The sequence below is a fragment of the Devosia geojensis genome (assembly GCF_000969415.1).
In the GTDB taxonomy this organism is placed as follows: domain Bacteria; phylum Pseudomonadota; class Alphaproteobacteria; order Rhizobiales; family Devosiaceae; genus Devosia; species Devosia geojensis.
In genome coordinates this window covers 1-104,804 of record NZ_JZEX01000157.1, presented here as the reverse complement: position 1 = coordinate 104,804, position 104,804 = coordinate 1, and the positions used below count along the sequence as shown (strand labels likewise).

Annotated in this window: 93 protein-coding genes, 3 tRNA genes and 1 pseudogene; 27 read left to right on the top strand and 70 right to left on the bottom strand. The window is 65.2% G+C overall.

The genetic code is table 11. The features are described 5' to 3' along the window. The first annotated feature begins 92 nt into the window (after positions 1 to 92). The 3 genes from VE25_RS18660 to VE25_RS23230 all read left to right on the top strand — a co-directional run bounded on the left by VE25_RS18660 (position 93) and on the right by VE25_RS23230 (position 1,777). Complete coding sequence (locus VE25_RS18660) at positions 93 to 1,058, top strand: NAD(P)-dependent alcohol dehydrogenase (protein WP_046110165.1); 966 nt, start codon at positions 93 to 95, stop codon at positions 1,056 to 1,058. 120 nt (positions 1,059 to 1,178) lie between these two features. Next, positions 1,179 to 1,577, top strand: coding sequence for a hypothetical protein (locus VE25_RS23235; protein WP_046110164.1), 399 nt, complete (start codon positions 1,179 to 1,181; stop codon positions 1,575 to 1,577). Next, complete coding sequence (locus tag VE25_RS23230; protein ID WP_046110163.1) at positions 1,574 to 1,777, top strand: helix-turn-helix transcriptional regulator; 204 nt, start codon at positions 1,574 to 1,576, stop codon at positions 1,775 to 1,777. Before VE25_RS23235 ends, VE25_RS23230 begins: the two co-directional genes overlap by 4 nt. An 8-nt stretch (positions 1,778 to 1,785) precedes the next feature. Here VE25_RS23230 and VE25_RS18645 read toward each other — a convergent pair whose 3' ends face one another. After that, positions 1,786 to 3,273: an AMP nucleosidase gene (locus VE25_RS18645; RefSeq protein ID WP_046110162.1), complete on the bottom strand. Its 1,488-nt coding sequence runs from the start codon at positions 3,271 to 3,273 to the stop codon at positions 1,786 to 1,788. Positions 3,274 to 3,613: 340 nt separating this feature from the next. Next, positions 3,614 to 4,096 (bottom strand): hypothetical protein, encoded by a 483-nt coding sequence (locus tag VE25_RS18640; protein WP_046110161.1) that lies wholly within the window; start codon positions 4,094 to 4,096, stop codon positions 3,614 to 3,616. 161 nt (positions 4,097 to 4,257) lie between these two features. On the opposite strand from VE25_RS18640, the gene folD reads away from it, so the two are divergent. Next, entirely contained in the window at positions 4,258 to 5,160 is a 903-nt protein-coding gene (folD, locus tag VE25_RS18635; RefSeq protein WP_046110160.1) for a bifunctional methylenetetrahydrofolate dehydrogenase/methenyltetrahydrofolate cyclohydrolase FolD, read from the top strand. 145 nt (positions 5,161 to 5,305) lie between these two features. Here folD and VE25_RS22785 read toward each other — a convergent pair whose 3' ends face one another. Beyond that, positions 5,306 to 5,674 (bottom strand): hypothetical protein, encoded by a 369-nt coding sequence (locus tag VE25_RS22785; protein ID WP_046110159.1) that lies wholly within the window; start codon positions 5,672 to 5,674, stop codon positions 5,306 to 5,308. Continuing rightward, a complete protein-coding gene (metH, locus tag VE25_RS18625; RefSeq protein WP_046110158.1) occupies positions 5,674 to 9,450 on the bottom strand; it encodes a methionine synthase in 3,777 nt (1,258 codons plus the stop codon). The genes VE25_RS22785 and metH overlap by 1 nt, the downstream gene beginning before the upstream one ends. A 272-nt stretch (positions 9,451 to 9,722) precedes the next feature. On the opposite strand from metH, the gene VE25_RS22060 reads away from it, so the two are divergent. After that, positions 9,723 to 10,757, top strand: coding sequence for a septal ring lytic transglycosylase RlpA family protein (locus VE25_RS22060; protein WP_052732083.1), 1,035 nt, complete (start codon positions 9,723 to 9,725; stop codon positions 10,755 to 10,757). A gap of 128 nt (positions 10,758 to 10,885) precedes the next feature. Then, positions 10,886 to 12,046, top strand: coding sequence for a D-alanyl-D-alanine carboxypeptidase family protein (locus tag VE25_RS18615; protein WP_201776117.1), 1,161 nt, complete (start codon positions 10,886 to 10,888; stop codon positions 12,044 to 12,046). 6 nt (positions 12,047 to 12,052) lie between these two features. Here VE25_RS18615 and VE25_RS18610 read toward each other — a convergent pair whose 3' ends face one another. Next, positions 12,053 to 13,120, bottom strand: a complete 1,068-nt coding sequence (locus VE25_RS18610; protein ID WP_046110156.1) for a DUF4037 domain-containing protein — start codon at positions 13,118 to 13,120, stop codon at positions 12,053 to 12,055. A 204-nt stretch (positions 13,121 to 13,324) separates the two neighbouring features. Here VE25_RS18610 and tmk point away from each other — a divergent pair, with 204 nt between their 5' ends. The 11 genes from tmk to mazG all read left to right on the top strand — a co-directional run bounded on the left by tmk (position 13,325) and on the right by mazG (position 24,018). Beyond that, positions 13,325 to 14,011 carry a dTMP kinase gene (tmk, locus tag VE25_RS18605; protein WP_046110155.1) on the top strand — a complete coding sequence of 229 codons (687 nt, stop codon included), beginning with the start codon at positions 13,325 to 13,327 and terminating at the stop codon, positions 14,009 to 14,011. Then, complete coding sequence (locus VE25_RS18600; protein ID WP_052732082.1) at positions 14,008 to 15,030, top strand: DNA polymerase III delta subunit-related protein; 1,023 nt, start codon at positions 14,008 to 14,010, stop codon at positions 15,028 to 15,030. Before tmk ends, VE25_RS18600 begins: the two co-directional genes overlap by 4 nt. After that, on the top strand, positions 15,027 to 16,583 hold the full coding sequence (gene metG / locus VE25_RS18595) for a methionine--tRNA ligase (protein ID WP_046110154.1): 1,557 nt from the start codon (positions 15,027 to 15,029) through the stop codon (positions 16,581 to 16,583). Before VE25_RS18600 ends, metG begins: the two co-directional genes overlap by 4 nt. Further along, complete coding sequence (locus VE25_RS18590) at positions 16,583 to 17,362, top strand: TatD family hydrolase (RefSeq protein WP_046110153.1); 780 nt, start codon at positions 16,583 to 16,585, stop codon at positions 17,360 to 17,362. Before metG ends, VE25_RS18590 begins: the two co-directional genes overlap by 1 nt. 2 nt (positions 17,363 to 17,364) lie before the next feature. Continuing rightward, positions 17,365 to 18,180: an MBL fold metallo-hydrolase gene (locus VE25_RS18585; RefSeq protein ID WP_201776116.1), complete on the top strand. Its 816-nt coding sequence runs from the start codon at positions 17,365 to 17,367 to the stop codon at positions 18,178 to 18,180. 241 nt (positions 18,181 to 18,421) lie between these two features. Beyond that, the gene (locus VE25_RS18580) at positions 18,422 to 19,444 is read left to right on the top strand and encodes a sulfate ABC transporter substrate-binding protein (protein WP_046110152.1); all 1,023 of its coding nucleotides are present in this window, start codon (positions 18,422 to 18,424) and stop codon (positions 19,442 to 19,444) included. A 1-nt stretch (position 19,445) separates the two neighbouring features. Further along, positions 19,446 to 20,309, top strand: a complete 864-nt coding sequence (gene cysT / locus VE25_RS18575; RefSeq protein ID WP_152664676.1) for a sulfate ABC transporter permease subunit CysT — start codon at positions 19,446 to 19,448, stop codon at positions 20,307 to 20,309. Next, positions 20,299 to 21,153: a sulfate ABC transporter permease subunit CysW gene (gene cysW, locus VE25_RS18570; RefSeq protein WP_046110151.1), complete on the top strand. Its 855-nt coding sequence runs from the start codon at positions 20,299 to 20,301 to the stop codon at positions 21,151 to 21,153. Before cysT ends, cysW begins: the two co-directional genes overlap by 11 nt. 87 nt (positions 21,154 to 21,240) lie before the next feature. Beyond that, entirely contained in the window at positions 21,241 to 22,296 is a 1,056-nt protein-coding gene (locus VE25_RS18565) for a sulfate/molybdate ABC transporter ATP-binding protein (RefSeq protein ID WP_046110150.1), read from the top strand. A gap of 97 nt (positions 22,297 to 22,393) precedes the next feature. Continuing rightward, positions 22,394 to 23,128 (top strand): GNAT family N-acetyltransferase, encoded by a 735-nt coding sequence (locus tag VE25_RS18560; protein WP_046110149.1) that lies wholly within the window; start codon positions 22,394 to 22,396, stop codon positions 23,126 to 23,128. A 74-nt stretch (positions 23,129 to 23,202) separates the two neighbouring features. Continuing rightward, positions 23,203 to 24,018, top strand: coding sequence for a nucleoside triphosphate pyrophosphohydrolase (gene mazG / locus VE25_RS18555; protein ID WP_046110148.1), 816 nt, complete (start codon positions 23,203 to 23,205; stop codon positions 24,016 to 24,018). Positions 24,019 to 24,027: 9 nt separating this feature from the next. Here the strand turns inward: mazG and hflX are convergent, their stop codons facing one another. The 7 genes from hflX to dusB all read right to left on the bottom strand — a co-directional run bounded on the left by hflX (position 24,028) and on the right by dusB (position 33,199). After that, entirely contained in the window at positions 24,028 to 25,389 is a 1,362-nt protein-coding gene (gene hflX, locus VE25_RS18550; RefSeq protein WP_046110147.1) for a GTPase HflX, read from the bottom strand. Positions 25,390 to 25,400: 11 nt separating this feature from the next. Beyond that, positions 25,401 to 25,652 (bottom strand): RNA chaperone Hfq, encoded by a 252-nt coding sequence (gene hfq, locus VE25_RS18545; protein WP_046110146.1) that lies wholly within the window; start codon positions 25,650 to 25,652, stop codon positions 25,401 to 25,403. Positions 25,653 to 25,836: 184 nt separating this feature from the next. Beyond that, positions 25,837 to 27,222 carry a nitrogen assimilation response regulator NtrX gene (gene ntrX, locus VE25_RS18540; protein ID WP_046110145.1) on the bottom strand — a complete coding sequence of 462 codons (1,386 nt, stop codon included), beginning with the start codon at positions 27,220 to 27,222 and terminating at the stop codon, positions 25,837 to 25,839. Continuing rightward, positions 27,222 to 29,558, bottom strand: coding sequence for a sensor histidine kinase NtrY-like (locus VE25_RS18535; protein WP_083989048.1), 2,337 nt, complete (start codon positions 29,556 to 29,558; stop codon positions 27,222 to 27,224). The genes ntrX and VE25_RS18535 overlap by 1 nt, the downstream gene beginning before the upstream one ends. A 145-nt stretch (positions 29,559 to 29,703) precedes the next feature. After that, the gene (gene ntrC / locus VE25_RS18530) at positions 29,704 to 31,152 is read right to left on the bottom strand and encodes a nitrogen regulation protein NR(I) (protein ID WP_046110143.1); all 1,449 of its coding nucleotides are present in this window, start codon (positions 31,150 to 31,152) and stop codon (positions 29,704 to 29,706) included. Beyond that, positions 31,149 to 32,270 carry a two-component system sensor histidine kinase NtrB gene (locus VE25_RS18525; protein WP_046110176.1) on the bottom strand — a complete coding sequence of 374 codons (1,122 nt, stop codon included), beginning with the start codon at positions 32,268 to 32,270 and terminating at the stop codon, positions 31,149 to 31,151. Before VE25_RS18525 ends, ntrC begins: the two co-directional genes overlap by 4 nt. After that, positions 32,267 to 33,199 (bottom strand): tRNA dihydrouridine synthase DusB, encoded by a 933-nt coding sequence (gene dusB / locus VE25_RS18520; protein ID WP_046110142.1) that lies wholly within the window; start codon positions 33,197 to 33,199, stop codon positions 32,267 to 32,269. Before dusB ends, VE25_RS18525 begins: the two co-directional genes overlap by 4 nt. A gap of 242 nt (positions 33,200 to 33,441) precedes the next feature. On the opposite strand from dusB, the gene VE25_RS18515 reads away from it, so the two are divergent. Both VE25_RS18515 and VE25_RS18510 read left to right on the top strand, forming a co-directional pair. After that, positions 33,442 to 34,632, top strand: coding sequence for a bifunctional 2-C-methyl-D-erythritol 4-phosphate cytidylyltransferase/2-C-methyl-D-erythritol 2,4-cyclodiphosphate synthase (locus VE25_RS18515; protein ID WP_083989046.1), 1,191 nt, complete (start codon positions 33,442 to 33,444; stop codon positions 34,630 to 34,632). 1 nt (position 34,633) lies between these two features. Beyond that, positions 34,634 to 35,143 carry a CinA family protein gene (locus VE25_RS18510; protein WP_052732081.1) on the top strand — a complete coding sequence of 170 codons (510 nt, stop codon included), beginning with the start codon at positions 34,634 to 34,636 and terminating at the stop codon, positions 35,141 to 35,143. On the opposite strand, the gene VE25_RS18505 is transcribed toward VE25_RS18510, so the two are convergent. The 18 genes from VE25_RS18505 to proS all read right to left on the bottom strand — a co-directional run bounded on the left by VE25_RS18505 (position 35,140) and on the right by proS (position 53,369). Beyond that, positions 35,140 to 35,700, bottom strand: a complete 561-nt coding sequence (locus VE25_RS18505; protein WP_046110141.1) for a hypothetical protein — start codon at positions 35,698 to 35,700, stop codon at positions 35,140 to 35,142. The two genes, VE25_RS18510 and VE25_RS18505, sit on opposite strands and share 4 nt — an antisense overlap. Positions 35,701 to 35,714: 14 nt before the next feature. Continuing rightward, the gene (locus tag VE25_RS18500; RefSeq protein ID WP_046110140.1) at positions 35,715 to 36,080 is read right to left on the bottom strand and encodes a VOC family protein; all 366 of its coding nucleotides are present in this window, start codon (positions 36,078 to 36,080) and stop codon (positions 35,715 to 35,717) included. Positions 36,081 to 36,082: 2 nt separating this feature from the next. Further along, a complete protein-coding gene (locus tag VE25_RS18495; protein WP_046110139.1) occupies positions 36,083 to 36,520 on the bottom strand; it encodes a type II toxin-antitoxin system RatA family toxin in 438 nt (145 codons plus the stop codon). Beyond that, positions 36,520 to 37,464 (bottom strand): lipoyl synthase, encoded by a 945-nt coding sequence (lipA, locus tag VE25_RS18490; protein WP_046110138.1) that lies wholly within the window; start codon positions 37,462 to 37,464, stop codon positions 36,520 to 36,522. Before lipA ends, VE25_RS18495 begins: the two co-directional genes overlap by 1 nt. Positions 37,465 to 37,478: 14 nt before the next feature. Beyond that, the gene (locus VE25_RS18485; RefSeq protein WP_046110137.1) at positions 37,479 to 37,736 is read right to left on the bottom strand and encodes a GlsB/YeaQ/YmgE family stress response membrane protein; all 258 of its coding nucleotides are present in this window, start codon (positions 37,734 to 37,736) and stop codon (positions 37,479 to 37,481) included. A gap of 108 nt (positions 37,737 to 37,844) precedes the next feature. Beyond that, positions 37,845 to 38,102, bottom strand: a complete 258-nt coding sequence (locus tag VE25_RS18480; protein ID WP_046110136.1) for a GlsB/YeaQ/YmgE family stress response membrane protein — start codon at positions 38,100 to 38,102, stop codon at positions 37,845 to 37,847. Beyond that, complete coding sequence (locus VE25_RS18475; protein WP_046110135.1) at positions 38,099 to 39,139, bottom strand: Gfo/Idh/MocA family protein; 1,041 nt, start codon at positions 39,137 to 39,139, stop codon at positions 38,099 to 38,101. Before VE25_RS18475 ends, VE25_RS18480 begins: the two co-directional genes overlap by 4 nt. 69 nt (positions 39,140 to 39,208) lie before the next feature. Then, on the bottom strand, positions 39,209 to 40,648 hold the full coding sequence (lpdA, locus tag VE25_RS18470; RefSeq protein ID WP_046110134.1) for a dihydrolipoyl dehydrogenase: 1,440 nt from the start codon (positions 40,646 to 40,648) through the stop codon (positions 39,209 to 39,211). A 37-nt stretch (positions 40,649 to 40,685) separates the two neighbouring features. Continuing rightward, the gene (locus tag VE25_RS18465; RefSeq protein WP_046110133.1) at positions 40,686 to 41,333 is read right to left on the bottom strand and encodes an SGNH/GDSL hydrolase family protein; all 648 of its coding nucleotides are present in this window, start codon (positions 41,331 to 41,333) and stop codon (positions 40,686 to 40,688) included. A 12-nt stretch (positions 41,334 to 41,345) separates the two neighbouring features. Continuing rightward, positions 41,346 to 42,725 carry a pyruvate dehydrogenase complex dihydrolipoamide acetyltransferase gene (locus tag VE25_RS18460; RefSeq protein WP_046110132.1) on the bottom strand — a complete coding sequence of 460 codons (1,380 nt, stop codon included), beginning with the start codon at positions 42,723 to 42,725 and terminating at the stop codon, positions 41,346 to 41,348. A gap of 10 nt (positions 42,726 to 42,735) precedes the next feature. Further along, positions 42,736 to 44,130, bottom strand: coding sequence for a pyruvate dehydrogenase complex E1 component subunit beta (locus tag VE25_RS18455; RefSeq protein WP_046110131.1), 1,395 nt, complete (start codon positions 44,128 to 44,130; stop codon positions 42,736 to 42,738). An 81-nt stretch (positions 44,131 to 44,211) separates the two neighbouring features. Then, on the bottom strand, positions 44,212 to 45,231 hold the full coding sequence (pdhA, locus tag VE25_RS18450) for a pyruvate dehydrogenase (acetyl-transferring) E1 component subunit alpha (protein WP_244466978.1): 1,020 nt from the start codon (positions 45,229 to 45,231) through the stop codon (positions 44,212 to 44,214). A 115-nt stretch (positions 45,232 to 45,346) separates the two neighbouring features. Then, the gene (locus VE25_RS18445; RefSeq protein ID WP_052732080.1) at positions 45,347 to 45,745 is read right to left on the bottom strand and encodes an FtsB family cell division protein; all 399 of its coding nucleotides are present in this window, start codon (positions 45,743 to 45,745) and stop codon (positions 45,347 to 45,349) included. Between the two features lie 152 nt (positions 45,746 to 45,897). Then, on the bottom strand, positions 45,898 to 48,180 hold the full coding sequence (locus VE25_RS18440) for an NADP-dependent malic enzyme (protein ID WP_046110129.1): 2,283 nt from the start codon (positions 48,178 to 48,180) through the stop codon (positions 45,898 to 45,900). Positions 48,181 to 48,283: 103 nt separating this feature from the next. Then, entirely contained in the window at positions 48,284 to 49,885 is a 1,602-nt protein-coding gene (locus VE25_RS18435) for an EAL domain-containing protein (RefSeq protein WP_152664675.1), read from the bottom strand. 79 nt (positions 49,886 to 49,964) lie between these two features. Next, the gene (locus VE25_RS18430) at positions 49,965 to 50,651 is read right to left on the bottom strand and encodes an ABC transporter ATP-binding protein (RefSeq protein WP_046110127.1); all 687 of its coding nucleotides are present in this window, start codon (positions 50,649 to 50,651) and stop codon (positions 49,965 to 49,967) included. After that, entirely contained in the window at positions 50,644 to 52,023 is a 1,380-nt protein-coding gene (locus VE25_RS18425; RefSeq protein ID WP_046110126.1) for an ABC transporter permease, read from the bottom strand. Before VE25_RS18425 ends, VE25_RS18430 begins: the two co-directional genes overlap by 8 nt. After that, the gene (gene proS, locus VE25_RS18420; protein WP_046110125.1) at positions 52,020 to 53,369 is read right to left on the bottom strand and encodes a proline--tRNA ligase; all 1,350 of its coding nucleotides are present in this window, start codon (positions 53,367 to 53,369) and stop codon (positions 52,020 to 52,022) included. Before proS ends, VE25_RS18425 begins: the two co-directional genes overlap by 4 nt. A gap of 310 nt (positions 53,370 to 53,679) precedes the next feature. On the opposite strand from proS, the gene VE25_RS18415 reads away from it, so the two are divergent. Next, a complete protein-coding gene (locus VE25_RS18415; protein WP_046110124.1) occupies positions 53,680 to 54,015 on the top strand; it encodes an MmcQ/YjbR family DNA-binding protein in 336 nt (111 codons plus the stop codon). Here VE25_RS18415 and VE25_RS18410 read toward each other — a convergent pair. The 22 genes from VE25_RS18410 to VE25_RS18310 all read right to left on the bottom strand — a co-directional run bounded on the left by VE25_RS18410 (position 54,012) and on the right by VE25_RS18310 (position 74,901). Then, positions 54,012 to 54,257, bottom strand: coding sequence for a DUF1467 family protein (locus tag VE25_RS18410; RefSeq protein WP_046110123.1), 246 nt, complete (start codon positions 54,255 to 54,257; stop codon positions 54,012 to 54,014). The two genes, VE25_RS18415 and VE25_RS18410, sit on opposite strands and share 4 nt — an antisense overlap. 9 nt (positions 54,258 to 54,266) lie before the next feature. After that, entirely contained in the window at positions 54,267 to 55,940 is a 1,674-nt protein-coding gene (locus VE25_RS18405; RefSeq protein ID WP_046110122.1) for a ribonuclease J, read from the bottom strand. A 75-nt stretch (positions 55,941 to 56,015) separates the two neighbouring features. Beyond that, positions 56,016 to 56,852 carry a biotin--[acetyl-CoA-carboxylase] ligase gene (locus VE25_RS18400; protein ID WP_046110121.1) on the bottom strand — a complete coding sequence of 279 codons (837 nt, stop codon included), beginning with the start codon at positions 56,850 to 56,852 and terminating at the stop codon, positions 56,016 to 56,018. Next, positions 56,853 to 58,298 (bottom strand): NADH-quinone oxidoreductase subunit NuoN, encoded by a 1,446-nt coding sequence (gene nuoN, locus VE25_RS18395; protein ID WP_046110120.1) that lies wholly within the window; start codon positions 58,296 to 58,298, stop codon positions 56,853 to 56,855. An 8-nt stretch (positions 58,299 to 58,306) separates the two neighbouring features. Beyond that, positions 58,307 to 59,827, bottom strand: a complete 1,521-nt coding sequence (locus VE25_RS18390; RefSeq protein WP_046110119.1) for an NADH-quinone oxidoreductase subunit M — start codon at positions 59,825 to 59,827, stop codon at positions 58,307 to 58,309. Continuing rightward, complete coding sequence (nuoL, locus tag VE25_RS18385) at positions 59,827 to 61,920, bottom strand: NADH-quinone oxidoreductase subunit L (RefSeq protein WP_046110118.1); 2,094 nt, start codon at positions 61,918 to 61,920, stop codon at positions 59,827 to 59,829. The genes VE25_RS18390 and nuoL overlap by 1 nt, the downstream gene beginning before the upstream one ends. 10 nt (positions 61,921 to 61,930) lie before the next feature. Then, a complete protein-coding gene (gene nuoK / locus VE25_RS18380; RefSeq protein WP_046110172.1) occupies positions 61,931 to 62,239 on the bottom strand; it encodes an NADH-quinone oxidoreductase subunit NuoK in 309 nt (102 codons plus the stop codon). A 19-nt stretch (positions 62,240 to 62,258) separates the two neighbouring features. After that, positions 62,259 to 62,867, bottom strand: a complete 609-nt coding sequence (locus VE25_RS18375) for an NADH-quinone oxidoreductase subunit J (RefSeq protein ID WP_046110117.1) — start codon at positions 62,865 to 62,867, stop codon at positions 62,259 to 62,261. A gap of 12 nt (positions 62,868 to 62,879) precedes the next feature. After that, the gene (gene nuoI / locus VE25_RS18370) at positions 62,880 to 63,368 is read right to left on the bottom strand and encodes an NADH-quinone oxidoreductase subunit NuoI (protein WP_046110116.1); all 489 of its coding nucleotides are present in this window, start codon (positions 63,366 to 63,368) and stop codon (positions 62,880 to 62,882) included. After that, positions 63,368 to 64,465 (bottom strand): NADH-quinone oxidoreductase subunit NuoH, encoded by a 1,098-nt coding sequence (nuoH, locus tag VE25_RS18365; protein WP_046110115.1) that lies wholly within the window; start codon positions 64,463 to 64,465, stop codon positions 63,368 to 63,370. Before nuoH ends, nuoI begins: the two co-directional genes overlap by 1 nt. Positions 64,466 to 64,474: 9 nt before the next feature. Next, positions 64,475 to 66,580 carry an NADH-quinone oxidoreductase subunit NuoG gene (nuoG, locus tag VE25_RS18360; protein ID WP_046110114.1) on the bottom strand — a complete coding sequence of 702 codons (2,106 nt, stop codon included), beginning with the start codon at positions 66,578 to 66,580 and terminating at the stop codon, positions 64,475 to 64,477. A gap of 5 nt (positions 66,581 to 66,585) precedes the next feature. Beyond that, a complete protein-coding gene (nuoF, locus tag VE25_RS18355) occupies positions 66,586 to 67,893 on the bottom strand; it encodes an NADH-quinone oxidoreductase subunit NuoF (protein ID WP_046110113.1) in 1,308 nt (435 codons plus the stop codon). 2 nt (positions 67,894 to 67,895) lie between these two features. Further along, positions 67,896 to 68,099: a hypothetical protein gene (locus VE25_RS18350; RefSeq protein ID WP_046110112.1), complete on the bottom strand. Its 204-nt coding sequence runs from the start codon at positions 68,097 to 68,099 to the stop codon at positions 67,896 to 67,898. After that, on the bottom strand, positions 68,100 to 69,413 hold the full coding sequence (gene nuoE, locus VE25_RS18345; protein ID WP_046110111.1) for an NADH-quinone oxidoreductase subunit NuoE: 1,314 nt from the start codon (positions 69,411 to 69,413) through the stop codon (positions 68,100 to 68,102). It lies immediately after the preceding gene. Next, complete coding sequence (locus VE25_RS18340; RefSeq protein WP_046110110.1) at positions 69,413 to 70,603, bottom strand: NADH-quinone oxidoreductase subunit D; 1,191 nt, start codon at positions 70,601 to 70,603, stop codon at positions 69,413 to 69,415. Before VE25_RS18340 ends, nuoE begins: the two co-directional genes overlap by 1 nt. Further along, complete coding sequence (locus VE25_RS18335; protein ID WP_046110109.1) at positions 70,603 to 71,220, bottom strand: NADH-quinone oxidoreductase subunit C; 618 nt, start codon at positions 71,218 to 71,220, stop codon at positions 70,603 to 70,605. The genes VE25_RS18340 and VE25_RS18335 overlap by 1 nt, the downstream gene beginning before the upstream one ends. A 9-nt stretch (positions 71,221 to 71,229) precedes the next feature. After that, positions 71,230 to 71,811: a NuoB/complex I 20 kDa subunit family protein gene (locus tag VE25_RS18330; RefSeq protein ID WP_046110108.1), complete on the bottom strand. Its 582-nt coding sequence runs from the start codon at positions 71,809 to 71,811 to the stop codon at positions 71,230 to 71,232. Then, positions 71,802 to 72,167 (bottom strand): NADH-quinone oxidoreductase subunit A, encoded by a 366-nt coding sequence (locus VE25_RS18325; RefSeq protein ID WP_046110107.1) that lies wholly within the window; start codon positions 72,165 to 72,167, stop codon positions 71,802 to 71,804. Before VE25_RS18325 ends, VE25_RS18330 begins: the two co-directional genes overlap by 10 nt. Positions 72,168 to 72,558: 391 nt before the next feature. Further along, the gene (locus VE25_RS18320; RefSeq protein ID WP_046110106.1) at positions 72,559 to 73,125 is read right to left on the bottom strand and encodes an outer membrane protein; all 567 of its coding nucleotides are present in this window, start codon (positions 73,123 to 73,125) and stop codon (positions 72,559 to 72,561) included. A gap of 251 nt (positions 73,126 to 73,376) precedes the next feature. Next, positions 73,377 to 73,931, bottom strand: coding sequence for an outer membrane protein (locus tag VE25_RS22055; protein ID WP_052732079.1), 555 nt, complete (start codon positions 73,929 to 73,931; stop codon positions 73,377 to 73,379). Positions 73,932 to 74,121: 190 nt separating this feature from the next. Then, a complete protein-coding gene (msuE, locus tag VE25_RS18315) occupies positions 74,122 to 74,739 on the bottom strand; it encodes an FMN reductase (RefSeq protein ID WP_046110105.1) in 618 nt (205 codons plus the stop codon). A gap of 85 nt (positions 74,740 to 74,824) precedes the next feature. Next, positions 74,825 to 74,901 (bottom strand) — tRNA-Asp (locus VE25_RS18310). A 485-nt stretch (positions 74,902 to 75,386) separates the two neighbouring features. Here VE25_RS18310 and VE25_RS23550 point away from each other — a divergent pair. Then, complete coding sequence (locus VE25_RS23550) at positions 75,387 to 77,897, top strand: autotransporter family protein (protein ID WP_152664674.1); 2,511 nt, start codon at positions 75,387 to 75,389, stop codon at positions 77,895 to 77,897. A gap of 61 nt (positions 77,898 to 77,958) precedes the next feature. Here the strand turns inward: VE25_RS23550 and VE25_RS18300 are convergent. The 11 genes and pseudogenes from VE25_RS18300 to VE25_RS18250 form a co-directional block, all read right to left on the bottom strand. After that, positions 77,959 to 78,034 (bottom strand) — tRNA-Val (locus VE25_RS18300). Positions 78,035 to 78,267: 233 nt separating this feature from the next. Continuing rightward, positions 78,268 to 78,540, bottom strand: coding sequence for an HU family DNA-binding protein (locus tag VE25_RS18295; RefSeq protein WP_046110103.1), 273 nt, complete (start codon positions 78,538 to 78,540; stop codon positions 78,268 to 78,270). 210 nt (positions 78,541 to 78,750) lie between these two features. Then, positions 78,751 to 79,941 (bottom strand): annotated as a pseudogene (gene tet / locus VE25_RS18290) (Tet(A)/Tet(B)/Tet(C) family tetracycline efflux MFS transporter); the annotation flags it as partial. A 263-nt stretch (positions 79,942 to 80,204) separates the two neighbouring features. After that, positions 80,205 to 82,631, bottom strand: a complete 2,427-nt coding sequence (lon, locus tag VE25_RS18285) for an endopeptidase La (protein ID WP_046110102.1) — start codon at positions 82,629 to 82,631, stop codon at positions 80,205 to 80,207. A 175-nt stretch (positions 82,632 to 82,806) separates the two neighbouring features. Further along, positions 82,807 to 83,796 carry a small ribosomal subunit Rsm22 family protein gene (locus VE25_RS18280; RefSeq protein ID WP_046110101.1) on the bottom strand — a complete coding sequence of 330 codons (990 nt, stop codon included), beginning with the start codon at positions 83,794 to 83,796 and terminating at the stop codon, positions 82,807 to 82,809. 78 nt (positions 83,797 to 83,874) lie between these two features. After that, on the bottom strand, positions 83,875 to 85,152 hold the full coding sequence (gene clpX / locus VE25_RS18275; protein WP_046110100.1) for an ATP-dependent Clp protease ATP-binding subunit ClpX: 1,278 nt from the start codon (positions 85,150 to 85,152) through the stop codon (positions 83,875 to 83,877). Positions 85,153 to 85,322: 170 nt separating this feature from the next. Beyond that, positions 85,323 to 85,952 (bottom strand): ATP-dependent Clp protease proteolytic subunit, encoded by a 630-nt coding sequence (locus VE25_RS18270; RefSeq protein WP_046110170.1) that lies wholly within the window; start codon positions 85,950 to 85,952, stop codon positions 85,323 to 85,325. Positions 85,953 to 86,183: 231 nt separating this feature from the next. After that, complete coding sequence (locus VE25_RS18265; protein WP_046110099.1) at positions 86,184 to 86,432, bottom strand: hypothetical protein; 249 nt, start codon at positions 86,430 to 86,432, stop codon at positions 86,184 to 86,186. A gap of 65 nt (positions 86,433 to 86,497) precedes the next feature. Then, a complete protein-coding gene (locus VE25_RS18260) occupies positions 86,498 to 87,976 on the bottom strand; it encodes an NAD(P)H-hydrate dehydratase (protein WP_046110098.1) in 1,479 nt (492 codons plus the stop codon). A 186-nt stretch (positions 87,977 to 88,162) separates the two neighbouring features. Further along, positions 88,163 to 89,557, bottom strand: a complete 1,395-nt coding sequence (tig, locus tag VE25_RS18255) for a trigger factor (protein ID WP_046110097.1) — start codon at positions 89,555 to 89,557, stop codon at positions 88,163 to 88,165. Positions 89,558 to 89,603: 46 nt separating this feature from the next. Further along, positions 89,604 to 89,688: transfer RNA gene (locus tag VE25_RS18250), tRNA-Leu, on the bottom strand. A gap of 361 nt (positions 89,689 to 90,049) precedes the next feature. Here VE25_RS18250 and VE25_RS18245 point away from each other — a divergent pair. Together VE25_RS18245 and glnA are read left to right on the top strand one after the other, a co-directional pair. Next, positions 90,050 to 90,388 (top strand): P-II family nitrogen regulator, encoded by a 339-nt coding sequence (locus tag VE25_RS18245; RefSeq protein ID WP_046110169.1) that lies wholly within the window; start codon positions 90,050 to 90,052, stop codon positions 90,386 to 90,388. 73 nt (positions 90,389 to 90,461) lie between these two features. Beyond that, positions 90,462 to 91,871 carry a type I glutamate--ammonia ligase gene (gene glnA, locus VE25_RS18240; RefSeq protein WP_046110096.1) on the top strand — a complete coding sequence of 470 codons (1,410 nt, stop codon included), beginning with the start codon at positions 90,462 to 90,464 and terminating at the stop codon, positions 91,869 to 91,871. Positions 91,872 to 91,933: 62 nt separating this feature from the next. On the opposite strand, the gene VE25_RS18235 is transcribed toward glnA, so the two are convergent. The 7 genes from VE25_RS18235 to VE25_RS18205 all read right to left on the bottom strand — a co-directional run bounded on the left by VE25_RS18235 (position 91,934) and on the right by VE25_RS18205 (position 98,001). Then, on the bottom strand, positions 91,934 to 92,539 hold the full coding sequence (locus VE25_RS18235; protein WP_046110095.1) for a dihydrofolate reductase family protein: 606 nt from the start codon (positions 92,537 to 92,539) through the stop codon (positions 91,934 to 91,936). A 66-nt stretch (positions 92,540 to 92,605) separates the two neighbouring features. Further along, positions 92,606 to 93,853: an RNA polymerase sigma factor gene (locus VE25_RS18230; protein ID WP_046110094.1), complete on the bottom strand. Its 1,248-nt coding sequence runs from the start codon at positions 93,851 to 93,853 to the stop codon at positions 92,606 to 92,608. Between the two features lie 12 nt (positions 93,854 to 93,865). After that, positions 93,866 to 94,216: a YciI family protein gene (locus tag VE25_RS18225; protein WP_046110093.1), complete on the bottom strand. Its 351-nt coding sequence runs from the start codon at positions 94,214 to 94,216 to the stop codon at positions 93,866 to 93,868. 99 nt (positions 94,217 to 94,315) lie between these two features. After that, entirely contained in the window at positions 94,316 to 94,702 is a 387-nt protein-coding gene (locus VE25_RS18220; protein ID WP_046110092.1) for an MAPEG family protein, read from the bottom strand. Positions 94,703 to 94,782: 80 nt separating this feature from the next. Continuing rightward, positions 94,783 to 95,418, bottom strand: coding sequence for a PilZ domain-containing protein (locus VE25_RS18215; RefSeq protein ID WP_052732077.1), 636 nt, complete (start codon positions 95,416 to 95,418; stop codon positions 94,783 to 94,785). 148 nt (positions 95,419 to 95,566) lie between these two features. After that, entirely contained in the window at positions 95,567 to 97,087 is a 1,521-nt protein-coding gene (locus VE25_RS18210) for an ATP-binding cassette domain-containing protein (RefSeq protein WP_046110091.1), read from the bottom strand. A gap of 578 nt (positions 97,088 to 97,665) precedes the next feature. Next, positions 97,666 to 98,001 (bottom strand): hypothetical protein, encoded by a 336-nt coding sequence (locus VE25_RS18205; protein WP_046110090.1) that lies wholly within the window; start codon positions 97,999 to 98,001, stop codon positions 97,666 to 97,668. Positions 98,002 to 98,281: 280 nt separating this feature from the next. Between VE25_RS18205 and parE the strand changes: the two genes are divergently transcribed. The 4 genes from parE (at position 98,282) to cls (ending at position 104,723) form a co-directional block, all read left to right on the top strand. Continuing rightward, on the top strand, positions 98,282 to 100,303 hold the full coding sequence (parE, locus tag VE25_RS18200) for a DNA topoisomerase IV subunit B (protein WP_046110089.1): 2,022 nt from the start codon (positions 98,282 to 98,284) through the stop codon (positions 100,301 to 100,303). Positions 100,304 to 100,597: 294 nt separating this feature from the next. Next, positions 100,598 to 101,998 carry a DEAD/DEAH box helicase gene (locus VE25_RS18195; protein WP_046110088.1) on the top strand — a complete coding sequence of 467 codons (1,401 nt, stop codon included), beginning with the start codon at positions 100,598 to 100,600 and terminating at the stop codon, positions 101,996 to 101,998. A 150-nt stretch (positions 101,999 to 102,148) separates the two neighbouring features. Then, a complete protein-coding gene (locus tag VE25_RS18190; protein ID WP_083989041.1) occupies positions 102,149 to 103,192 on the top strand; it encodes a GGDEF domain-containing protein in 1,044 nt (347 codons plus the stop codon). Between the two features lie 79 nt (positions 103,193 to 103,271). Beyond that, a complete protein-coding gene (gene cls / locus VE25_RS18185) occupies positions 103,272 to 104,723 on the top strand; it encodes a cardiolipin synthase (RefSeq protein ID WP_244466977.1) in 1,452 nt (483 codons plus the stop codon). Positions 104,724 to 104,804: the final 81 nt, after the last annotated feature.

Sequence of the window (104,804 nt, the reverse complement as noted above, 5' to 3'; positions counted from 1 at the left end):
CCCCCACCCTCAATCCCTCCCCTCAAGGGGGAGGGAGGCGATGGAGCCGCCAATTCCCATAAACCTGACACACCCAGGCGGGAGGCGAGGGCATGCGGGCGCTGGTCTACGACACATATGGCCCTCCCGAAACCCTGCGGCTCGAGGACGTGCCCGTGCCCGCGCCCGCTGCCGGCGAAGTGCTGGTGCGCGTCGCCGCGTCCTCGGTCAATTCCTGGGACTGGGACCTGATGGTCGGCAGCATGCTCGGCCGCGTCGGCGGTCTCTTCAAGCCGCCGCACAGGATTCTCGGAGCCGACATCGCCGGAACGGTCGTCGCGGTCGGTGAGGGCGTCGAGCGCCTCAAGGTCGGCGACGCCGTCTTCGGCGACATTTCCGAAGGCGACTGGGGCGGGTTCGCCGAATACGTTGCCGCCAAGGCCGATGCGCTTGCCATCAAGCCCGAAGCGCTCGGCTTTACGCAAGCCGCGGCCTTGCCGCAGGCCGGATTGCTCGCCCTCAAGGGCTTACAGAAGCGCGATCTCAAGCCCGGCGAGCGGGTGCTGATCAACGGGGCAGGTGGAGGAGTGGGGACGTTCGCCATCCAGTTGGCGAAGCACGCCGGCGCGCACGTCACCGCCGTCGACCGCGCCGATAAGCGCGAGGCGCTGCTGGCGCTCGGCGCCAACCGCTTCATCGACTACCGCACGACCGATTTCACCGCCGAGAACGAACTCTACGACCTCATCCTCGACGTCATCGCCATGCGCTCGCCCTCGGCTTTCGCGCGGGCGCTGAACCCCGGCGGCAATCTTGTCGTCATCGGCGGCAGGATCGGTGCGTTGCTGCAGGTGGCGGTGTTCGGCGGCGCCGTCGGCAAGCGCAACGGCCAGAGCCTCGGCATCCTGGTGCACAAGCCGACGATCGCCGGCCTCGACGATCTCGCCGCCCGCTGTGTGCGAGGCGAGTTGAAGGCTATCGTCGACAGCACCTGGCCGCTGGCCGAAGGCGCCAAGGCCCTGCGCCGGGTAGGCGAGGGCCATACCATCGGCAAGGTGGTCATCCTACTGAACGGCTAGTCCGCCACAAGGCCGTTTCGGCGAGGCAGCGAGGTGGCGCAGCCGCCCGGTAATGTAAAGCTAACTTGACAAAGCGACCTGGCAATGTAAAGTACACCTTACTCGAAGGAGACGCGCTTCATGCAAAGTCACTCCAATCGGCGTTTCGTTACCGTGACGGCAGTGTCGATGGCGATTTTTCTTCTGTTCAGCCTAGTCCTGAGGTGGGCCGAGGAAACGGACGCCGTTTCCACGCCTTTGCTGTGGATCGGCAGCATCCTGCCCATCGCCGCTCTTCTGACGCCGTTATGGGCTCTATGGCGTTACCTCTGGGAGATCGACGAGTATCTGCGCAGCATCCAACTCAAGGCGATATTCTTCGGCCTGACGGTGCTTCTGCTGCTGGCCTCGGCATGGGGGTATTTCGAGCTGTTCGTGGACGCGGCAGGGATCCCGATGTTCTGGCTCAATCCCATCTACTGGGCCGCATATTCGATCGGTGCGCTTTATTTTTCCCGCCTGGAAGGCCGGGAAGCTTGAAGAACCGGCTCAAGGAATTGAGAACCGCCCGTGGTTGGTCACAGGCGGTCCTCGGAGATAAACTCGGTGTTTCGAGGCAGTCGATCATCGCCATCGAAAGCGGCCGCTTCGATCCTTCTCTGCCTCTCGCCTTCAAGATTGCGAGGCTTCTGGGCGAGACGATCGAAGCGATTTTTCAGGACGATGACACCGATTCCTGATTGGGGCGCTACTGGAACGCCGTCTCGGCAAAGCTCCTGAGCTTGCGTGAATGCAGCCGCTCGGCCGGCTGGTCGCGCAGGATCTCCATCGCCCGCAGCCCGATCAGCAGGTGCTTGTTGACCTGCGTACGATAAAAGTCCGAGGCCATGCCGGGGAGCTTGAGTTCCCCGTGCAGCGGCTTGTCGGAGACGCAGAGCAGGGTGCCGTAGGGCACGCGGAAGCGGAAGCCGTTGGCGGCAATCGTGGCGCTCTCCATGTCGAGCGCGATGGCGCGCGACTGCGAGAGGCGCCGCACGATCTCGGCCTGGTCGCGCAACTCCCAGTTGCGGTTGTCGAAGCTCGCGACGGTGCCGGTGCGCATGATCTTCTTGGTCTCCAGCCCCTCGAGCTGGGTGATCTCCTGCACGGCCTGCTCAAGCGCCACCTGCACCTCGGCGAGCGCCGGAATCGGCACGGAAAGCGGCAGATCCGCGTCGAGCACGTGGTCCTCGCGCACATAGGCATGGGCGAGCACGTAGTCGCCGAGCTCCTGCGAGTTTCTGAGGCCCGCACAGTGCCCGAGCATGATCCAGGCGTGGGGCCGCAGCACCGCGATGTGGTCGGTGATGGTCTTGGCGTTGGATGGGCCGACGCCGATGTTGACCATGGTGATGCCGCGGCTGCGTCCGGCGGTCAGGTGATAGGCCGGCATCTGCGGCGTGCGGGTCGCCTGCACGCCCGTCGTGCCGCCGCCGAGCCGCGCGTTGCGGGTGACGTAGTTGCCGGGCTCGACGAAGCTCTCGTAGTGCGGGTGCCCGGCCTCCATGTACTCGTAGGCGACCCGGCAGAATTCGTCGATATAGAACTGGTAATTGGTGAAAATCACGAAATTCTGGAAATGCTCGGGCTCGGTGCCGGTGTAGTGGTTGAGCCGGTAGAGTGAATAGTCGACGCGCGGCGCCGTGAAGGCGGCGAGCGGGTAGGGGCCGCCGGGCGGCGGCACGAAGGTGCCGTTGGCGATCTCGTCGTCGGTATGGGTCAGGTCCGGCGCATCGAACACGTCGCGCAAGGGAATGCCGAGCTCGGCGAGCGCGGCCCCGTCGATCGGCGCATTGGCGGCGAGCGCGAAGTGCAGCGGGATCGGCGTCTGCGATTCCCCGATGTCGATGGTGCCGCCGTGGTTCTTGAGGATGACCGCGAACTGCTCCTCATAATAGGTGCGGAAGAGGTCCGGCGACGTCACGGTCGTCCGGTAGATGCCGGGCGTGTGGAGATAGCCGTAGGGCAGGGTGGATTCGCTCTTGCCGTAGCTCGTCGAGCGCACCTCGATCTGCGGATAGCAGGCCCGCACCCGCCCCTCAGGCACCGTCCCGCGCGAGAGCGCCTCGAGCTTGTCGCGCACGAACCCGGTATTGCGGTGGTAGATATGGGCCAGATACTCCCAGGCGGCAGCGGGCTCGGTGAACGACTTCTTCTCGAGGGGCGGCGGGCTGATCGTCGTTCTGATGTTGCTCATATGCTTCTCGTCAGGGCTGCGGCCTGGCTCGATCACCGGGCCAAACAGGCCTCCGGGCGGCCTCTTCCGGCATGCCAGCAATCGGCCTCGGCGGCAAGCGGGGTGGGAGAGCAAAAAACACATTCACCTTTCGGTGATAGCTCTTTTAATGCCGCATTCGCGCGCCATCTTGAATGCAGTTCACTGGCCAAGCAAGCGACCCATGCACCGGTGAGCCAGGGAAGATTCGTTCGCCGCTTGTCCCCCAAGCCCTCAACAGCGCGGTGAACTGGCTTCCCAATCGGGGCCACGCCAGCAGAGATGCGGCGTGGCCCTTTTCATTTGCCTCGATGCTAAGCGATCAGTTGAAGCGTCGCGCCGTGATGGTCGTCGGCTGGTAGCCGCCCGCCGCCGGCCGATAGGTGCAGTTGAGCGCCCCGAGATAGGGCACATCCGGCACCAGGATGCGCGACAGAATGCCCTGGAATATCCCAGCGCCGCGGCAGCTCATGCGGTCGGCGCTCCAGGCGACGCCATTGCCGCAGCGCGAGCGCTGCAGCTGGATGGAGACATCGCGTCCCGACGCCGTCCAGTTGAGCCGCCCCTGGCAGTTCACGCCGCCGCCCGTCACCTGATAGGTGCCGCGCCGCTCGAGGCAGAAGGTCAGGCGATAGGGCCCGTAGATCGAGCGCGTGACGCGGTAGCACCCCGCAATCAGCGCCCCGCCCGGACGATCGGGCACAATGACTCGCGTGCTGTTGTCCTGCGCAAGGCTCGGGCCCGCATGGCCCAGCATCATCATGGCCGCAGCCATCAAACCGAAGAAGAACTTCCTGACTGACATCGCATCCCTCCTGCGTCCGGCCGATCCGGAAGTGTAGGCTAATCAGTCCTAGAGGAAAAAATCCAGCAATATGAGTGACCTAACTTGCCTAAACTCGACACCTATTCCAATACGGGCCGCCAGGCACTATGCACAGGCCAAATCCCTGCCGGAGTGACCTCATGACCGCGACGATCATCGATGGAAAAGCCTTTGCCGAAAAGCTGCGCGGACGCGTGGCTTCCCATGTGGAGCGGCTCAAGGCCGAACATGGCATCGTGCCGGGCCTGGCCGTCGTCATCGTCGGCGAGGACCCGGCAAGCCAGGTCTACGTGTCGAGCAAGGCCAAGCAGACCGTCGAGCTCGGCATGGCGTCCTTCAAGCACGAGTTGCCGGCCGATACGCCCGAAGCGGACCTCCTGGCGCTCGTTCACAAGTTGAACAACGATCCGCAAGTGCACGGTATTCTTGTGCAAATGCCGGTTCCGGATCACATCGATCCGAACAAGGTGATCGACGCCATCTCGCCGGATAAGGACGTCGACTGCTTCACGCCGGCCAATGTCGGCAAGGTGCAGATCGGTCTGCCGGGCCCCGTCTCCTGCACGCCGCTCGGATGCCTACTGCTGCTGCGTGAGCACCTTGGCTCGCTCGAAGGGCTCAACGCCGTCGTCATCGGCCGCTCCAACCTCGTCGGCAAGCCGATGGCCCAGCTCCTGCTGCGCGAGAACTGCACCGTCACCATCGCCCACTCACGCACCCGCGACCTCGCCGAGGTGGCGCGTCGCGCCGACATCGTCGTCGCGGCCGTCGGGCGTCCGCTGATGGTCAAAGGGGACTGGATCAAGCCGGGCGCCACCGTCATCGACGTCGGCATCAATCGCGTGCCGGCGCCCGAGAAGGGCGAAGGCAAGACGCGGCTGATCGGCGACGTGGATTTCGCTGCTGCCGTGGAGGTGGCTGGGGCCATCACACCCGTACCAGGCGGTGTGGGTCCGATGACCATCGCGTGCCTGCTGGCCAATACTGTGACGACCGCAAGCCTCATCAACGGGCTGGAGCCGCCGAAGGATTTGACGGTTTAACCGGCGCGATCCACGAAGGCCCCCTCACCCGGCCCTGCAAGCAGGGCCGACCTCTCCCCCAGAGGGAGAGGTGCCGCCGCGTGCCCTTTTCACCTCTCCCTTCGGGGGAGAGGTCGCCCGTAGGGCGGGTGAGGGGGCCTTCCTGTTACGCGGTCACACCCGCCACTCTGAACCGACGCCCTACGGTGTGGTCTCGCATCGCTCGCGCTGGCAGGCGCCCTTCGAGCGCCGCGACCACCGGCTCCACATCCGCCAGTGCCCTGGCGTCCAGCAGCACCGAGCGGAATGCCGGCCGCAAGCCCTGCCGCGCACCCTCCAGCAGATCGAAGAGTTGCGCCCGCACGTCCGAGCGCGCCTCGCACGCGGGGCAGTAGTCGCCGTTGGCGTGGGCGTGGCCGGTTTCCGGTTCCAGCCGCAGCACGGCAACGCCCGGGCCGGGCAGCGGCATGGCCTCGCCCGGGCCGATGACCGTCACCGGGATTGCTCTGCCGGCGGTGTCGAACTGGCCGGCCATCACTCGGCCGCCTGGATCGCAGGGCCGGGCGTGTAGTTGAGGATGGGGCCGAGCCAGCGCTCGACCGCCTCGACCTCCATGCCCTTGCGCGCCGCATAGTCGAGCACCTGGTCGCGCTCGACCTTGGCGACGCCGAAGTAATAGGCCTCCGGGTGCGACAGGTAGAGGCCCGAAACCGACGAGCCCGGCCACATGGCATAGCTCTCGGTCAGCGTGACGCCGGCTGCCTTCTCGGCGTCAAGCAGGCGGAAAAGCGTCGTCTTTTCCGTGTGGTCCGGCTGGGCCGGATAGCCGGGGGCAGGGCGAATGCCGCGATAGCCCTCGAGGATGAGGTCATCGGGCGTCAGCGCCTCGTCCGCAGCATAGCCCCAGTGGTCCTTGCGCACCTCTTCGTGCATGTATTCGGCCAGCGCTTCGGCGAAGCGGTCGGCCAGTGCCTTGACGAGGATCGATGAATAGTCGTCGTTGGCGCGCTCGAAGCGCTCGGCGATGGCGACCTCCTCGATGCCCGCCGTCACCACGAACCCGCCGACATAGTCGGCCTTGCCGCTCTCGGCGGGCGCGACGAAGTCGGCGAGCGCCATGTTGGGCTTGCCGTCGCGCTTGGTCAGCTGCTGGCGCAGCGTGAAGAGCGTGGCGAGCTCGTCCTTGCGAGTCTCATCCGCAAAGAGCCGGATATCGTCGCCGACGGCGTTGGCCGGCCAGAAGCCGATAACCGCGCGCGGGGCGAACCACTTCTCCTCGATGATCTGCTTGAGCATACGCTGCGCGTCCTCGTAGAGCTGGCGCGCCGCCTCGCCCTGTTTCTCGTCCTCGAGGATCTTCGGAAAACGCCCCTTCAGTTCCCAGGTCTGGAAGAAGGGCGTCCAGTCGATGTAGCGGGCGAGGGTGGCGAGGTCGAAGTTCTCGAAGATGCGCGTACCGAGGAATTTGGGGCTGGGCGGCGTATAGCCGTCCCAATCCGGGCGGAACGCGTTGGCGCGGGCCCGCGCCAGCGGCAGCCGCTGCTTTTCGGCTTCCGCCCGGGCGTGGGCGGCCGCAGCCTTGGCGTATTCGGCGCGGATGTCGGCGACGAACTTGTCCTTCTGGCTCGACAGCAGGTTCGAGACGACGCCGACGGCGCGGCTGGCGTCGTTGACGTAGACCGTCTGCCCGCGCTCGTAGCGCGGGTGGATCTTGACCGCCGTATGCACGCGGCTGGTCGTCGCCCCGCCGATGAGCAGCGGAATGTCGAAGCCTTCGCGCTCCATCTCGGCCGCCACATGCACCATCTCGTCGAGCGAGGGGGTGATGAGGCCGGAAAGGCCGATGACGTCGACGTTCTCGGCGCGCGCCGTCTCGAGGATCTTGCTGGAAGGCACCATCACGCCAAGGTCGATGATCTCGTAGTTGTTGCAGGCAAGCACGACGCCGACGATGTTCTTGCCGATGTCGTGCACGTCGCCCTTGACGGTCGCCATCAGCACCTTGCCTGCGCTCTTCCTCTCGCTCTCGCCATTGGCGAGCTTCTCGGCCTCCATGAACGGCAGGAGGTAGGCGACGGCCTGCTTCATCACGCGGGCGGACTTGACCACCTGCGGCAGGAACATCTTGCCCGAGCCGAAGAGGTCGCCGACGACGTTCATGCCGTCCATCAGCGGGCCTTCGATCACGTGGAGCGGACGCGCGAACTGCTGGCGCGCCTCCTCGGTGTCGGCCTCGATGAACTCGGTGATGCCGTTGACGAGGGCATGGCTGATGCGCTCGCCGACCGGCAATTGCCGCCAGGAGAGGTCCTTGCCCTTGGCTTCACCGCTCGCCTGGCCCTTGTAGCGCTCGGCAAGCTCCAGGAGCCGGTCCGTCGCGTCGTCGCGGCGGTTGAGGATGACGTCCTCGCACGCCTCGCGCAGCTCCGGATCGATCGTCTCGTAGACGGCGAGCTGCCCGGCGTTGACGATGCCCATGTCCATGCCCGCCTGGATGGCGTGGTAGAGGAACACCGAGTGCATCGCCTCGCGCACCGGCTCGTTGCCGCGGAACGAGAACGAGAGGTTGGAGACGCCGCCCGAGATGTGGGCATGGGGCAGGGTGGCTGTGATCTGCCGGGTCGCCTCGATGAAGGCGACGCCATAGCCGTTGTGCTCCTCGATACCGGTCGCGACCGCGAAGACATTGGGGTCGAAGATGATGTCCTCGGGCGGGAAGCCGACCTCTTCGGTGAGGAGCTTATAGGCACGCGTGCAGATCTCGACCTTGCGCTCGAGCGTGTCGGCCTGGCCCTGCTCGTCGAACGCCATGACGACGACGGCAGCACCATAGGAGCGGACCAGCCGCGCATGGTGGAGAAAGGCCTCTTCGCCTTCCTTCATCGAGATCGAGTTGACCAGCGCCTTGCCCTGCACGCATTTGAGGCCCGCCTCGATCACCTCCCACTTGGAGGAGTCGATCATCAGCGGCACGCGGGCGATATCGGGTTCGGCAGCGAGGAGATTGAGGAACTCGACCATCACCTTCTGGCTTTCGATCAGGCCCTCGTCCATATTGATGTCAATGACTTGCGCGCCATTGTTGACCTGATCTCTCGCGACTTCCAGCGCGGCAGCATAGTCGCCGGAGGTGATGAGCTTCTTGAAGCGCGCCGAGCCGGTCACGTTCGTGCGCTCGCCGATATTGACGAACGGAATGTCGTCGGTGAGCGTGAAGGGCTCGAGGCCCGAGAGGCGCAGGCGCGTCTCGACTTCGGGCACCTGCCGGGGCGCGTGCCTGCCGACGGCCTCGGCAATGGCCCTGATGTGGTCCGGCGTCGAGCCGCAGCAGCCGCCGACGATATTGACGTAGCCGTCGCGCGCGAACCCCTCGATCTGCTCGGCCATGAACTCCGGGCTCTCGTCGTACTGGCCCATCTCGTTGGGCAGGCCCGCATTGGGGTAGGCGCAGATGAGCGTGTCGGCCGCGTCGCTGAGTTCGCCGATATGCGCACGCATGGCGTTGGCGCCGAGCGCGCAGTTGAGGCCGATGGTGAGCGGCTTGGCATGCCGCACCGAATGCCAGAACGCCGTCGGCGTCTGGCCGGAAAGCGTGCGCCCGGAAAGATCGGTGATCGTGCCCGAGATCATGATCGGCAATGAGCGGCCGCGTTGTGCAAAAACCTTCTCGGCCGCGAAGATGCCGGCTTTGGTGTTGAGCGTGTCGGTGATCGTCTCGAAGAGCAGGGTGTCGGCGCCACCGTCGAGCAGGCCTTCGATGGCCTTGCCGTAGGCTGCGACCAGCTCGTCGAAGGTGATCGAGCGGTGGCCCGGGTTGTTGACGTCCGTCGACATGGACGAAGTCTTGTTGGTCGGGCCCAGCGCCCCGGCGACGAACCGGCGCTTGCCGTCCTCAGCCGTTGCGCGTTCGACCGCCCGCCGCGCCACCCGCGCGCCCTCGTAGTTGAGCTCGTAGATATAGGCCTCGTCCTCGAGCCCATAATCGGCCTGCGCGACGCTCGTGCACGAGAACGTGTTGGTCTCGACCATGTCGGCGCCCGCCTTGGCGTAGGCGTAGTGGATATCCTCGATGGCCTGCGGCTGGGTCAGGATAAGCAGGTCGTTGTTGCCGCGCAGCGGCAGGTGCCAGTCCTTGAACCGCTCGCCGCGGAAATCCTCCTCGGTGAGCTTGAGGCGCTGGATCATGGTGCCCATGGCGCCGTCGAGGATGAGGATGCGTTCCCGCGCGGCGGCCGTGATGGCCGCGCGCACTTCCGCCCCGTCGGGCAGGTGCGTTGCAGGATGTCGAGCGCTCTCGCCTTGGGTGCTCATGAGTCTTCTCGTCTTTCTTCCAGATTTCCTGCTCCGACCAGGCGGGGCAGATCGCATAAAGATATCTTTATATCCCTCTGCCGGCAAGGTCGGATGCGTCAACGCAGCGCCAGCATTCGGTTAACGCATCGCACGCGCTTGCTACGCCCAACGCTAACGCTTTGTCACCTTTAACGTCCTCTCAACCACGACGCGCTTCTATGCGCGCCGGCACGTCGCCATTGAGTTAAATTATCAGCGTTTTTTCGTTCGAACGAAGCTTTGCCAGCCGTATGCCCTACCGAACCTGCCGCCTTTTCATCCTGACGGCCGCGGCCGCGACAGTCCTCGCCGCCTGTTCAGGTGGTGGCGTCGGGCCGACTGTCAAGCGCTCGGCCTTCACCTCGTCCGAATACGGCGTCGCCGTCTCCCCGCGTGTCACGAACAATCCCAATCCGCCCAAGGGCGGCGGGCGCCAGATGGTCGGCAAGCCCTACACGGTGCGCGGCAAGACCTACGTCCCGCAGGAGAATCCGGCCGGCTATGCCGCGCAGGGCCAGGCGTCCTGGTATGGCGCGGACTTCCACGGCCGCCGCACGGCCAATGGCGAGATCTTCTCGGCCAACGCCATCACCGCGGCTCACCCGACATTGCCGCTACCGTCCTACGTGCGCGTCACCAACCAGCAGAACGGCCGCTCCGTCGTGGTGCGCGTCAACGACCGCGGCCCCTACATGCCCGGCCGCATCATCGACCTTTCGCACCGCGCTGCCAACATGCTCGGATATGTCGGCAGGGGTTCGACGGACGTCCAGATCGAATATGTCGGCCCGGCGCCGCTCGAAGGCGACGACACCCGCATGCTGATGGCCAGCTATTCGGGTCCGGCCTACCAGGAAACCGGCCCGACCCGCGTGGCCTCGGCTTCCGCGGGCGACCGCTCGCTGGTGGGGATGACGGCCAACTTCATTTCCGGCCTCTTCTCCTATGCCGACACCACGCCGCAGGCCCAGGACGAAGCGATCACCAGCGCGCATGCGGCCGCCAACGCCATGGCGACGCAGGTGCCGGAGCTCACCCAGTACATGCAGGCGCTCGACGCCGACACCCGCGCCGTCAGCATCCCGCTCGGCATCTTCGCCAATCCGAACGGCGCGGTCCTGGTAGCCCGGGAGTTCGCGGTGCTCGGCGCCGTCGATGAAGAGCAGGTCGAGGCTGGTGGCGCGCCGGCGACGCGGCTGACGCTGACGCGCCTGAAGCCCGGCGTCGCCGGCGAGGACGTGCTGGCGCTGGCCCGTCAGCTTGGCCTCGGCGACGTAACCCTCTAGCCGGTTCACCACGCCGCCGAACTTTGTGGCCGGTTCACGCAAACCTGTCTCCACTTTTGCGTAAAACCCACTAGAATCCCAAATCGGATAGTGAGCGGATCGGATGGACCGATCCGCGGAGGTGGGTCGTGCGTTACGTATTGCGTGCATGGGCAATAGTCGCCCTGATGTTGGGTTTTGCCGGCCTCGCCATGGCGCAGGGGGCGCCGCAGTTCTCCACGGCCGCCAAATTCGCGATCCTCGTCGATCATGAGTCCGGCACGGTGCTCTTCCAGCAGAGTGCGGACGAACCTTTGGAGCCGGCCAGCATGGCCAAGCTCATGACCATCGCCGTGGTCTTCAACGAGCTGCGCACTGGACGCCTTTCCCTCGACACCGAGCTCTTCGTCTCCGAGAACGCCTGGCGGACGGGGGGCGCGGCCTCGGGCGGATCGACCATGTTCGCCGAACTCAACTCGCGCGTCAGCGTCGAGAACCTGCTGCGTTCGGTGATCATCCAGTCGGGGAACGATGCCAGCATCGTGCTCGCCGAAGGCATCGCCGGCAACGAGGAGACCTTTGCCGTGATGATGAACGAGCTCGCCGAGGACATCGGCCTCACGGGCTCGCATTTCACCAATTCCACCGGCCTGCCGGATCCCGACATGCACATGACGGCGCGCGACCTGGCCACCCTCGGGCGCTATCTCATCCGCGAGTTCCCGGAATACTACCACATCTTCTCCGAGCCCGAGTTCGAGTGGAACAACATCAAGCAATCCAACCGCAACTCGCTGGTCGAGATGGGCATCGGCGTCGACGGCCTCAAGACCGGCCATACGCAGGCCGCGGGCTATGGCTCGGTGGTCTCGACCGATGACGGCGGGCGCCGTCTGATCGCTGTCGTCCACGGCCTCACCAGCATGGCCCAGCGCACCGAGGAGGCGCGCAAGCTCATCACCTGGGGCACGCGCGCCTTCGAGCGCATCCCTGCCTTCGCCGACGGCCAGATCGTCGGCTATGCCGACGTCTATGGCGGCGAGGAGGGCAGGGTAGGGCTCATCGGGGAGGGTGCCGTCGACCTCTACCTGCCGCGCGGCTCGCGCCGCTGCCTGACCGCCGACATCACCTATGAGGGGCCGCTCCTGCCGCCCGTCAGCGCCGGCGACCGCGTGGCGGAGCTGCGCGTCTACTGCAACGAGCAGTTGATCCAGTCGGCCCCGCTCTATGCGGGCGAGGACGTTCCCCAGGGCGGGATCGTCCGCCGCGCGACGGACGCCGTCAAGCAGCTCGCGTTCGGCTGGCTGTAGGCGTGGTCAGCCGAGCAACCGGTGCATGACGCGCTGGGAGAGATCGGAGGCCTCCAGCAGCGGCGTCAGATCGCTGACCTGATCCAGGGAGCCGATCACGGGCAGTTGCCTTATGCTCGGGTCCGCTATCGCCGCACGGGCAGCCTCGACGGCGTCGTCGGCATTGATCGTCGTGAATGGCCGGTCATGATAGGGCCCCACGATCGGCTTGAACGCAGCGATCCCCAGCGCATTTTGCCGCTGAGCCAACTCCATGTAGGCGGCAGCGAGCGCCTCACCCCGCTCCTTCCATTCGTTCGCGAGAACTGCCTGCTCCAGATGAGGGGACAGGACCCCGGCAATCGGGAGCCTCGCAAAACCGCTGCCGAACCATTTTGCATAGGGCGCGTAGCGGCGTTCGAGCAGGAACCCCATCCTCATCACGTCCCGCACCAGCCGCGCGGCGATGACCCGTGAACCGAGATCGTCGCCCACCTGTCCGGTACGGCCGACAAAGGCCTGTTCTTCGGCGATACGCCCCCACTGGCACGCGATCTTGTACAGCCACACGTCATCCGGGAAATAGGCTAGGCGTTCACGAGCCCGGCTCAAGCGGCCATCGGCATCATGGAAAACCGCGCCGGCCGTGAACGCCAGGAGCTTCTGTTCGGCAAACCCCAGCCACTGGAGTGCGGTGAGGTTCTCCACCGACCGCACGGCAAAGTGGGCTTCCAATCTGGCTTCGAGTGTATGGAACTCGAGCCCGTGCTCGATCGCGCCCGCCGCCTCGGGACCGTTCGCCGGCGGATGTGGCCGGGAACGCCAACCGATGGGCTCTCCAAGATAGTTCGCAGGTACGACTTTGGAGAACTCGGCGACCAGTCGCCTTGCGTGGTCGTCGAAATCAGCTTGGCTCAGGTGGATATGAACGCGAGGGCCCCAGTTGTGGTCCCTGGAAACCTCGTCGTCGAAACCGAGCAGTTCCGACCCATAGCCGATCAGCGCCGCCGAATAGGGCAGCTCCGGCGCAACCTCGCGCAGCCAGGGCCGCACGATGTCGGTGTAGAAACGGCGCGACAGTTCGATTCCCTGCATGGATTCCCCCTCCGGCAAACGTCGTCCATAGCTGCTCCGCCCTGGTTTTGAAACAGGAGTGAAGCGAGCCGCCAAGGCGATGAGTTGCATGAAGCGCTGCCGCGTCGGCGTTGAGCCGCATCACTTCCGTTTGCAGCTACCACGGAATCGATATTGTGGTATCTGCAAGCCGAACGTCCATCGCCATAAGGAACCGCAGCCGCAATGCCCGAACCGCAAAGCTCAGGCGGCGCCCGCTTCATCACTTTCGAGGGTGGGGAAGGGGTCGGCAAGTCGACGCAGGTCAAGCGCCTCCTCGCCCGTCTCAATGAGGCCGGGATCGATGCGGTGCGCACGCGCGAGCCGGGCGGCACGCCCAAGGCCGAGGCCATCCGCTCGTTCATCCTGCAGGGACGATCCGAAAGCTGGGGCGCGGGCGCGGAGGCGGTGCTCTTTGCATCGGCCCGGTTCGACCACGTCAACCAGCTCATCGCCCCCAATCTCGAAGCCGGCCGCTGGGTGCTCTGCGACCGTTTCCATGATTCGACCCGCGCCTACCAGGGGCTGACCGGCGGCGTCGATGACACGCTGATCGCCGCGCTCGAAGAGCTGGCGCTCAACGGCCATTCGCCCGATCTGACGATCGTGCTCGACATGGACCCGGAAGTCGCCTTCCGCCGAGTGGAGACCCGTGCCGTCGAAGAAGCGCTCACCTCCACCGGCGACCGGTTCGAGAAAGAGGACCTCGTCTGGCATCGGCGCCTGCGCGACAACTTCCTCGCCATCGCACAGGCCAATCCCGGGCGGTGCGTGGTGATCCCCGCCGACCAGCCGGAAGCGGCGCTCGAAGAGAACATCTGGCAAGTCGTATCGCAGCGCTTCGCCGAACAACTTGGTGGGCAGCCGGCTTGACCGATCCCGACGCCATCGCCGATACGCTCGCGCCCGAAGTGCAGACGATGCTCGTCGGCCACCAAACCGTGCGCTCGGCCTTGCGCGCCCAGCTCGCCGCCGGCCGTCTGCCGGGCGCTGTGCTGCTGCACGGCCCGCAGGGAATCGGCAAGGCGACGCTGGCCTTCACGCTCGCCCGCGATATCCTCACCGCGACGGGCGATGAGGATGCGCACCGGGTGGACGAACAGGTGGCTGCCGGCGCCCACCCCAATCTCGCTGTGCTGCGGCGTCGGCCGCGCGACGGCAAGGGGTTCTATACCGTCATCCGTGTCGAGGACGTGCGCGAGCTGCGCAACGAGCTGCACATGACGCGCGGCCGCGCCGGCCACCGGGTGGCGATCGTCGACCCGATCGACGACTGCAATCCGAACGCGGCCAATGCATTGCTGAAGACCCTGGAGGAGCCGCCCCCGGAGACGACGTTCCTCCTCGTCTCCCATCGGCCCGGCCAGCTCCTGCCGACCATTCATTCGCGCTGCCACAGCCTGGCGCTGCGCGCGCTCGGTGATGCGGACGTCTCCGCGGTGCTGACGGCCCAAAGAGCAGACGCCGGCGGCGACGAGATCGCACGTGCGGTAGGGCTCGCCCGCGGCCGGCCCCGACGCGGATTCGAAGCGCTGGCGTTGAGCCCGGAAAGCGTCCTCGGAGGCCTTCAGACCTGGCTGCGGGCGCCGCTCCAGCATCCGAGCGCCAGCCACCTCGCCCTCGCCGACGCCATCGGCGCCGACCGCGACGGCCCCGATCTTTCCTTTGCCCGCGAACTGCTGAACGACTGGCTGGCCGAGGAGGCCAGGGCCGCCGCGATCTCGGGCGAGCGCATGCGCCTTGCCTCGGCAGGCGAGCTGTGGGAGAAGGCGGACGCCCTGTTTGCCGAGACCGACGCGCTCAACCTCGATATGAGACAGACGCTCGTCACGATCTTCGATGCGATCAGGAAGCACGTCCAGACCACCTCCTCCCCGGCCACCCAGCAATGACCGCCAAGCCCTTCTACGTCACGACCGCGATCTCCTATCCAAATGGCGCCCCCCACATCGGGCACGCCTACGAGATGATCGCGACCGACGCCATCGCCCGCTTCAAGCGGCTGGAGGGGCGCGACGTGTTCTTCCTCACCGGCACCGACGAGCACGGCATCAAGATGGTGCAGACGGCGGCGGCGCAGGGCGTGCCCGTGCGCGAGCTCGCCGACCGCAACGCGGGCGAGTTCAAGCGGCTGGCGGAAGCGCTGGAAATTTCCAACGACGACTTCATCCGCACCACCGAGCCGCGCCATTACGCCTCGAGCCAGGAGATCTGGCGCCGCATGGCCGCCAGCAACAACGGCGACATCTACCAGAGCGCCTACAAGGGCTGGTACTCGGTGCGCGACGAGGCCTATTTCGACGAGAGCGAGCTGACCGACGGCCCGGACGGCAAGAAGCTCGCGCCCTCCGGCGCGCCCGTCGAATGGGTGGAGGAGCCGAGCTATTTCTTCCGCCTCTCGGCCTATCAGGACCGGCTCCTCAAGCTCTACGAGGACAATCCGGATTTCATCGCGCCCAGGGAACGGCGCAACGAGATCATCGCCTTCGTCAAGGGCGGCCTGCAGGACCTCTCGATCTCGCGCACGACCTTCGACTGGGGCATTCCGGTGCCGGGCGCCGACGGGCACGTGATGTATGTGTGGATCGACGCGCTGACCAATTACATCACCGGTGTCGGCTTCCCGGACGACAAGTCCGAGCAGTTCAAGAAGTACTGGCCGGCGAACCTGCACGTCATCGGCAAGGACATCATCCGCTTCCACACGGTCTATTGGCCCGCGTTCCTGATGAGTGCGGGCATTCCGGTGCCGCACCGCGTCTTCGCCCATGGGTTCCTGACCGTCGACGGGCAGAAGATGAGCAAGTCGCTGGGCAACGTCATCGACCCGTTCGCGCTGGTCGAGGAGTTCGGCGCCGATCCGGTGCGGTTCTTCTTCCTGCGCGAAGTCTCTTTCGGCAGCGATGGCGACTACAGCCGCGACAAGCTGGTGAACCGCAACAACGCGGACCTCGCCAACAATCTCGGCAACTTGGCGCAGCGCTCGCTCTCGATGATCAACAAGAACTGCGATGCGCAGGTGCCGCAGCCGGGCGAGCTGACCGCCGCCGATACCGAGGTGCTGAAGACCGCCGGAGACGCGATCGCGGCAGCGGCCACGGCCATGGAGGCGCAGGCGGTTCACGAGGCGTCGGCTGAGATCATTTCGGCCCTGAGCGCCGCCAACAATTATTTTGCGGCGCAGGAGCCCTGGGCGCTCAAAAAGACCGATCCTGCGCGCATGGCGACGGTGCTCTACGTCACCGCCGAGCTTGTGCGGCGCCTGACCATTCCGATGCTGGCCTTCACGCCGGGCTCTGCGGACAAGCTCCTCGACGCCCTGGCAGTGCCGGAGGACAAGCGCTTCCTCGCCTTCGCCGATGAGACGGGGGCGCTGGCGCCCGGCACGCCGCTGCCCGCGCCGCAGCCGGTCTTTGCCCGCTTCGAACGCTCGGAAAAGGCCTGATGCTGATCGACAGCCACTGCCATCTCGATTTCGACGAGCTCTCCGCCGATCTCGACGGGGTGATGGCGCGCGCGGCGGCCGCGGGCGTCACCGGCATGGTGACGATTTCCACACGTGTGGAGAAGTTTTCCACCTATGCCGGGCTCGCGGAACAGCACGAGAACATCTGGTGCTCGGTCGGGACGCATCCGCACAACGCGCATGAGGAACTGCACATTACGGCCGACGACCTGATCAGGCTCTCGGCCCACCCCAAGTGCGTCGCCATTGGCGAAGCCGGCCTCGACTACCATTACGACAACTCGCCGCGCGAGGCGCAGGCGGAGGGATTCCGCCGCCATATCGCGGCATCGCGCGCCACCGGTCTTCCACTGGTTATCCACAGCCGGGAGGCCGATGAGGACATGGCGCGCATCCTCGAGGAGGAGACGGAGCAGGGGGCGTTCCCCTTCGTCCTGCATTGTTTTTCGTCGGGCCCGGAGCTGGCGCGGCGCGGACTGGCGCTCGGCGGCTATGTGTCGTTCTCGGGGATCATCACCTTCCGCAACGCCGAAGAGATCCGCGCCGTCGCTGAGGTGGTGCCGGCAGACCGCTACCTCGTCGAGACCGATGCGCCGTACCTTGCGCCGGTGCCGCATCGCGGCAAGCCGAACGAGCCGTCCTATGTGCTGCACACGGCCCAGAAGCTCGCCGAGGTCCGTGGCACCGATCTCGAGACGGTGGCGAACGAATCGACCGGCAATTTCGCAAGGCTTTTCTCCAAGACGGGACTTGCCTGATCGTGCCGGCAGCCACGCGCATCGAGGCGACCATACTCGGCTGTGGCTCATCCGGGGGCGTGCCACGCGTCGGCAATATCTGGGGCGCCTGCGATCCCGATGACCCGCGCAACCGCCGTCGGCGCTGCGCGCTGCTGATCGAGGGGCGCGGGGAAGGGGAGGGGATCACCCGCATCCTCGTCGATACGGGCTGCGACCTGCGCGAGCAGCTGCTCGACGCCCATGTCGACCGGGTCGACGCGGTGCTGTACACCCACGAGCACGCCGACCACACCCACGGCATCGACGATTTGCGGGTGCTCGCTCTCAACAACCGCAAGCGCGTTGACGTCTTCTTCGCCGAGGAGGCGGGCAAGCGCATCCGGGAGGCGTTCGGCTACTGCTTCGAGGCGCCGCCGGGCAGCGACTATCCGCCGATTCTCAATGCCAATATTATCCGGGCCGGCGAACCGCTCGTCATCGAAGGGCCGGGCGGCGCGATCACCGTCGAGCCGTTCGAGCAGGAGCACGGCAGCATCATCTCGCTCGGCTTCCGCGTCGGCGGCTTTGCTTATTCCTGCGACCTTTCGGGCATTCCCGAACGTTCGGCAAAGGCCGTCACCGGCCTCGACTCCTGGGTGGTCGACGCGCTGCGCCCGACGCCGCATCCGAGCCACCTCAGCCTGCCCGAAACCCTGGAGCTCATCGAGCGCTACGCGCCCCGCCAGGCGATCCTGACGAACCTCCATATCGACATGGACTACGCCACGGTCGATGCGACGACACCCGCCAACGTCACCCCGGCTCATGACGGCATGCGCATAACCGTTGCGGCCTAGAAAGTTTCCAAACCCACCGGGTCACCCCCGCGAAGCAGGGCCACGATCCCCTGAATCCCAACGCGTCTAGGCAAACTTGCTCCTCCGGCAAGCCCTGCGCGCATCCACGCGCACTGCTTTCTCCACGCGACGCTTCACCTAGGAGATTTTTCCCTAAACGCGGAACCTTTCGACGCCGGGAAAACTTGTTAATCTCTACTTCTGCTATAGGCTTTAGTCGAAATCACAACGGGAGAAGGCAATGAAACTTCCTGTGCGACTACTCGCTTACAGTGCCCTGGCCGCGGCGTTGTCCGTCGGATTCGCGACGACCCTTCGCGCCCAGGACGTGACGATCACCAACGTATCCTATGATCCGACCCGCGAGCTCTACCGCGAGTTCGACGCGGCCTTCACCGCCCATTGGCAGGAGACCCAGGGCCAGAACGTCACCGTGCAGGTGACGCATGGCGGCTCCGGCTCGCAGGCGCGCACCGTCATCGACGGGCTGGAGGCGGACGTCGTCACGCTCGCTCTCGAGGCCGACATCAACGCCATTGCCGAAGCCGGCCGCATCCGCTCCGACTGGCGCGGGACCCTCGCCAACAACAACGCGCCCTATACCTCCACGATCGTATTCCTCGTGCGCAAGGGCAACCCGAAGAACCTGACCGACTGGGGCGACCTGATCGGGGAGGGGGTCGAGGTCATCACGCCCAACCCCAAGACCTCCGGCGGCGCGCGCTGGAACTTCCTCGCCGCCTGGGCCTGGGCCGACCGAGAGTACGATGGCGACGAGGCCAGGATCCGCGAGTACGTGACCGAACTCTTCCGCCACGTGCCCGTGCTCGATACCGGCGCGCGCGGCTCGACCACGACTTTCGTCCAGCGCGGCATCGGCGACGTGCTGCTCGCCTGGGAGAACGAGGCGTTCCTCGCGCTCGAGGAACTGGGCCCCGATGCCTTCGACATCGTCGTGCCGCCGCTTTCGATCCTTGCCGAACCGCCGGTCGCGGTCGTCGACGAGGTGGTCGATGCCCGCGGCACCCGCGAGGTGGCGACAGCCTATCTCGAATACCTCTATTCCGAGGAGGGCCAGAACATCGCCGCCCGGCATTTCTATCGCCCGTCGAGCCCGGACCTCGTCGATCCGGCGTTGCTGGAACGCTTCCCCGACCTCGACCTGGTAACCATTGACGACTATGGTGGGTGGCCCGAAGTTCAGCCGGCCTTCTTCGGCGAAGGCGGCATCTTCGACCAGATTTACACCGGCCCCGCCCAGTAACATGGCTCATGTGACCACCGGCTCAAGCGGCTGGCGGTGGAGGCAACCGAGCGTCATTCCGGGCTTCGGGATGACGTTCGGCTTCACGCTGGTCTATTTCAGTCTGATCGTGCTCATCCCGCTCGCCGCGCTCGTCGTGCGTTCGGCGGGACTGGGACTGGACGGGTTCCTGCGTTACGCCAGCGACGCGCGCGTCATCGGCGCCTTGCGCGTCAGCTTCGTGACCGCGCTCATCGCAGCGAGCGTCAACGTCGTCTTCGGCACGCTCATCGCCTGGGTGCTCGTGCGCTACCGCTTTCCCGGCCGGCGCCTGTTCGACGCCATCGTCGACCTGCCGTTCGCGCTGCCGACGGCGGTCGCGGGTATCGCACTCACCGCCATCTATGCACCCAACGGCTCGATCGGCGCTTTGCTGGCGCCGCTCGGCATCCGCGTCGCCTATACGCCGCTCGGCATCGTCGTCGCCATGATCTTCATCGGCCTGCCGTTCGTCGTGCGCACCGTCCAGCCGATCCTCGATGAGGTGAACAAGGAGGTGGAGGAGGCCGCCGCGACCCTGGGCGCCAACCGCTTCCAGATCGTCTGGCGGGTGATCCTTCCGGGGCTGACGCCGGCGATCCTCACCGGGTTCGCGTTGGCCTTCGCCCGGGCCGTCGGGGAATACGGCTCGATCATCTTCATTGCCGGCAACATCCCGTTCGTCTCGGAAATCGCGCCGCTCCTCATCGTCATCCGGCTCGAGGAGTTCAACTATGTCGGCGCCGCGGTCATCGGCACGCTGATGCTCGGCATCGCCTTCATGATGCTGCTCGTCATCAACCTGATCCAGGCATGGAGCCGCAAGAGGTTCGGCTATGGCCAATAGATATCCATCCGCAACGAGCGAAAGCCGGCCGGTGCAATGGCTGCTGATCGCCATCTGCCTTGCCTTCATGGCGTTGTTCCTCGTGCTGCCGCTCTATGCGGTCTTCTCGGAGGCGCTTCGGCAGGGCCTCGGCGCATTCTTCTCGTCACTGCAATCTCCGGACGCGCAGTCGGCCATCCGCCTGACGCTGACGGTCGCCGTGATCGCGGTGCCGCTCAACGTCGTCTTCGGCATCTGCGCGGCCTGGGCCATCGCCAAGTACGAGTTCAAGGGCAAGGCGCTCCTCATCACCCTGATCGACCTGCCGTTCTCGATCTCGCCAGTCATCGCCGGCCTCGTCTACGTGCTGCTGTTCGGGGCAGGGAGCTTCCTCGGCCCCTGGCTCAAGTCCTACGGCATCGAGGTGCTTTTCGCGGTGCCCGGTATCGTCCTCGCAACGATCTTCGTGACCTTTCCGTTCGTTGCCCGCGAGCTCATCCCGCTGATGCAGGACCAGGGCACCGGCGACGAGGAAGCCGCACTCTCGCTCGGCGCCTCGGGCTGGCAGACGTTCATGCGCGTGACGCTCCCCAACATCCGCTGGGGACTGCTTTATGGCGTGCTGCTCTGCAACGCGCGCGCCATGGGGGAATTCGGCGCCGTTGCGGTCGTTTCCGGCAAGATCCGCGGCCAGACCACGACCATGCCGCTGCAGGTGGAAATGCTCTACAACGAGTACAACGCGACCGCTGCCTTCGCCCTGGCCTCGCTGCTGGCGCTGCTGGCGCTCGTGACGCTCGTTCTCAAGAGTCTCCTCGAATGGCGGTTCTCCGACGAGCTGGCGGCGACGAACGGCGGCCACTAAGGGCCGAAACAGCAGTAGAAACATAAAATTAGAGCGAAACCTTCGACTTATCGCAGAAACAGAAGGCGCTCCAGGCAGGGATACTCAATGGAAGTTCGTATCGACAAGGTCCGCAAGGAATTCGACCGGTTCGCGGCGCTGCACGACGTCTCGCTCGACATCCGTTCGGGCGAGCTCATCGCGCTGCTCGGGCCATCCGGCTCCGGCAAGACGACGCTGCTGCGGCTGATCGCCGGGCTGGAACGGCCCACGAACGGCAAGATCTTCTTCGGCGAAGAGGACGCTTCGGACAAGACCGTCCAGGAGCGCAATATCGGCTTCGTCTTCCAGCACTATGCGCTTTTCCGCCACATGACGGTGCTGGAAAACATATCCTTCGGCCTCAAGGTGCGCCCGAAGGAAACGCGACCCGCCAGTGCCGACATTCGCCGCAAGGCGTTGGAACTGCTGGATTTCGTGCAGCTGTCAGGGCTGGACAAGCGCTATCCGAACCAGCTCTCCGGCGGCCAGCGCCAGCGTGTGGCCTTGGCTCGGGCGCTCGCCATCGAACCGCGCGTTCTGCTGCTCGACGAACCATTCGGCGCGCTCGACGCCCAGGTGCGCCGCGAGCTGCGCCGATGGCTGCGCGAAGTCCACGACCGCACCGGCCACACCACGGTCTTCGTCACCCACGACCAGGAGGAAGCGCTCGAGCTCGCCGACAGGCTGTGCGTGATGAGCCAGGGCCGCATCGAACAGGTCGGCACGCCCGACGAGGTCTACGACCGGCCGACATCGCCGTTCGTCTTCAACTTCATCGGCGAATCGAGCGAGCTGGCCGTCACCGCCGAGAACAAGGAGCTCTGGATCGGCGGCCGCGCCATCGGGTTGCCGTCCGACGGTTTCGAAGGCCAGGGCCGACTGTTCTTCCGTCCGCACGACGTGGATCTCGTCGAAGGCGATGCGGCGCTGGCCGGCGTCGTCATCTCCAGCCGCCGTGTCGGCGGAACGCGACGGGTGGAGCTGGCGATCGGCGGAGACGCTCAGAAGATCGAAATCGACCTGCCGTTCGACCATCCGGCCGGCGAACGCAGCCGGCTGGCGTTCCGGCCCAAGCGCTGGAGGCTGTTTCCCACCGCTGAGGTACACCAAAAAGTTCCATAATATATATTATGCGAATCAAAGATATTGGCGCGCTGCCCCGTCCCTCCGCTCGACGGGACGACTCGACAGGTTTCCCGTCGAGCCTTAGTCCTGAGCCATGCAGAATGAAATCGACTGGCTCGACGCCGACTTCCGCACGCTCTTCCGACTGACGCAAGACGACCGCATCGAGCACGAGAACGATCCGGACCTTTCAACGGCACCGCGGTTGTGGCTGGGCGGATGCGCCGAGGGCAACATTGTGGGTGTTCGCGCGGATGTTGCGGACGACGTTGCAAGAGAACTCGAAGCCTTGGCGGCTGACGAGCCGCCATTCCTGCATCCGGAGACGCCGGTGCACTTCGAGCGCTACCTGGCGGTGCTGGCGGAACACAGACCGGTCGAGCGCCACAATTTCGGTATGGTCTATACCCTGCCCAATGAGCTGCCGGACCCCGGCGCCGCCCGGTTGATCGGCAGCGATACGCCGGAAGGCGCGGCCCTGCTGCAATCCCTCGTCAAAGACGGGATGCCCTCAGGTCTCTGCGAACTCGGCTTCCGCGACACCGCGGACTTCTGGCCGCCATGGTGCGCGGCGCTTGTCGATGGCGAGATCGCCTCGATCGCCTTTGCGGCGCGGCTGTCGGAGGTGGGCGCCGAACTCGGCCTCGCCACCGCAAAGGCTTTCCGAGGCCGGGGAATGGGCGCTGCGGCGACGGCTGGCTGGTCGCGGTTGCGCCCGCTGCAATCCCGCACCCTGTTCTACAGCACCGACAGGAACAATTCCTCCTCGCAGCGCGTCGCCGAGCGTCTCGGGCTGCGGCTGCGGGGAGCCACATTGCGGATCACCTAGCTCTACGCCGGTTGCCGCGTGCAGGGCGCGGTTGCTAGAACAAGACCTCGATTCCTCCCCGACCGAGCCAGCCGATGCAACCCTCGCGCGAACTTTCCCGCCTTGTCGAGATCATGGCCGCCCTGCGCGATCCCGACACCGGCTGTCCGTGGGACCTCGAGCAGGATTTCTCGACCATTCGCCACTATACGATCGAGGAAGCCTACGAGGTGGCCGATGCGATAGAACGCGAGGATTTCGAGCACCTGCGCGAGGAACTCGGCGACCTCATCCTGCAGCCGGTCTACCACGCGCAGATGGCGGCCGAGCAAGGGCTGTTCGACATCGGCGACGTCATTTACGCCATCACCGAGAAGCTGATCCGCCGGCATCCGCACGTCTTCGGGCAGATGGAGGCGGGCGATTCCGACGCGGCCAAATCGCGCTGGGAGGCGATCAAGGCCGAGGAACGCGCCCGAAAGGCTGCGCGCAAGGGTGAAGGCACCCCTTCCCTGCTTGACGACGTGCCGGTGGGCCTGCCCGCCCTCACCCGCGCCGAAAAGCTCGCCAAGCGCGCCGCGACGGTCGGCTTCGATTGGCCGGATGCTGCGGCCGTGACCGCCAAGGTGCGCGAGGAAATGTCCGAGGTGGACGCGGCCGCCGACGACGGCAACGAGACGGCGCTTCACGACGAGATCGGCGATCTGCTGTTCGCCGTGGCCAACCTCGCGCGCCATCACGGCGTCGATCCGGAGGCGGCGCTGCGCGACGCCAACCGCAAGTTCGTGCGGCGCTTCACCTATGTCGAGGAGCGCTGCCGGCAGGACGGGATCGCGCCGGCCGACGCCGGCCTCGATCGGCTCGACGCCTACTGGAACGAGATCCGCGCCGCCGACAAGAAAGCAGGATAGCTCAAGGAGCTATACGCGCTCGAGGCGTCCGTTGAAGCGCTCGAGGAACATGGTCAGGTGCCTCGGCTCGACGCGCACCACGAAGCTCGATCCGCGCTCGTCGGGCTCCTCGCGCGACAGCACTTCGGTGTTGCTGTGCAGCCAGCCGATATCGCCACCGGCGCTGTGCGGCACGTGCACCCGGTAGGTGCCGCTGCGGTCCGCCAACGCCGCCTCGACGGCAAGGCGCAGGGTATCGAGCCCCTCCCCCGTCCTGGCGGAAACCGGCACCGCGGCGCTGACCTTGCTCGCCGGCGTGACGCCGGCAAGCGCCGTCTCCCGTCCCTCTTCGCCGGCAAGAAGATCGATCTTGTTCCAGACCTCGATGATCGGCGTCGTTTCGGCCGTGACACCGAGATCGGCGAGCACGCCGAGCACGTCGTTGGCCTGCGCCGCGTGGTCGGGATTGGAAACGTCGCGCACGTGCAGGACGACATCGGCTTCGACCACCTCTTCGAGGGTGGCGCGGAAGGCGGCGACGAGGTCGGTCGGCAGCTCGCTGACGAACCCGACCGTGTCGCTGAGCATCACTTCGCGCCCGTGCGGCAGCTCGATCTTGCGCACCGTGGTGTCGAGGGTGGCGAAAAGGAGGTCCTCGGCGAACACCCCTGCCCCGGTTAGGATATTGAAAAGACTGGATTTTCCGGCGTTGGTATAGCCGACGAGCGCAACGATCGGGAACGAAACGACATTGCGCCGCCGCCGCTGCACGGCGCGGGTCCGCTTGACCTTGTCGAGCCGCTCCTCGATGAGCGAAATCCGCTCCTGCAACAGACGGCGGTCGCTTTCGATCTGCGTCTCGCCAGGCCCGCCGAGGAACCCGAAACCGCCCCGCTGCCGTTCGAGGTGCGTCCAGGAGCGCACGAGGCGGCTCTTCTGATAGTTGAGGTGGGCAAGTTCGACCTGCAGCACGCCTTCGCGTGTCGCGGCGCGCTCGCCGAAGATCTCGAGAATGAGCGCGGTGCGATCCAGCACCTTGGCGCCCGTCTCCCGCTCGAGATTGCGCTGCTGGATGGGGCTCAGGGACGCATCGAACAGCAGGAGCTCGATGCCCTCGGCCTCGACGCGCTGGCCGAGCGTTTCGACCTGGCCGCCGCCGATGAACGTCGCCGGGCGCACCTCGCGCACCCGCACGATCTCGGAGAAGACCACCTCCAGCCGGATCGCTTCGGCCAGCCCTTCGAATTCGGCGAGCCGGGATTCAGCCGTGCGCTGATAACCGCTGCCGCGAACGTCGGGGCAAACGACACCGGCCCGCACAGGCTTCTCCTGGCGGTCGATGAATGCCTGCGGACCGGCGGACCGGTCCGCGTCTTCTGAAAAATCACCCATGCGCAAGTGCGTCAGGCGTTGTCGCCACCATGCTCGGGATCAAAGAGCTGGATCGGAGCACCGGGCATGATGGTCGATATCGCGTGCTTGTAAACGAGTTGCGATTGTGCGTCCCGGCGCAACAGCAGGCAGAAGTTATCGAACCAGGTGATAACCCCCTGCAATTTCACTCCGTTTACCAGAAATATCGTCACCGGGACTTTTTGCTTGCGGACATGATTGAGAAACGCGTCCTGCAGGTTTTGTTGTTTTTCGCCGGGCATTCAGGCCTCTTCTTGCGGCATTCGTTGTCGCTGTTATCGTTGCTTGGTCGCACCAAACCTGCGTGGATGCTGCCGCCTGGCTCCACGCTCGCAGGACCTGGCAGTCCCGCATCAAGAGTATGGCACAGTTAGCAGGGCGTGCCTACCCGCGCTCGGAACAGACCCGCCCTGCCCGACCGCCGGATCAGGTCAGCCCCAGCGACTTGATCTTGCGGTGCAGAGCGCTGCGCTCCATGCCGACGAACTCGGCGGTCTTGGAGATGTTGCCGCCGAAACGCTCGATCTGGGCGAGCAGGTACTGCCGCTCGAACACCTCGCGCGCCTCGCGCAGCGGCAGGCTCATCAGGTGCGCCGACGCATCCGTGTCCCCCACCGTCGGCAGCACCTCGCCGATATCGGACGGCAGCATGACGGCGGTGATGACGCCATCGACCGGCGCCTGATCCTTCATGAGGATGAGCAGGCGCTCGATCGAATTGCGCAGCTGGCGGGCATTGCCCGGCCAGTCCTGCGCCTGCAGCACGGCGATGGCATCGTCGCCGATGGTCAGGCGCTGCAAATTGTGCATGCGGCAGATCTGGTCGATGAAGATCTTGACCAGCGGCGGCACGTCCTCGCGGCGCTCGCGCAGCGGCGTCAGCTGCACCGGCACGATCGAAAGCCTGTGGAAGAGATCCGAGCGGAACTCGCCGGCCTCGATCTGCGCGCCCACGTTCTGCGAGCTTGCCGAGATGATGCGCACGTCGATGGGCACCGCCCCCTGCCCGCCCACGCGGTTGAACCGGTTCTCGACCAGCGTGCGCAGCAGCGTCTGCTGCACCGCCGCCGGCAGCGAGGTGACCTCGGAAAGGTAGAGCGTACCGCCATGCGCCCGCTCGAGGGCGCCGACCTCGGTGCGCAGGATTCCGGTCTTCTCGCGCACCTCGCGCCCGAACAGCACCGCGGCGACCTCGTCGGGCGCATAGAGCGAGGCGTTGATCTCGATGAATGGCGCCTGCGCGCGCGGGCTCTTCTGGTGGATGAGCCGTGCGACCATCCCCTTGCCCGCCCCGGACGGGCCGGCAATGAAGATGCGCGAGTTGGTGGGCGCCGATTTCTCAATGATGCTGCGCACGTGGTGCAGCGTCGGCGAGGAGCCGACGAGCTCGGCCGTCTTGGTGGCGGTGCGCTCCTTAAGCTCGGCCACCTCGTTACGCAGGCGCGTCGCCTCGACGGCGCGCTGCGTGATGTGCAGCAGCCGGTCCACCTTGAATGGCTTTTCGATGTAGTCGTAGGCACCGCGCTTGATGGCCGAGACCGCGGTCTCGACATTGCCATGGCCGGAGATCATCACCACCGGCATCTCGGGATGCTGGGCCTGGAAGATGTCGAGCAGCTGCAGGCCGTCGAGCCGCGACCCCTGCAGCCAGATGTCGAGGAAGACGAGGCTCGGCCGCCGGCGGGCGATCTCGTTGAGCCCGCTATCCGCGTCATGGGCCTGCCGGGCTTCGTACCCCTCGTCCTCAAGGATGCCGGCGATCAGCTCGCGGATGTCGTCTTCGTCATCGATGATGAGTATGTCGAGTGCCATTAATTGCGAACCGCCGCGTGGACTAGCGGCTCCTCCTGTAATCCCGGTTGGCTGGACCGATCATTGCCGGCATGTGCACCAGTCGTATTGGTCGATGAATGCAATGGGAGTGTGAAAGCGAAAGTGGCTCCGACGCGCCCATTCTCGTCGGGGTCGGAATCGAGGAGCTCGATCTGGCCGCCGTGCTGCTCGACAATCTTTGTGACAATAGCAAGGCCAAGTCCGGTGCCCTTCTCGCGCGTCGTCATGTAGGGCTCGAGCAGTCGCAGCCGGTTTTCCTTCGGCCAGCCCTTGCCATTGTCGGAAACGGCAATGCGCGCGAACTGGCCCTCGATATCTGCCTGCACCATGATCCGAGGATGTACAAGGGAGCCGATCTCAATTGATTCAAATGCTTCTACGGAATTCTTGATGAGATTGGTCAGGCACTGGGAAATGAGCCTCGTATCGAAATAGGCATAGATCGGCTCATCCGGAAGGTCCGTCGAAATATTGATTTCCGGCAAACGCACGCTTTCGAGGAACACCGCCTGACGGATGGTGTCGGAAAGGTCCGCCATGGCGGGCGCCGCCTCGGGCATCCGCGCGAAGGCCGAGAACTCGTCGACCATGCGCCCGATATCGCCGACCTGCCGGACGATGGTGTTGATGCACTTATCGAAGACCTCGCGGTCGTCCTCCAGTTTGTTGCCGTAGCGCCGGCGCAGGCGTTCGGCCGAGAGCTGGATGGGCGTCAGCGGATTCTTGATCTCGTGCGCGATGCGCCGCGCGACATCCGCCCACGCGCTGGTGCGCTGGGCCGATTCGAGGTCGGTGATGTCGTCGAAGGTGAGGACGTAGCCCTTCGATTCGGTGATCGAACCTTCGCGGGTGAGCTGCACCTGATAGGTGCGCCGGTCCTGCTCGCTGCCGATGTGGATCTGATCGCGCACCTGCCCACGCCGCGCGGAACGGGCGCGTTCGAGGATGGCCCCGAGCTCGGGCAGGACCTTGTCGATGGCCGCGCCCATCAGCTCGCGCTCCGGCTTGTCGAGCATCTCGCAGGCGCGCGCGTTGACGAGGGTGACGGCGTTGTAGGGATCGAGGCCGACGATACCCGCCGACACGCCCTCCACCACCGCCTCGGTGAACTGGCGGCGCTTCTCGTTCATCTGGCTGGCGCTGACAAGCGCCTCGCGCTGGCTGCGCAACTGCTCGATCATGCGGTTGAAGCGGTTCATCAGATCGCGCAGGTCACCGCGTTCCTCGCGCACCGGCACGCGCACCTCGAGGTCGCCCTGGCTCACCCGGTTCGAGGCCACCATCAGGTAGCGGATGGGGTCGACGAAGCGGTTGGCGAGCGCGATGCCGATCCAGAGCGCTGCCAGCAGCAGCACGACCGCGAGGCCCACATACATGATGGTGAAGGTGATCTGGAACACCAACCGGTTGGACGCATACTCGCGATACTCGGTGATGTTCTCGTCGGTAAGGCGCATGTATTCGAGCACCTCCGGGTCGACCGCCCGGGCGACGAAGAGATAGGTGTCCTCATAGCCGCGCAGCTTGACCACGGAACCGACGAGATTCGTCGAGCCCGGCGCGATGGCCGTGGGCCGACCTTCGACGACGCCGTCGGTGATCCCCTCCGGCAGGCGGGGATAGCCACCCTGCACGTTGATCTGCGCGCGCATCAGCGTGTCGCCCTCGGCGTCGATAAGCGACGAGAAGGGCAACGATCGGGTCACCGCCAGGGCGGTGAAGATGCGCTGGAAACGCTCCCGGTCGCTCTCGAACGTCGCGCGCGCCTGCTCCAGCTCGGTGGCCACCCAGATGATATCGTCGCGCAGCACCTGCGCGTGCTCGAGCATGTAGGAACGCGCGACGAGCCGCGAGCTCTCCACCATCGCGCGGGTCCGCTCGGAGAACCACTGGTCGAGGCCCTGGTTGAGGGAAATGGTCGCCACCACCGCGACGATCGCGGCGGGAATGCCGGCAAGCAGGGCGAACATGGTCACCATGCGCACCTGCAGCCGGGCGCCGGGTTGCCCGTCGATGCGCGCCTGGATCAGCAGCGCCGCCTCGGTCACCACCAGGGCGATCATCAGCAGCACCAGGATGCCGGTGACAACCCAGATCGCCGTCCAGATCTCGGGCGACGGCTCGATTCGCGTCGTGCCGGTGAGAATGAGGAAGGAGACGGACGACATCACGACGGAGGCAAGCACCACCGCGAAGCCGACGATACGCAACGGCCTGTTGTTCTGCACCGCAAACACCGGTGCGCGCGCGGCCTGCGTCGCCGCAGGCTCGCGTTCAGGGTGTGGCTGAGTGCCGGTAGCTACCGTTTCGTCCATTCAACACAATCGCACGGCCCCCTCGCCGCCTCAACGTCCGCAGCCTGACCGAATTGCCGCGACCCTTCAAGACAATTGTTGCCAAAATGCGACACTGGCCCGCGAAGGGCCGGAATCGCCGGGTTAAATGCTCGGAAATTGCGAGCTAGCCGTTCCGCCGCGACTGCTTGATGATCTCGATGCTGTGCACGCGAATCTTCTTGCGCAGCGTGTTGCGGTTGAGGCCGAGGAGGTCCGCCGCCTTGATCTGGTTGCCGCTGCAGGCGTTGAGCGCCATGGCGATGAGCGGGGCTTCGACCTTGTCGATGACCCGCTGGTAAAGGCCCGGCGGCGGCAGGTTCGGCTCGTATTCGCGCAGGAGCTGGCCGACATGAGCTTCGACCGCGACAGCCACGTCCACCGGCCCGGTGATGCCGGAGGCCGGCTGCCGGTCGGTGATGTTGAGTTCGTTCTGCACGATCTCGGCCGAGATCACCTCGTCGGCGTAGAGCGCCGAGAGGCGCCGCACGAGGTTTTCCAACTCGCGCACGTTACCCGGCCAGGAATAGTTCTGCATCAGCCGGATGGCTTCCGGCGAAATGGATTTCATCGGCTCGCCCTCGCGTTGGGCGGCCTGGAGGAAGTGCTGGACGAGGTCGCCGATGTCGTCGACGCGCTCGCGCAGTGGCGGCAGGCGGATCGGCACGACGTTGAGGCGATAGTAGAGGTCTTCGCGGAAAAGGCCCTGCCGGATCATCTGGCTCAAGTCCCGGTGGGTCGCCGCGACTATGCGCACATTGGTCTTGATGGCGGTCCGACCCCCGACCATCGTATATTCGCCCTCCTGCAGCACGCGCAGCAGGCGGGTCTGGGCGTCCATCGGCATGTCGCCGATCTCGTCGAGGAAGAGCGTGCCGCCCTCTGCCTGCTCGAAACGGCCCGAGGAGCGGGCGGTCGCTCCTGTGAAGGCGCCCTTCTCGTGGCCGAAAAGCTCGGCTTCGATCAGGTCGCGCGGGATCGCGGCCATGTTGATGGCGACGAACGGCCCGTTGCGGCGCTTGCCGAAATTGTGCAGCGCCTTGGCGACCAGCTCCTTGCCGGTGCCGCTCTCGCCGGTGATCATCACCGTCAGGTCCGTCTGCATCAGCCGCGCCAGGGCCCGGTAGATGTCCTGCATGGCGGCCGAGCGGCCGACGAGCGGCATGGTCTCGCCCGGCTCCTCAGCCTTGCGCTCGCCCGCCGTCGGCTTTTTGGCATCGGCGAGGGCGCGCGCTACAACCGAAAGCACCTCGGTGATGTCGAAGGGCTTGGGCAGGTATTCGTACGCACCCACTTCCGAGGCGCGGATGGCGGTCATGAACGTGTTCTGCGCGCTCATGACGATCATCGGCAGGTCCGGTCGCAGCTTCTTGATCTTGGGCATCACCTCGAAGGCGTTGCCGTCCGGCATGGCAACATCGGTGATGAGCAGGTCCCCCTCTCCGCGGCTCACCCAGTTCCACATGGTCGAGATGTTGCCGGTGGGGCGCACCTCGTAGCCGGCGCGGGTCAGCGCCTGATTGAGCACCATGCGGATCGCCGCGTCATCATCGGCCAGCAGGACAACGTGATTCATTTGGCCATGACCTCTTCAGAAGGCGTAACTTGAGCCGGATTGGCGACCGGCAGCAGGATGCGGAAGCGCGTCCGCCCAGGCCGGCTGTCGCAGTCGATCACGCCGCCATGATCGCCCACGATTTTTGCAACGAGCGCCAGCCCCAGACCCGACCCGTTGGTCTTGGTGGTGACGAACGGATCGAAGAGGAACGGCAGGATGTCCGGCGGAACCCCCGGCCCGTTGTCCTCGATGACGATTTCGAGCGGCAGTGAAATACGCTCGGAAACTCCGGTCACGCTGATGCGGATGCCAGGGCGGAACGCCGTCGAGAACTTGATCTCCGGTTTCTGCGTCCGCTCAAGGGCTTCCGAGGCGTTCTTGACGAGATTGAGGAAGATCTGGATGAGCTGATCCCGATTGCCCCAGACCGGGGGCAGCGATGGATCGTACTCCTCAGAGAACGTGATGCCGCGCGCCACTCCGTTCCTGGCGAGGAGCTTCACCCGGTCGAGCACGACATGGATGTTGATCGCCTCGCGGTCGAGCGGGCGGTCGTCGCCGAAGACCTCGACCCGGTCGATGAGGTCGACGATGCGGTCGGTCTCCTCGCGGATGAGACGGGCAAGCGGGATCTCGTCGACCGGCACGCTCTGCTCGAGAAGCTGGGCGGCGCCGCGGATGCCCGAAAGCGGGTTCTTGATCTCGTGGGCAAGCATGGAGGCGAGCCCCGTGACCGAGCGCGCCGCGCCGCGCGAGACCATCTGCCGGTCGATCTTATCCGCCATGGTGCGCTCCTGGATGAGAAGCGCGATGCGCCCGTCGCTGTCCGAGAGCGGGCTGGCGAAGACGTCGGCGATGCGCTCGTCCCCGAAACGGGAGGAGCCGACGCGCACGCGGTACTCCGTCATCGGCGCGCGCCGCTGCGCCACCGTCTCGACGAGGGCGATGATCGGCGAGCCGAAGGCGATGAGATCATCGAGCTTCTGGCGGGCGAGGACGCTGAGCGAAGCACCGAAGAACGCCTCGGCCGCGTAGTTGACGAAGGTGATGGAATGGTCTTCGCCCACGACGATGATCGGCTGCGGAAGAGCCTGCAACACGGCGGTGGACGCTTGCGGATCGACTTTGGCTTTCATGCGGCGGCCCTCCATTCCCCCGAATAGATCCTGCCGATCATTGCCACGACCTCTTTGGGATTCTCATTTTCGAGCAGGGCATTGCGGGTGACCTTGTCGAGCGGAATGCCGGCGGCGTCCGCGTACCAACCGAGGTGCTTGCGCGCCACGCGCAGGCCAACAGCCGTGCCGTAGTCGGCGAGCATGTCCTCGTAGTGGGCGCAGATGAGATCGGCGAGCGCGGCACCCTCGGGAGCGGTCGGAGCATCCCGCCCGGACAGAGCGGCTCCGATCTGCCCGACGACCCAGGGCTGGCCCTGCGCGCCTCGCCCGACCATCACCGCGGCGGCGCCCGATTCGGCCAGCGCCCGGCGGGCGCTCGCAGCGTCGATGACGTCACCATTGACGACGACGGGCACATTCACTGCCTCGACGACCGCGCGCACCAGTGGCCAGCGGGCCTCGCCCTTGTAGAACTGCTGGCGAGTGCGGCCATGGACCGTGATCATCTGCACGCCGGCGTCGACCGCGCGGCGGGCGATATCGGGCGCATTGAGGCTCTCGTCGTCCCAGCCCAGCCGCATCTTGACCGTCACGGGCAGCGGAGTTGCACCAACGACCGCTTCGATGAGGCGCAGCGCCTGGTCCGGCACCCGCATCAGCGCCGAGCCGGCATAGCCGTTGGTCACGCGCTTGGCGGGGCATCCCAGGTTGATGTCGATGATGTCGGCGCCGGCCGCACAGGCGATCTCGGCCCCGCGCGCCATCCACTCCGCTTCGCAACCGGCGAGCTGCACGACATGCGGCAGCGTGCCGGCCTTGGCGAGCTTGCGCACCATCTCGTCCTGGCCGGTTGTGAGTGCGGCACTTGCGATCATCTCTGAAACGACGAGACCGGCGCCGAAGCCTTCCGCGATGCTGCGAAACGAGCGGTCAGTGATGCCGGCCATGGGCTCAAGGAATGCGCGGTTCGGCAGGTCGTGACCCCCGATGCTCAAGCCGCAGGCAAACTCAGACACAAACTGCCCCAGAAACGGTCAAAAACTAAGGAATGCCTGCACAATAATCAAAATGACGCGCGACGCAACAGCTTATCTGGCAATCCGGCCCCCTGACGGACGCAGGGCTTGCCGCGTCCGATGGGTCTCGATAGATCAGCGCTGTGTGACAGCACTTTGACCCCGAAGGACCCATGCCCCGCAAAACCACCGCCGTGATCGTCGTAGCTGCAGGCCGCGGCGAACGGGCTGGGAGCGGAGGGGCCGACCTGCCCAAGCAATACCGTCAACTGCTTGGCGAGGCTGTGCTTTCCCGCACGATCAGTGCCTTTCTGGCGCTCGAAGCCATAGACCATGTGCTGCCCGTCATCAATCCCGACCACGCCGGTCACTATGACGCGCTGAACCTGTCCGACCCGCGCCTCCTGCCGCCCGTGACGGGCGGCGCGACGCGCCAGGCTTCGGTGCTGGAAGGCCTCAAGGCTCTGGGCCCCATCCGGCCGGACTATGTGCTGATCCAGGACGCGGCGCGGCCCTTGGTCACACCGGCGGTCATCGAGGATGTGATGGCGGCGCTGACGGCGAGCGACGGTGCGCTGCCGGTCGTACCGGTCACCGACACCATCAAACGTTCGCTCGACGGTTCGACCGTCGCGGGAACGGAAGACCGCAACAGTCTCTTTGCCGCGCAGACGCCGCAGGGGTTCCGCTATCCGCAGATCCTTTCGGCGCACATGCGCGCCAGCGCCCTGCCCCGCGAATTCACCGACGACGCGATGATCGCCGAATGGGCGGGTTTGAAGGTCGCGCTGACCCAGGGCAGCACCGGCAACATCAAGATCACGGCGCGCGAGGACTTCGCGCGCGCCGAACGCATTCTTGCGGGAGACAACGCCATGGAGACACGCGTCGGCACCGGCTTCGACGTCCATCCGTTCGAGCCGGGCAGGTCTGTCTGGCTCGGCGGCGTCGAGATCCCGCATGACCGCAAGCTCAAGGGCCACTCGGACGCCGACGTCGCCCTGCATGCCTTGACCGACGCGATCTACGGCGCGCTCGGCGAAGGCGACATCGGCCAGCATTTCCCGCCGAGCGATCCGCAATGGAAGGGCGCGGCCTCCCGGGTCTTCCTCGAGCACGCCGCCGGTCTCGTCGCCTCCCGCGGCGGCCGCATCGTCAATCTGGACGTGACAATCGTTTGCGAAACGCCGAGGATCGGCGGGCACGTGCCTGCCATGCGCAGCGCGATCGCGGCCGCCTGCGGGATCGGGGAACCCCGCGTGGCGATCAAGGCAACGACGAGCGAAAGGCTGGGCTTCACCGGCCGCGAGGAGGGAATAGTCGCCATGGCCAGCGCATCGATCGAACTGCCGAGGCAGGATTGAAATGGCGGCCAAGGGGGCGCCGGACCCGGCCAGACGCGTCATCGAGCGGCTGACGCAAACCAACGCCACCATCGCCACCGCCGAAAGCTGCACGGGCGGCCTCATCGCCGGAGCGCTGACCGACGTGCCCGGCGCCTCGGCGGCGTTCTATGGCGGTTACGTGGTCTACGACAATGCCGCCAAGACGCGGATGATCAAGGTGCCCGCCCGCCTGATCCATGACTATGGGGCGGTCTCCAACCAGGTCGCCCGCGCCATGGCCGACGGCGCCCGCAACACCGCCCACACAAACTATGCCGTGGCGGTAACGGGCATTGCCGGCCCGGACGGCGGCTCGGAGAAAAAACCGGTCGGACTCGTCTATCTTGCTGTCTCTTCCGAGAACGGAACGAAGGTCATCGAGAGGCGGTTCGGGGATATCGGACGGGAGGCGATCCGCAAGACTGCGGTCGCCGAGGCCCTGGCGCTCGTCCTCGACGTGATCGAGAACGGCACCGATGAAGGCCGCTAGCTGACCAGCGATATTGCGACGTCAACGGCCAGAAGCGGTACGAAAGCGGCCGAAAGCACCTCCTGCAGACGGCGCGACTTCGTAGTGAACACCACCAAAGGTATGGCGACCAGAGGGATATCGAACAGCCCCCACCAGGATATCGGCGAGACCTGGAGGAAGAAGACGTTGGCCAGGAACCCCATGACGAAGAATGCGCTGAGCGCCGGCAGCGCCCATTTCCCGTCGAGCTCGAAGAACTGACGCAGGCTCCCCGCCTCGTCCTCGGGCCGGCTCGGCACCAGCAACGCGGCCGCGACAAACAGGGCCAGCGTCAGCACGACCAGCGCCATGAAATCATGGAAGTTGAAGCTGTCCATCACCAGGGGGAGCTGGTTGATCGCCCACCAGTATTCGAGCTGCACGAGGAAAAGGCTAAAGGCCCAGGTCGGCACGAGCCAGTCGAGCCGCGAGACGCGCCGGGCGCGGAAAATCCCGACGAGCCCCAGCAGCAGCCGAGTGACGCCGAGGCCGAGCACCATGGAAAGGACGACGGATATTAGGCGAAACGTGTCCATGTCCCTCTTCCCATCTAGCTGCCGATGAGCACGAAGATATTGCCGTCGGGCGCGGTCATGACGGCCACATGCCCCTCCTCGATGGGAAAGGGCTCTGCGAGCCACTGCACTCCTGGCCGGCGGCGCAACGTCTCGTAGGCGGCCCGGACATCGGCGACCCTGATCTCGACGTCGATGTCGCGCCGGTCCGGATGAGTGCTGAGGACGAGCTGGGAGCTGGCCCTGTCTGAAAAGTCGAGCCCGATAAGCGTCCAGGGACGGCCGTCATCGAGCGCGCGATCGAGTCGCCACGCTTCGGTGAGACCCATATCCGCAAGGAACGTCAAGGACTTTTCGAGGTCGTCGGTATGGATGCAGACGCAGTCCAGCCGCTCGAACATCTTTAGTCCCCGTAGCGCCGGTCCGCTTCCTCGACGAAGGCATCGAGGATTTCCTGCTGCTTGGCGGCGAACGCCGGCTCGGCCACGGCCGCGATCAGCGGATTGGAGATCTTGAAGTCGATCTCGAAGCGGATGCGCGTGCCCATGCCTTCCGGCTCGAAGCTCCAGACGCTGTCGAGATAGGCGAACGGGCCATCCGTCGCCTTGGCGCTGATGGTGCGGGCGGCGGGATCGAGCGTGACCTTGCTGGTATAGGCTTGCGTTACCGGCCCGAAGCTCAGCGTCATCTTGGCATAGCGCACGTTCGGCGAGCCGTTTTCGCCCCGAACCGACATCGCCTTGCAATTGGGGATGAAACGGGGGTACGCCTCGAGGTCCGCCACCAGCGCGAACATGCGGTCCGGCAGGTGCGGCACGTGATGTTCGAAATATCGCTTCATCACATCCCGAGCTTGGCGAGGCGCGCAGCGCGCAGCTCGGCGAAATCCTCGCCGGCGTGGTGCGAGGAGCGGGTCAGCGGGCTCGACGACACCAGCAGGAAGCCCTTGGTCTTGGCCACCGTCGCATAGGACTTGAACTGCTCGGGCGTGACGAACTCCATCACCGGATGGTGCTTGCGGCTCGGCGCCAGGTACTGGCCGATGGTGAGGAAATCGACCTCGGCGCTCCTGAGGTCATCCATGAGCTGGAGCACTTCGTTGCGCTCCTCGCCGAGACCGACCATGATCCCCGACTTGGTGAACATGGTGGGATCGAGCTCCTTGACCCGCTGCAGCAGGCGGATCGAGTGGAAGTAGCGCGCGCCCGGCCGGACCTTCAGGTACTTGGAAGGCACCGTCTCCAGGTTGTGGTTGAAAACGTCGGGCTTGGCGGCGACGACGATCTCCAGCGCCCCGTCCTTGCGCAGGAAATCGGGCGTCAGGATCTCGATGGTGGTCTTCGGGTTTCGCGCGCGGATGGCGAGGATCACGTCGGCGAAGTGCTGCGCGCCGCCATCGGCGAGGTCGTCGCGGTCGACCGAGGTGATGACGACGTGCTCGAGGCCGAGCTTCTCGACGGCCTTGGCGACGTTCTCCGGCTCATTGGGGTCGAGCGGCCCGGGCAGGCCCGTGCGTACGTTGCAGAAGGCGCAGGCGCGCGTGCAGATCTCGCCCATGATCATCATGGTGGCGTGCTTCTTGGACCAGCACTCGCCGATATTGGGGCAACCGGCTTCCTCGCAGACCGTGACGAGATTGTTCTCGCGCACGATCTTCTGCGTTTCCTTGTAGACCGGGGAGCCTGGCGCCTTGACGCGGATCCAGTCCGGCTTGCGCAGCACCGGAGCGTCCGGGCGATTTGCCTTTTCCGGGTGGCGTGGCCGGGTGTCGATAAGCGTGACCAAGATGATGTCCTGCCTTAAGCTATCAGCCTTGCGATGATGACGACGATGATGGCGCCGACCGTCGAGGTGATGATCTGGCGCACAAAGTCGTTGCGGATGCCGAGATTGATGTTGAGGGCGGAAAAGAGGTATCCGCCGACGAACGAACCGATGATGCCGCTCACGAGATAGGTGATCAGTCCGCCGCCCCCAACCACGAGGCTGGCGAGAAAACCGGCGACGAGGCCGATGGCGAGAAAAACCAGAATAGCGCGGGTGTTGTCGTTGCCCATCGTAAATCCCCCTCCAGAGTCACTGCGCTGCGGCAAGGCCATGATATTCGCCCAAAAAATTCTGCTGCCCGACATATCGTCCTGGCGCTCGGCCGGTTCAAGCCGAATCTAGCCGGCGATGATCCGGGCGAGCGCGAGCACCACGATGGCGCCGATGGTGGCGGTGACGATCTGGCTGAGAAGAGCGTTGCCGATCGGCAGGCTGACGCCCAGGACCGACAGCAGCCAGCCGCCGACGAACGCTCCGATCACCCCGACGATGAGGTTGCGGATCAATCCTCCGCCGCCCAGCAGCAATCCGGCGATCCACCCTGCAACGAGCCCGATGCCGAGGAAGATCAGCAGTTCCGTCATGCCAACGCTCATTTGATCACCTCGGCGATGTCGACCCACTCGCCCTGCCGGTTGGCCGAGGCGATGGTCGCCTGGACGAGAGCGAGGCTGAGGAGGTTATCCTTGCCCGAACTGAAGCGCGGCGGCAACGAGCCCGTCTCCACCACCTTGGCGATGGTCGCGAGGGTGCCGAGCCGGTCGGCGAACTCGATCGGTGCGAGCTTGACCTTCTCGGCCTTGCCGTCCATCGGCCGCAATTCGACGACGTCGGGCTTTTGCTTGCCCATGAAATGGTCGCGCGAGGTCCACCAGATCTCGCCTTCCGAGCAGTCGATGGTCCACTCGCCGGCCCAGGGCGTATAGGAGCCCGTGGAGACCCAGGACGCGCGGTAGCTGACGACGATGCCGCTGTCGAACTCGATGAGCGCGGCGCCGGTCGGATGGTGGGCGAAGGGACTGCCTTCCGGATTCCAGGTGCGGCAGGCGACCCGCACGGGATCGACGTTGAGCACCATGCGCATCAGGTCGAAATGGTGGATCGACATGTCCGCGAGCAGCGGGTCGGGCATGTCCCAGTAGCGGTAGCCCTGCGTCGGGGCGTGCCGGCGGAAGTCGACGGAAACCTGGTTGATCGGCCCGAACTTGCGTGCCGCCATGAACTCGGCGACGGCGATTGGCGCCGGCTGGAAGCGGTAGTTCTGGCTGACCATCAGTACCCGGCTCTGCGCCTCGGCGAGGTCCACCAGCTCCTTGGCCTGCGCCATGGTCGAGGCGAATGGTTTCTCGACAATGACGTTGAAGCCGAGCTGCAGCGCTTCCTTGACCACCGGATAGTGGGCTTCGGTGCGCAGCGTCGCGATGACCAGGTCGGCTTCTACGGCCTTCCCGGCCTCGGCCAGGCTCTGGAAGCAGAGCTTGGGATCGACCTTCAGTTCGGTTTGCACCCGCTCGGTGGCCGCCGGATTGGCATCGACGTAGCCGACCATCTCGATGCCCGGCACCTTGGGAATGACGTCCTGGCTCCAGGAGAAGCCCCAGGCGCCAAGCCCGACCTGAATTGCCTTGACCATAAGGGGACCAGCCTTTCGTTTCTTGTTCCGGCCGAAGTGCGGAGCCCCCCTGCGCGCTCCCGCCGCTCGTCAGATGTTCAGCGCCCGCCCATAGGCGTCGAGAACGCTTTCCTTCATCGTCTCCGACAGAGTCGGATGCGGGAAGATGGTGTGGATGAGCTCTTCCTCGGTCGTCTCGAGGTTCATGGCGACCACGAACCCCTGGATGAGCTCGGTGACTTCCGCCCCAATCATGTGCGCGCCGAGGAGTTCCCCGGTTTTCGCATCGAAGATCGTCTTGACGAGGCCGTCCGGTTCGCCCAGCGCAATGGCCTTGCCGTTGCCGACGAATGGAAAGCGGCCGACCTTGATCTCCCGGCCCGATTCCTTGGCCTTGGCTTCGGTCAGCCCGACGCTGGCCACCTGCGGCTCGCAATAGGTGCAGCCGGGCACCTTGGTCTTGTCGAGCCCGTGCACCTTGAGGCCGGCGATCTTCTCGACGGTGACGACTGCCTCGTGCTCGGCCTTATGCGCCAGCATCGGCGGGCCGGCGACGTCGCCGATGGCCCAGATGCCCTCGACATTGGTCTTGCCATAGGCATCGATGACGATGGCGCCGCGCTCGGTCTTGACGCCGACCTTCTCCAGCCCCAGCCCCTCGATGTTGCACTGGACGCCGACGGCCGAGATCAGCTTCTCGCCCGAGATCTGCTCGGTCTTGCCATCCTTGAGTTCCACATGGGCGGTGACGCCGTCCTTGGTCTTGTCGACCTTGGTGACCTTGGCATCGGTGAGTATCTTGATGCCGCGCTTTTCGAAGCGCTTGCGCGCAAGCCCGGCGATCTCGGCGTCCTCGACCGGCATGATCTGCGGCAGGAGCTCGATGATGGTGACCTCGGCGCCGAGCGAGCGGTAGAACGAGGCGAACTCGACCCCGATCGCGCCCGAGCCCATGACGACAACGGATTTCGGCATCGTCTCGGGCTTCATCGCCTCGAAATAGGTCCAGATCTTGTCCCCATCCGGCTCGATGCCCGGCAGCACGCGCGGGCGCGCGCCGGTGGCGATGATGATGTTCTTGGCCTTGTAGGTGCCTTCACCCAGCGCATTCTTGGGCACCGGCCCCTGCGGCTCGACGATCTTCTTCTTGGTCGGCGCGACCTTGATCTCTCCGGGTTTTGTGATTTCCGCCTCGCCCCAGATGATGTCGACCTTGTTCTTCTTCATCAGGAACTGCACGCCATTGTTCATCTGCGCGGCAATGGCGCGCGAACGCTTGACGATGCCCGGAATGTCGAAGCCGAAGGTATCAGCGGAAAGCCCATAGTCCTTGGCATGGGTCATGTGGCCGTAGATCTCGGCCGAACGCAGCAGCGCCTTGGTCGGGATGCAGCCCCAGTTCGAGCAGATGCCCGCCATGTGCTCGCGCTCGACGATGGCGACCTTCATACCGAGCTGCGCGCCGCGGATGGCGGCGATATACCCGCCCGGACCCGCGCCGATGACGATGAGATCGTATTGGTCAGCCATGGGCGCTTCTCCAGTCTTGCTTTGGTCGTTCTGCTGCTCAGAGGCCGAGCAGGGATTTGACGAGGGGTACCAGCCCTTCGCCGATCGCGCGGGTGTTGGCCGCATCGAGATGGACGCCATCGGCGGGATCAGGCACCGCGACGGTCGAGGCATCGAAGAAGGCGGCGCCGTATTCCTCGGCGCGCATTTTGTAATGGCGGGCGAACTCGCGCGACTGCGCGATGGCGCCCTCGCCGCCGAAATGCATCAGCATGTCGGCATTGTCGGTCTCGCCGATCAGCGGCGGCGCGACGAGCAGGATCTGCGGCACCGTCTGCCCCGGCTCGACGAAGTGCCCGCGGATGACCTGCATCAGCCGGCGCATGCCGTGCGAGGCCGTCTGCGCGCTGCCATGGATGGCGGGCTTCAGGTCGTTGGTGCCGAGCATGATGATGACGAGATCGAGCGGCGAATGGCTGGCCAGCAGCGTCGGCAGGATGCGCGCGCCGTTCCGGTCTACATTGGCAAGGTGATCGTCGAACGCCGTGGTGCGCCCGCCGAGCCCTTCGGGGATCACCCGCGCCTTGCCGCCAAGCCCTGCCTCGAGCACGCTCGGCCAGCGGTCCTCATAGTCATGCCGCGGACCACCTTTGATCGGGCTCGCGCCGTAGGTGAGGCTGTCGCCGTAAGCGAGGATGGTTTTCATCGCCCTGCCCCCTTAGGCCAGCATCATCACCGGGTTTTCGATCAGCGTCTTGAAGACGCCCAGCACTTCCGCGCCGAGTGCGCCGTCCACAGAGCGGTGGTCGCAGGAGAGCGTGACGGTCATGAACTGGCCGATCTTGACCTCGCCCTTCTCGGCATAGACCCGCTCCTCGCCGGCCCCGACCGCCAGGATCGTACCGTGCGGCGGGTTGATGACCGCGCCGAAGTGCTTGATGCCGTACATGCCGAGGTTGGAGACCGAGGTCGAGCCGCCCTGGTATTCGTGCGGCGCCAGCTTCTTGTTGCGCGCGCGGCCGGCGAGGTCTTTGACCTCCTCCGAGATCTGCCGCAGCGTCTTGGTATCGCAGGACTTGACGACGGGCGTGAAGAGCCCGCCGGGTACCGCGACGGCGACCGCGACGTCCGAGCGCTTGTGGTAGAGGATCGAGTCGCCCGCCCAGGTGGCGTTGGCGGCGGGCACGCGCTGCAGCGCCACGGCCCACGCCTTCATGATGAAATCGTTGACCGAGAGCTTGTACTCGGGCTTGCCGTCTTTAGACTTCGGCGCCTGGTTGTTGATCTGCTCGCGAGCGTCCATCAGCGCATCGATCTTGCAGTCGAGCGTCAGGTAGAAGTGCGGAACGGTCTGCTTGCTCTCGGTCAAACGCGCGGCGACGACCTTGCGCATGCCGTCGTTGGGGACGATCTCGTAGGAGCCTTCCTCGTAGAGCGCCAGAACCTGCTGCTTGGTCATACCTCCCGGCATCGCGCCGGCAGCCGCCGGAGCACCGGCGGGCGCAGCCTTGGCAGGCGCAGCCCCGGACCTGGCCTTCTCGACATCGGCCTTGACCACCCGGCCCTTCGGACCCGATCCGGCGACGGTCGCGATATCGATGCCGGCTTCCTTGGCGAGGCGGCGAGCGAGCGGCGACGCGAACACGCGCCCGCCTTCGCGGGTGGTGGGCGCTGCCGCCACTTTGGGAGCAGTGGAGGCCCCCTCACCCGCCGCTTGCGCGGCGACCTCTCCACCCGAGGGAGAGGTGGTGGGGCTCGCGGGCGCTGCGGCCGGCGCCCCCTCTCCCTTCGGGGGAGAGGGCTGGGGTGAGGGGGCCTTCGCTTCGGCCTTCGCCGAAATATCCGCCTCGCTCTCGCCTTCCTGCAGCAGCACGGCGATGACGGCGTTGACCTTCACACCTTCCGTGCCCTCGGCGACCATGATCTTGCCGATCTTACCCTCGTCGACCGCCTCGACTTCCATCGTCGCCTTGTCGGTCTCGATTTCGGCGATCACGTCGCCCGAGGAAACGCTGTCGCCTTCCTTGACGTGCCACTTGGCAAGCTTGCCCTCCTCCATCGTCGGGGAAAGCGCCGGCATGGTGATATCGATCGGCATGAAGACCCCCTTACGAGCGGTAGGTGACGGCGTTCACCGCCGCGATGACTTCGTCGACGCTGGGCAGCGCCAGCTTTTCGAGATTGGCGGCATAAGGCATGGGCACGTCCTTGCCGGTGACGCGGGTCACGGGCGCATCGAGATAATCGAAGGCGTGCTCCATGAGGCGCGAAGCGATCTCGGCACCGATGCCGCCCTGCGGCCAGCCCTCTTCCACCGTCACGCACCGCCCGGTTTTCTTGACCGACTCGACGACGGTGTCGATGTCGAGCGGACGGAGCGTGCGCAGGTCGATGAGTTCCACGTCGACGCCGGCCGCGACCAGCTTCTCGGTCGCCTGCGTCGCGTAGCGCATGCCCATGGAGAAGGAGACGATGGTGACGTCGTTGCCCTTGCGCGCGACCCGCGCCTTGCCGATCGGCAGCACGTAGTCGTCGACCTTGGGCACCTCGCTGGTCGAGCCGTAGAGGATTTCGTTCTCGAGGAACACAACGGGGTTGGGCGACCGGATCGCGGCCTTGAGGAGCCCCTTGGCGTCGGCGGCGCTGTAGGGCGCAATGACGGTGAGGCCCGGGATGTGGCTGTACCAGGCCGAATAGTCCTGGCTGTGCTGGGCGGCGACACGCGCAGCCGCGCCGTTCGGGCCGCGGAAGACCATCGGCGCCGTCACCTGCCCGCCGGACATGTAGAGCTGCTTGGCGGCCGAGTTGATGATCTGGTCGATCGCCTGCATGGCGAAGTTCCAGGTCATGAACTCGACGATGGGTTTGAGGCCCGCGAACGCGGCGCCGGTGGCAAGACCCGCGAAGCCGTGCTCGGTGATCGGCGTGTCGATGACACGCTCCTTGCCGAACTCCTGCAGCAGACCCTGGGTGACCTTGTAGGCGCCCTGGTATTCGGCCACCTCCTCGCCCATGACGAAGACGTCCTTGTCGCGGCGCATCTCCTCGGCCATGGCTTCGTTGAGCGCCTGGCGAACGGTCATTTCGACCATCTCGACGCCTTCCGGCAGGTCGGGATCGGCCGCCGCTTCAAACTTGGGAGCAGCGGGAGCGGCAGCGGCGCTGGGCGCAGCTTCAGCGGCCTTCTCGGCCGGGACCGCCGGCGCCTCGGCAGGTTCAGGCGCGGTCTCGGCCGGACTGGGTCCGCCAGCGGGCGCTTCCTCGCCTTCGGCCAGCACCAGGGCGATCGGCGTATTGACCTTCACGCCCTCCGTGCCCTCGGCCACCAGAAGCTGCTTGACCACGCCGCTATCGACCGATTCCACTTCCATCGTCGCCTTGTCGGTCTCGATCTCGGCCAGCACATCGCCCGGATTGACGGTGTCGCCTTCCTTGACCAGCCACTTGGCGAGCTTGCCCTCCTCCATGGTGGGAGACAGGGCAGGCATGAGGATGTTGGGCATCAGCAGTCTCCAAAGACGCTATAGATCGTTCGGCGGAGCAGCGACAGGCTAGCGCGCCCGCAGTTCAGGTTTGATGACGCGTTATGCGGGAATGGTGATGTCGGTCCACAGTTCCGAGGCATCGGGCTCCGGATCGTTGGTGGCGAAATCCGCAGCCTCGGTGACGATGGCGCGCACCTCGGTTTCGATGGTCTTCAGGTCCTCTTCGGTGGCGTACTTGAGGTCCAGGATGCGGGCCTTGCTGTGCTCGATCGGATCGCGCTCCTGCCGGTATTGGCTCACCTCTTCCTTGGTGCGGTACTTGGCCGGATCGGACATGGAGTGGCCGCGATAGCGGTAGGTCAGCATCTCGAGGATATACGGGCCCTTGCCCGATCGCGCATGCTCGATGGCGCGCCGGGCCGCATCGTAGGTCATGCGCACGTCCATGCCGTCGACCTGCTCGCCGGGAATGTCGAAGGAGAGGCCGCGCTTGGAAAGGTCCGTCGTCGCCGCGGAACGCTCGAGCGAGGTGCCCATGGCGTATTTGTTGTTCTCGATGATGAACACGACCGGCAGCTTCCATAGCTTGGCCATGTTGAAGCTCTCGTAGACTTGGCCCTGATTGGCCGCGCCGTCGCCGAAATAGGTGAGGCTGACCGTGTCCTCGCCGCGGTACTTGGCGGCGAAGGCGAGCCCAGTGCCGAGCGAGGCCTGGGCGCCGACGATGCCGTTGCCGCCGTAGAAGCGGTGCTCGTTGGAGAACATGTGCATCGAGCCGCCTTTGCCCTTGGAAAGGCCGCCTTGGCGTCCGGTGAGCTCGGCCATCACGCCCTTGGGGTCGAGCCCCATGACGAGCATGTGCCCGTGGTCGCGATAGCCGGTGATCTGGGCGTCTTCGCCCTTGCGGCTGGCCATGGTCACGCCCGTGACGACAGCCTCCTGCCCGATATAGAGGTGGCAGAAGCCGCCGATCAGGCCCATGCCGTACATCTGGCCCGCCTTCTCCTCGAAGCGGCGGATCAGCAGCATATCGCGGTAGGCCTCGAGCTCCTGGTCCTTGGTCAGTTCAGGAAGGTTGGATTGCGCCTTGGCCTTGCTGGCCACCGCTTTACGCGCCATTGTCACGCTCCGCATGAGGGATTGGGATCGTCGCTCGCCCGAGTTGGGCATAGAACGCCATAATAGCGCAACCCGCAGCCCTGCGGCAACGGCTCCGCAGCCCAGCGGAAACTAATTAAATATCTGAAGTATCAGAGATAATCGAGTTTAACTGGTTTTCAGCTAACTCAGAAAATGAACCGGATACAGGTTCACCGCTCTGCTTGTCGACCATGACGATGATGTCATCCGCATGCGCCATGTTGAGGAGCGCCCGCGCCCGCTCATCGAGGATATCCGGATCGAGCTTGCGCGCATCGAACAACGTCGCGCGATGGCGATAGGAATCGATCTGCGCCTGCAACGCCCCCGAACGCGCCTTCAATGCACCGATGTCGGCCAGGATATCCTCGCGGCTCTCGATGCCGAACTGTCCGTTGAGAGCAGAATAGCCGAGATACCCCAGGAACCCGAATAGGGCAGCCGTCACCGCAAGGTGGCGCCAGAAGGGCGGGCGTTTGAGGCGGGTGGGCATTGGGCGGAACCGTTGAGTCGACGGATCGACATTAGCGGGGAGCGATTAATAGGGCGTTAGGGGTGGTTTCCCACGGCCTTTTCTCTCGCCCGTCATTGCCCGGACCAGCCGGGCAGTAACGACCGGGAGTTTGCTGCGACCGGCCGGTATCCCTACCCTTCCTGCAACGCCTCCGTCGCCGCGATGGCCGCAAGGTTCACGATTCCGCGGCTGGTCACCGACGGCGCCAGGATGTGCGCCGGAGCGCGCGTGCCCATCAGCAGGGGCCCGATGGAGAGCCCGTTGTTCATCTCCTTGAGCAGCGTCATGGAAAGGTTCGCCGCATCGAGATTGGGGAAGATCAGGAGATTGGCTTCACCCTTGAGGACGGTGTCCGGGATGTAGCGCTCGCGCAGCTCGGAATTGAGCGCCAGATCCCCCTGCATCTCTCCCTCGACGATGAGGTCGGGGGCGATAGACTTCAATTGACGGTAAGCCTCGCGCATCTTCCAGGCGCTGTCCCCATCCCGCGACCCGAAATTGGAGTAGCTCAGCAGCGCCGCCTTGGCCTCGATGTTGAAGCGCTGGAGATGGTCACGCGCCTGCAGCGCTATGGCGACGATCTCCCCGGCGGTCGGGTCCACGTTGACGTAGGTGTCGGCGAAGAAGAATGCCCCCCGCGGCATGATGAGCATCGAGAGCGCCGAGACGTCCCGCACGCCCGCCTGCAGGCCGATGACCGAGCGGATATCGCGGACGTGCTTGATGTAGCGCCCGGTGAGCCCGCAGATCAGCGCATCGGCGTCGCCGCGCTTGACAGCGAGGGCGCCGATGATGGTGGTGTTGGTGCGAACGATGGTGCGCGCCGTGTCCGGCGTCACACCGTCCCGCCCGACCAGCGAGTGGAAGAGCGCCACGTAATCACGATAGCGCGGATCGTCCTCGGGGTTGATGACCTCGAAGTCCTTGCCGGGTTTCAGGGTCAGCCCGAACCGCTCGATACGCGATTCGATGACTGCCGGGCGGCCGATGAGGATCGGTCGCGCGATCTGCTCCTCGAGCAGCACCTGCGTTGCCCGCAGCACGCGCTCGTCCTCGCCATCGGCGAAGGCGACGCGTTTGCCCTGCCCGCGCGCTCGGTCGATGATGGGCTTCATCACCAGCCCCGAGCGGAAGACGAAGCGGTTGAGACCATCGCGGTAGGCGTCGAAATCGGCGATGGGCCGCTTGGCGACGCCCGTCTCCATCGCCGCCTTGGCGACCGCCGGCGCGATCCGCAAGATCAGGCGCTGGTCGAATGGATTGGGGATGATGTGCTCCGGCCCATAGACCGCCGGCGCGCCCGAGGGCGAAACCTCGAGCCCCGGTTCGTGGGCGAGCTTGGCGATGGCCCGCACCGCCGCGAGCTTCATCTCCTCGTTGATCGTCGTCGCGCCGACATCGAGCGCGCCGCGGAAGATGAACGGGAAGCAGAGGACGTTGTTGACCTGGTTGGGATAGTCCGAGCGCCCGGTGCACACCATCGCGTCCGGCCGCGTCTCCTTGGCGAGCTCCGGCATGATTTCCGGATTGGGATTGGCGAGCGCCAGGATCAGGGGCTTCGGCGCCATCCTCGCCAGCATCTCGGGCTTGAGGGCGCCCGCCGCCGAAAGGCCGAGGAAGATGTCGGCGCCGTCGATCACCTCGGCCAGCGTGGTGGCGTCGCTGGTGCGGCGGAACTGTCCGCGCCACTTGTCGTTCACGTCGTTGCGCTTGTGGGTAACGAGGCCATCCTTGTCGGCCACCCAGATATTCTCATGCCTGGCGCCAAGCGCCACCAGCACGTTGAGGCAGGCGATGGCGGCGGCCCCTGCCCCCGAGGTGCAGATCTTGGCGTCCTCGATCTTCTTGCCGGCAAGCTCCAGCCCGTTGAGCACCGCCGCGCCGACGATGATCGCCGTGCCGTGCTGGTCGTCGTGGAAAACGGGGATGGGCATGCGCGCCCGCAGTTCTTCCTCGATCTCGAAACAATCGGGCGCCCTGATATCCTCGAGGTTGATGCCGCCGAACGTCGGCCAGAGCGGCGCGACGGCGTTGATGAACTTCTTCGGCTCCGTCTCGTCGATCTCGATGTCGAAGACGTCGATGCCGGCGAACTTTTTGAAGAGCACAGCCTTGCCCTCCATTACGGGCTTGCTCGCCAGCGCCCCGATGTTGCCGAGCCCCAGCACCGCCGTGCCGTTGGAGATGACCGCGACGAGATTGCCGCGCGAGGTATAGCGCGTAACGGCTTCTGGATCGGCGGCGATCTCCTCGCAGGGCGCGGCGACGCCCGGCGAATAGGCGAGCGCCAAGTCCCGTTGGTTGCCGAGGGGTTTCAATGGCTGGATTTCGAGTTTGCCGGGCTTGGGAAACTCGTGAAAATGCAATGCGGCTTCGCGCAGCGCGGCGCGCTGCTGGTTGGCGTCAGACGGCACGGGGAGTTCTCCTGCGATCCTTCCGCGCCGTAGGTGCCATCAATCGGATCGGAATGAAAGGGGTTTCGCCGCCACTTCCGGCATGCGGTGGCGCCAGGACCCGTCAGGCTGCGCGAATGGAGGATGCCGCGCGCTGCGCGCGGGCCGGCGCCACGGCGTTGAGCGCCTGGGCCAGCTCCTTGAACGCGGATGCCTTGAGGGCGGGAGCGAAGAGGAAGCCCTGCGCCTGATAGACGCCGCGGGCGCGCAGGTAGAGGGCCTGGTCTTCGGTCTCGACGCCCTCGGCGACGATTTCGGTGCCGAGATCGCGAGACATGGCGATGAGGCCGTCGAGCACCGGCACCTGCGCCACGCCCGGCTTGATCATGTCGACGAACACCCGGTCGATCTTGATGATATCGACCCCGAGAGTGGCGAGATACGCGAGGTTGGAGTGCCCCGTGCCCGTGTCGTCGAGCGCCAGCCGCGCACCGAGCGCGTGGAGGCCCGAGATCACGGCGTGGGTCTGCATGGAGTTGCCGAGCGGGCGCCGCTCGGTGATCTCGAACACGAGCTGGGTGAAAGCGATCGGCGAGCCGCCGAATATGGCCTGCACGTCCTCGACGATCGCGCCGTCCTGGAAGTGCCCGTCAAACAGGTTGATGGAGATCTTGAGGTTCGGCATCTCGCGCGCGAGCTGCCCGAGATCGGCCTTCACCTGCTCCATCAGCGAAAGGGTCATGGGGATGGCGAGGCCCGTCGCCTCGGCGTATTCGATGAAGGCGCCGGGCGGCACCATCTTGCCGTTGCGCTTCTCCCAGCGACAGAGCACCTCGCAGCCGAGGAGCTCGCCGGTGCGCAGGTTGATGACCGGCTGGTAGAACGGCTTGATCTCCCCACGCGCGATCGCGCGTTCCAGATCGAAGGCGGGCACACCCGTGCGACGCACGTAATAGAGCGCCAGCACCAGCAGGACGGCGCTCATGAGGCACGCGACCACGGTGAGGCTGAAATCGAGATCGGCATAGCGGGCCCGCGCCATGGCAAAGGGCGTCGCGACCTCCACCCGCAGCGGCAGCGTGCCGGCGAAGGTCTGGGCCGAGACGAAATCGGCGCTCGATGAGCGCCGGTCGAATGCTTCGGCGGCTCCCACGGTGAGGATCGCAGCTCCGTTGGTCAGCGAAACCCGCGCCATCGCCATCGGCGGCATGCCCTGCACCAGCGCCTCGCGCGGCAGCGCCAGCAGCGGCACGAACCCGGAGACGATCCGGCTGTCGCCGTAAGGGCGCGCCAGGCGCAGCGCCGGCATCTCCATGCCCTCCATGCGCACGACCTGCAGGCGATCCGGCTGACCGGAAATCGGCAGGCTCTCGGAAAGGGGCGAATAGCTGACAGTGCGTCCAAAGGCATCGCAGTACTGCACGCCGTCGGCATTCTCGACCAGCACCTGCTTCAGGGTCAGGCGGGACGCGATCTCGCGGTGCACATTGCTGATGAATGTGGGCGTACAAAGCGAGGGGCTGTCGGCAATGATGTGCTGGAGGGACTCGACGGCGCCGTCGGCGGCAGCGCGGATCTGGCCGGCGATGCCATCCGCCGTTTGCTGCAACACGCGCTCCTCATGCGTGCGCACGTAGCCGTCGAGCAGGTAGTCCACCGCCGCAATAGGCAGGAACGCCAGCACGGCGCAGATCAGCGTCAAGACATTTGAGTATTTGGATTTCACGCAAAAACCCGCCCCGCAACAGGAAAGGAGGATTAGGCGCGAGGTGCTAAGGTTTCGCTAATGAATTGAACGGCCAGCGCTAGAGTTGGTGGTCGACCACCAGTCCGTCCTGCAACGTTACGATCCGGTCGGCGCGGCGCGCCAGATCGTGGTTATGCGTGGCGATGAGCGCGGCCGCGCCCTCATTGCGGATCAGCCCGAAAAGCGCATCGAAAACGAGATCGCTCGTCGCGGGATCGAGATTGCCGGTCGGCTCGTCGGCGAGGATCACCCGCGGATGGTTGGCCGCGGCGCGGGCGATGGCGACGCGCTGCTGCTCGCCGCCCGAAAGCTCGGCCGGCCTGTGGCTCGCCCGCGGGCCGACGCCGAGGAGATCGAGCAGTTCCCGCGAGCGCTTCTCCGCTTCCGCCAGCGGCTTGCCGGCGATGATCTGCGGCATGGAGACGTTCTCGAGTGCCGAGAACTCGGGCAGCAGATGATGGAACTGGTAGACATAGCCGACGGTCGAGCGGCGCAACTGCGTGCGGCCGCGGTCGCCGAGACGGCTGGTCTCGATGCCCATGATCTCGATCTCGCCCGATTGCGGGCTTTCGAGCAGGCCGCAAAGATGCAGCAGCGTCGACTTGCCGGCGCCGGAGGGCGCGACGATGGCGACGAGCTCGCCGCCGTTGAGGGTCAGGTCCGCCGCTTCCAGCACGCGCACGAACTTGTCCCCCTCCCCGTAGTGACGGTGGACGCCACGCAGCACCAGGTGCGGTTCACTCATAACGCAGCGCCTCGACGGGATCGTACTGGGCAGCCCGCCAGGCCGGGTAAATGGTGGCAAGGAAGCTGAGAGTCAGCGCCACGCAGACGACGACGATCACTTCCGTCGGGTCGGTGCGCGACGGTAGGCGCGAGAGGTAGAAGATCTCGGGCGGGAAGATCGCCACCCCCAGGGTATTGGAAACGAAGGCGCGCAAGGGCTCGGCATTGGCGGCGATGACGAGCCCGAGCACGAGCCCGATCAAGGTGCCGGCAACACCGATGGCCGTGCCCGTCATCGAGAAGATGCGCATGATCGAGCCGCGCGTCGCCCCCATGGTGCGCAACACCGCGATGTCGGCCGCCTTGTCCTTCACCAGCATGACGAGCGAAGAGATGATGTTGAACGCCGCGACCAGCACGATGAGCGAGAGGATGGTGAACATCACCACCCGCTCGACCTGCAGCGCCGAAAAGAAGGTCTCGTTGCGCTGCTGCCAGTCGGTCAGCACCAGCGGCCGATCGCCCACGGCGTTCTGGATGCGCTCGCGCATGCGCATCACGTCGTCGGGATTGGCGATGAAGATCTCGGCGGCCGTGGCGCGGTAGACCCGGTCATAGGCCGCGTCGATCTCTTCGTCGCTCGCCATCGGATCGAGGGGCCCGAGGCCGGGCTTCAGCACGTCCTCGTAGAGCCTGAAATATTCCTGTGCTGGCTCGAGCGGCATGTAGATGAAGAAGCTGTCGAACTCGACCATTCCGAGATCGAAGATGACGTTGACCGGGTAGGATCGGATCTGCGGCGTCGTGCCGAAGGGAGTCGTCGCCCCGTCCGGGTTGATGATGGTGACGGGATCGCCGATGCTGACGCCAAGGCGCTGCGCCAGCCGGTAGCCGATGGCCACCCCCCTGCTCTCGTCCCAGCCGTCCCAACCGCCCAGAATCGCCGAGTTGCTGAGCAGCGGCAGCTTCTCGATGTTCTCGAGATCCATGCCGCGCACGGTCGCGCCGGTCGACTCGGTCGTCCCCGAAGCCAGCACCTGCCCTTCGACGAAATAGACGGCGGCGGTGACGCCATCGACTGTTTCGATCCGGTTGATCAGGTCCTGGTAATCGGTGAACTGCTGTTCGATCGGAAAGGCGGTGAAGTGCCCGTTGAGCCCGAGGATCTTGGAAAGAAGCTCCTCGCGGAACCCGTTCATCACCGACAGCACGACGATCAGCGCCGCAACGCCGATGGCAACACCTGCCACCGTAAACCCGGCAATGACCGAGATGAACGTGTCCGACCGGCGCGCACGCAGATACCGACCTGCCACCAGCCATTCGAAGCGGGAGAAGGCGCGGGTGCCTTGCGTGTTCTTGTCGAGAACGGGCGGTAGAGCCTGGTTCAAACGTTGTTCCGCCTTTGCGGCTCGATGAGGGACTTGAGGCGCTCGACCGCCTGGGCGATCGGCAGCGTCTCGCGCTCGCCGCTCTTGCGGTGCTTGATCTCCGCCTCACCCGAGGCAAGGCCGCGCGGCCCCAGCACGATCTGGTATGGGATGCCGATGAGGTCGGCCGTCGCGAACTTGGCGCCCGCCCCCTGGTCGCGATCGTCATAGAGCACATCGATGCCGGCGGCCGCGAGCTCGTTGTAAAGCTTGCCGCAGGCCTCATCGCATGCGGCATCGCCCGCCTTGAGGTTGATCAGCATCGCCTCGAACGGCGCAACGCTCACCGGCCAGACGATGCCGGCGTCGTCGTGGTGCGCTTCGATGAGCGCGGCGGCAAGCCGCGACGGCCCGATGCCGTAGGAGCCCATATGCACCGCCACTTCCTTGCCGTCAGGCCCCATGACCTTTGCGTTCATGGGTTCGGAATACTTGGTGCCGAAGTAGAAAATATGGCCGACCTCGATGCCGCGCGCCGAAACGCGTTTTTCCTCCGGCACGCTGGCCTCGTACTCGGCCATGTCGACCATCTCCTCGGTCGCCGCATAGAGCGAGGTCCAGTCGTCGACGATGGGCTTGAGGTCGCCGCGGAAGTCCGTGTCGGGACCCGGAATCGGCTTGTCGAGCAGATCCTTATGACAGAAGACCGCGCTCTCGCCGGTATCGGCGAGCACGATGAACTCATGGCTGAGGTCGCCACCGATCGGGCCGGTGTCGGCGCGCATGGGAATTGCGATCAGCCCGAGGCGGTGGAACGTGCGCAGATACGCAACGAACATGCGCTCGTAGGCCTTGACCGCCCCATCCTTGTCGAGATCGAAGGAATAGGCGTCCTTCATCAGAAACTCGCGCGCGCGCATCGTGCCGAAGCGGGGACGCACCTCGTCACGGAACTTCCACTGGATGTGATAGAGGTTGAGCGGCAGGTCCTTGTAGGACTTCACGTAGGACCGGAAGATGTCGGTGATCACTTCCTCGTTGGTGGGCCCGTAAAGGAACTCGCGCTCGTGCCGATCCTCGATGCGCAGCATCTCCTTGCCATAGGCGTCGTAGCGATCGCTTTCGCGCCAGAGGTCGGCCGATTGGATGGTGGGCATGAGGAGCTGGATGGCGCCGGAACGGTTCTGCTCCTCCTCCACGATCCGCTGGATCTTCATCAGCACCTTGTAGCCGATCGGCAGCCAGGAATAGAGGCCGGCGGCCTGCTGGCGGATCATTCCGGCGCGCAGCATGAGGCGATGCGAGACGATCTCGGCTTCTTTCGGCACCTCGCGCAGCACGGGCAGAAAATAGCGGGAAAGGCGCATGGAAACTCCGTTCTGACTGGCCCGACTCAAGCGTTTTGCCGTCGCACAGTCAAATCGTACTCGTCCATCCGTTGCAAGCATGGAGGGCATGCAGATTCTGCGTGACAGCTTCACGACATGTTGTTAGGGTCGCGCGCAATAACACGAAGGTGGTTCCAAACCGCCGGACGCCGACAACGTCAAGGGAGGAGCGTTGGCCGCCGCTGCATAGCTGGCCTAAGACCAACGTATTGTCGCGCAACTCAATCAAGCAGGGCTTTCATGCCCTGCTTTTTTGTTTCCGGCCCCGAAAGTAATGGTGGGGAGGACCATGGCGAACGCCAACGATCTCAAGCGGATAGCTCAGGATCTCGAAGGGACGGTGCAGGCGCCGCACTTCGAGCGGACCGCCTTTCGCGTCGCACGCATCTACGCAACGCTTGCCGCGGACGGGTTGACCGTCAACCTCGCCTTCACGCCCGACGAGCAGGAGTTCAAGGTGATGATGGCGCCTGCCGCGTTCGCCCCGGTTCCGAATGCCTGGGGCAAGCAGGGCTGGACGACGCTGACGCTCTCCGCGGTGGATGAGGATGAGCTGCGCGCCGCCCTCGAGATGGCGTGGCGGCACGCGTTGCCGAAGCCAAAAACGCCGAAGAAAAGGTCCTAGGACCAGTACTCGCGCAGCGTCGGGTTGGAGAGGCCCCAGAAGACCAGGGCCGTCAGCACGCAGGCAAGTATCGTCGTCGCGAGAAGCTTCGGCCACAGGCGCAGCAGCGCGGGCGCGCCGGGCTCCGTTCCCGGCACCACCCTGCCCTCATCGATCTGGTTGTGCACCTTGAACGGCAGGACCATGAAGAGGCACAGCCACCAGACGACGAAATAGATCGCGATGATCGAACCGATCTGCATGAAGCGAAATCAAACCCTGTGTACGAAGACGGTGACGTTCGGCTTGCGGCCCCAATACGCGTTGACCTCGCCGCGGATGGCCTTGAACAGGGCCGACTGCAGCACCGTCGGGTCGGCCCGGCGCTTGGGCGGTACGCTCTTCAGCGTGCCCGCGATCGTTTCCTCGACGAGCTCGCTCAGCGACTCGTCCTCGGTCTCGGGCAGCCCTTCGATCATGAGGTCCGGGCCCGAGACCACGTCCCCATTGCGGTTGACGCAGAGCGAGAGCACCACGTGGCCGCCGAACGAGAGCCGCCGGCGCCCCTTGACCCCGCTCTCCTCCGGGGTGCAGAGCACCAGTCCGTCGAGGTAGAGCTCGCCGGCGCGCACCTCGGCCGGGAACGCCATCGGCTCGGGAAAAAGCCGCACGAGATCGCCGTTACGCGCCTCGATCACGTCGGGAATGCCTTCCTCGCGCCCGAGCTTTGCATGCGCCTGCAGGTGCATCGCCTCGCCGTGGACCGGCACCAGCACCTGCGGCTTGACCCAGGAATAGAGCCGGCGCAGCTCGTCGCGACGGGGATGGCCGGTGACGTGCACCAGACCGTCCTTCTGCGTGACGACATCGATGCCCCGGTCGATAAGCATGTTCTGGATGTCGATGACCTCGCGCTCGTTGCCGGGAATGGCCCAGGAGGAGAAGATCACCCGGTCGCCCGCGTTGAGATCGATAACCGGATGCTCGCCGCGCGCAATGCGGGCGATCGCCGCACGCGGCTCGCCCTGGCTGCCGGTGCAGATGAGCACGCACTTGTCGCGGGGCACCGATCTGTAGGCGTCCTGGTCATGCAGCTTCGGCAAGCCCTCGAGCATGCCGAGTTCCTGCGCGATCCCCATGATGCGGTGGAGCGAGCGCCCGGACATCACCACCTCGCGCCCGGCCTTCTGCGCGGCCCGCACGATCGAGATCACCCGGCCCACATTGGAGGCGAAGGTGGTCAGCGCCACCCGGTGCGGCGCTTCGGCGATCATGCCGGCAAGCGTTGCGGCGATGTCGGCCTCCGACGGGCTCTCGCCATCCTTCATCGCATTGGTCGAATCGCAGATGAGCGCCAGCGGCAGATCGCTCTCGCTGCCGATGCGCTCGAGCCTCGCGATATCGGTCGGCGGAGAGGCGACGGGCGTCGGGTCGAGCTTCCAGTCGCCCGTATGCAGCACCCGCCCGATGGGCGTGGTGATCAGCAGGCTGTTCGATTCCGGGATCGAATGGGCGACGTTGATCGCCTCGATGGTGAACGGCCCGATGGTAAAGGGCTTGCCCGGCCGCATGATCGTCACGTCGACGTTCTCGACGATTCCGTCCCCGGCGCGCTTGGCCGCCAGCATCGCGGCGGTGAACGGGGTGGCGAACACCGGCTTGTCGAACGCCGGCCAAAGGTCGAGGGTTGCCCCGTAGTGGTCCTCGTGGCTGTGGGTCAGGACGAGCGCCAGCACGTCGTCCATCCGGTCCTCGAGAAACTCCGGGTTGGCCATGATCAGCTCGATGCCCGGCAGGCTCGGGTCCCCGAAGGTGACGCCGCAGTCGACCACGATCCATTTGCGCGCACGCTCGGGGCCGAACCCGTAGGCCCCCATGTTCATGCCGATTTCACCCACGCCCCCAAGGGGCACGAAGACCAGCTCGTCCTGCTGTGTCTTTGCCATAATGTCATTCCCAATACGGGCAGACGCGGCCGGGGCGACTCCCCCATCCGCCGCAGTTCTGCACTCTGTCGTCGGTCAGCTCCGGGCGCTGGCCGTTGCCCCAAAATGGACGTCGCCCGCCGTGATGGCGATGCGCCGGTCGTCGGCGGCGCGCACAACCAGGCGCCCGTCGTCGTCTATCGTTTCAAAAATGCCGCGCAGCACCTCGCCCTGATGGCTGACCGCGACCGGTGCCCCGATGCCGGCCGCCGCCGCGCGCCAGTGCGCGAGCACATCCGCAATCCCACGCCCGTCGCGCCAGAGGCCGAACACATCGACCCAGGCGTCAGAAAGGGCCTCGAACACATCCGCCGCCGAGCGCTCGACGCCAAGCTCGGCAAGGCTGGTCGCCGGGTACGGCACATCCTTGGGCGAAGCGACGGCGTTGACGCCGAAGCCGACGGCGATGGCATGCCGGCCGTCGGCGAGCTTCTGCGCCTCGAGCAGGATGCCGGCGAGCTTGGAGCCGTCCGCCAGCACGTCGTTCGGCCATTTGAGCGCGATACGTGCCGCCCTTCCGCCGGAAACGCCGTCCGCACCATCTATTCCTATACGTACCGCCGCCCCCGGCAGCACAGCGCCGAGCGCCCGGTTGAGCGCGACGCCTGCAACGAACCCGAGCGTCGCGGTCGCCGCCGCATCGGCGTCCGGCACGATGAGCAGCGTCGCAGCGAGGTTCCCGTAGGGCGATGCCCACGGGCGGCCGCGCCGCCCCCGGCCCGACGTCTGCTGCAGCGCGGCGAACCAGAGCCCGCCGGGGTCGCCCGCCGCCGCGGCAGCGAGCGCCTCGTTGTTGGTCGACCCGATGCTGTCGTAGCCCACCAGCCGGTAGCCGGCGGCGCGGGCCTTCGCACCGAGGATGAACTCGGGCACCTAGAGCAGGCTTCCTGCAGCCGTGTGAGCGAGGCTCGCCAACGGGCTGCCTACGGTGAAGTAGTAGGTGACCAGCAGAAAGCCCGTAACGGCCATGATGACGTTGAGCTCGCCCGGCACGGCCTGGAAGCGCGCCACCGGCTCATCGAAGTACATGACCTTGACGACCCGCAGGTAATAGAAGGCCGAGACCGCCGAGGCCAGAACGCCAATCACCGCCAGCACGAAGAGCTGCGCCTCGATGGCCGCGAGGAACACGTGCCACTTGGCGAAGAACCCGGCAAGCGGCGGCAGGCCGATCAGCGAGAACATCAGGATCGCCATGATGGCGGCGACGAACGGCCGTTCCTTGGAAAGGCCTGCCAGATCGTCGATGTTCTCGACATATCCGTCGACGGTCCTCAGCGACAGCAGGCAGGCAAAGAGCCCGACGGTCATGGTGATGTAGATCGCCATATAGATGGAGACCCCCTCGATGCCCGCAGCAGTGCCCGAGGAGAGTCCGACGAGCGCGAAACCCACGTGACCGATCGACGAGTAGGCGATGAGGCGCTTGAGCGAGCGCTGCCCGATGGCGGCGAACGCGGCGAGCACCATCGAGGCGATGGAGAGGAAAATGATGATCTGCTGCCAGTCGCGGGTGATGGGCTCGAACGTGTCCATGACGAGCCGGACCAGCAGCGCCATTGCGGCTACCTTGGGCGCGGTGGCAAAGAACGCCGTGACCGGCGTCGGGGCACCCTCGTAGACGTCCGGCGTCCACATGTGGAACGGCACGGCCGAGATCTTGAAGGCGATGCCCGCGAGCAGGAACACCACGCCGAAGATGAGGCCGATCGAGCGGCCTTCATTGGCAATGGCGACGACGATCTCCTGCAGGTTCGTGTGGCCGGTGAAGCCATAGATCAGCGAAGCGCCGTAGAGCAGCATGCCCGAGGAGAGCGCGCCGAGCACAAAGTACTTGAGGCCCGCTTCCGAGGCGCGCGCGTCATCGCGCTTGATGGCGGCGACGACATAGAGCGAGAGCGACTGCAGCTCGAGCCCGACATAGAGGCTCATCAGGTCGTTGGCCGAGACCATGGTCATCATGCCGAGCGTCGCCATGAGCGCCAGTACGGAATACTCGTACTTGTGCACCCCGTTCTCGGTGGCGTTGGAGAACGAGAGGACGATGGCGAGCGCGGAACCGCCGATCACCAGAGCCTTCATGTACCGGGAGAAGCTGTCGGAAATGAAGACGCCGTTGAACAGCACCCCGTCCGCCCCCTGGAACACGACCATGAAGCCGGCAACGGCGAGAACGACGACTGCCCCGACGGTGACGAGCACCGACCGTTCCTTGTTGACCACGACGCCGACGAGCAGCAGCACGAGCGCCGCAAGCGCAAGGAACATCTCGGGGTAGGCTGGAGCCAGGCTCGCGAAGCTGGTGACGTCCGAGTTCATGGCGACTCCTAGTGGGCAGCAGCCGCGACGACGGGCTCAGCCTCGAGCCCGACGGCAGCGGAATAGTGGGCGACCAGGGCATCGACCGCGCCGGCGGTCGTGTCGAGGATAGGCGCCGGGTAGAAACCGAAGACGATGGTCAAGACGATCAGCGGATAGAGCACCACCTTCTCCTTGAAGGAGAGATCGAGGATGCCCCTGAGCGAATCCTTGGTCAGCGCGCCGAAGATCACGCGACGATAGAGCCAGAGCGCGTAGCAGGCCGAGAAGATCATCCCGGACGCCGCACCGAAGGCCACCCAGGTGTTGATCTGGAACACCCCGATCAATGTGAGGAACTCACCGACGAACCCGGACGTGCCCGGCAGGCCGACATTGGCCATGGTGAAAATCATGAAGGCGAAAGCGTAGCGCGGCATGCGCTCGACGAGCCCGCCATAGGCGGCGATATCGCGGGTGTGCATGCGGTCGTAGACGACGCCGACGCACAGGAACAGCGCGCCCGAGACCAGGCCATGCGAGAGCATCTGGAAGATCGCGCCCTGGATGCCGAGCGCATTGCCCGCGAAGATGCCCATGGTGACGAACCCCATGTGCGCGACGGACGAATAGGCAATGAGCTTCTTGACGTCCTCCTGCACCAGGGCGACGAGCGACGTGATGATGATCGCCGCGACCGAGAGCAGGAAGACGAAATTGGCGAACTGGGCCGAGGCGTCCGGGAACATGGGCAGCGAGAAACGCAGGAACCCATAGCCGCCGAGCTTCAGGAGGATCGCCGCCAGGATCACCGAACCTGCAGTCGGCGCCTCGACGTGCGCCTCCGGCAGCCAGCGGTGGAACGGCCACATCGGCATCTTGACCGCGAAGGACGCAAAGAACGCCAGCCACAGCCAGACCTGCATTTCCGGCGGGAACGGATGGTTGAGCAGGCGGACGATATCGGTCGTGCCTGCGTTCCAGTACATGGCCATCATGGCCAGCAGCATCAGCACCGAGCCGACGAAGGTATAAAAGAAGAACTTGTAGCTCGCCTGGATGCGGCGCTTGCCGCCCCAGATGCCGATGATGAGGAACATCGGCAGCAGCGTGCCCTCGAAGAACACATAGAACATGGCGAGGTCGAGGGTGACGAAGACGCCGATCATCAGCGTCTCGAGCACCAGGAACACGACCATGTATTCCTTGACCCGGCTCTCGACCGAATCCCAGCTCGAGATGACGACGATCGGCATCAGCAGGGCCGAGAGCACCACGAACAGCACCGAGATGCCGTCGACGCCTACCCGGTAGCCGATGTTGTCGCCGATCCAGGCGTGGTTGACGACGAACTGGAAACCGGGGTTGGACGGATCGAACGCGGCCCAGAGCACCAGCGAGAGCGCCAGCACCACCAGCGTCGTCACGAGTGCGATCCAGCGCGACAGGTTGGCGGTGCTCCCCTGCCCCGCCGGCACGAGGAGGATGGCCGCCGCTCCCAGGAGCGGCAGGAAGGTGAGAAGGGAAAGGATGGAATTCTCGAAGGTCATCAAAGCAGTCCCCCGGCGGCGATCGCCCAGGTGAGGATGGCCGCAACGCCGATGAGCATGGCGAAGGCATAATGGTAGAGATAGCCGGACTGCAGCCGCACGACCCAGGACGTGATGTTCTGCACCCGGCGGCCGAGACCCTCGGTGATCTTGCCGTCGATCAGCCAGTCATCGAACCCGCGCCAGAAGGCGCGCCCGATCCAGAGGGCCGGCTTGACGAAGATCCTGTCGTAGAGCTCGTCGAAGTACCACTTGTTGAGGAGGAACCTGTAGAGCCCCGGATTGCGCTCGGCCAGGCGCTTCGGCGTTTCCGGATCGCGGATGTACATGTACCAGGCGGTCACGAACCCGATGATCATGGCGACGGTCGCCGACCACTTAACCCAGGTGGGCACGTGGTGCGCGGCCTCGATGATGTCGTGGTCGACGAAGATCGAGCCGGCGAAGAAGTGCTCGATGTGCTCCACTTCGTGGAAGAACATGCCGTAGAAGACGACGCCCGAAAGCACCGCGCCGGCCGCCAGCACGTAGAGCGGAATCAGCATGACGTTGGGCGACTCGTGCGCATGGTCGTGCGCGCTGCCGTGGTGCCCGTGGCCGTGGTCGTCGGCATGGTTATCGAGCGGCTCGTCATGCGTCTCGGCCGCGGCATGGGCCGGGTCGGGATGCGCTGCGTGACCGTGCGATGCATCACGCGGCGACCCATGGAATGTCAGGTGGACGAGGCGCCAGGAATAGAAGCTCGTCATCAGCGCGGCGATCACCAGCATCCAGAAGGCGAACGAGCCGAGCGTGCCGCCATAGGCATAGGCGCTCTCGATGATCGCGTCCTTGGAAAAGAACCCGGCAAAACCAAAATTCGTGCCCGGAATGCCAACGCCGGTGAGCGCCAGCGTGCCGATCATCATCATCCAGTAGGTGACGGGAATCTTGTTCCGCAGCCCACCCATGTTGCGCATGTCCTGCTCGTGGTGCATCGCATGGATGACCGAGCCGGCGCCGAGGAACAGCAGCGCCTTGAAGAAAGCGTGAGTGAAGAGATGGAAGATGCCGGCCGAATAGGCGCCGACTCCCAAGCCCACGAACATGTAGCCGAGCTGCGAGCAGGTCGAATAGGCGATGACGCGCTTGATGTCGTTCTGGACGAGGCCAACGGTCGCGGCAAAGAACGCCGTGATCGCGCCGATGGCGATGACGACCATCAGGGCGCCCTGCGACGTCTCGAACAGCGGCGACAGGCGCGCCACCATGAAGACTCCGGCCGTGACCATGGTCGCGGCATGGATGAGTGCAGAGACGGGCGTCGGGCCCTCCATTGCGTCCGGCAACCAGGTGTGGAGCAGGAACTGCGCCGACTTGCCCATGGCGCCCATGAAGAGCAGCAGGCAGACGACGGTCATGGCGTGGAAATCCCACGACAGGAACCGGATGGTCGCGCCAGCCGCTTCCGGCGCCGCATGGAAGGCGCCGTCGAAGTCGATGTGACCGAGCACCATGAAGGCGGCGAAGATGCCGAGCGCGAAGCCGAAATCGCCGACGCGGTTGACGACGAAGGCCTTCATCGCCGCGGCATTGGCCGACGGGCGCGTATACCAGAAGCCGATGAGCAGGTAGGACGCCAGGCCCACGCCTTCCCAGCCGAAGAACATCTGCAGGAAGTTGTCGGCCGTCACCAGCATCAGCATGGCGAAGGTGAAAAGCGACAGGTACGCGAAGAACCGGCTGCGGTGCGGATCCTCGGCCATGTAGCCGATGGAGTAGACGTGGACGAGGCTCGAGACCGTCGTGACGACGACGAGCATGATCGCCGTCAGCGTGTCGACGCGCAGGATCCAGCGCAGGTCCATGTCGCCGACCTGGATCCAGCGCATGACCTCGACCTTGAGGACGGCGCCATGGCTCGCCTCGTCGATGACCGCACCGGCGAGCCCGTCGCCAAAGGCGACAGGAAAGAAGACGACCCACGAGAGCACCGCCGAAACGATCAGCAGGCCCGTTGTGATGAGCTCGCTGGTGCGGTGGCCGATGGTGCGGCCGAGCAGCCCTGCGACGAGCGCCCCGATGAGGGGCAGAAAGACAATCGCTTGAATCATGGCGGGTGCCCTAGCCCTTCATCATGTTGACGTCGTCGACCGCGATAGAGCCGCGGTTACGGTAGAAGATCACGAGGATGGCAAGGCCGATGGCCGCTTCCGCCGCCGCGACGGTGAGGATCATCAGCGCGAAGACCTGCCCCTGCAGGTCCCCGAGGTGCGCCGAGAACGCCACGAGGTTGAGATTGACCGCGAGGAGGATCAGCTCGACCGACATCAGGATGATGATGACGTTCTTGCGGTTGAGGAAGATCCCGAAGACGCCGAGCGTGAACAGGATTGCCGCTACGGTCAGGTAGTGACCGAGCCCGATTTCCAAGCCCATTTGCATGCTCCCCTTACAGCCCCTGCCCGCTCTTGACCTTGACGACCTGCAAGGTCTCGCTCCGTTTCCTGCCGACCTGCACCGCCGGATCCTGCCGCTTGACGCCGACTTTGTGGCGCAGCGTCAGCACGATCGCGCCGATCATGGCCACCAGCAGCACCGCGCCCGCCGCCTGGAAGAGGTAGACGTAGCGCGTATACATGATCTGCCCGAGCGCGCGCGTGTTCTCGAGCCCGCCATCGATCGGCACCACCGCCGATCGGGCGATTTCCGGCGAGACCGCGAAGCTGCCCGCGACCAGCAGCAGCTCGAGCAGCAGGACGATCCCGACCAGCACGCCGACCGGCGCGTACTGCAGCATCCCCGAGCGCATCTCGGCGAAATCGACGTCGAGCATCATCACCACGAAGAGGAACAACACCGCGACCGCGCCCACATAGACGACGACGAGGATCAGCGCCAGGAACTCCGCGCCCGCCAGCAGGAACAGTCCCGCCGCATTGACGAAGGTGAGGATGAGGAAGAGCACCGAATGCACGGGGTTGCGCGACGCGATGACCATCAGCGCCGAGGCGACCGCCACGATCGAGAACACATAGAAAAAGAACAGCGGAAGGGTCATCCTCTTCCCTCTTTAGCGGTAGGGCGCGTCGGCGGCGAGGTTCGCCGCGATCTCACGCTCCCAGCGGTCGCCGTTGGCAAGGAGCTTCTGCTTGTCGAAGTAGAGCTCCTCACGGGTTTCGGTGGCGAACTCGAAGTTCGGGCCTTCGACGATCGCATCGACCGGGCACGCTTCCTGGCAGAAGCCGCAATAGATGCATTTGACCATGTCGATGTCGTAGCGGACCGTGCGGCGCGTGCCGTCGTTCTGGCGCGGCCCCGCCTCGATGGTGATGGCCTGCGCCGGGCAGATCGCTTCGCACAGCTTGCAGGCGATGCACCGCTCTTCCCCGTTCGGGTACCGCCGCAGCGCATGCTCGCCGCGGAAGCGCGGGCTGACCGGCCCCTTCTCGAACGGGTAGTTGATGGTGGGCTTCGGCGAGAAGAAGTAGCGCATGGCGAGGAAGAACGCCGAGACGAACTCCTTCAAGAGCAGCGAATTGACGAACTGGGCGGCGCGCATCAGACGACTCCTCCGTGCCAGCCCCAGCCGGTGAGCTTGAGCACGAATGCCACGACGAAGATCATCACCAGCGAAATGGGCAGGAACACCTTCCAGCCCAGCCGCATGAGCTGGTCGTAGCGGTAGCGGGGAACGATGGCCTTGGTCATGGCGAACATGAAGAAGACCAGGGAAAGCTTGAGGACGAACCAGAACGCCCCCGGCAGCCAGGTGAACGGCGGCAGGTCGATCGGCGCAGCCCATCCCCCGAGGAAGAGGATCGTGGTCAGCGCGCACATCAGGAGGATCGAGATGTACTCGCCCAGCATGAACATCATGTACTGGGTCGACGAGTACTCGACCATGAAGCCGGCGACGAGTTCGGATTCACCTTCCGGCAGGTCGAAGGGCGGGCGGTTCGTCTCGGCGAGCGCCGAAATGAAGAAGATGACGAACATCGGGAAGAGCGGCAGCCAGAACCAGTTGAGGAACGACAGCCACGGCAGCCCGATGGCATGGGCGAGCCCCATTTCCTGCTGCGCCATGACGATATGCGTCAGGTTCAGCGACCCGACGCAGAGCAGCACGGTCACGATGACGAAGCCGATGGACACCTCGTAGGAGACCATCTGCGCGGCCGAACGCAGCGCGCCGAGGAACGGGTACTTCGAGTTCGACGCCCAGCCGGCCATGATGACGCCATAAACGCCGAGCGAGGATATGGCGAAGATGTAGAGGACGCCCACATTGATGTCTGCAAGCGCCCAGCCGGCATCGAGCGGCACCACGGCCCAGGCCGAAAGCGAGAGCAGCGCGGTGACGAACGGGGCAAGAAGGAAAAGCGACTTGTCGGCGCCCGCCGGAATGATCGGCTCCTTGAAGACGAACTTCAAAAGGTCGGCGAACGACTGCAGCAGGCCGAAGGGTCCGACCACGTTGGGGCCGCGCCGGATCTGCACCGCCGCCCAGACCTTGCGGTCGGCGAGCAGGATGAAGGCCGTGAAGACCAGCAGGGCGACGAGCAGCAGCAGCGCCTTGTAGATGAAGCCGACCTGCTCCCCCCAGCCGAGGACCGGGATGCCGAGCAGATAGTCGAGCGCGGCGAGAATGAAATCCATGTCCGTCCCCTACTCCGCTGCCTGCCGCTGGCCGGCAGCGAGCGCGGCGCATTCGCCCATGGTGGCCGAGGCCCGCGCGATCGGATTGGTGAGATAGAAGTCACTGACCGGCGACGCCAACGGCGCCGACTTGGTCTTGGTCGCGGCCTTCGCGAGCTTGGCGATGTCGGCGACGTTGCCCGGCGCGATCTGGTCGATGCGCGCCAGGTGCGGGAACTCCGCATAGATCGCCGCACGAAGCTGGCCCAGCGAGTTGAACGGCAAGGGCTGGCCGATGACGGCGGAAAGTGCGCGGATGATCGCCCAGTCTTCCTTCGCGTCGCCGGGCGGGAAGACGGCGCGGTTGGTCATCTGCACCCGGCCTTCCGTGTTGACGTAGGTGCCGCTTTTTTCGGTATAGGCCGCGGCCGGCAGGATGACGTCGGCGCGGTGCGCGCCCGCGTCGCCGTGGGTGCCGATATAGACGACGAAGGCCTTGCCCATGGCCGCCATGTCGTATTCATCAGCGCCCAAGAGGAACAGCACGTCGAGTTCGCCCTTGCCGGCAAGCGCGATCTGGTCGGCCGAGCAGACGCCCCCGTCATGCGGAACAAAGCCGATGTCGAGGCCACCGACGCGGCTCGCCGCATTGTGGAGGAACGCAAAGCCGTTCCAGCCTTCAGCGATGTTGGCGCCGGAAGTCGCGAGCTTGGCGGCGAGCGCGATGACGTCGCGGCCGACCTGCTTGCCGAGCTTGGAGTGGGAAACCGCGCCTTCGCCGACGATCACCAGCGGCTTCGTTGCGTTGGCGAGCACTTCGGCGAAGTTGGTCTTGCCGGCGGCGAGATCCGCCAGCGTCTCGTAGCCTTCGCCGAGATAGTCGTAGGAATAGGTGAGGTCCGCCGCCTCGCCGATGACGGCGATCGGCACGTTCTTGGCGCGCCAGGCCTTGCGGATGCGCGCATTGAGCACCGCGGCCTCGCAGCGCGGATTGGCGCCGATGATGAGGATGGCGTCGGCTTCCTCGATCCCCGCGATGCCGGGATTGAAGACATAGGCCGAGCGCGGCATCGACGGGTCGATCCCGGACATCGCCGGACGCACGTCCGTCATGCCCGAGCCCAGCGAAGCCAGGAGGGCCTTGAGCGCATACATCTCTTCCACGGCCGCCAGGTCGCCGGCGATGGCGCCGACCTTGTTGCCGGCCTTCTTGATGCGCGCGGCGACAGCGGCGAACGCCTCTTCCCAGGTCGCCGGCTGCAGCTTGCCGCCCTTGCGGACATAAGGCCGGTCGAGCCGCTGGCTTTTCAACCCATCCCAGACGAACCGGGTCTTGTCCGAGATCCACTCCTCGTTGATCGCGTCGTTGACGCGCGGGAGGAACCGCATGACCTCGCGACCGCGGCTGTCGACGCGGATGTTGGAGCCGACGGCGTCCATCACATCGATGGATTCGGTCTTGTTGAGCTCCCACGGACGCGCCTGGAAGGCGTAGGGCTTGCTGGTCAGCGCACCGACCGGGCAGAGGTCGATGACGTTGCCCTGCAATTCGCTCGTCAGCGCCCGCTCGAGGTAGGAGGTGATCTCGGCGTCCTCGCCGCGCCCGACGAGGCCCATCTCGGAGATGCCGGCAACCTCGGTGGTGAAGCGGACGCACCGGGTGCAGTGGATGCAGCGGGTCATGGTGGTCTTGACCAACGGCCCCAGGTACTTGTCCTCGACGGCGCGCTTGTTCTCGATATAGCGCGAGCCCGAGACGCCGTAGGCCATCGCCTGGTCCTGCAGGTCGCACTCGCCGCCCTGGTCGCAGATCGGGCAATCGAGCGGATGGTTGATCAGCAGGAATTCCATCACGCCTTCACGGGCCTTCTTGACCATGGGCGTGTTGGTGAACATCTCCGGCGGCTCGCCGTTCGGCCCCGGACGCAGGTCCTTGACCGACATGGCGCACGAGGCCTGGGGCTTGGGCGGACCGCCCTTTACCTCGACGAGGCACATGCGGCAGTTGCCGGCAACCGAAAGGCGCTCATGGTAGCAGAAGCGCGGAATCTCGGCGCCCGCGGCCTCGGCCGCCTGCATCAGCGTGAAATAGTCCGGCACCTCGATAAGTTGGCCGTCGACTTTGATCTGAGCCATCAGCTTTACTCCGCCGCGATCGAGGGTACGGCGCCCTCGGACGTGGAATTGTAGGTGTAGGCGTCGATCCGCTCTTCGATGACGTGGCGGAAGTTACGGATCAGCCCCTGGATCGGCCAGGCCGCCGCGTCGCCGAGCGCGCAGATGGTGTGGCCTTCGACCTGCTTGGTCACTTCGAAGAGCATGTCGATTTCGCGCTTCTGCGCGCGCCCCTCGACCATGCGCTCCATCACCCGCATCATCCAGCCCGTGCCCTCGCGACACGGCGTGCACTGGCCGCAGCTCTCGTGCTTGTAGAAGGCCGAGAGGCGCCAGATCGCCCGGATGATGTCGGTCGACTTGTCCATGACGATGACCGCCGCAGTGCCGAGCGAAGACCCGACTTCACGAAGTCCGTCGAAGTCCATGACCGCGTTGCGGATTTTCTCGCCCGGCACGCAGGGCACAGACGCCCCGCCCGGGATGACGGCAAGCAGGTTGTCCCAGCCGCCGCGGATGCCGCCGCAGTGCTTCTCTATGATCTCCTCGAAGGTGACGCCCATGGCCTCTTCGAAGGTCGCCGGCGTGTTGACGTGCCCCGAAACGCACATGAGCTTCGTGCCGGTATTGTTGGCGCGTCCGATCGAAGCGAACCAGGCGCCCGAACGGCGCAGGATCTCCGGCACCACCGCGATCGACTCGACGTTGTTGACCGTCGTCGGGTTGCCGTAGACGCCCATGCCGGCGGGGAACGGAGGCTTCAGGCGCGGCTGGCCCTTCTTGCCCTCGAGCGATTCCATCAGCGCCGTTTCCTCGCCGCAGATATAGGCGCCGGCGCCGTGGTGGACGATGATGTCGAGGTCCCAGCCGTGGATGTTGTCCTTGCCGATCAGCTTGGCGTCATAGGCCTCCTGCACGGCATGCTCGAGGCGCTGCCGCTCGCGGATGAACTCGCCGCGCACATAGATGAAGGCGAGGTGCGCATCCATGGCGCGGGCCGCCAAGAGGCACCCCTCGACCAGATGGTGCGGATCGTGGCGCAGGATCTCGCGATCCTTGCAGGTGCCCGGCTCCGACTCGTCGGCGTTGACCAGCAGGTAATGCGGGCGCCCGTCCGAGACCTTGGGCATGAAGGTCCACTTCAGCGCTGTCGGGAACCCTGCCCCGCCGCGCCCGCGCAAGCCCGAGGCCTTCACCTCGTTGGTGATCCAGTCGCGCCCCTGGTCGATGAACTCGCGGGTGCCCGCCCAGGCGCCGCGCTTGCGCGCGCCCGCCAGCGTCCAGTCGCCCTGGCCGTAGAGATTGGTGAAGATGCGGTCTTTATCGGCGAGCATGTTCAATCGTCCCGCTTGCGCAAGTATTGGACCCAGGCCACCGCGCCGACGACGACGCTGGCAATGACGAGGAGGAAGGGCTCGATCTCGAACCCGGCGCTGCTCGACAGCCCGAAGACGATGGCAAAGCCGACCGCCACGAACGCAACGCCCATGGCGTAGTCCTTGGCGGCGAGCTTGCCGAATGCGAGTTTCTGGCCGGCCATTTAGCGCGGGTCCTTTCCGAACACCTTGCGGTATTCCTCGACCCCGCCCTTGGCGAGCGCCTTGGCCTGCTTCACCCACTCGTCGCGCTCGATCCGGCCCCGGAAGTTGAGCACGGCATCGACACGCGCGATGTCCGCCTTCTTGAAGGCGGCGACCTGCGCATATTTGGTGATGCCGAGTGCGTTGAGCTTGCCTTCCAGCACCGGGCCGACGCCCGAGATGAGCTTCAGGTCGTCCTTGGGACCGACCGGCGCGGTAAAGAGTGGCGCGATGCCACCCTTGTCGGCCGACGGGCTGACTTCGGCGGGATCGGCGCCTTTGACCTTGCGGACCGGGGCCTTGGCCGTGCCCGCGGAAGCCGCGCCCTCTGCGGGAACGGCCCGCGTGCGCTTGCCCGGCGCCTTGCCGGTATCGACCTTGCCGCCCTCGGCTTCGGAACCGACAGCCCCTTCGCGCATCGCCGTATTCGGCTTGCCGTTCGCCTTTGCCTCGACATCGGCCTGCAGACGCTCGCCCTCGGCCTTGGCCTGCGAGACCTTGGCGCCCTTGCGGGCCGGTTCCTTGAGCGCCGGAGCCGATTCCGCCGTCACATCCTTGGGCTTGGCGGCAGTCGTCGGTGCCGGCGCAGGCGCCGCGGGGGCTGCCGGTGCGGCAGGAGCTTCCGGCGCCGGGGGCGGAACGAACTTTTCGCGCGTGGCGGTCGGCTCTTCGAGCAGGTTTGTGCGCCCGCCAATCGCCGCCGAATTGTGCCGCTCGATCTGCGTGCCCGGCTTGATGGTGTCACCCTTGCCGGCAGCGAACGCGTCGATGATCTCCTCGAGCCGCTCCGGCGTCAGGTCCTCGTATGTATCCTGGAAGATCGCGACCATCGGCGCGTTGACGCACGCCCCGAGGCACTCGACCTCTTCCCAGGAGAGCGTGCCATCCTCGTTGGTATGGTGCGCTTCCGGATGAATCTTCTTCTGGCAGACGGCGCGCAGGTCCTCGGCGCCGCGCAGCATGCACGGCGTCGTGCCGCACACCTGGATGTGGGCGCGCGTGCCGACCGGCTGCAGCTGGAACTGCGTATAGAACGTCGCGACCTCGAGCACGCGGATATAGGGCATGTCGAGCATGGCGGCGACCTTCTCGATCGCGGCGCGGCTGATCCAGCCTTCCTGCTCCTGCGCACGCATCAGCAGCGGAATGACCGCAGACTGCTGCCGACCGACCGGGTAAAGCGCGATGCGCTTTTCCGCCCACTGGGCGTTGTCATTGTTGAAGGCGAATTCGGCCGGCTGGACCGAATCTTCCGCAAGGCGACGCGCAACCATCAGCGATCAACCTCTCCGAACACGATGTCGAGCGAACCCAGGATCGCCGCAACGTCGGCCAGCATGTGGCCCTTGCAGAGGTAATCCATGGCCTGCAGATGGGCGAAGCCGGGAGCCCGGATCTTGCAGCGATAGGGCTTGTTGGTGCCATCCGACACCAGGTAGACGCCGAACTCGCCCTTGGGGGCTTCAACGGCGGCATAGACCTCGCCGGCCGGCACCTTGTAGCCCTCGGTATAGAGCTTGAAGTGGTGGATGAGAGCTTCCATCGAGCGCTTCATCTCGCCGCGGCTCGGCGGCACCACCTTGCCGTCGAGCGAGGAGACGGGGCCCTTGCCTTCCGGCGCATTCAGCTTGGCGATGCACTGCTTCATGATCCGGTTGGCCTGACGCATCTCTTCCATGCGCACCAGGTACCGGTCGTAGCAGTCGCCGTTCTTGCCGACGGGAATGTCAAAATCCATCTCGTCGTAGCACTCGTAGGGCTGGGCCTTGCGCAGGTCCCACGCCGCGCCCGAGCCGCGCACCATGACGCCGGAGAAACCGTAGCCCCAGGCGTCCTCCAGCGGCACCACGCCGATGTCGACGTTGCGCTGCTTGAAGATGCGGTTCTCGGTCAAAAGCCGGTCGATGTCGTCGAGGGCTTTCGGAAACTCGTCGCAGAAAACCTCGATGTCGTCGATCAGCGCCTGCGGCAAGTCCTGGTGCACGCCGCCCGGCCGGAAATAGGCCGCGTGCATGCGCGCGCCCGAAGCGCGCTCATAGAAGACCATCAGCTTCTCGCGCTGCTCGAACCCCCAGAGCGGCGGGGTGAGCGCGCCGATGTCCATCGCCTGCGTCGTCACGTTCATCAGGTGGGCAAGCAACCGCCCGATCTCGCAATAGAGCACGCGGATGAGCTGACCGCGCCGCGGCACCTCGATGCCGAGGAGCTTCTCGACGGCAAGCGCGAAGGCATGCTCCTGATTCATCGGCGCGACATAATCGAGCCGGTCGAAATAGGGGATGGCCTGCAGGTAGGTCTTATACTCGATGAGCTTTTCGGTGCCGCGGTGCAGCAGCCCAACATGCGGATCGACCCGTTCGACCAGTTCCCCGTCGAGCTCCAGAATAAGACGAAGCACGCCGTGTGCGGAGGGGTGCACCGGACCGAAATTGAGCGTGAAATTGCGGACTTCGACTTCGGACATTACTGCTTCGCCTTCTCGTCGCCCGGCAGCACGTAGTCCGTGCCTTCCCACGGCGACAGGTAATCGAACGAACGGAATTCCTGCGTCAGCTTGACCGGCTGATAGACCACACGCTTGCGTTCCTCGTCGTAGCGCACCTCGACGAACCCGGTGAGCGGGAAGTCCTTGCGCAGCGGATGCCCGTCGAAGCCGTAGTCGGTCAGGATGCGGCGCAGATCCGGATGACCGGAGAACAGCACGCCGTAAAGGTCATAGGTCTCGCGCTCAAACCAGTTGGCGCCCGGGAACACGCCCGTGATGCTCGGCACCGGCTCGATGTCGTCAGCCTCGAGCTTGACGCGGACACGCTGATTGAGATGCGGGCTGAGGAAATGGTAGACCACGTCGAAGCGTCGCTCGCGCTCCGGATAGTCGGCCCCGCACACGTCGATGAAGCTGATGAACCGGCACGACGGATCGTCGCGCAGGAACGTCGCGACCTCGACGATTGAGTCGCATGCGACCGTCACGGTCAACTCGCCGAACGTCACCTCATGGGAGACGACCGCCTCGCCCAGCGCGCGCGCGATATGTTCGCCAAGTTCAGCCAGCGGCTCGACTTGAATGATCTCGTCCATGGCTGCCGCCTATCTCTCGATGGTGCCGTCGCGGCGAATCTTCTTCTGCAACAGGAGGATGCCGTAAAGCAGAGCCTCAGCGGTCGGCGGGCAACCCGGCACGTAAATGTCCACCGGCAGCACGCGATCGCACCCGCGCACCACCGAATAGGAATAGTGGTAGTAGCCCCCGCCATTGGCGCAGCTGCCCATCGAGATGACATAGCGCGGCTCGGGCATCTGGTCGTAGACCTTGCGCAGCGCCGGCGCCATCTTGTTGGTGAGCGTGCCCGCAACGATCAGCACGTCCGACTGGCGCGGTGACGCGCGCGGAGCGGTGCCGAATCGCTCGATGTCGTAGCGCGGCATCGACATCTGCATCATCTCGACCGCGCAGCATGCCAGGCCCGTCTGCATCCACATGAGAGAGCCCGTGCGCGCCCAGGTGATGAGCTGCGAGACGGTGGTGACGAGGAATCCCTTGTCGGCAAGCTCGTCGCTGACACCGGTGAAGAACGGATCGTCTGCGCCGACAGCCTTGCCGGTACGCGGATCGAGTGCGCCGGTCGGACGCGGTGCAACCAGCACGCCGTTGTCCTGGCTCAATCCCATTCCAGAGCTCCTTTACGCCACTCGTAGATGAACCCGACCGTCAGCACGAGCAGGAAGATGATCATCGACCAGAAACCGAACCAGCCCACGTCGTGGAACGCCACCGCCCACGGAAAGAGGAATGCCACTTCCAGGTCGAAGATGATGAAGAGGATCGACACCAGATAGAATCGGACGTCCACCTTCATGCGTGCGTCGTCGAAGGCGTCGAAGCCCGCTTCGAACGCGGAAACCTTTTCCGGGTCGGGATTTTTGACGGCGACGAGGAAGGGGGCGACGAGAAGCGCCAAGCCAATGACGCCGGCCAGTCCTATGAAGACAGCGATCGGCAAATATTCGCTGAGCAGATCAGTCATGCGGCAGCCTGTGTTCCGTGCCGGCCGGGGCGGCCGGGTCGCGCGGGCGCACAGGCGATTGGGGCCCCCTGCACCGACGCGGTGTTGATGGGTAGGGCCTATACCTTCCCCGGCATCGTTTCAAGGGAAAGAAAATATGACCATAAACATCATCTATTGGAGATTCCACCACCCCTCGAACAGCGGCGGATGAGCATGCCGCGCCCCCTGCTGCAGGAGGGCCAGAGGCCACAGTAGGTCATCTGTCGGAAGGGTCCGAAAACGAAAAAGGCCCCGCGTTTGCGAGGCCTTTTGCAGCTCCAACAAAACGGCGAACCGTTGCCGGTTCGCCGAATTGAGAGCAAGACGTTGTCCGGACTATCAAGCCCGGGCAGCTTGACGTGTCGCCCGCTTAGAAGTGGTAGAACACGCCAACGGTCGCCTTGGCGGCGTCGAAGAAGTCGTCGTCCGAGACGAGCGGCAGGTTGCCGTCGTCGAAGTCGCCGATGCCGAGCACTTCGCCACGCAGCGAGATGTTCTGGGTGACGGCGAACTCGACGCCAGCACCGAGAGCATAGACCATTTCGCTCTCGTCGTTGGCGAAGATCGAGCCAACACCGCCAGCGGCGTAGACGAGGACCTGATCGGTCACGACGGCACCGACGCGGCCGAGAGCCAGGACGAGACCAGCGTCTTCGTCATTGCCCCAGATGTAGTCGGCCTGGATTTCGATACCGACGAGGATCGGGTCCATCGGGATGAAGTTGGCACCGACGACACCGCCGACAACGCCGTAGGTCTCGTCGTCATAGAAGAAGCCGCCGAGCTCGACGCCGGTGTAGAGACCTTCCCAGTTGAAAGCAGCAGGGGCGGTGTAGACCGGCTCGGGCGTGGTCGGCACGAAAAGATCGGCAGCCTGGGCTCCCGAGGCCATCAGCGCGGCAGCAGCAACGCCGAGGGTGAGCGAACGTACAAACATATCTTGCACTCCTAGTAGAGTTAACCGTAGTCGGACTGATAAATGCCTCAGCCCTCACCGACTGACAACCCCGTTCTACCCCAAATTGGGCAGTGCGGATAAGAATTGATGACCATTTGAGGGTGAGTGTTGCGCGAAGGTCGCGCTACTGGCCCAATTTGAGACACAATTGAATAAAATTGCGCGCTTCTGCGGGTTTGGGAGGGTTGCATATGGCGCGAATCCGTCCGAATCGCGCCAGTCCCCTGCCCCTAGAAATGGTAGCTCGCGCCGAGCGTGAACTGATTCCTGTCTTCCCCGTCGGACGTAGCCGGGAAGCCGTGAAGATATTGCGCACGGAACGAGACGCTGTCGTTGAGCATCAGCTCGACACCCGCCCCCATGAGATAGTCCTCGGCGTCCGGCGCGCCCAGATCGATGCCGTAGCCGCCGGCCGCGTAGATGGCGAGATCGTCGTTGACGATGAGTCCCGCCCGGCCGAGGATCTGTCCGTAGCTGCTCTCGCCGACGTCTCCGGCCACACCCTGCACGGTCACTTCCGCGCCCACAAGATAGAAGTCGAACGCGACGTTCACCCCCGCGCCCACCCCGAGGCCGTATTGCGTGCCCCTGTCGGCGCCCGTCTGCACGCCGGTGAAGATGCCGGCATAAAAGCCCGACCAGTCATAGCTCGGCACATCGTGGACGGGGACGGCCGCAACCGGAGCCGTCGAGGTCGACACGGTCAGGACATCGCTGGCGAGCGCGCCGCCCATGGTCAGGGCGGTGGCGAGAGCGGCCAGAACTGTCGTGCCGATCATGCGCATCGCGGTCCCTCTTGTCTCCGGTTCGGCGTACGACGCGCTGCGCGTCGTAAGACCGATCGGGTCCAAGTCCCTAGCCGATGTTCGCACAGGAAGCCGCCCCGCGCCAACATGGCAAATTCTCACAAGGTTATGAGGACGAAATTGGGAGCTCGGCGGGCCAAAACAAGGCGCGTGGCGCGCAGAGTGATTTCTAGCTCTTGAGCGGGATGACGCGGCCCGTCTGTTCCGCCGGTGTGTTGGCGCCCTCCCCACGCTGCCGGCGCGGGCCGACGGCGCGCGCCAGCTCCGCACATTGCACTGCCGCCGCCTCGACACGCGCGAGGATCGCCGGATCGGCAACCTCGTCATCCTGAAAGCTCGCGTCCTCCGCATAGATCGCGGTGGGAATGGTGAGCGCCGAGAAGAACCCGAACAGCGGCCGCATTTGATGCTCGACGACGAGGGAATGGCGCGGCCCGCCCCCCGTGGCCCCGATCACCACCGGACGGCCGATCAGCGCATCCATGTCGACGAAATCGAAGAGGTGCTTGAAGAGCCCGGTATAGGAACCCTTGTAGACCGGGCTGACCGCCACCAGGATATCCGCCTCCTCCACAGCCTCGACCACCGCGAGCGCCTCGGGCGTCAGTTGCTTGCGGGTGAGCGCCGCGCCGAGCCCGGGGCCGGCATCGAGCACATCGAGGTGCCTGTAGTCGGCATCGAGATGCGCCTGGATGCGGCGGGCGATGAGGGCCGCGAGATTGAGCGAGCGCGACGGACGGCGCGTATTGCCGGTGAAGGCGACGATCTTCTGGCGCGGAGCGATCATGGCTTCTAGTTAGGCCGCGGACGCGCACGCGACAAGTGCCGCGCGAAAACGCCGTCATCGTCTCATTATACAAGGAGAAGGATAATGGCGCGAGTGACGGGGCTCGAACCCGCGACCTCCGGCGTGACAGGCCGGCGCTCTAACCAACTGAGCTACACCCGCGCAAGGCAGGTCGTGCCTGCGAGGTGGCGTCCGTGTAACGAGCGCACGAACGCAAGTCAAGCGCTCTTGTCGGTCACCGGCGAGAACTTTTCACAGCCCTTTTGCAGGGCTTGCGAGGAACGCCCGGCGAGCGGGCGAATGCCTCCTTCGAGCCCATCCCGGTGTGGCAGAATTGCAAGTAGGACCTTGTAAAATATTCAGCATTTGAGGCCCAGCACTTGTGAGTTGGCGCAAGCGGCGTAGAATTCCCGAATTCTCAGTTAGTTAAAATACGTTTCTTTGCGGCGGAGGGCACGTTGATGAGGGCTAATCCTGAGCTTGGGATTCGGGCTGCGATCCTGACTGTTATTTCGGCCGGTGCACTGGCCGGAACATCTTCCCAGGCAATTGCGGCGTGCGTATTCGCGCCCACGGCGGGCGACGATGCTTATTTGTGCGACTCCGGTTCCGCCCCCGGCCTCAATGATCCTGGCGGCAACAACTCGTTGACGGTAGACGGCGGCAGCATCACGGGCCCCGTCAACTTCGGGGGTGGCGCGGACACCGTAATCGTCAGGTCCGGCACGACCGCCGCCATCCAGCAGGGCAGCGGCATCGACCACTACGACATGAGCGGGGGCACCGTCGAATCCCTGCAGCAGGGCGACGGCTACGACACCTTCATCATGACCGGCGGCACGATTACAGGCGCCTTCGTCGACGGCGACTTCGCCGAGCAATACGGCGGCACCATCGGCCGCGTCGACATGAAGCTCGCCGACAACTTCTACTATCTCTACGACGGACGGATCCTCGGCAACCTGGTCACCGGCTTCGGACTCGACACCATCGAGGTCTCCGGCGGCCAGATCGGCGGCAACATCAGCGTCAGCGGCGGCGACGATATCGTGCGGGTGTCCGGCGGCACCATCAACGGCGAGATCCGCATGAGCTTCGGCAACGACACCTTCGAGTGGTCGGGCGGAGCGATCTTCGACGACATCTTGATGGGCGCCGACTCGGACATCGCGCGGCTGACGGGTCTCGATGTGGCGACCCTCGCTGCCGCCGGCGCCATCGACGGCGGCGAAGGCGCGAGCACCGGCGCGCCGGCAGCCAGCGACCTTCTGGTCTTCGACGCCACGTCGGCCGGCACAGGCTCCCAATACATCAACTGGGAGACCGTCCAGCTCACCAACGGATCGATCTTCGAGCTCTCCGACACATTCGCGCTCGGCGACGCCACCAGCGGTGGCGGCATATTCGAGATCGATTCGTCGAGCTTCCTGCAAGCCAGCGGCGCGGCGGCGACGATAGCGTCGGCCGGCGGCGGCACCTCGACGGTCAACAATGCCGGCGTCATCCAGTTGAGCTCGGCCGGCTCACCCAACCCGACCGACAAGCTGACCATCGTCGGCAATTATCACGGCCTCAACGGTTCGCTGCTGCTCGACACTTATCTCGGGACCGATGGATCCGCCTCGGACATTCTCGAGATCTCCGGCGGCACGGCCACCGGCCTCACCGGCATCGGCGTCGTCAACGCCGGAGGGCCGGGCGCCGGCACCACCGGCAGCGGCATCCTCCTGGTGAACGTCGTCAACGGCGCAAGCACCGCGAGCAACGCGTTCGCGCTCGACCGGGCGGTCGCCGCCGGCGCCTACGAGTATCTGCTGTTCCGCGGCGGCGTGAATGCCGGCGAGGAGCAGAACTGGTATCTGCGCTCGCAACTGGTGCAGACGCCGGTGCCGCAGGCGCCGAGCGCCGCCCCGCCTCCGCCCGCTCCCGAAGCGCCGCCCGTCGAGGAAGGCGAAACACCGCAGGAGCCGACGCTGCCGCCGGCACCTGTAGACCCGGCGCCCGATCCGGAAGCGGAAAACCCGGTCGATCCGGCTCCCCCGGCGCCCGTCGATCCGGTCGATCCGGCGCCTCCGGGCCCCATTCCGCCGGACGCGCCTCCGCCTTCGATACCGATCGCCCCGCAGCCCGGCGTGCTGCAGGCCGTGGCGCCGACCAGCCAGGCCACCCTGCCCGACGAATCGCTGCTCCTGCCCGGTGGGGTCATCCCCCTCTACCGCATCGAAGCGGCCAACTACGCGGCCATCCAGCCCGCGGCCTATCTCCTCGCCATCGAGACGCTCTCGACCTTCCATGGCCGGCGCGGCGAGCAGGATTTCCTGACCGACGAGACCGAGCGCAAGCGCGCCTGGTTCCGCGCGCTCGGCAGCACAGGTGAAGTGGGCTGGACGGGTACCGTCGCCCCGACCTTCGATGGAAGCCTCGCCGGCTTCCAAGTCGGCGCAGACCTCCTGTCGTACGACCATGGCGATGCGGGCACCACCCAGGCCGGGCTCTTTGCCGGCTATTCGCACATGAGCGGGGACCTGCGCGGCTTCGCCCTCGGCTGGGCCGACTACGACACCGGCTCGATGGACCTGGGCGCCGCCAGCATAGGCGCCTATACCACCCACACCGGAATCGACAAGTGGTACGTCGACGCTGTCCTGATGGCTTCGCTCTATAATGGCGACGTCACCTCCACTCGCGGGGTCGGCATCGACATCGAGGGCTACGGGCTCCTCGCCTCGCTTGAGGCCGGATATCCGGTCGCCCTGGGCGGTGGCTGGGCCATCGAGCCGCAGGGACAGATCATCATCCAGCACAGCGATTTCGACGACAGCAGCGATCCGTTCGCCGAGATCAACTTCGATGCCACGACCACCCTCACCGGCCGCCTCGGCGCCCGTCTCTACAATCGCATCGAGACCGACGAGGGGTTCATCCAGCCCGAGCTGATGGCCAATCTCTGGCAGCAGCTCGGCGAGTTCACCGTCGATCTCGACAGCGATCGCCTCACCACCGATGGCGACGCGACCTATCTCGAGCTCGGCGGCGGCTTCAGCGGCAAGCTCAACGACGACGTGAGCTACTTCGCCAATGCCAGCTACTCGTTCGACATCGACGGCGCCGAACGCTCGGTCGGCGCCCTCAAGTTCGGGCTGCAGGTGAAGTGGTAGGATTGCAACTTCCGGGCAAGGTTCGCCGCTTCGCGCAAGCGGCGGGCCTGTCCGGAAGAGATGGTGGGCGATGACAGGCTCGAACTGCCGACATCCTCGGTGTAAGCGAGGTGCTCTACCAACTGAGCTAATCGCCCGCCAAAACCGGGACCACCGGCCCCGGACTGGAACGGCGCTCTGATTAGGCATTCGGCTTCGGCGCGTCAACACCTACTGCGTTTTTGGGCAGGCCCGAGTTCAACGCGAGCTCGGGCTGTTCCATTTTGCCGGGCGCGCTTTCCACATGCCGGATCCGATGCTGCCTTCAAAAACATCAAGGCCCCGGCGCAGGGCGCACGGGGCCAGAGACGTCAACCTAAGTCGGAAGCAATCAGTTGATCGCGTCCTTCAGGCCCTTGCCGGGCTTGAACTTGGCCTGATTGGAAGCCGGAATCTTGATCTCGGCGCCGGTCGCGGGATTGCGGCCGGTGGAGGCTTTGCGCTTGGAAACGGCGAAGGTGCCGAAACCCACGAGACGCACTTCATCGCCCCCCTTGAGGGCACCGGTGATGGCTTCGAACACTGCGTCAACAGCTTCGGCCGCCTGTGCCTTGGTAATCGTGGCCTTGTCGGCAACGACGCCAACCAGATCGTTCTTGTTCATAGCGTATCCTCACAGTGAAAGCCCGCCTACGGCGAACCCGAACGCGGAAACCCTTTGTCGATTCTGCGCGAAACGCAAGGATTTCCGGGCGTTTCAGGCCCGCTGGGCAGCGGAAAGCTGTTAATGAACGTCAAAATCCGCTCCGGCAAGGCGCAAATGGCGGTTTTTCCCGGAATTCCGGGCTTTCCCGCCATAGTTTCGCGACTCGCTACTCGGCGGCCGCCGAGCCGCCCCGCGGCGGATGCCGAGCATCAGCGGCAGGGCCAGCAGATAGACCCCGGCGCCCACGATCCAGATGAGGCCAGGCCATGTATCGCTCACCGCGAAATAGGCAAAGCTGAAGAACAGCGGCCCGAAGACGGCCGAGAGGCTGACGAGGCTTGCCAGCACCCCCTGGAGCTGCCCCTGCTTGTCGCTGCCGACCTGCCGGGTCGTATAGGATTGCAGAGCCGGCATGCCGATGCCGCCGAGCGCGAACAGCGGCGCCAGCGCGAAGAGCACCCAACCCTGCGTCGCCACCCCCAGGATGACGAGCGCCGTCAGCTCGAACGCCATGCCGACGACCAGCGCCCATCGCTCGCCGAGCCGGGCCACCGCCGGCCCGGTGAGGAACGCCTGCGCCCCCGCGTGGAAGACGCCGAACGAAGCCAGAGAGAGCCCGATCATCGTGCCGCTCCAGCCGAAGCTGTCCTCGCTGAACAGCGCCCAGATGGTGCCGTACATGGTGCCGACGAAGTTCATGATGACGAAGATCGCCATCAGCGGGATGAGCGCGGAAAAGGTCAGCGCCCACCTCAGCGGCTTGAACGGGTTGAGGGTATCGAAGTCGAACTTCGCCCCCGGTTGCCCCGGCCGCGATTCCGGCAGGACGAAGAACGCGAGCGCGAAGTTGATCGCGTTGAGGCATGCCGCCGCGATGAACGGCGCGCGCACCCAGAAGTCGCCGAGCACGCCCCCGAGCACCGGCCCGATGATGAAGCCGATACCGAACATGGCGTGAAAGAGCCCGAAGCGCCGCGCCCGCTCGTCCTCGCTCGAGATGTCGGTGATGTAAGCCGTCGCCACCGCCATGTTGGCGCTGGTGATGCCGGATATGGCTCGCCCGAGCACCAGCATCCAGAGTTCCGGCGCGAACGCCATCACCAGATAGTCGATCGCCGCGCCGGCAAGCGAGACCAAAAGCACTGGCCGTCGCCCGAACCGGTCGCTGAGCACCCCCAGCACCGGCGAGAACAGGAACTGGCATGCCGAATAGAGCGCCAGCATCACGCCGAGGACCGTCGCGGTCTCGCTGATGTGCCCGACTTCGCGCAGCAGCGCCGGCAGGATGGGGAAGATCAGCCCGATGCCGATGGCGTCGAGGGTCACGGCCGTCAGAATGACGAGGAGCGGCTTGTTCACGAAGTTTACTCCGATGCGTTAGGCCGCCATGGACACGACGTCGAAGGTCGTCTCCCCAATCTGACAGGCACATTGATGTAACCGCTTCACGCGCGCGTGACAAGAGAATGTGCCCGTTTTGTTCTGGTCAGCCGGAAGGATCTCCAATGTCCTTATGACGAGCAGCGCTGACAGATTTCGACAGGAGTTTTGCCGCGAAAATGAAAATGGCGGCCCGAGGGGGCCGCCATTTACTTTTCGGATACCGGTGGTGACGGTGACCCTTAGTGGGTGAGCCCCGCGGTCGCGTCCTCGGTCGCCTCGACGCTGCTGGTCACCGCCGGCTTCTCGTCGAAGTTCCACTCGATCGGCTCGGGCTGGCGCACCAGCGCGTGCTTGATGACCTCGTCCATGCGGCTGACAGGAACGATCTCCATGCCTTCCTTGACGATGTCGGGGATCTCGGAAAGATCGCGCACGTTCTCTTCCGGGATCAGCACGGTCTTGATGCCGCCGCGCAGCGCCGCCAGCAGCTTCTCCTTGAGGCCGCCGATGGGCAGCACCCTGCCCCGCAACGTGATCTCGCCGGTCATGGCGACATCGTTGCGCACGGGAATGCCGGTCATCACCGAGATGATGGCGGTGGCCATGGCGATGCCCGCCGAAGGACCGTCCTTGGGCGTCGCTCCTTCCGGCACGTGGACGTGAATGTCGCGCGTGTCGAACATGGGCGGCTTGATGCCGAAGTCGATCGAGCGCGAGCGGACATAAGCCATCGCCGCGGTGATCGATTCCTTCATCACCTCCTTGAGGTTGCCGGTGACGCCCATGCGGCCCTTGCCGGGGGTCATCACGCCCTCGATGGTGAGAAGCTCGCCGCCGACCGAGGTCCAGGCGAGGCCCGTCACCAGGCCGACCTGCGATTCCGCCTCGATCTCGCCGTGCTTGAAGATGGCCGGACCCAGGTACTTGGCCAGCCGCTCGTCGTCGATCTCGATCTTGTCGACCTTGGTCTTCATGATCTCGGCGACGGCCTTGCGCATCAACTTGGCGATCTCGCGCTTGAGGTTACGCACGCCCGCCTCGCGGGTGTATTGCTGGATGACCTTGGTCAGCATCTCGTTGGAGAGCACGAACTCCTTGGCGTCGAGACCGTTCTCGGCCAGCGTCTCGGGGATCAGGTGCTGCAGGGCGATCTCGCGCTTTTCCTCCTCGGTGTAGCCGGAGAGGCGGATGATCTCCATGCGGTCCATGAGCGGCCCGGGGATGTTCAGCGTGTTCGAGGTCGTCACGAACATCACGTCCGAAAGGTCGTAGTCGACCTCCAGGTAGTGATCGTTGAACGTGTGATTCTGCTCGGGATCGAGCACCTCGAGCAGCGCCGACGACGGATCGCCGCGGAAGTCCTGGCCCATCTTGTCGATCTCGTCCAAGAGGAACAGCGGGTTGGACTTGCCGGCCTTCTTCAGCGACTGGATCACCTTGCCCGGCATGGAGCCGATATAGGTGCGCCGGTGGCCGCGGATTTCGGCCTCGTCACGCACGCCGCCGAGCGCCATGCGCACGAACTCGCGTCCGGTCGCCTTGGCGATCGACTTGCCCAGCGAGGTCTTGCCGACGCCCGGAGGACCCACGAGGCAGAGGATCGGCCCCTTGAGCTTACCCGTGCGGCTCTGCACCGCCAGGTACTCGAGGATACGTTCCTTGACCTTCTCCAGCCCGTAGTGGTCGGCGTCGAGCACCTTCTCGGCATGATCGAGGTCGCGCTTGACCTTGGACTTCTTGCCCCAGGGCAGGCCGAGCAGCGTGTCGAGGTAGTTGCGCACGACCGTGGCTTCCGCCGACATCGGGCTCATGGCGCGCAGCTTCTTGAGCTCGCCCTCGGCCTTCAGCCGGGCCTCCTTGGAAAGCTTGGTGCGCTTGATGCGCTCCTCGAGCTCGGCGACCTCGTTGGATTCCTCGCCGTCGCCCAGCTCGCGCTGAATGGCCTTCATCTGCTCGTTGAGGTAGTACTCGCGTTGCGTCTTCTCCATCTGCCGCTTGACGCGGCTGCGGATGCGCTTTTCCACCTGCAGCACGCCGATCTCGCCCTCCATGAGGCCCAGGATCTTGGTGAAGCGGTCGGCGAGCGACACGGTCGAGAGCAGGTCCTCCTTCTCGCTGATCTTGACCACCAGGTGGCTGGCGATGGTGTCGGCGAGCTTGGAGTGGTTGTCGATCTGCTGGACGGCAGCGACGACCTCGGCCGAGATCTTCTTGTTGAGCTTGACGTAGTTTTCGAACTCCGTCTGGGCCGAGCGCGCCAGCGCCTCGATCTCGACGGGGTCATGCTCGGGCTCGGCGAGGGTCGTCGCCTCGGCCTCGAAGTACTCGTCCGTCTGCAGGTACCGATCGATGGTCGCGCGGTTGAGGCCTTCGACCAACACCTTCACGGTCCCGTCCGGGAGCTTGAGCAGCTGCAGGACGGTGGCGATGGTGCCGGTCGCGTAAATGTCCTGGGGCGCCGGATCGTCGTCCTGCGCGTTCTTCTGGGTAACGACGAGAATGTGCTTGTCGTCGCGCATGACTTCTTCAAGCGCTTTGACCGACTTCTCTCGACCGACGAACAGCGGCACGATCATACCGGGGAACACGACGATGTCGCGCAACGGCAAGACCGGGTAAACCCGGTCCCGGCTGAACTCTCCGCCGGTCAGATTGGTTTCCGACATCTCTTATCCTTTCCGGGCGCCAGGGGGGAGGATTTCGATGGTGCGCCCGTTATAGGGCCCGATAAATCAACAAGGGGGCCCGATTCCGGTTAATAAATAGGTTCGCCTATGCTCCCCGCAAGTCAACTCCCGCCGGAATTTCGTGAACAGTGCGGTTAATGCCCATGCGCTCAGCTCACACCTGTGGTTCGACCGCACGATCGCCCCACTCGAGCTTCCTGGCCTTCTTGAAGGCCTCGCCCTCGCGCTTCAGCACTCGTTGGTGAGCAAGCCTCGTTGCGGTGCAAAGTTCCGTATCGATTGAAAATTTCGTCGCAGCAGGTGGCTTGATGACCCGGCTCCACCCGCCCTCTCCAGCAAGGGGCGGGCGCGCAGCGACGATATAGCTGAACTTCTCGTCCTCATAGCCGAGCCTTGCGTTCTTCAACGTCTGGTGATCGCGGCTGCGCGCCAGCCTGACGGAGAAATGGCACCAATCGTCCCCGGTCAGCGGGCAGTCATCGGCATGTGGACACGGCGCCACGATTCGCGCACCGGCGGCGACCAGCGCCTTCCGCGCCTGCATCAGCCGCTGATAGTCGCGCGGCCGTCCCGGCTCGACGATGACGAGGACGCCTTCGGTTTGCTTCCAGAGGTCGAGCGCGAGCGGCACAACCCGCTCGTCCGGGAGCTCGGTCAGCGCATAGCCGAGCGTTACGAGATCGTAGCGGGATTCCGACAGCGGCAGCGCCGTCAGCTCGCCGCGCACCGCTCGTGCGGCGCGCAATGCCGGAAAGCTGCTACCCGCCGCCAGCGCCTCGGCGAGCGAGAGAAACCGCTGGTTATGGTCGAGCATGGTAATGTCGGCGAGTTCGGGCCAGATCTCGCATGCCGCCCAGCTCGCCGTTCCCGGCCCTGCCCCGGCATCGAGCAGCGTCTCGGGTGCAAACCCGCCAATCAGCTCGCGCGCCTCGGCAAGTGCGTAGGAAACCGCCGCGTAGGTCGCCGGCATTCGACTCAGCGCATAGGCGAGCGCATCCTCGTCCGCCGCGACGTGCCGAGCTGAGGGGACACGCTCCCGGTACTGCGCCGAGATATGCCCCGACCGCTCGGCCAGACCGCGACGCGACCGGCCGGCCGTGAACGCGCGCAGCGCCAGCTTCAGCTCCTCGGGAAGTTCGGCCAAGTATGCGGCTCCGTTACAAACGAAACCGGAGAGTGCAGGCGCACCCCCCGGCCAATCTCTGTCGGCAATGAGGTTCGATCAGGCGCCGGCCTGAACGTCTTCCTTCTTGCGCTCGGAGTAAATGTAGAGCGGACGGGCGTCCTTGCCGTTCACCACTTCCTCCGAGATCACCACTTCCTCGACGCCTTCGAGCGAAGGCAGGTCGTACATGGTGTCGAGCAGGATGCCCTCGAGGATCGAACGCAGGCCGCGCGCGCCGGTCTTGCGCTCGATGGCCTTCTGGGCGATGGCCTTCAAGGCATCCTCGTGGAAGGTCAGTTCCACGTCTTCCATCTGGAAGAGGCGCTGGTACTGACGCACCAGGGCGTTCTTGGGGGCCGTCAGGATTTCGATGAGCGCCCCGATGTCGAGGTCCTCGAGCGTCGCCAGGATCGGCAGGCGCCCGATGAACTCGGGGATGAGACCGAACTTGACCAGATCCTCGGGCGCCACATCGGCGAGGATCTCGCCGACACGCCGGTCCTGCGGGTCCTTGACCACGGCCGAGAAACCGATGGAGGAGCCTTCGCCGCGCGCCGCGATGATCTTCTCGAGACCAGCGAACGCGCCGCCGCAGATGAAGAGGATGTTGGTCGTGTCGACCTGCAGGAATTCCTGCTGCGGATGCTTGCGCCCGCCCTGCGGCGGCACGGAGGCGACGGTGCCTTCCATGATCTTCAGGAGCGCCTGCTGCACACCCTCGCCCGAGACGTCGCGGGTGATCGACGGATTGTCGGACTTGCGGCTGATCTTGTCGACCTCGTCGATGTAGACGATGCCGCGCTGAGCCTTCTCGACATTGTAGTCGGCAGACTGCAGGAGCTTGAGGATGATGTTCTCCACGTCCTCGCCGACATAGCCGGCTTCGGTGAGCGTGGTGGCGTCCGCCATCGTGAACGGCACGTCGAGGATACGCGCGAGGGTCTGCGCCAGCAGCGTCTTGCCCGAGCCGGTCGGCCCGATCAGCAGGATGTTGGACTTGGAGAGTTCGACGTCCTGGTTCTTGGAGGCGTGGTGCAGGCGCTTATAGTGGTTGTGGACGGCAACGGAGAGCACGCGCTTGGCGCGGCCCTGGCCGATGACGTAGTCGTCGAGCACCTTGCAGATGTCGGCGGGGGTGGGCACGCCGTCGGAGGACTTGACCATCGAGGTCTTGTTCTCTTCGCGGATGATGTCCATGCACAGCTCGACGCACTCATCGCAGATGAATACGGTCGGGCCGGCGATAAGCTTGCGGACCTCGTGCTGTGACTTGCCGCAGAACGAGCAGTACAGCGTATTCTTCGAGGACTCGCCGTTCGTTGTGTCCTTGGACATCCTGTTACTCCCGGAGGCGGGGCGCCTCCCAAATCGGGCATTAACGCATAGGCTAACGCTCGAGGCCTAAAGAAAGTCTAAGCCGAACCGACCTTAGCGGTCGATCCGGCCCGGTGCAATTACACCATTGTCACAGTTGCTGTGCACTGTGGATTGTGCGGAACCTTCACCTAAGCGCTTGCTTCGGGAACGGCCCGCTTCTCGTAGACGCTGTCGATGAGCCCGAAGGTCTTGGCTTCCTCGGGGCTCATGAAACGGTCGCGCTCGAGGGCGGATTCGATCTCTTCGTAGGTGCGGCCGGAATGCTTCTCGTAGATTTGATTGAGCCGGCGCTTCAATCCTTCCACTTCCTTGGCGTGAATCAGGATGTCGGTCACCTGGCCCTGGTAGCCGCCCGAGGGCTGATGGACCATGATGCGCGCGTTGGGCAGCGCGGCGCGCATATCCTTCTCGCCGGCCGTCAGCAGCAGCGATCCCATCGAGGCCGCCTGCCCCATGCACATGGTGGCCACCGGCGGACGGATGAACTGCATGGTGTCGTAGATGGAGAGCCCTGCCGTCACCACGCCGCCCGGCGAGTTGATGTACATGGCGATTTCCTTCTTCGGGTTCTCCGATTCAAGGAAAAGCAGCTGCGCCACGATCAGCGAGGCCATGTTGTCCTCGACGACGCCGGTCACGAAGATGATGCGCTCACGCAGCAGGCGCGAATAGATGTCGAAGGCGCGCTCGCCCCGATTGGACTGCTCGACCACCATGGGAACGAGCGTATTCATGTAAAGATCGACAGGATCTTTCATATTGTTCTGATGCCCCTTTTTCCGCTCCTCGGTTCCGGGAGCGGTCATCTCGGTTTCGGCACGACCTTCCTCCGGAAGCCGGACATCCAATCCCCGGGAGTCGTGCCTTGGAAGTCAATCGGCGCGACTGGCCGACCGCAGACGAAGCCGCATGAAACGCGCGGTAAAGCGACACATAGGCGGCATTGTGGCGCGGTTCAATAGCCGACCACCGCCACGTTCGATCAAGGTTTATGCGGTTTGCTCGCCGGACGCGGCAAAGCTCACCGCGATACCCCGCTTCTTGAAATAGGCCTGCATGGTCTTGCGGCCCTGGCGGTTGTTCTGGGCCAGCCGCCCCGGCTCGAACACGGCCTCCTTCACCCCCTCGCGCCCCATCGCCGCCTTCAATGCGGCGATATGGATATCGAGGTCCCGGTTGTCGTCCTTGAGGGAGGCGTAGATGTTCTCGATCGCCTGATCGAACGTGAGATCTGCCATGGCATATTCCTTGATCGTTGCAGGTCTTGGTCCTACCGATTTTCGTGGGTAGGGCAAGCCAGCTCCTACACCGCCAGCTCGCCCAGCACGTCGGGCACGAGGTCCGGCAGGTCCTCGCTGATGAGCCCGGGCCCGCCGAAGAGCTGCGCGGCCTGCCCATGGACCCATGTCGCGGCGCTGGCAGCCTCGAAGCCGCCCATGCCCTGCGCCAGGAACCCGGCGATGATGCCGGCCAGCACGTCGCCTGCGCCGGCCGTGCCCAGATAGTGCGGCGCGTTGGCGTTGATGGCGACGCGCCCGTCCGGATGGGCGATCACCGTGTCGCTGCCCTTGAGAAGCACCACCGCCCCCGCCTTCAGCGCCGCCGCCCAGGCACGGTCGGGCTTGGAGCCTTCGAGATCGAAGAGCCGTGCGAACTCGCCCTCGTGCGGTGTCAGCACCACCGGCCGTTGCCGGGCCTCTATCGCCGAGAACAGCGTCTGCGGATCGTCCTTGAAGCTCGTCAGCGCATCCGCATCGAGCACCGCGGCCGCCCCCGAAGCGAGCACGGCCAGCGTCATGGCCCGCGTCTCTTCGCCAACCCCGATGGCCGGTCCGATCACGACCGAGTTGAGCCGGGTGTCTTCGAGCAGGGCGGCAAGGCTCGCGGCATCGCCGGCCTCGCGGAGCATGATCGAGGTGACGTGCGCCGCATGGACCAGCAGCCCTTCGCGGCCGCCTGCCAGCGACACCAGTCCCGCGCCCGAACGCAGCGCCGCCGCCGCCGCCAGCCGCGCGGCCCCTGTGTGCAGCGCATCGCCCGAGACGATGACACAGTGCCCCCTGTCGTATTTGTGCGCACCGGCCTGCACCTTTGGAAGGACCCAGACCCCCGGCCCGTTCTCCCAGGTCTGCGGCGCGATCTCGCCGATCACCGCATCCGGAATACCGATATCCGCAAGGACCAACTCGCCGCAGAGCTCCCGTCCGGGCAGCAGCAGGTGCCCGGGCTTCTTGCGAAAGAACGTCACCGTCAGCGCCGCCTCGAGGGCGATGCCGCGCACCTGTCCCGTCGCCCCGTCGATTCCGCTCGGCACGTCGATGCTGATCACGGGCTTGCCGGCGGCGTTGACGGCCTCGATCAGCTCGGCGAACTCACCCTCGACGTCCCGGTCGAGCCCTGCCCCGAGCAGGGCGTCGATGACGAGGTCGGCGTCCTCCAGGTCCTCGGCCAGTTGCGGTCGTTCGGCCCGCCCACCCCACGCGGCGGCGGCCGTTGCGGCATCCCCGCTCAGCGCCGCGCGATCGCCCAGCAGCCGCACCTGCACCGGCCAGCCGCGCTCCTTGAGGACGCGCGCGGCAACGAACCCGTCGCCGCCGTTGTTCCCCGGCCCGCACAGCACCAGCACCGAGCGCTGGTAGTACCGCTCGACGATCGTATCGGCGACGGCAAGCCCTGCCGTCTCCATCAACCTTATGGACGGCACACCCGCCTCGACCGCCAGGCGGTCCGCCTGGCCCATTTCCTGGGGGGTGAGCAGCTCTCTTGCATAAGTATCGGTCATACGAACGCTAACCCAATTTCCTTTGACCTGAGCGATGAACGCACGCTTCAGCTCGTTGTAGCCGGCCCTGCTCGCAGGCGCCCCGGCGGTCGCCCGCTCCTGCTCCAGCGCGGACAATAAAGCCTCGTCACGGCAACAAAAAGGGCCGCCCGTTGCCGGACGGCCCCATTCGGGAAAACACCGCGATCAGTGATCGTGGTGGTGATGGTCGTGATCGAGGCCTTCGTCCAGCTCGTCCGACTGGATGAGCTTGGCCAGCTCCTCGCGCGACATTTCCTTGTCGGTCTGCTTGGCCTTGCTGGCGATGAAGTCGACGACCTTATTCTCGAACACCGGCGCGCGCAGCGAGGCGAGCGCCTGCGGGTTCTGCCGGTAGTAGTCGTAGACCCGCTGCTCCTGGCCGGGGAAGCGCCGCACCTCGGCGATCAGCGCCTGCTGGTGCTCTTCCTCGGTGACGTTCACCTCGTTGACGTTGCCGATCTCGGCAACGACGAGACCCAGACGCACGCGGCGCTCGGCGATCTTGCGATACTGCTCGCGCGCCGCTTCCTCGGTCGTTCCTTCGTCCTCGAAGCTGCGGCCGTGGTGGTCGATCTCGTGCTTGACGCGTTCCCAAATCTGGTTGAACTCGGCCTCGACGAGCTGGGCCGGCACCTCGAACTTGTGGCCTTCATCGAGAAGGTCGAGGATCTGCCGCTTGACGTGCTGACGGCTCATGGAGGCCAGCGCGCTCTCCATCTGGCTCTTGACGGCCTCGCGCAGCTTCTCGAGGTTCTCGAGGCCTAGCCGTTGGGCGAACTCGTCGTTGAGCTCGCCGGCGCGCGGCGCGTCCGCATGCAGGATCGTCACGTCGAAGGTCGCCTTCTTCCCGGCGAGATCGTCGTTCTGATAGTCCTTGGGGAACGTGACCTTGATCTCCCTGGTCTCGCCCTTCTTCATGCCGATGAGTTGCTCTTCGAAGCCCGGAATGAAGTCGCCCGAACCCACGACGAGATGCGCATGATCGGAAGTGCCGCCCGGGAAGGGCTCGCCGTCGATCTTGCCCACGAAGGAAAGGCCCAGGTTGTCGCCCTCGGCAACGACCGCGTCCTCACCCTTGTCCTCGTAGCCGCGGTTCTGGCGGAAGACGCGCTCGACTTCCTTGGTGACGTCCTCGTCGCTCACAGGAACCACGGCGTTCGTCACCTCGAGGCCGTCGAGGTCCATCAGCTTGACGGGCGGCAGCACCTCGTACTCGACCTCGAATGCGAGGTCGGCCTTGCCGTCGAGCACTTCGTTGATTACCGCCTGGTCGCCCGGCAGGTCGACCTTGGGCTGAGCGGCGGCGCGTTCCTCGCGCTTGTCGAGCGTGTCGGAAACGGTCGAGTTGATCGCCTCCTGCATCACCTCGGACATGGCCGAACGGCCATAGACCTTCTTGAGATGGGCCGCCGGCACCTTGCCGGGGCGGAATCCCTTGATCGCGACCTTACCCTTGAGCTCGTCGAGCTTGGCGTCGAGCCGGGTCACCAGGTCGCTGGCGGGAATGGTCACGCTCAGTTTGCGCTTCAGGCCCTCGTTCAGGGTCTCAGTAACCTGCATTCGGTTCAAATCCCGTTAGTATTGTTGTCGGGCGGCCGAGCCCAATTGGTGCGGGTGAGAGGGGTCGAACCTCCACGCCTTGCGGCGCTGGAACCTAAATCCAGTGCGTCTGCCAGTTCCGCCACACCCGCAAGAGTGCCCGTCGGCCGGGTTGGCGAGGGTCTAAACCAAGTTGGCGGGCCAGTCAAAGCCTCTCTCGCCCGCATGCGCGTGAGATTTCACGTCTTCCACCGAGCCTCCGGTCGGCCCGGCGTCCCGGCGCATCGCACAAGAAATCAGCACGGAACCGTCAGGCCGACCACCCTGCATGCCACTCGATTGTGCGTTCAGCCTAAAATATGAGCAAACTATACTTTCGTGACATCTACTTTCTGACACAGAAGTCACAGCAGAAGATTGTTTTAAAAAGGCTTTCCGGTTTGGAATTTGCGTGGCACGGGCCGTGCATACTGCCCTTCGGTACCCGCCCACAGAAGCCACGTGGAGGAAAACGTGAAAAAAATCGAGGCGATCGTAAAGCCCTTCAAGCTCGACGAGGTCAAGGAAGCGCTGCAGGAAGTCGGCCTGCAGGGCATCACCGTGACCGAGGCCAAAGGTTTCGGCCGGCAGAAAGGCCACACGGAACTCTACCGCGGCGCCGAATATGTCGTCGATTTCCTGCCCAAGGTGAAAGTCGAGGTCGTGTGCCCCGATGATCTCGCCGAGAAGGCGATCGAAGCCATCCGCAACGCGGCCCAGACCGGACGCATCGGCGATGGGAAGATCTTCGTCTACCCGATCGAGCAGGCCATCCGCATCCGTACCGGCGAATTCGGCGACGACGCGCTCTAGGCTCTAGGCCCGCACGCCAGCAGACCGAAACCGCCCAACCCAATAACGCTCCGCACTACACAGGGGAAAACTTATGACCACCGGAAGCGACATCCTCAAGAAGATCAAGGATGAGAACATCAAGTATGTCGACCTGCGCTTCACCGACATGCGCGGCAAGCTTCAGCATGTGACCATGGACCAGTCGGTCGTCGATGCCGACATGTTCGAGGAAGGCGTCATGTTCGACGGCTCCTCGATCGCCGGCTGGAAGGCGATCAACGAGTCCGACATGGTGCTGATGCCCGATCCGGATTCGGCCTATGTCGACCCCTTCTTCGGCGCCTCGACCCTCGCCCTCAACTGCGACATCCTCGAGCCGGCGACCTATCAGCCCTACAACCGCGACCCGCGCTCCATCGCCAAGAAGGCCGAAGCGTTCGTGACCTCGAGCGGCATCGGTGACTCCGTGGTCTTCGGGCCCGAGCCCGAGTTCTTCCTCTTCGACGACGTCAAGTACTCCAACACCACCTACAAGGTCGGCTTCCAGGTCGATTCGACCGAACTGCCGGTCAACAACGACGCCGACTACGAGGCGGGCAACAACGGCCACCACATCGGCCTGAAGAAGGGCTACTTCCCGGTTCCCCCGCTCGACAGCGCCCAGGACATCCGCGGCGAGATGCTCGAGGCCATGGGCTCGATGGGCGTGACCATCGAGAAGCACCACCACGAAGTGGCGTCGGCCCAGCACGAGCTCGGCATCAAGTTCGCCCCGATGATCAAGTCGGCCGACCAGGTGCTGATCTACAAGTACGTCATCCAGCAGGTCGCCAACGCCTACGGCAAGACGGCGACCTTCATGCCCAAGCCCGTCTACGGCGACAATGGCTCGGGCATGCACTGCCACCAGTCGATCTGGAAGGACGGCAAGCCGCTCTTCGCCGGCGACCAGTATGCAGGCCTCTCCACCGACTGCCTCTATTACATCGGCGGCGTCATCAAGCACGCCAAGGCGATCAACGCCTTCACCAACCCGACCACCAACAGCTACAAGCGCCTGGTGCCCGGCTTCGAAGCCCCGGTCCTGCTCGCCTACTCGGCCCGCAACCGTTCGGCTTCCTGCCGCATCCCCTTCGGCCAGTCGCCGAAGGCCAAGCGCGTCGAAGTGCGCTTCCCCGATCCGCTGGCCAACCCCTATCTCGGCTTTACCGCCCTCTTGATGGCCGGCCTCGACGGCATCATCAACAAGATCCATCCGGGTGATCCGATGGACAAGGACCTCTACGAGCTGCCCGCCGAGGAGCTCAAGGAGATCCCGACCGTCTGTGGCTCCCTGCGTGAAGCCCTGGCCAGCCTCGATGCGGACCGCGACTTCCTCAAGGCCGGCGGCGTGATGGACGACGACTTCATCGACGCCTACATCGAACTGAAGATGACCGAGGTCATCAAGTTCGAGCACACGCCCCACCCGGTCGAGTACGAGATGTACTATTCGGCTTGAGGCCGGATCAGACGAAATGCGAAAGGGGCCCTCGAGGGCCCCTTTTTCTTTGCCCGGCACGGTCAGCGCCGTACGCGGTAACGCAAGTGGACGACACCGTCCTCGCCTTCCAGCACTCTCACCCGCTCCAGCTCGCGCTGCGGCAGGCCGAGATGGTCGAAGAGGCTGCGCCCTTCGCCCAGGAGGACTGGAACCAGGTGAATTTCGAGCTCGTCGAGCAGCCCCGCCGCGATCGCCCGTTGGGCGATGCCGGCCCCGTGGACCAGCACATTTCTGCCGCCGGCAGCACTCTTCGCCTCCTGCATGGCGACGGCCAGGTCGCTGACGAAATGCACGTTGGGCCAGTCGGCCGCCCAGTCCGGCGCCGGGTTGCGGCTGAGGATGTAGATCTGCACCCCGTCGTGGTGGTCGCCGCCCCAGCCCCTCGCCGGTTCGAACGTCCCGCGCCCCGCTACGACCGCTCCCGTCGTCATACCCTCGTCGAAAACCTGGCGATTGACGCCGCGCAGCCGCGCCACGGCGCCGGCGAAGTCACCGCCTTGCAGGCCCGGAAAAATCCACTCGTGCAGCCGCATCCCGCCATCGCCGAGTCCGTTGTCGACTGTTTCGTTGGGTCCCGCGATGTATCCATCGAGGGACATCGACATGTAGAGTACGCTGGAAGACATTGTTCCGCTCCGTTGTTTGCTGCATCAGCTGCCTTCACAACGAGCGGTCCGATCTGATTTCGACAACTACCCTCCGGCGGCGATCTTCCCCATCCGGACCGCGAGAAACCGCTTCTCGGCTTCCGACTGCGACAACGCGATCGCTTTCTCGTAGGCATCCCGCGCCTGCGATCCGCGCCCGAGCCGTGCCAGCAGATCGGCGCGCACCGCATGGAACGGCTGGTAGCCCGCAAGCACTGGCGCCAGCGGCGCGATGAGGTCCAGCGCCGCCGCGGCTCCCTCGCTATAGGAAACCGCGACCACCCGGTTGAGCTCGAACACCGGATTGGGCCGCATCGCCATCAGCTCGCGATAGATGAGCGCGATCTCGCGCCAGTCGGTATCGGCAAAACTCTCCGCCTCCGCATGGATCGCGGCGATCGCCGCCTGCAGCTGGTAAGGACCCGGCCGGCCCCGCCGCAGCGCCCGCTCGACGAGCGCCGCGCCTTCGGCGATCCGCGCCTTGTCCCAGCGCGACCGGTCCTGGTCTTCGAGCGCCACCATCTCGCCCGCCCCGCCGATGCGCGTTCCGCTGCGCGCATGGTGCATCAGCATCAGGGCGAGCAGGCCTTCGATCTCCGGCACCTTGGGCATCAGGCTGTCGAGCAGCCGCGCCAGCCGGATCGCTTCCTCGCAGAGGTCGATCCGCACCAGCGGCCCCTCCCCGGCGCTGTAGCCCTCGTTGAAGACGAGGTAGATCACCGCCAGCACCGCATCCAGCCGCTCGGCGAGCCCCTCGGCCTGCGGCACCTCGTAGGGGATGCCCGCGCGCGAAATCTTGTGCCGGGCGCGCACCAGCCGCTGCGCCATCGAATCGTCGCTGACGACGAAGGCGCGGGCGATCTCCTCGGTCGTCAACCCGGCGACGGACCGCAACGTCAGCGCCACGCTCGTCTGCCGGTCGAGTGCCGGATGGCAGCAGGTGAAGATGAGCTTCAGGCGCTCGTCTGGGATAGCGCTGCCTTCCTCCACCTCCGGCTCGGCGCGGATGATCTCCTCGAGCACCGCCACCGCACCGGCCTTGGCGCGGAAATTGGCGGCGCGGCGCAGGCGGTCGATCGCCTTGCGCCGCGCCGTGCGCATGAGCCAGGCCGAGGGTGAGTGCGGCAGACCGCTGCGCCCCCAGTGCACCAGCGCCGATTCCAGCGCGTCCTGCAGGCTGTCCTCGGCGAGCTGGAAGTCCCTGAGGTTTGTGATGAGGCATGACAGCAGCCGCCCGCCGTCCTCGCGAACGATCGCCGCGAGGGCCTGCCCGACCGGCTGGCTGTCCGTCATGCCCACTTGCGGTCAGCCGAAGTTCTGGATCGGGCGCACCTCGACAGCCCCATAGCTCGCCGTCGGGATCATCGCGGCATAGCGCAGCGCGTCATCGAGATTGGCGCAGTCGAAGATATAGAACCCGCCGAGTTGCTCCTTGGAGTCGGCGAAGGGGCCGTCCATCGTTTCGGGCTTGCCGCCGCGCACGCGCAGCGTCGTTGCCGTCGAGGCGGTCTCCAGCGCCTCGCCGAGCACCAGCACGCCATCGCGGGCAAAGGCTTCGTTCGCCGCCTGGTAGGCGGCCATGAACGCACCGAACTCGGGCGTGCCGTAGGCGGGCGACGAACCGGGTTCGGCATAGATAAGGGCCATGTACTTCATTTCGGAATCTCCATTGGCTTCACGATCATCCATCCAGCAAGGATGGTGCGCAATGACGAACGGCCGGTGACTCGATCGACTCCGGCCGTCGAACTTTCTCTAGAAAAGCGACCAGACGAGATAAACGACCGCGCCCAGCATCGCGACCTGCGTGCCGATCCCGCCGGCAAGGCGCAGCGGCGCGGCCGGCTTGGCCGAATCAAGCCCGGCGGCATGGGCGATACGCGCGACGACCAGCAGCACGCCCATTGCGTGCAGCCACTCCGCCGGCAGGCCGCGGGCCTCGCAGAGCGCCATCAGCAGCAGTGCGACAGCGAGGTTCTCGGCAAGGTTGCCGTGGCGGCGGATCCAGAGCGCCAGGTCGGTGTTGTCGCCGTGCAGGATCGATATGCCCGTCTGCCCGCGCTTGGCGCTGACGATGTTGGCGAGGACGATCATCCAGACGGTGAGGATGGATGCATAGACGGCGGTGACTTGGAAAGACATGGTGCGAGCCTCCAAAGGCAGTGTTGCGAATGCGCAATGACGAACGGGAAACCGCCGATCGACTCTGCCCCTGGAAATTTTCAGCGGATGAGGAGGCGCCCCTCCACCGCCTCGGCCTCCTGCGTCATGACGAACCGCACCGCAAAGCCGACGTCGAGGTACCGCACCACGCGCCCGACGATCCGGCCGACCGCCAGCGGCGTGTCGATCTCGGGCGTGACCGCGGCGGAGACGGCAACTCCCGAGCAGGAAACGTCGATGACGAAACACGGCACCTGCACGCTGTCGCCGAAGGTGATGATCGAGCGCGGATCACGTGGCGCCCAGCGCTTGTGCTCGCGCCGGTCCGGCAGCTGCTGGAGCACATGCTTCTTGTACCAGCCGATCTTGGCGGCGAGCCTTGCCCGCTCGTCCTCCGCGCCGTCGATGCCGAAGGCGAAGCCCGAATCCACCCGGCGCAGCACTTTTCCGCGCAGGATTCCGAAGGCGTCGAAATGCGCCGTTACGCGATCGCCGGCACGCCCGATCACCGGCGCGACCAGCACCCCCATGTACGGCGAAATCGAGCAAAGACGACAGGCGAAGATCTCGGCGCCGCCCGCGGCGTTAGCCCGGCGTCCGGAAAGCGCGTAGCGTCCTGCCACCGCACCGATGAAGCGTACGTCCCGCTGCGGCGCTTCCGCGTCGTCCGGGATCGGCAACCGCGAACCACCCATTCTGGGTCCCCCAAGCGCGGAAATCCGGGGCGAACGTAGGGGATTTCCCTGAAGCGAGCGTTGAGCAATTGCCGCAAATCCGAAGCTTTGCGTTGAGGAGGCGGCAATCATGGCGGGCGGGTTCTCGCCCGCCCGCGGGATATGTGTCTCAGGCCCCCGCTGCCTGCATCTGCCGGTAGAAGCCCTCGGGACCGTCAACTTCGTTCAGCCTTCCCTTCTCGATGAGGAAATAGCGGCTGGCGACCGCATCGACGAACGCCCGGTCGTGCGAGACGAGGATGCAGCTCGCCTGTTTGTCGAGGATCTCCGCCTCCAGCCGCTCCTGGCCGGCGATGTCGACATGGTTGGTCGGCTCGTCGAGCAGGTAGAAGTTGGGCTCGGCCAGCCGCAGCGCGAGAAGTCCCAGCCGCGAGCGCTGCCCGAGCGACAGCTCCCCGATCGGCCGGCCCTGCTTCTCGATGGCGAACCCCGCTCCGGCCAGAAGGCTCTTGGCGCGCTGATCCGGCACGTCAAAGCGCCTGGAGATGAAGTCTTCGGGCGTCTCCCGCTCCGGCAGTTGCGACATCGCCTGGTCCGCATAGCCGGGCACCACCGAAGGCGTCACCCGGGCGCCGTCGATCTCCTCCCCCGCCATGGCGCGAACGAGGAGTTTCATGAGCTGCGACTTGCCCGTCCCGTTGCGCCCCAGCACCACGATCCTGTCGCCCTTGAAGACGTGGACGAGTCCGGTGCGGAACAGCGGCTCGCCCGCGGGCGTCGTGACCATGAGGCCGTCGAGCGTCACCAGCACCCGCGCATGCGTATCCCGGTTGGAAAGACGGATGTCGCCGCTGCGCTCCTTGTGCAGCGCCTTCTGCGCCTCCTCGATGGCCGCGGCGCGAGCCTTGAGGCGCTTGGCCTTCACCAGCAGCAGGTCGCTGCCGCTGTTGATGCCGACATTGTAGAGTTCGCCCGCATTGCGGCGCAGGCGCTTGGCTTCCTTGAGTTCCTTCTCCTGCCGGCCCGCGTCCGCAGCGTCCGCCTCGTCGAGCGCCGCCCGCGCCTGCGAATACGGAAGCGAGAAGAACCGCGACTCTGCCGGCCGCAGGAACAGCGTCCGGTTGGTGGTCGCATCGAGGAACCGCCGGTCGTGGCTGGCGATCACGACCGGGATCGACCGGGCCGCCTGGTTGAGCCACTCCTCGAGCTGGAAGATGCGGGCAAGATCGAGGTGGTTGGTCGGCTCGTCGAGCAGCAGCGCGTCGGGCTGAGTCACCCACACGCGCGCGATCAGCGCCAGCCGCTGCCAACCCCCGCTGAGTTCGGCCAGCACACGGTCGCGGAACGCGACGGGCGTGGCGAATTCGTCAAGCGCTACGTCCACCCGCCAGGCCTCGTCGCGCCGCGCCTCGGGCGGCAGGGCGTCGGCCACTGCATCCCAAAGGCGCATGGAAAGGAGACGCGACAGCACGTCCTGCTCGACATAACCGACGGTCAGTCCGCGCGAGAGCACGACCTCGCCATGGGTCGGCTCGGCGGTTCCGGCGATGGCGCGCAGCAGCGTCGTCTTGCCGCCGCCATTGCCGGCGACGAGCCCGAGCCTGTCGCCGTCCGAGAGCACGAGGTTGAGGTTCTGGAAAAGGGTTTCGCCGGCGACTACGCCGACATTGCGAAGGCTGATGGAGCCCATGGGAATTTCTCGCTGGTATATAGTGGCGCAAAGGCGCCCTGGTGCAATCTGTCCGCGGCATCTATGCGCGCGCGAACTATGACGTTGCGGACCAGCGATCGAGTGTGACGTAGAGGCGTCAGTTCCCGTTCATTGCCGGCCCTGCAGGCATGACCCGCAGGGCGAAGACAGGACCACGCTGACGGTGGGGATCGAAACGGAACATCACGCGGCCCTCCTCTGGTTTGGGTTGAACGGCGGACGCCTTATAGAACGCGAGATGCGCCGCGGCAACAGCGTCAGACCAGATAGAAGAAGGCGGTGCACGCGAGGATGGAGAACGATCTAGGAACAGCCAGATGGGCAAGCCGGTACGCAGTACCAAGAAATCCGGCTCGCACCCATCCAGCGGATCGGGAATTGGGAACATCGGCCGAAATCAACGCAATACCGTTCGGCGACGCTTCCCGCATACGGCAACTCCAGACACAGACCGTATGGGAAATGTCTAACAGCGCGCCCTTAAGAAAGTCCTGAAAGAAAGCAAACGCTTGGTAAAACTGTCGACCGATCTTGGGACGGGTTGAGCGACCGGTCCCCTACCTCAGCGCCTGCCGATCGATGATGGTGTTGTTGCAGAAATCGAAATCGAGGAGGTAGACGGTCCCTCCCTCCGTGGCGCGCACCTGGATGCGGCGGTCGCCGGCAACGTTGAGCGAGATGTCGGCGTAGCCGCGCGCGGCGATCGCCTGGCGGATCTGGCGATCCGTCATGCAGATCCCGAGCTCCGGTTTGCGGGGCTCATGGGTATCGTTCCAGAATTGCAGGCCGAAGGCGCTATAGGGCTGCGCCAGCGCCGGGCCGCCCATCAGGCACGCCAGCAGCGCGACCGTCGCCGCGGTGCGGATGAAAACTCTAGGTCCAGGCTTGGTCATCGTACTTTCCGCCATGCTCTCGCCCAACAATAGGCGCAGCGTCCGCCTCGCTCAATCGCCGAACGCCTGTCGCCGTTCCAAAGGCGACCATCGGATTGACCGTTCTTCCTACACTACCAGGTGTGAACCGCGATCGTCCCCGCCGTTCATCTTCGGTTCATCTTGACGCCCCAATTCCGTGCAGTTGCCCGACCGGTGCGTCGGCGCGGCAAATCCCGGCGGCGCTTGGGTTATGCTAGAAAGCAAGAAATGCCGATTCGGCCCCCAGACGGAATTGCACGTGTCGCAAGCTGAAGACCTGTTCGCAGACGAGCCCGCTTCCACCCCAGCCCCGGCCAAGCCGCAGGCCGCCAAGCCCGCGCGCGCTCCCCAGGCGGCATCGGGATCCTATTCCGCGCACGATATCGAGGTGCTCGAGGGGCTGGAGCCCGTGCGGCGGCGTCCGGGCATGTATATCGGCGGCACCGACGCCAACGCGTTGCACCATCTCTTTGCCGAGGTGATCGACAATTCCATGGACGAGGCCATCGCCGGCCACGCCAGCCGCATCGAGGTGCATCTCGAAGCCTCCGGGCACGTGACCGTTACCGACAACGGCCGCGGCATGCCCGTCGAGAACCATCCCAAGTTCCCCGGGCGCTCGACGCTCGAGATCATCATGACGACGCTGCATGCGGGCGGCAAGTTCGACTCCAAGGCCTACGAGACCTCCGGGGGTCTGCACGGCGTCGGCGCATCGGTCGTCAACGCGCTTTCCGACGATATGGTGGTCGAGGTCGCGCGCGACCAGACGCTCTACCGCCAGGCTTATTCCCGCGGCAAGCCGCTGGGACCCGTCGAGACCGTCGGACGGGTCAACAACCGGCGTGGCACGACCACGCGCTTCCACCCCGATCCCGAGATTTTTGGGCCCCATGCCCACCTCTCGGCCGCCCGCCTCTTCCGCATGACCCGCGCCAAGGCCTACCTCTTCGGCGGCGTCGAACTGCGCTGGAGCTGCGATGAGTCCCTTGCCGGCGAGGAGGTGCCCGCCAAGGCGACCTTCCACTATCCCGGCGGCCTCAAGGACTTCATGGGTGCGCGCATCGAGGGCGAGACGCGCATCGTCGAGGAGATCTTCTCGGGCAGCGCCGGCCGTCCCGGCGGGCACGGCGCCGTCGAATGGGCCATCGCCTGGACCCTCGGCGACGGCGGCATCTCCTCCTACTGCAATACCGTGCCCACCCCCGATGGCGGCACGCACGAAACGGGCCTGCGCACCGCACTGCTGCGCGGCCTCAAGAACTACGCCGAACTCACCAAGAACAAGGCCGCTGCCGTCCTGACTGCCGAGGATATCTTCGCCGGATGCAGCGCCATGCTCTCCGTCTTCGTGCGTGAGCCCGAGTTCGTCGGCCAGACCAAGGACAAGCTCGCCTCGGGCGAAGCGACCCGCATCGTCGACAACGCCCTGCGCGACGCCTTCGACCATTGGCTCGCCGCCTCCCCTAACCAGGCCGGCAAGCTCCTCGACTGGGCGGTCGACCGCGCCGAGGAACGCCTGCGCCGCCGCAAGGAGAAGGAGATCGACCGGGCGAGCGCGACGCGGAAGCTCCGCCTCCCCGGTAAGCTAGCCGATTGCACGCAGACCGCCGCCCAGGGCGCCGAGATCTTTATCGTTGAAGGCGACAGCGCCGGCGGCAGCGCCAAGCAGGCCCGCAACCGCGCGACACAAGCCGTCCTGCCGCTGCGCGGCAAGATCCTCAACGTCGCCGGCGCCAGCCGCGACAAGCTGGCCGCCAACCAGTTGATCGCCGACATGATCCAGGCTCTCGGCTGCGGCACGCGCGAACGCTACCGCGGCGACGACCTGCGGTACGACAAGATCATCATCATGACGGACGCCGACGTCGACGGCGCCCACATCGCTTCGCTTCTCATCACCTTCTTCTTCCAGGAGATGCCCAAGCTCATCGACGAGGGCCACCTCTACCTTGCCATGCCGCCGCTCTACCGCCTCTCTCAGGGCGGCAAGACGGCCTATGCCCGCGACGACGCCCACAAGGACGAATTGCTGGCCACCGAGTTCTCCGGCAAGGGCAAGGTCGACATCACCCGCTTCAAGGGCCTGGGCGAAATGCCTTTCGCGCACCTGCGCGAGACGACCATGGCGCCGGCGACCCGCACCTTGCTCCAGGTCAAGGTCGTCGACGATCGCGACGAGACGAAGATTACGGTTGATCGCCTCATGGGTACTCGCCCCGAGGCCCGTTTCGAATTCATCCAGGAGAATGCTGCGTTCGTCACGGACCTCGATATTTGATGAACTTGCGCGCCAACTTCAGCAAATCCTTGAAATACCGTTGACTTGAGAAGTCCATGCGTTATGGTCCGCGCCGCCTGGATTTTTCAGCGCGCTCGGCCGGCGGCAAGTCGGCTCGCTGAGGAGCCCAAGACAACTGTCGATCATCACAATCGCCACAAAGGCGGAAGACCGGCACCGCAACCCGGATGCGGCGTATCTATTTTTCCCACCGGGAGCCCTACGACCGATTGTCGGCAAGCATGGCGTTGCCCCACGCAAGTCTTGGCCGAGCATGATGAATGGACCACTGATTTGACCGAAGATTTTTCCGGGCTTGGTCTTTCCAGCAAAGTCACCGATGCCGTCGCCGCGGCTGGTTACACCAAGCCGACTGACATTCAGGCCAAGGCGATCCCGCATGTCCTCGACAAGAAGGACATCATCGGCATCGCTCAGACCGGCACGGGCAAGACCGCCTCGTTCGTGTTGCCGATGCTCACGCGCCTCGAAAGCGGCCGCGCCCGAGCCCGCATGCCGCGCACGCTCATACTCGAGCCGACGCGTGAGCTGGCCGCCCAGGTGCACGAGAACTTCGAGAAGTACGGCAAGAACCACCGGCTTTCCGTAGCCCTGCTCATCGGCGGCGTTTCCTTCGAGGACCAGAACAAGATCCTCGACCGCGGCGCCGACGTTCTCATCGCCACGCCCGGACGCATGCTCGACCAGTTCGAGCGCGGCCGCATCCTCCTGACGGGCGTCGAAATCCTCGTCATCGACGAGGCCGACCGCATGCTCGACATGGGTTTCGTGCCCGACATCGAGCGCATCTGCGGCCTGCTGCCGCCGCGCCGGCAGACCCTCTTCTTCTCGGCCACCATGCCGCCTGAGATCGAGAAGCTGACCAAACGGTTCCTGCGCGATCCGGTCAAGATCGAGGTCGCCCGGCAGAGCTCCACCGCCGAGACCATCACCCAGAAGCTGATCAAGGTCGGCTCCAAGCCTGAAGAGAAGCGCGCAGCGCTGCGTGACCAGATCCGCGCCGCCGAGAATCTCACCAACGCCATCATCTTCTGCAACCGCAAGCGCGATGTGGCCACCCTCGCCCGCTCGCTGGAGCGCCACGGTTTTTCGGTCGGCGCCCTCCATGGCGACATGGACCAGAAGAGCCGCATGGAAACGCTCGACGCGTTCAAGACCAACAAGCTGACGCTGCTCGTCGCCAGCGACGTCGCCGCCCGCGGCCTCGACATCCCCGCTGTCAGCCACGTCTTCAACTTCGACGTGCCGGTCCACGCCGAGGACTACATCCACCGCATCGGCCGAACGGGCCGCGCCGGGCGTTCCGGCGCCGCTTTCACCCTCGTGGCTCCGGCCGACAGCAAGCATCTCGACGCCATCGTCAAGCTCATCCAGCGCGACATTCCCTGGACCGAGAGCGCGACTGCGGCTCCCGCCGAGGAACCGTCGGAAGAACGCCGCGGCCCCCGCCGCCGCAAATCCGATGACGGCAAGGCCGAGGCCGGCAAGCCGGCAAGGCCCGCCAGGACTTCGAGAAGGGGCGATACGCGCAAGGACGACGAGCGCCGGGAAGAGCCCCGCCGCAAGCCGGACCCGCGTGAGGCCGCAGCGCTCGGAATCGATGAGAATTCCCCCTTCGGCGCCGACGGCCCGGTGCCCGCCTTCCTGCTGCGAGAAGTATCGCGCCCGCGATAAATATTTGTGGGTACAGGAAATTTTCCGCGATAGTTGATGTTCTGCCCGTTGATAAGTGTACATGCGCGGGCATATTTACCGAGTTTTAGACGAGATGGTGTGTAGTCGGGGTGCCCAACGGCGGGCGCCCGAGCAGAACGCGAGGACATCGTGTCGGAACAGGAATACAGGCGCGTACTTGGCTATGGGAATGCCGCCTTTGACCTGCTCAAGCGCAGCAGCATTCCGCCCTATCCGAATTTCTACGAGCTCCTCTATACCTATGCCACGGGCGTCAACCCGGCGCTGAACACCCGCATCAACGAGATTTTCCGCCAGGGCCACTCGCCCACGGTCAATCTGGCCGAGGCGCTCTACAACGAGTTCCTGAAGTCCGACCTCGACGAGCGCATCAGCGCCGTCTCCGAGCGCATGCATGCACGCATCGAGGCCGTGCACGACGCCATCGACAGCGCCATGGTCACCGCCAACGCCTATTCAGGATCGTTGCAGGCCGCCCGCGGCGATCTCGAGGCCGAGGTCACTCCCGAGGCGCTGAAGACCATGGCCGAACGCCTGCTGGCCGAGACCCGGCGCATGCAGGACACCAACCGGCATCTTGAAATGAAGCTGGAAGCCTCGCGCGACGACATCGCGGCGCTCCGCCGCGACCTCGAGAACGTGCGCCGCGAGTCCCTGCTCGATCCGCTGACCAAGATTTCCAACCGCAAGAGCTTCGACGAGGGGCTCGCCGCGGCCATATCGGAGGCGCGCCGCGACGGACTGCCGCTCTGCCTGCTGCTCCTCGACATCGACAGCTTCAAGAAATTCAACGATACCCACGGCCACCAGACCGGCGACCAGGTTCTGCGGCTGGTGGCGATGACCTTGAAGTCCAACATCAAGGGCAAGGATCTGGCCGCCCGCTATGGTGGCGAGGAGTTCGCCGCGATCCTGCCCCACACCGACCTCGAAGGCGCGGTCATCGCCGCCGAGAACATCCGCAAGGCCATTCAGGCCAAGCAGCTCCTCAAGCGCTCGACCAACGAAAAGCTCGGCCGCATCACCGCCTCCTTCGGCGTCGCGATGCTGCGCGATGACGATACCGCCTCGTCCCTCATCGATCGCGCCGACCGCTGCCTCTATGCCGCCAAGCACGCCGGCCGCAACCGGGTGGTCAGCGAATCCGAGCTCGCCAACATCGAAGCGGCGTAACCGCTTGCCAGATCCGCGCCGTTTCCCCAGATTGGGTAAGCCCTTAGGGTAAGCCACCCCAATCCGGCAGGGAGCGATCGTGATCGGCGTCGACGACATACTGCGTGCGTTCCGGGCCGACCTGCACCTCGTCGCCCTGATCCTCGCCGCCAATTATGCGCTCGCTGCGATCTGCGCCGTGCGCGAGGTGATGAATTCGCGCACCTCCCAGGGCTCCATCGCCTGGCTGCTGTCGCTCCTCCTCCTCCCCTTTCCGACCGCGCTTCTCTACCTCGTTTTCGGCTGGAAATTCTTCGACGATTACGCCATCGACCGCATCAAGCTCGGCCGCACGCTGCGCCCCGTGCGCGCGCGTGACCTGGCCCTCATCGATCAGCAGGCGGACAAGGAATGGCCGGTGCTTTCGGGCGTGGCCGAGCTGCCCTTCCTCTCCGGCAACAAAGTCGAGGTGCTGATCGACGGCAAGGAGACCTTCGATTCCATCTTCGACGGCATCTCCAGGGCCCGCTCGCAGATCCTCATCCAGTTCTACATCGTGCGCGACGACCGGCTGGGCCGCGAGCTTGCCGATCGGCTGATCGAACGGGCCCAGGCTGGGGTCAAGGTCTACTTCATTTACGACGAGGTGGGCAGCACCGGCCTGCCCAAGACCTACCGCGAGCGCCTGCGCGCCGCCGGCGTCAAGATCGCCGCTTTCAACCGGCGCCACCGGTTCCTGCGCATGTACGGCCCCGCGCGGCTCAACTATCGCAACCACCGAAAGATCGTCGTCGCCGATGGCGAGATCGCCTGGGTCGGCGGCCACAATATCGGCGTTGAGTACCTCGGCGAGGACCCGCGCTTCGGCCATTGGCGGGACACCCATGTGCGCGTGCGCGGCCCCGCCGCGCTCGCCTGCGCCCTGGTCTTCCGGGAAGACTGGGAATGGGCGACCGGCGAGCTGCTGCCCGCCGATCCGCCCGAGCTCGTGCAGACGCCCGGCGACCAGTCCGTGCTCGTCATGGGCACCGGCCCGGCCGACAGGCTCGAGGAGTGCGCCATCGCGTTCACCGATGTGATCGCGCAGGCGCGCGAGCGACTATGGATCGTCACCCCCTATTTCGTGCCGGATACGGACGTGCGCACGGCCCTTTATGCCGCCGCCATCCGCGGCGTCGATGTGCGCATCATGCTCCCGGAAAAGCCCGACCATCTGCTGGTCTGGCTCGCCAGCATCGCCCATGCCGATGCCATGGTCGAGCACGGCATTTCCATGTACCGCTATACCGATGGCTTCCTGCACCAGAAAGTGCTGCTGATGGACGATCGCATCGCCTCCATCGGCAGCACGAACTTCGACAACCGGTCCTTCGCCATCAATTTCGAGATCACCCTCTGGTTTCCCGGCCACGAGACCATCGACACCGTCGAGCGTATGCTTCTTGCCGATTTCGAGCACTGCCGGAAGGTTTCCGCGGCCGAAGTCACCGGCCGCTCCCTCGTCTGGCGCTTCGTCGCCCAAGCGGCCAAGCTCTTCTCCCCGATCCTCTAGGACAGCGAAAACGGGATCTCTGGGCACCATGTCGCCACAGGCACAATGCTGCCCCTCCCCCTTGAGGGGAGGGGATAGGGG

Bases quoted from the DNA above. Each gene is read 5' to 3' on its own strand.
- VE25_RS18390 (WP_046110119.1), bottom strand. From the start codon at position 59,827: ATGACCTTCGAGAATTCCATCCTTTCCCTTCTCACCTTCCTGCCGCTC.
- VE25_RS23235 (WP_046110164.1), top strand. From the start codon at position 1,179: ATGCAAAGTCACTCCAATCGGCGTTTCGTTACCGTGACGGCAGTGTCG.
- ntrX (WP_046110145.1), bottom strand. From the start codon at position 27,222: ATGGCACTCGACATACTCATCATCGATGACGAAGACGACATCCGCGAG.
- mazG (WP_046110148.1), top strand. From the start codon at position 23,203: ATGCAACCCTCGCGCGAACTTTCCCGCCTTGTCGAGATCATGGCCGCC.
- nuoI (WP_046110116.1), bottom strand. From the start codon at position 63,368: ATGCGCGCCGCCCAGTTCGTCAATTCGCTGCTCTTGAAGGAGTTCGTC.
- cysT (WP_152664676.1), top strand. From the start codon at position 19,446: ATGGCTCATGTGACCACCGGCTCAAGCGGCTGGCGGTGGAGGCAACCG.
- VE25_RS18580 (WP_046110152.1), top strand. From the start codon at position 18,422: ATGAAACTTCCTGTGCGACTACTCGCTTACAGTGCCCTGGCCGCGGCG.
- VE25_RS18445 (WP_052732080.1), bottom strand. From the start codon at position 45,745: ATGCCCACCCGCCTCAAACGCCCGCCCTTCTGGCGCCACCTTGCGGTG.
- dusB (WP_046110142.1), bottom strand. From the start codon at position 33,199: ATGGCCGGCATCACTGACCGCTCGTTTCGCAGCATCGCGGAAGGCTTC.
- folD (WP_046110160.1), top strand. From the start codon at position 4,258: ATGACCGCGACGATCATCGATGGAAAAGCCTTTGCCGAAAAGCTGCGC.
- tig (WP_046110097.1), bottom strand. From the start codon at position 89,557: ATGCAGGTTACTGAGACCCTGAACGAGGGCCTGAAGCGCAAACTGAGC.
- proS (WP_046110125.1), bottom strand. From the start codon at position 53,369: ATGCGCCTTTCCCGCTATTTTCTGCCCGTGCTGCGCGAGGTGCCGAAA.
- VE25_RS18515 (WP_083989046.1), top strand. From the start codon at position 33,442: ATGCCCCGCAAAACCACCGCCGTGATCGTCGTAGCTGCAGGCCGCGGC.
- nuoH (WP_046110115.1), bottom strand. From the start codon at position 64,465: ATGGATTTCATTCTCGCCGCGCTCGACTATCTGCTCGGCATCCCGGTC.
- VE25_RS18560 (WP_046110149.1), top strand. From the start codon at position 22,394: ATGCAGAATGAAATCGACTGGCTCGACGCCGACTTCCGCACGCTCTTC.
- VE25_RS18415 (WP_046110124.1), top strand. From the start codon at position 53,680: ATGGCGAACGCCAACGATCTCAAGCGGATAGCTCAGGATCTCGAAGGG.
- VE25_RS18325 (WP_046110107.1), bottom strand. From the start codon at position 72,167: ATGACTGATCTGCTCAGCGAATATTTGCCGATCGCTGTCTTCATAGGA.
- VE25_RS18485 (WP_046110137.1), bottom strand. From the start codon at position 37,736: ATGGGCAACGACAACACCCGCGCTATTCTGGTTTTTCTCGCCATCGGC.
- VE25_RS18505 (WP_046110141.1), bottom strand. From the start codon at position 35,700: ATGGACACGTTTCGCCTAATATCCGTCGTCCTTTCCATGGTGCTCGGC.
- VE25_RS18340 (WP_046110110.1), bottom strand. From the start codon at position 70,603: ATGTCCGAAGTCGAAGTCCGCAATTTCACGCTCAATTTCGGTCCGGTG.
- VE25_RS18475 (WP_046110135.1), bottom strand. From the start codon at position 39,139: ATGGTCAAGGCAATTCAGGTCGGGCTTGGCGCCTGGGGCTTCTCCTGG.
- VE25_RS18210 (WP_046110091.1), bottom strand. From the start codon at position 97,087: ATGGGCTCCATCAGCCTTCGCAATGTCGGCGTAGTCGCCGGCGAAACC.
- clpX (WP_046110100.1), bottom strand. From the start codon at position 85,152: ATGTCCAAGGACACAACGAACGGCGAGTCCTCGAAGAATACGCTGTAC.
- VE25_RS18645 (WP_046110162.1), bottom strand. From the start codon at position 3,273: ATGAGCAACATCAGAACGACGATCAGCCCGCCGCCCCTCGAGAAGAAG.
- VE25_RS18460 (WP_046110132.1), bottom strand. From the start codon at position 42,725: ATGCCGATCGATATCACCATGCCGGCGCTTTCCCCGACGATGGAGGAG.
- VE25_RS18350 (WP_046110112.1), bottom strand. From the start codon at position 68,099: ATGGCCGGCCAGAAACTCGCATTCGGCAAGCTCGCCGCCAAGGACTAC.
- VE25_RS18480 (WP_046110136.1), bottom strand. From the start codon at position 38,102: ATGAGCGTTGGCATGACGGAACTGCTGATCTTCCTCGGCATCGGGCTC.
- VE25_RS18535 (WP_083989048.1), bottom strand. From the start codon at position 29,558: ATGGACGAAACGGTAGCTACCGGCACTCAGCCACACCCTGAACGCGAG.
- metH (WP_046110158.1), bottom strand. From the start codon at position 9,450: ATGAGCACCCAAGGCGAGAGCGCTCGACATCCTGCAACGCACCTGCCC.
- hflX (WP_046110147.1), bottom strand. From the start codon at position 25,389: ATGGGTGATTTTTCAGAAGACGCGGACCGGTCCGCCGGTCCGCAGGCA.
- VE25_RS18640 (WP_046110161.1), bottom strand. From the start codon at position 4,096: ATGTCAGTCAGGAAGTTCTTCTTCGGTTTGATGGCTGCGGCCATGATG.
- VE25_RS18375 (WP_046110117.1), bottom strand. From the start codon at position 62,867: ATGACCCTTCCGCTGTTCTTTTTCTATGTGTTCTCGATCGTGGCGGTC.
- nuoG (WP_046110114.1), bottom strand. From the start codon at position 66,580: ATGGCTCAGATCAAAGTCGACGGCCAACTTATCGAGGTGCCGGACTAT.
- VE25_RS18495 (WP_046110139.1), bottom strand. From the start codon at position 36,520: ATGAAGCGATATTTCGAACATCACGTGCCGCACCTGCCGGACCGCATG.
- VE25_RS18465 (WP_046110133.1), bottom strand. From the start codon at position 41,333: ATGAAAACCATCCTCGCTTACGGCGACAGCCTCACCTACGGCGCGAGC.
- VE25_RS22055 (WP_052732079.1), bottom strand. From the start codon at position 73,931: ATGCGCATGATCGGCACGACAGTTCTGGCCGCTCTCGCCACCGCCCTG.
- VE25_RS18430 (WP_046110127.1), bottom strand. From the start codon at position 50,651: ATGAGTGAACCGCACCTGGTGCTGCGTGGCGTCCACCGTCACTACGGG.
- glnA (WP_046110096.1), top strand. From the start codon at position 90,462: ATGACCACCGGAAGCGACATCCTCAAGAAGATCAAGGATGAGAACATC.
- VE25_RS18295 (WP_046110103.1), bottom strand. From the start codon at position 78,540: ATGAACAAGAACGATCTGGTTGGCGTCGTTGCCGACAAGGCCACGATT.
- VE25_RS18405 (WP_046110122.1), bottom strand. From the start codon at position 55,940: ATGGCAAAGACACAGCAGGACGAGCTGGTCTTCGTGCCCCTTGGGGGC.
- VE25_RS18220 (WP_046110092.1), bottom strand. From the start codon at position 94,702: ATGTCTTTCCAAGTCACCGCCGTCTATGCATCCATCCTCACCGTCTGG.
- lon (WP_046110102.1), bottom strand. From the start codon at position 82,631: ATGTCGGAAACCAATCTGACCGGCGGAGAGTTCAGCCGGGACCGGGTT.
- VE25_RS18610 (WP_046110156.1), bottom strand. From the start codon at position 13,120: ATGCAGGGAATCGAACTGTCGCGCCGTTTCTACACCGACATCGTGCGG.
- pdhA (WP_244466978.1), bottom strand. From the start codon at position 45,231: ATGGCGCGTAAAGCGGTGGCCAGCAAGGCCAAGGCGCAATCCAACCTT.
- VE25_RS18660 (WP_046110165.1), top strand. From the start codon at position 93: ATGCGGGCGCTGGTCTACGACACATATGGCCCTCCCGAAACCCTGCGG.
- hfq (WP_046110146.1), bottom strand. From the start codon at position 25,652: ATGCCCGGCGAAAAACAACAAAACCTGCAGGACGCGTTTCTCAATCAT.
- VE25_RS18265 (WP_046110099.1), bottom strand. From the start codon at position 86,432: ATGGCAGATCTCACGTTCGATCAGGCGATCGAGAACATCTACGCCTCC.
- VE25_RS18270 (WP_046110170.1), bottom strand. From the start codon at position 85,952: ATGAAAGATCCTGTCGATCTTTACATGAATACGCTCGTTCCCATGGTG.
- nuoN (WP_046110120.1), bottom strand. From the start codon at position 58,298: ATGAACTCGGACGTCACCAGCTTCGCGAGCCTGGCTCCAGCCTACCCC.
- VE25_RS18565 (WP_046110150.1), top strand. From the start codon at position 21,241: ATGGAAGTTCGTATCGACAAGGTCCGCAAGGAATTCGACCGGTTCGCG.
- VE25_RS18320 (WP_046110106.1), bottom strand. From the start codon at position 73,125: ATGTTTGTACGTTCGCTCACCCTCGGCGTTGCTGCTGCCGCGCTGATG.
- VE25_RS18455 (WP_046110131.1), bottom strand. From the start codon at position 44,130: ATGCCCAACATCCTCATGCCTGCCCTGTCTCCCACCATGGAGGAGGGC.
- metG (WP_046110154.1), top strand. From the start codon at position 15,027: ATGACCGCCAAGCCCTTCTACGTCACGACCGCGATCTCCTATCCAAAT.
- VE25_RS18215 (WP_052732077.1), bottom strand. From the start codon at position 95,418: ATGGGTGGTTCGCGGTTGCCGATCCCGGACGACGCGGAAGCGCCGCAG.
- VE25_RS18330 (WP_046110108.1), bottom strand. From the start codon at position 71,811: ATGGGATTGAGCCAGGACAACGGCGTGCTGGTTGCACCGCGTCCGACC.
- VE25_RS18205 (WP_046110090.1), bottom strand. From the start codon at position 98,001: ATGACCAAGCCTGGACCTAGAGTTTTCATCCGCACCGCGGCGACGGTC.
- VE25_RS18230 (WP_046110094.1), bottom strand. From the start codon at position 93,853: ATGACGGACAGCCAGCCGGTCGGGCAGGCCCTCGCGGCGATCGTTCGC.
- lpdA (WP_046110134.1), bottom strand. From the start codon at position 40,648: ATGGCTGACCAATACGATCTCATCGTCATCGGCGCGGGTCCGGGCGGG.
- VE25_RS18335 (WP_046110109.1), bottom strand. From the start codon at position 71,220: ATGGACGAGATCATTCAAGTCGAGCCGCTGGCTGAACTTGGCGAACAT.
- VE25_RS18235 (WP_046110095.1), bottom strand. From the start codon at position 92,539: ATGTCTTCCAGCGTACTCTACATGTCGATGTCCCTCGATGGATACATC.
- VE25_RS22060 (WP_052732083.1), top strand. From the start codon at position 9,723: ATGCCCTACCGAACCTGCCGCCTTTTCATCCTGACGGCCGCGGCCGCG.
- VE25_RS18500 (WP_046110140.1), bottom strand. From the start codon at position 36,080: ATGTTCGAGCGGCTGGACTGCGTCTGCATCCATACCGACGACCTCGAA.
- VE25_RS18525 (WP_046110176.1), bottom strand. From the start codon at position 32,270: ATGAAAGCCAAAGTCGATCCGCAAGCGTCCACCGCCGTGTTGCAGGCT.
- VE25_RS18260 (WP_046110098.1), bottom strand. From the start codon at position 87,976: ATGACCGATACTTATGCAAGAGAGCTGCTCACCCCCCAGGAAATGGGC.
- nuoF (WP_046110113.1), bottom strand. From the start codon at position 67,893: ATGCTCGCCGATAAAGACCGCATCTTCACCAATCTCTACGGCCAGGGC.
- tmk (WP_046110155.1), top strand. From the start codon at position 13,325: ATGCCCGAACCGCAAAGCTCAGGCGGCGCCCGCTTCATCACTTTCGAG.
- ntrC (WP_046110143.1), bottom strand. From the start codon at position 31,152: ATGAATCACGTTGTCCTGCTGGCCGATGATGACGCGGCGATCCGCATG.
- VE25_RS18410 (WP_046110123.1), bottom strand. From the start codon at position 54,257: ATGCAGATCGGTTCGATCATCGCGATCTATTTCGTCGTCTGGTGGCTG.
- VE25_RS22785 (WP_046110159.1), bottom strand. From the start codon at position 5,674: ATGGCCGGCCAGTTCGACACCGCCGGCAGAGCAATCCCGGTGACGGTC.
- VE25_RS18510 (WP_052732081.1), top strand. From the start codon at position 34,634: ATGGCGGCCAAGGGGGCGCCGGACCCGGCCAGACGCGTCATCGAGCGG.
- VE25_RS18590 (WP_046110153.1), top strand. From the start codon at position 16,583: ATGCTGATCGACAGCCACTGCCATCTCGATTTCGACGAGCTCTCCGCC.
- VE25_RS18225 (WP_046110093.1), bottom strand. From the start codon at position 94,216: ATGAAGTACATGGCCCTTATCTATGCCGAACCCGGTTCGTCGCCCGCC.
- nuoE (WP_046110111.1), bottom strand. From the start codon at position 69,413: ATGGTTGCGCGTCGCCTTGCGGAAGATTCGGTCCAGCCGGCCGAATTC.
- nuoL (WP_046110118.1), bottom strand. From the start codon at position 61,920: ATGATTCAAGCGATTGTCTTTCTGCCCCTCATCGGGGCGCTCGTCGCA.
- msuE (WP_046110105.1), bottom strand. From the start codon at position 74,739: ATGATCGCTCCGCGCCAGAAGATCGTCGCCTTCACCGGCAATACGCGC.
- cysW (WP_046110151.1), top strand. From the start codon at position 20,299: ATGGCCAATAGATATCCATCCGCAACGAGCGAAAGCCGGCCGGTGCAA.